106 protein-coding genes (1 of these 106 only partly in view) are annotated in these 111,396 nt (G+C 69.4%); 45 read left to right on the forward strand and 61 right to left on the reverse strand.

The features are described from left to right. Window positions 1-419: 419 nt before the first annotated feature. The gene (locus ACFY2X_RS32490; protein ID WP_389945939.1) at window positions 420-3,629 is read right to left on the reverse strand and encodes a BTAD domain-containing putative transcriptional regulator; all 3,210 of its coding nucleotides are present in this window, start codon (window positions 3,627-3,629) and stop codon (window positions 420-422) included. Between the two features lie 382 nt (window positions 3,630-4,011). On the opposite strand from ACFY2X_RS32490, the gene ACFY2X_RS32495 reads away from it, so the two are divergent. Together ACFY2X_RS32495 and ACFY2X_RS32500 are read left to right on the forward strand one after the other, a co-directional pair. Then, a complete protein-coding gene (locus tag ACFY2X_RS32495; protein ID WP_389945942.1) occupies window positions 4,012-5,385 on the forward strand; it encodes a hypothetical protein in 1,374 nt (457 codons plus the stop codon). 243 nt (window positions 5,386-5,628) lie between these two features. Next, entirely contained in the window at window positions 5,629-6,834 is a 1,206-nt protein-coding gene (locus ACFY2X_RS32500; RefSeq protein ID WP_389945945.1) for a pentapeptide repeat-containing protein, read from the forward strand. Here the strand turns inward: ACFY2X_RS32500 and ACFY2X_RS32505 are convergent. Further along, window positions 6,821-8,215, reverse strand: a complete 1,395-nt coding sequence (locus tag ACFY2X_RS32505) for an NAD(P)H-quinone dehydrogenase (RefSeq protein WP_389945948.1) — start codon at window positions 8,213-8,215, stop codon at window positions 6,821-6,823. The two genes, ACFY2X_RS32500 and ACFY2X_RS32505, sit on opposite strands and share 14 nt — an antisense overlap. 143 nt (window positions 8,216-8,358) lie before the next feature. Here ACFY2X_RS32505 and ACFY2X_RS32510 point away from each other — a divergent pair, with 143 nt between their 5' ends. The 3 genes from ACFY2X_RS32510 to ACFY2X_RS32520 all read left to right on the forward strand — a co-directional run bounded on the left by ACFY2X_RS32510 (window position 8,359) and on the right by ACFY2X_RS32520 (window position 11,520). Then, window positions 8,359-8,811 carry a gamma-glutamylcyclotransferase gene (locus ACFY2X_RS32510; protein WP_389945951.1) on the forward strand — a complete coding sequence of 151 codons (453 nt, stop codon included), beginning with the start codon at window positions 8,359-8,361 and terminating at the stop codon, window positions 8,809-8,811. 175 nt (window positions 8,812-8,986) lie between these two features. Continuing rightward, window positions 8,987-9,790: a purine-nucleoside phosphorylase gene (locus ACFY2X_RS32515; protein ID WP_389945954.1), complete on the forward strand. Its 804-nt coding sequence runs from the start codon at window positions 8,987-8,989 to the stop codon at window positions 9,788-9,790. Window positions 9,791-9,849: 59 nt separating this feature from the next. Next, complete coding sequence (locus tag ACFY2X_RS32520; RefSeq protein WP_389945957.1) at window positions 9,850-11,520, forward strand: phospho-sugar mutase; 1,671 nt, start codon at window positions 9,850-9,852, stop codon at window positions 11,518-11,520. A 57-nt stretch (window positions 11,521-11,577) separates the two neighbouring features. On the opposite strand, the gene ACFY2X_RS32525 is transcribed toward ACFY2X_RS32520, so the two are convergent. Then, window positions 11,578-12,114 carry a helix-turn-helix domain-containing protein gene (locus tag ACFY2X_RS32525; RefSeq protein ID WP_389945960.1) on the reverse strand — a complete coding sequence of 179 codons (537 nt, stop codon included), beginning with the start codon at window positions 12,112-12,114 and terminating at the stop codon, window positions 11,578-11,580. Between the two features lie 36 nt (window positions 12,115-12,150). Here ACFY2X_RS32525 and ACFY2X_RS32530 point away from each other — a divergent pair, with 36 nt between their 5' ends. Together ACFY2X_RS32530 and ACFY2X_RS32535 are read left to right on the forward strand one after the other, a co-directional pair. After that, window positions 12,151-13,038, forward strand: a complete 888-nt coding sequence (locus tag ACFY2X_RS32530; RefSeq protein ID WP_389945963.1) for an alpha/beta fold hydrolase — start codon at window positions 12,151-12,153, stop codon at window positions 13,036-13,038. Further along, a complete protein-coding gene (locus ACFY2X_RS32535; protein ID WP_389945965.1) occupies window positions 13,035-13,310 on the forward strand; it encodes a hypothetical protein in 276 nt (91 codons plus the stop codon). The genes ACFY2X_RS32530 and ACFY2X_RS32535 overlap by 4 nt, the downstream gene beginning before the upstream one ends. Window positions 13,311-13,454: 144 nt before the next feature. On the opposite strand, the gene ACFY2X_RS32540 is transcribed toward ACFY2X_RS32535, so the two are convergent. Genes ACFY2X_RS32540 through ACFY2X_RS32550 form a run of 3 tightly spaced genes read right to left on the reverse strand, consistent with a single transcriptional unit; the run spans window position 13,455 to window position 15,976 of the window. Next, the gene (locus ACFY2X_RS32540) at window positions 13,455-13,868 is read right to left on the reverse strand and encodes a hypothetical protein (protein ID WP_389945968.1); all 414 of its coding nucleotides are present in this window, start codon (window positions 13,866-13,868) and stop codon (window positions 13,455-13,457) included. 45 nt (window positions 13,869-13,913) lie between these two features. Further along, entirely contained in the window at window positions 13,914-14,585 is a 672-nt protein-coding gene (locus tag ACFY2X_RS32545) for a response regulator (protein WP_389945970.1), read from the reverse strand. Further along, the gene (locus ACFY2X_RS32550; RefSeq protein WP_389945973.1) at window positions 14,582-15,976 is read right to left on the reverse strand and encodes a sensor histidine kinase; all 1,395 of its coding nucleotides are present in this window, start codon (window positions 15,974-15,976) and stop codon (window positions 14,582-14,584) included. Before ACFY2X_RS32550 ends, ACFY2X_RS32545 begins: the two co-directional genes overlap by 4 nt. Before the next feature lie 677 nt (window positions 15,977-16,653). Between ACFY2X_RS32550 and ACFY2X_RS32555 the strand changes: the two genes are divergently transcribed. Further along, window positions 16,654-17,757 carry an alpha/beta hydrolase family protein gene (locus tag ACFY2X_RS32555; protein ID WP_389945976.1) on the forward strand — a complete coding sequence of 368 codons (1,104 nt, stop codon included), beginning with the start codon at window positions 16,654-16,656 and terminating at the stop codon, window positions 17,755-17,757. 60 nt (window positions 17,758-17,817) lie between these two features. On the opposite strand, the gene ACFY2X_RS32560 is transcribed toward ACFY2X_RS32555, so the two are convergent. The 5 genes from ACFY2X_RS32560 to ACFY2X_RS32580 all read right to left on the reverse strand — a co-directional run bounded on the left by ACFY2X_RS32560 (window position 17,818) and on the right by ACFY2X_RS32580 (window position 22,721). Continuing rightward, window positions 17,818-18,546 carry a PH domain-containing protein gene (locus ACFY2X_RS32560; RefSeq protein ID WP_389945978.1) on the reverse strand — a complete coding sequence of 243 codons (729 nt, stop codon included), beginning with the start codon at window positions 18,544-18,546 and terminating at the stop codon, window positions 17,818-17,820. Between the two features lie 97 nt (window positions 18,547-18,643). Beyond that, window positions 18,644-19,723 (reverse strand): adenosine deaminase, encoded by a 1,080-nt coding sequence (locus ACFY2X_RS32565; RefSeq protein WP_389945981.1) that lies wholly within the window; start codon window positions 19,721-19,723, stop codon window positions 18,644-18,646. Window positions 19,724-20,015: 292 nt separating this feature from the next. After that, complete coding sequence (locus tag ACFY2X_RS32570) at window positions 20,016-20,369, reverse strand: cupin domain-containing protein (RefSeq protein WP_389945984.1); 354 nt, start codon at window positions 20,367-20,369, stop codon at window positions 20,016-20,018. 37 nt (window positions 20,370-20,406) lie between these two features. After that, complete coding sequence (locus tag ACFY2X_RS32575) at window positions 20,407-21,027, reverse strand: hypothetical protein (RefSeq protein WP_389945987.1); 621 nt, start codon at window positions 21,025-21,027, stop codon at window positions 20,407-20,409. A 269-nt stretch (window positions 21,028-21,296) separates the two neighbouring features. After that, entirely contained in the window at window positions 21,297-22,721 is a 1,425-nt protein-coding gene (locus ACFY2X_RS32580) for an MFS transporter (RefSeq protein ID WP_389945990.1), read from the reverse strand. Window positions 22,722-22,808: 87 nt separating this feature from the next. On the opposite strand from ACFY2X_RS32580, the gene ACFY2X_RS32585 reads away from it, so the two are divergent. Beyond that, complete coding sequence (locus ACFY2X_RS32585) at window positions 22,809-23,207, forward strand: MarR family winged helix-turn-helix transcriptional regulator (RefSeq protein ID WP_389945993.1); 399 nt, start codon at window positions 22,809-22,811, stop codon at window positions 23,205-23,207. A 28-nt stretch (window positions 23,208-23,235) separates the two neighbouring features. Next, window positions 23,236-23,427 carry a hypothetical protein gene (locus tag ACFY2X_RS32590; RefSeq protein WP_389945996.1) on the forward strand — a complete coding sequence of 64 codons (192 nt, stop codon included), beginning with the start codon at window positions 23,236-23,238 and terminating at the stop codon, window positions 23,425-23,427. 79 nt (window positions 23,428-23,506) lie between these two features. Here the strand turns inward: ACFY2X_RS32590 and ACFY2X_RS32595 are convergent, their stop codons facing one another. From ACFY2X_RS32595 to ACFY2X_RS32630, 8 genes are all read right to left on the reverse strand, one after another. Further along, window positions 23,507-24,787: a thymidine phosphorylase gene (locus tag ACFY2X_RS32595; RefSeq protein WP_389945999.1), complete on the reverse strand. Its 1,281-nt coding sequence runs from the start codon at window positions 24,785-24,787 to the stop codon at window positions 23,507-23,509. Between the two features lie 2 nt (window positions 24,788-24,789). Next, entirely contained in the window at window positions 24,790-25,185 is a 396-nt protein-coding gene (locus tag ACFY2X_RS32600) for a cytidine deaminase (RefSeq protein WP_389946002.1), read from the reverse strand. Window positions 25,186-25,246: 61 nt separating this feature from the next. After that, the gene (locus tag ACFY2X_RS32605; RefSeq protein WP_389946005.1) at window positions 25,247-26,524 is read right to left on the reverse strand and encodes an ABC transporter permease; all 1,278 of its coding nucleotides are present in this window, start codon (window positions 26,522-26,524) and stop codon (window positions 25,247-25,249) included. Next, on the reverse strand, window positions 26,521-27,672 hold the full coding sequence (locus ACFY2X_RS32610; protein WP_389946008.1) for an ABC transporter permease: 1,152 nt from the start codon (window positions 27,670-27,672) through the stop codon (window positions 26,521-26,523). The genes ACFY2X_RS32605 and ACFY2X_RS32610 overlap by 4 nt, the downstream gene beginning before the upstream one ends. 37 nt (window positions 27,673-27,709) lie before the next feature. Continuing rightward, a complete protein-coding gene (locus ACFY2X_RS32615) occupies window positions 27,710-29,248 on the reverse strand; it encodes an ABC transporter ATP-binding protein (RefSeq protein ID WP_389946010.1) in 1,539 nt (512 codons plus the stop codon). A gap of 87 nt (window positions 29,249-29,335) precedes the next feature. Further along, the gene (locus ACFY2X_RS32620) at window positions 29,336-30,415 is read right to left on the reverse strand and encodes a BMP family protein (protein ID WP_389946013.1); all 1,080 of its coding nucleotides are present in this window, start codon (window positions 30,413-30,415) and stop codon (window positions 29,336-29,338) included. Window positions 30,416-30,611: 196 nt separating this feature from the next. Further along, window positions 30,612-31,655, reverse strand: a complete 1,044-nt coding sequence (locus ACFY2X_RS32625; RefSeq protein WP_389946016.1) for a BMP family protein — start codon at window positions 31,653-31,655, stop codon at window positions 30,612-30,614. Between the two features lie 80 nt (window positions 31,656-31,735). Then, a complete protein-coding gene (locus ACFY2X_RS32630; RefSeq protein WP_389946019.1) occupies window positions 31,736-32,977 on the reverse strand; it encodes an amidohydrolase in 1,242 nt (413 codons plus the stop codon). A 484-nt stretch (window positions 32,978-33,461) separates the two neighbouring features. On the opposite strand from ACFY2X_RS32630, the gene ACFY2X_RS32635 reads away from it, so the two are divergent. Further along, window positions 33,462-34,877, forward strand: coding sequence for a peptide ligase PGM1-related protein (locus ACFY2X_RS32635; protein ID WP_389946022.1), 1,416 nt, complete (start codon window positions 33,462-33,464; stop codon window positions 34,875-34,877). Here the strand turns inward: ACFY2X_RS32635 and ACFY2X_RS32640 are convergent. Then, entirely contained in the window at window positions 34,836-35,054 is a 219-nt protein-coding gene (locus tag ACFY2X_RS32640) for an SCO4848 family membrane protein (protein WP_389946025.1), read from the reverse strand. The two genes, ACFY2X_RS32635 and ACFY2X_RS32640, sit on opposite strands and share 42 nt — an antisense overlap. Before the next feature lie 93 nt (window positions 35,055-35,147). On the opposite strand from ACFY2X_RS32640, the gene ACFY2X_RS32645 reads away from it, so the two are divergent. Beyond that, a complete protein-coding gene (locus ACFY2X_RS32645) occupies window positions 35,148-36,239 on the forward strand; it encodes a D-alanyl-D-alanine carboxypeptidase family protein (protein WP_389946028.1) in 1,092 nt (363 codons plus the stop codon). Between the two features lie 81 nt (window positions 36,240-36,320). Here the strand turns inward: ACFY2X_RS32645 and ACFY2X_RS32650 are convergent, their stop codons facing one another. Then, window positions 36,321-37,379 (reverse strand): NAD(P)H-dependent flavin oxidoreductase, encoded by a 1,059-nt coding sequence (locus ACFY2X_RS32650; RefSeq protein ID WP_389946031.1) that lies wholly within the window; start codon window positions 37,377-37,379, stop codon window positions 36,321-36,323. Between the two features lie 29 nt (window positions 37,380-37,408). Then, window positions 37,409-38,014, reverse strand: coding sequence for a flavodoxin family protein (locus ACFY2X_RS32655; protein WP_389946034.1), 606 nt, complete (start codon window positions 38,012-38,014; stop codon window positions 37,409-37,411). 114 nt (window positions 38,015-38,128) lie between these two features. On the opposite strand from ACFY2X_RS32655, the gene ACFY2X_RS32660 reads away from it, so the two are divergent. Then, complete coding sequence (locus tag ACFY2X_RS32660) at window positions 38,129-38,731, forward strand: TetR/AcrR family transcriptional regulator (protein ID WP_389946037.1); 603 nt, start codon at window positions 38,129-38,131, stop codon at window positions 38,729-38,731. Window positions 38,732-38,786: 55 nt separating this feature from the next. On the opposite strand, the gene ACFY2X_RS32665 is transcribed toward ACFY2X_RS32660, so the two are convergent. The 3 genes from ACFY2X_RS32665 to ACFY2X_RS32675 form a co-directional block, all read right to left on the reverse strand. Continuing rightward, a complete protein-coding gene (locus ACFY2X_RS32665; protein WP_389946040.1) occupies window positions 38,787-39,719 on the reverse strand; it encodes a YihY/virulence factor BrkB family protein in 933 nt (310 codons plus the stop codon). Window positions 39,720-39,823: 104 nt separating this feature from the next. Beyond that, window positions 39,824-40,828 (reverse strand): tryptophan--tRNA ligase, encoded by a 1,005-nt coding sequence (trpS, locus tag ACFY2X_RS32670; RefSeq protein WP_389946043.1) that lies wholly within the window; start codon window positions 40,826-40,828, stop codon window positions 39,824-39,826. Window positions 40,829-40,842: 14 nt separating this feature from the next. Beyond that, complete coding sequence (locus tag ACFY2X_RS32675) at window positions 40,843-42,156, reverse strand: hemolysin family protein (RefSeq protein ID WP_389946046.1); 1,314 nt, start codon at window positions 42,154-42,156, stop codon at window positions 40,843-40,845. Between the two features lie 122 nt (window positions 42,157-42,278). Between ACFY2X_RS32675 and galE the strand changes: the two genes are divergently transcribed. Continuing rightward, window positions 42,279-43,262 (forward strand): UDP-glucose 4-epimerase GalE, encoded by a 984-nt coding sequence (galE, locus tag ACFY2X_RS32680; RefSeq protein ID WP_389946049.1) that lies wholly within the window; start codon window positions 42,279-42,281, stop codon window positions 43,260-43,262. On the opposite strand, the gene ACFY2X_RS32685 is transcribed toward galE, so the two are convergent. From ACFY2X_RS32685 to ACFY2X_RS32695, 3 genes are all read right to left on the reverse strand, one after another. Beyond that, window positions 43,259-44,020 carry a hypothetical protein gene (locus ACFY2X_RS32685; RefSeq protein ID WP_389946052.1) on the reverse strand — a complete coding sequence of 254 codons (762 nt, stop codon included), beginning with the start codon at window positions 44,018-44,020 and terminating at the stop codon, window positions 43,259-43,261. The genes galE and ACFY2X_RS32685 overlap by 4 nt on opposite strands. Window positions 44,021-44,298: 278 nt before the next feature. After that, complete coding sequence (locus tag ACFY2X_RS32690; protein WP_389946056.1) at window positions 44,299-45,276, reverse strand: malate dehydrogenase; 978 nt, start codon at window positions 45,274-45,276, stop codon at window positions 44,299-44,301. Window positions 45,277-45,317: 41 nt separating this feature from the next. After that, window positions 45,318-46,775 (reverse strand): MDR family MFS transporter, encoded by a 1,458-nt coding sequence (locus tag ACFY2X_RS32695; RefSeq protein WP_389946059.1) that lies wholly within the window; start codon window positions 46,773-46,775, stop codon window positions 45,318-45,320. Between the two features lie 55 nt (window positions 46,776-46,830). On the opposite strand from ACFY2X_RS32695, the gene ACFY2X_RS32700 reads away from it, so the two are divergent. Further along, complete coding sequence (locus tag ACFY2X_RS32700) at window positions 46,831-47,355, forward strand: PadR family transcriptional regulator (protein WP_389946062.1); 525 nt, start codon at window positions 46,831-46,833, stop codon at window positions 47,353-47,355. Here ACFY2X_RS32700 and ACFY2X_RS32705 read toward each other — a convergent pair. Next, the gene (locus ACFY2X_RS32705; RefSeq protein WP_389946065.1) at window positions 47,342-49,573 is read right to left on the reverse strand and encodes a protein kinase; all 2,232 of its coding nucleotides are present in this window, start codon (window positions 49,571-49,573) and stop codon (window positions 47,342-47,344) included. The two genes, ACFY2X_RS32700 and ACFY2X_RS32705, sit on opposite strands and share 14 nt — an antisense overlap. Before the next feature lie 250 nt (window positions 49,574-49,823). On the opposite strand from ACFY2X_RS32705, the gene ACFY2X_RS32710 reads away from it, so the two are divergent. Further along, window positions 49,824-51,401, forward strand: a complete 1,578-nt coding sequence (locus tag ACFY2X_RS32710) for a sigma factor-like helix-turn-helix DNA-binding protein (protein WP_389946068.1) — start codon at window positions 49,824-49,826, stop codon at window positions 51,399-51,401. Between the two features lie 79 nt (window positions 51,402-51,480). On the opposite strand, the gene ACFY2X_RS32715 is transcribed toward ACFY2X_RS32710, so the two are convergent. The 3 genes from ACFY2X_RS32715 to ACFY2X_RS32725 all read right to left on the reverse strand — a co-directional run bounded on the left by ACFY2X_RS32715 (window position 51,481) and on the right by ACFY2X_RS32725 (window position 54,261). Next, window positions 51,481-52,695 (reverse strand): NADP-dependent isocitrate dehydrogenase, encoded by a 1,215-nt coding sequence (locus ACFY2X_RS32715; RefSeq protein ID WP_389946071.1) that lies wholly within the window; start codon window positions 52,693-52,695, stop codon window positions 51,481-51,483. A 104-nt stretch (window positions 52,696-52,799) separates the two neighbouring features. Next, window positions 52,800-53,078: a DUF3017 domain-containing protein gene (locus ACFY2X_RS32720; protein ID WP_389946074.1), complete on the reverse strand. Its 279-nt coding sequence runs from the start codon at window positions 53,076-53,078 to the stop codon at window positions 52,800-52,802. A 61-nt stretch (window positions 53,079-53,139) separates the two neighbouring features. Beyond that, the gene (locus ACFY2X_RS32725; RefSeq protein WP_389946077.1) at window positions 53,140-54,261 is read right to left on the reverse strand and encodes a citrate/2-methylcitrate synthase; all 1,122 of its coding nucleotides are present in this window, start codon (window positions 54,259-54,261) and stop codon (window positions 53,140-53,142) included. A gap of 181 nt (window positions 54,262-54,442) precedes the next feature. Here ACFY2X_RS32725 and ACFY2X_RS32730 point away from each other — a divergent pair, with 181 nt between their 5' ends. After that, a complete protein-coding gene (locus tag ACFY2X_RS32730; protein ID WP_389946080.1) occupies window positions 54,443-55,096 on the forward strand; it encodes an FHA domain-containing protein in 654 nt (217 codons plus the stop codon). Between the two features lie 13 nt (window positions 55,097-55,109). Here ACFY2X_RS32730 and ACFY2X_RS32735 read toward each other — a convergent pair whose 3' ends face one another. The 4 genes from ACFY2X_RS32735 to purN all read right to left on the reverse strand — a co-directional run bounded on the left by ACFY2X_RS32735 (window position 55,110) and on the right by purN (window position 58,522). After that, window positions 55,110-55,964, reverse strand: coding sequence for a bifunctional methylenetetrahydrofolate dehydrogenase/methenyltetrahydrofolate cyclohydrolase (locus ACFY2X_RS32735; RefSeq protein ID WP_389946083.1), 855 nt, complete (start codon window positions 55,962-55,964; stop codon window positions 55,110-55,112). 21 nt (window positions 55,965-55,985) lie between these two features. Next, entirely contained in the window at window positions 55,986-56,159 is a 174-nt protein-coding gene (locus ACFY2X_RS32740) for a hypothetical protein (protein WP_389946085.1), read from the reverse strand. Between the two features lie 151 nt (window positions 56,160-56,310). Beyond that, the gene (gene purH, locus ACFY2X_RS32745; protein ID WP_389946087.1) at window positions 56,311-57,855 is read right to left on the reverse strand and encodes a bifunctional phosphoribosylaminoimidazolecarboxamide formyltransferase/IMP cyclohydrolase; all 1,545 of its coding nucleotides are present in this window, start codon (window positions 57,853-57,855) and stop codon (window positions 56,311-56,313) included. Window positions 57,856-57,901: 46 nt separating this feature from the next. After that, on the reverse strand, window positions 57,902-58,522 hold the full coding sequence (purN, locus tag ACFY2X_RS32750) for a phosphoribosylglycinamide formyltransferase (protein ID WP_389946090.1): 621 nt from the start codon (window positions 58,520-58,522) through the stop codon (window positions 57,902-57,904). A 79-nt stretch (window positions 58,523-58,601) separates the two neighbouring features. Here purN and ACFY2X_RS32755 point away from each other — a divergent pair, with 79 nt between their 5' ends. Next, window positions 58,602-59,012, forward strand: a complete 411-nt coding sequence (locus tag ACFY2X_RS32755; RefSeq protein ID WP_389946093.1) for a hypothetical protein — start codon at window positions 58,602-58,604, stop codon at window positions 59,010-59,012. Between the two features lie 341 nt (window positions 59,013-59,353). On the opposite strand, the gene ACFY2X_RS32760 is transcribed toward ACFY2X_RS32755, so the two are convergent. Further along, window positions 59,354-60,505 (reverse strand): XRE family transcriptional regulator, encoded by a 1,152-nt coding sequence (locus ACFY2X_RS32760; RefSeq protein ID WP_389946096.1) that lies wholly within the window; start codon window positions 60,503-60,505, stop codon window positions 59,354-59,356. A gap of 300 nt (window positions 60,506-60,805) precedes the next feature. On the opposite strand from ACFY2X_RS32760, the gene ACFY2X_RS32765 reads away from it, so the two are divergent. The 6 genes from ACFY2X_RS32765 to ACFY2X_RS32790 all read left to right on the forward strand — a co-directional run bounded on the left by ACFY2X_RS32765 (window position 60,806) and on the right by ACFY2X_RS32790 (window position 65,034). After that, window positions 60,806-60,982, forward strand: a complete 177-nt coding sequence (locus ACFY2X_RS32765; protein ID WP_389946099.1) for a hypothetical protein — start codon at window positions 60,806-60,808, stop codon at window positions 60,980-60,982. Beyond that, complete coding sequence (locus tag ACFY2X_RS32770; protein ID WP_389946102.1) at window positions 60,979-61,392, forward strand: hypothetical protein; 414 nt, start codon at window positions 60,979-60,981, stop codon at window positions 61,390-61,392. Before ACFY2X_RS32765 ends, ACFY2X_RS32770 begins: the two co-directional genes overlap by 4 nt. An 80-nt stretch (window positions 61,393-61,472) precedes the next feature. Continuing rightward, window positions 61,473-61,697, forward strand: coding sequence for a hypothetical protein (locus tag ACFY2X_RS32775; RefSeq protein ID WP_389946104.1), 225 nt, complete (start codon window positions 61,473-61,475; stop codon window positions 61,695-61,697). A gap of 296 nt (window positions 61,698-61,993) precedes the next feature. Further along, window positions 61,994-63,529, forward strand: coding sequence for an MFS transporter (locus ACFY2X_RS32780; protein WP_389946107.1), 1,536 nt, complete (start codon window positions 61,994-61,996; stop codon window positions 63,527-63,529). A 147-nt stretch (window positions 63,530-63,676) separates the two neighbouring features. Next, entirely contained in the window at window positions 63,677-64,315 is a 639-nt protein-coding gene (locus ACFY2X_RS32785; protein WP_389946110.1) for an RraA family protein, read from the forward strand. Window positions 64,316-64,485: 170 nt separating this feature from the next. Beyond that, complete coding sequence (locus ACFY2X_RS32790) at window positions 64,486-65,034, forward strand: GNAT family N-acetyltransferase (protein ID WP_389946113.1); 549 nt, start codon at window positions 64,486-64,488, stop codon at window positions 65,032-65,034. 231 nt (window positions 65,035-65,265) lie between these two features. On the opposite strand, the gene ACFY2X_RS32795 is transcribed toward ACFY2X_RS32790, so the two are convergent. From ACFY2X_RS32795 to ACFY2X_RS32820, 6 genes are all read right to left on the reverse strand, one after another. After that, the gene (locus ACFY2X_RS32795) at window positions 65,266-65,643 is read right to left on the reverse strand and encodes a GntR family transcriptional regulator (RefSeq protein ID WP_326822967.1); all 378 of its coding nucleotides are present in this window, start codon (window positions 65,641-65,643) and stop codon (window positions 65,266-65,268) included. Then, a complete protein-coding gene (locus tag ACFY2X_RS32800; RefSeq protein WP_389946117.1) occupies window positions 65,640-66,449 on the reverse strand; it encodes a hypothetical protein in 810 nt (269 codons plus the stop codon). Before ACFY2X_RS32800 ends, ACFY2X_RS32795 begins: the two co-directional genes overlap by 4 nt. A 317-nt stretch (window positions 66,450-66,766) precedes the next feature. Next, entirely contained in the window at window positions 66,767-68,428 is a 1,662-nt protein-coding gene (locus ACFY2X_RS32805) for a DUF6350 family protein (protein ID WP_389946120.1), read from the reverse strand. A 208-nt stretch (window positions 68,429-68,636) separates the two neighbouring features. Continuing rightward, a complete protein-coding gene (gene sucD / locus ACFY2X_RS32810) occupies window positions 68,637-69,512 on the reverse strand; it encodes a succinate--CoA ligase subunit alpha (protein ID WP_389946123.1) in 876 nt (291 codons plus the stop codon). Then, window positions 69,512-70,693, reverse strand: coding sequence for an ADP-forming succinate--CoA ligase subunit beta (sucC, locus tag ACFY2X_RS32815; RefSeq protein ID WP_389946126.1), 1,182 nt, complete (start codon window positions 70,691-70,693; stop codon window positions 69,512-69,514). Before sucC ends, sucD begins: the two co-directional genes overlap by 1 nt. Before the next feature lie 143 nt (window positions 70,694-70,836). Further along, window positions 70,837-71,244 carry a cobalamin B12-binding domain-containing protein gene (locus tag ACFY2X_RS32820; RefSeq protein WP_389946129.1) on the reverse strand — a complete coding sequence of 136 codons (408 nt, stop codon included), beginning with the start codon at window positions 71,242-71,244 and terminating at the stop codon, window positions 70,837-70,839. A gap of 334 nt (window positions 71,245-71,578) precedes the next feature. Here ACFY2X_RS32820 and ACFY2X_RS32825 point away from each other — a divergent pair, with 334 nt between their 5' ends. From ACFY2X_RS32825 to ACFY2X_RS32835, 3 genes are all read left to right on the forward strand, one after another. Continuing rightward, window positions 71,579-72,433, forward strand: a complete 855-nt coding sequence (locus ACFY2X_RS32825; RefSeq protein ID WP_389946132.1) for a hypothetical protein — start codon at window positions 71,579-71,581, stop codon at window positions 72,431-72,433. Between the two features lie 243 nt (window positions 72,434-72,676). Next, complete coding sequence (locus ACFY2X_RS32830) at window positions 72,677-73,549, forward strand: hypothetical protein (protein WP_389946135.1); 873 nt, start codon at window positions 72,677-72,679, stop codon at window positions 73,547-73,549. 289 nt (window positions 73,550-73,838) lie between these two features. Beyond that, a complete protein-coding gene (locus ACFY2X_RS32835; RefSeq protein ID WP_389946138.1) occupies window positions 73,839-74,729 on the forward strand; it encodes a hypothetical protein in 891 nt (296 codons plus the stop codon). A 174-nt stretch (window positions 74,730-74,903) separates the two neighbouring features. Here the strand turns inward: ACFY2X_RS32835 and pcrA are convergent, their stop codons facing one another. Beyond that, the gene (gene pcrA, locus ACFY2X_RS32840; RefSeq protein WP_389946315.1) at window positions 74,904-77,129 is read right to left on the reverse strand and encodes a DNA helicase PcrA; all 2,226 of its coding nucleotides are present in this window, start codon (window positions 77,127-77,129) and stop codon (window positions 74,904-74,906) included. Window positions 77,130-77,286: 157 nt separating this feature from the next. On the opposite strand from pcrA, the gene ACFY2X_RS32845 reads away from it, so the two are divergent. Continuing rightward, a complete protein-coding gene (locus ACFY2X_RS32845) occupies window positions 77,287-78,006 on the forward strand; it encodes a PIG-L deacetylase family protein (RefSeq protein ID WP_389946141.1) in 720 nt (239 codons plus the stop codon). A gap of 162 nt (window positions 78,007-78,168) precedes the next feature. Here ACFY2X_RS32845 and ACFY2X_RS32850 read toward each other — a convergent pair whose 3' ends face one another. The 7 genes from ACFY2X_RS32850 to ACFY2X_RS32880 form a co-directional block, all read right to left on the reverse strand. Further along, window positions 78,169-78,939, reverse strand: coding sequence for a CPBP family intramembrane glutamic endopeptidase (locus tag ACFY2X_RS32850; protein WP_389946144.1), 771 nt, complete (start codon window positions 78,937-78,939; stop codon window positions 78,169-78,171). Window positions 78,940-79,028: 89 nt separating this feature from the next. After that, window positions 79,029-80,411: an IS607 family element RNA-guided endonuclease TnpB gene (gene tnpB, locus ACFY2X_RS32855; RefSeq protein WP_389946147.1), complete on the reverse strand. Its 1,383-nt coding sequence runs from the start codon at window positions 80,409-80,411 to the stop codon at window positions 79,029-79,031. A gap of 273 nt (window positions 80,412-80,684) precedes the next feature. Next, the gene (locus ACFY2X_RS32860; protein ID WP_389946151.1) at window positions 80,685-80,951 is read right to left on the reverse strand and encodes a WhiB family transcriptional regulator; all 267 of its coding nucleotides are present in this window, start codon (window positions 80,949-80,951) and stop codon (window positions 80,685-80,687) included. 96 nt (window positions 80,952-81,047) lie between these two features. Next, window positions 81,048-81,734, reverse strand: coding sequence for a neutral zinc metallopeptidase (locus ACFY2X_RS32865; RefSeq protein ID WP_389946154.1), 687 nt, complete (start codon window positions 81,732-81,734; stop codon window positions 81,048-81,050). Window positions 81,735-81,880: 146 nt separating this feature from the next. Continuing rightward, window positions 81,881-83,356 (reverse strand): glutamate--cysteine ligase, encoded by a 1,476-nt coding sequence (locus ACFY2X_RS32870; RefSeq protein ID WP_389946157.1) that lies wholly within the window; start codon window positions 83,354-83,356, stop codon window positions 81,881-81,883. Between the two features lie 38 nt (window positions 83,357-83,394). After that, entirely contained in the window at window positions 83,395-84,033 is a 639-nt protein-coding gene (locus ACFY2X_RS32875) for a response regulator (RefSeq protein ID WP_389946160.1), read from the reverse strand. A 55-nt stretch (window positions 84,034-84,088) separates the two neighbouring features. After that, complete coding sequence (locus ACFY2X_RS32880; protein ID WP_389946162.1) at window positions 84,089-85,303, reverse strand: PspC domain-containing protein; 1,215 nt, start codon at window positions 85,301-85,303, stop codon at window positions 84,089-84,091. A 141-nt stretch (window positions 85,304-85,444) separates the two neighbouring features. Here ACFY2X_RS32880 and ACFY2X_RS32885 point away from each other — a divergent pair, with 141 nt between their 5' ends. The 3 genes from ACFY2X_RS32885 (at window position 85,445) to ACFY2X_RS32895 (ending at window position 87,643) form a co-directional block, all read left to right on the forward strand. Continuing rightward, a complete protein-coding gene (locus ACFY2X_RS32885) occupies window positions 85,445-87,064 on the forward strand; it encodes a PspC domain-containing protein (protein WP_389946165.1) in 1,620 nt (539 codons plus the stop codon). After that, the gene (locus ACFY2X_RS32890) at window positions 87,054-87,260 is read left to right on the forward strand and encodes a hypothetical protein (RefSeq protein WP_389946167.1); all 207 of its coding nucleotides are present in this window, start codon (window positions 87,054-87,056) and stop codon (window positions 87,258-87,260) included. Before ACFY2X_RS32885 ends, ACFY2X_RS32890 begins: the two co-directional genes overlap by 11 nt. 176 nt (window positions 87,261-87,436) lie before the next feature. Beyond that, a complete protein-coding gene (locus ACFY2X_RS32895; protein WP_389946170.1) occupies window positions 87,437-87,643 on the forward strand; it encodes a hypothetical protein in 207 nt (68 codons plus the stop codon). 64 nt (window positions 87,644-87,707) lie between these two features. Here the strand turns inward: ACFY2X_RS32895 and ACFY2X_RS32900 are convergent, their stop codons facing one another. The 5 genes from ACFY2X_RS32900 to ACFY2X_RS32920 all read right to left on the reverse strand — a co-directional run bounded on the left by ACFY2X_RS32900 (window position 87,708) and on the right by ACFY2X_RS32920 (window position 91,825). After that, window positions 87,708-88,313 carry a DUF998 domain-containing protein gene (locus ACFY2X_RS32900; protein WP_389946173.1) on the reverse strand — a complete coding sequence of 202 codons (606 nt, stop codon included), beginning with the start codon at window positions 88,311-88,313 and terminating at the stop codon, window positions 87,708-87,710. Then, a complete protein-coding gene (locus ACFY2X_RS32905; protein ID WP_389946176.1) occupies window positions 88,310-88,849 on the reverse strand; it encodes a dihydrofolate reductase family protein in 540 nt (179 codons plus the stop codon). Before ACFY2X_RS32905 ends, ACFY2X_RS32900 begins: the two co-directional genes overlap by 4 nt. A gap of 427 nt (window positions 88,850-89,276) precedes the next feature. Further along, on the reverse strand, window positions 89,277-89,519 hold the full coding sequence (locus ACFY2X_RS32910) for a hypothetical protein (protein ID WP_389946179.1): 243 nt from the start codon (window positions 89,517-89,519) through the stop codon (window positions 89,277-89,279). Between the two features lie 300 nt (window positions 89,520-89,819). Beyond that, window positions 89,820-90,227, reverse strand: coding sequence for a hypothetical protein (locus ACFY2X_RS32915; protein ID WP_389946182.1), 408 nt, complete (start codon window positions 90,225-90,227; stop codon window positions 89,820-89,822). Between the two features lie 281 nt (window positions 90,228-90,508). Further along, on the reverse strand, window positions 90,509-91,825 hold the full coding sequence (locus ACFY2X_RS32920) for a serine hydrolase domain-containing protein (RefSeq protein ID WP_389946185.1): 1,317 nt from the start codon (window positions 91,823-91,825) through the stop codon (window positions 90,509-90,511). Window positions 91,826-92,102: 277 nt separating this feature from the next. On the opposite strand from ACFY2X_RS32920, the gene ACFY2X_RS32925 reads away from it, so the two are divergent. Beyond that, window positions 92,103-92,828: a helix-turn-helix domain-containing protein gene (locus ACFY2X_RS32925; protein WP_389946188.1), complete on the forward strand. Its 726-nt coding sequence runs from the start codon at window positions 92,103-92,105 to the stop codon at window positions 92,826-92,828. 34 nt (window positions 92,829-92,862) lie between these two features. Here ACFY2X_RS32925 and ACFY2X_RS32930 read toward each other — a convergent pair whose 3' ends face one another. Both ACFY2X_RS32930 and ACFY2X_RS32935 read right to left on the reverse strand, forming a co-directional pair. Beyond that, window positions 92,863-94,170, reverse strand: a complete 1,308-nt coding sequence (locus tag ACFY2X_RS32930) for a carotenoid oxygenase family protein (RefSeq protein WP_389946190.1) — start codon at window positions 94,168-94,170, stop codon at window positions 92,863-92,865. A 32-nt stretch (window positions 94,171-94,202) separates the two neighbouring features. Continuing rightward, on the reverse strand, window positions 94,203-94,760 hold the full coding sequence (locus tag ACFY2X_RS32935; RefSeq protein ID WP_389946193.1) for a hypothetical protein: 558 nt from the start codon (window positions 94,758-94,760) through the stop codon (window positions 94,203-94,205). A gap of 88 nt (window positions 94,761-94,848) precedes the next feature. Between ACFY2X_RS32935 and ACFY2X_RS32940 the strand changes: the two genes are divergently transcribed. From ACFY2X_RS32940 to ACFY2X_RS32985, 10 genes are all read left to right on the forward strand, one after another. Further along, window positions 94,849-95,397 (forward strand): PadR family transcriptional regulator, encoded by a 549-nt coding sequence (locus ACFY2X_RS32940; RefSeq protein ID WP_389946195.1) that lies wholly within the window; start codon window positions 94,849-94,851, stop codon window positions 95,395-95,397. 115 nt (window positions 95,398-95,512) lie between these two features. Then, on the forward strand, window positions 95,513-96,088 hold the full coding sequence (locus ACFY2X_RS32945; RefSeq protein WP_389946198.1) for a CGNR zinc finger domain-containing protein: 576 nt from the start codon (window positions 95,513-95,515) through the stop codon (window positions 96,086-96,088). A 288-nt stretch (window positions 96,089-96,376) separates the two neighbouring features. After that, a complete protein-coding gene (locus tag ACFY2X_RS32950; protein ID WP_389946200.1) occupies window positions 96,377-96,820 on the forward strand; it encodes a VOC family protein in 444 nt (147 codons plus the stop codon). A gap of 5 nt (window positions 96,821-96,825) precedes the next feature. Beyond that, the gene (locus tag ACFY2X_RS32955) at window positions 96,826-97,734 is read left to right on the forward strand and encodes a pyridoxamine 5'-phosphate oxidase family protein (protein WP_389946203.1); all 909 of its coding nucleotides are present in this window, start codon (window positions 96,826-96,828) and stop codon (window positions 97,732-97,734) included. Between the two features lie 39 nt (window positions 97,735-97,773). Then, window positions 97,774-97,965 carry a ferredoxin gene (locus ACFY2X_RS32960; protein ID WP_389946206.1) on the forward strand — a complete coding sequence of 64 codons (192 nt, stop codon included), beginning with the start codon at window positions 97,774-97,776 and terminating at the stop codon, window positions 97,963-97,965. Further along, window positions 97,962-98,387 carry a nuclear transport factor 2 family protein gene (locus tag ACFY2X_RS32965; RefSeq protein ID WP_389946209.1) on the forward strand — a complete coding sequence of 142 codons (426 nt, stop codon included), beginning with the start codon at window positions 97,962-97,964 and terminating at the stop codon, window positions 98,385-98,387. The genes ACFY2X_RS32960 and ACFY2X_RS32965 overlap by 4 nt, the downstream gene beginning before the upstream one ends. Before the next feature lie 115 nt (window positions 98,388-98,502). Beyond that, window positions 98,503-98,988, forward strand: coding sequence for a (2Fe-2S)-binding protein (locus ACFY2X_RS32970; protein ID WP_389946212.1), 486 nt, complete (start codon window positions 98,503-98,505; stop codon window positions 98,986-98,988). Further along, entirely contained in the window at window positions 98,985-101,507 is a 2,523-nt protein-coding gene (locus tag ACFY2X_RS32975; RefSeq protein ID WP_389946215.1) for a molybdopterin cofactor-binding domain-containing protein, read from the forward strand. The genes ACFY2X_RS32970 and ACFY2X_RS32975 overlap by 4 nt, the downstream gene beginning before the upstream one ends. Then, window positions 101,504-102,388: an FAD binding domain-containing protein gene (locus tag ACFY2X_RS32980; protein ID WP_389946218.1), complete on the forward strand. Its 885-nt coding sequence runs from the start codon at window positions 101,504-101,506 to the stop codon at window positions 102,386-102,388. Before ACFY2X_RS32975 ends, ACFY2X_RS32980 begins: the two co-directional genes overlap by 4 nt. Window positions 102,389-102,549: 161 nt before the next feature. Continuing rightward, complete coding sequence (locus ACFY2X_RS32985) at window positions 102,550-103,395, forward strand: SRPBCC family protein (RefSeq protein WP_389946221.1); 846 nt, start codon at window positions 102,550-102,552, stop codon at window positions 103,393-103,395. A gap of 75 nt (window positions 103,396-103,470) precedes the next feature. Here the strand turns inward: ACFY2X_RS32985 and ACFY2X_RS32990 are convergent, their stop codons facing one another. Then, window positions 103,471-104,850: an MFS transporter gene (locus tag ACFY2X_RS32990; protein WP_389946224.1), complete on the reverse strand. Its 1,380-nt coding sequence runs from the start codon at window positions 104,848-104,850 to the stop codon at window positions 103,471-103,473. A gap of 133 nt (window positions 104,851-104,983) precedes the next feature. Here ACFY2X_RS32990 and ACFY2X_RS32995 point away from each other — a divergent pair, with 133 nt between their 5' ends. Then, entirely contained in the window at window positions 104,984-105,967 is a 984-nt protein-coding gene (locus ACFY2X_RS32995) for an Lrp/AsnC family transcriptional regulator (RefSeq protein WP_389946227.1), read from the forward strand. Between the two features lie 87 nt (window positions 105,968-106,054). Here ACFY2X_RS32995 and ACFY2X_RS33000 read toward each other — a convergent pair whose 3' ends face one another. After that, entirely contained in the window at window positions 106,055-107,182 is a 1,128-nt protein-coding gene (locus ACFY2X_RS33000; RefSeq protein WP_389946230.1) for a CU044_5270 family protein, read from the reverse strand. Next, window positions 107,179-107,718 carry an RNA polymerase sigma factor gene (locus ACFY2X_RS33005; protein WP_389946233.1) on the reverse strand — a complete coding sequence of 180 codons (540 nt, stop codon included), beginning with the start codon at window positions 107,716-107,718 and terminating at the stop codon, window positions 107,179-107,181. Before ACFY2X_RS33005 ends, ACFY2X_RS33000 begins: the two co-directional genes overlap by 4 nt. A 187-nt stretch (window positions 107,719-107,905) precedes the next feature. On the opposite strand from ACFY2X_RS33005, the gene ACFY2X_RS33010 reads away from it, so the two are divergent. Together ACFY2X_RS33010 and ACFY2X_RS33015 are read left to right on the forward strand one after the other, a co-directional pair. Next, window positions 107,906-110,662: a CDP-glycerol glycerophosphotransferase family protein gene (locus ACFY2X_RS33010; protein WP_389946236.1), complete on the forward strand. Its 2,757-nt coding sequence runs from the start codon at window positions 107,906-107,908 to the stop codon at window positions 110,660-110,662. Further along, on the forward strand, window positions 110,647-111,396 hold the 5' portion of the coding sequence (locus ACFY2X_RS33015) for a glycosyltransferase (protein ID WP_389946239.1). Its footprint extends 351 nt past the window's final position; only the first 750 of its 1,101 coding nucleotides appear in the window; its start codon is at window positions 110,647-110,649; its stop codon lies off the right edge, out of view. Before ACFY2X_RS33010 ends, ACFY2X_RS33015 begins: the two co-directional genes overlap by 16 nt.

The following is a 111,396-nucleotide window of genomic DNA, read 5'->3' on the forward strand; positions in this document are numbered from 1 at the left end:
CAGCCAGACCCGACCGGGCCGGTGACCGACCGGCCGTCTACCCGGACCGGCCACCCGAACCAGCCACTCGGACCGGCCACCCGGACCGGACGCCGGCCCTCATGGGAGCCGTCCGGCCGGGTGGACCGGGTAAAGCCGGCGTCCGGCTGGTCCCGGTCTGTATGGCAGGGCACACGATGGCCTCACCCGAGGACGTGCGGATCATCCCCGGACCGGGGCGCGTCCCCGGCGACCTCCGGGTCACGACCATGAAGCCCCGGCGGCCGGGTGACGGAGCAGAGGCCTCAGCCTCTCGGCGAGAGCCAGGAGACCTTGAGACCGGCACAGCAGGTGATCATCGCCGTTGACATGATCACTGCTGCCGGAATCGGGGCGGGTGTGATCACTACCGCCGGAGTCGGAGCCGGTGGGATCGCGGCCTACGGGATCGTGACCTGCGGGAGCACCGCCGGTGAGGTCGCGGCATGTGGAATCGCCGCCGGTGAGATCGCGGCCTGCGGAAGCGCCGCCGGTGAGATCACCGCCAACGGCATCGGGGCCGGTGGAATCGCCGCCAACGGCATCGGGGACTGTGGGATCGCGGCCGACGACATCGCCACCGGGGATTCCGGCGGTATCGCGGCCAGCGGGACGCTCGGCCTCGCCGAGGTGTGGACCGCCCGGTGTTGACCGCTTCGGGAAGGCTCCGGCGCTTCTGGAACGTCAGGGGGCGACGTCCTCACCAGGCCGGCTCCGGCCAGGGTGTCGGCCTCGCTCCATGCCTCCTGCGCCTCGGCCGGACGACCGGCGGCGGCGTAGGCGTCGCCGAGGCTGCGCAGGGCTCTGGAGAGGAACGACGGCCAGCTCCGGGTCCGCCAGAGCCTGACCGACTCCTCCAGTCTGGTCACGGCCTCCTCCACCCGGCCCTCCGTCAGGTCGAGGCAGCCGCCCACCCAGAGCGCGTCGGCCAGGTGGTGGGCGAGGTGGTATCTGCGAGCGAGCGACTCGGCCTCGGCGGCGAGGGCCGGGGTCCTGGGGTCCGCGTGGCGGAGATAGAGCTTGGCCAGTTCGTTGAGCGCCATGGCCTCGGGCAGGGGGTCGCGCAGCTCCCGGCAGATGGCCAGAGACCTGGTGAGATAGTCGTGGGCGGCGGTGAACTCCCCGTGGACCATGCCGAGAAACTGCAGGGCGGTCGCCTCGAAGCGGGGGTTGCCCATCTTTCGCGCCAGGTCGAGGCAGCGCAGCAGCGGCGGGATGGCGGCGTCGAGGCGTTCCTCGCCGAGCGCGACGGCCGTCGCCAGGTACGCGCGGGCCTGGCCGCCGAGGTGACCGGTCTCCTCCGCCAGGGCGAGCGCGCGGGCGGCCGTCTTTCTGGCCTCCTCCACGGCGCCCTGGGCGGCCAGCCCCCAGGCGCACATGGCGTGCGCGTCGGACAGGCCGCGGCGCTCGCCGATCCGCTGGAACATCTCCACCAGCCGCAGCGCCTGGTCGTGCAGCGAGACCATGGCCCCGCCCGCGTGACCGGTGTCCATCCAGGTGGTGCAGTCCAGCAGGCCACGGAGCATCACGGCCTCGCCCCGCAGGTTGCCCGCCTCCCGGCACACGTCCATGACCCGTTCGTTGGTACGGCGCCACTCGTCGAACAGCCCGCGCACGTCGAAGTAGCGTTCCAGGCAGCCGGCCAGGTCCCAGGCGGCCTCGGCCAGCCCGAGCGCGCAGGCCTGGCCCACCATCGCGGTCAGCGCCTCCCGCTCGGAGTCGAACCAGGCCAGCGAATCACGCGGCGAGCCGGTCTCCGGGGTTCTCCATCGCGGGAAGTCACCGTGCAGTACGGCATAGCACGGGCCCGGCACGTCCTCCATGGCCCCTTCGGCCAGGGCGAGCCAGGCGGCGATCGCCCTGGCGACCACGATCTCCCGCGCCTGCCGCGAGTCTTCCAGTTCGGCCCGCTCCCTGGCGTACAGGCGCACCAGGTCGTGGAGGCGGTAGCGGGGCGCGCCGGTCTGGTCGATTCCGATCATGGTGAGGAGCTGGGCGTCCACCAGCTCCTCCACGAGCTCCTCCGCCTCGGCGACGGAGGCGTCCAGCAGGGCGGCGACCGTCCAGGCGGCGAAGTCGGCCGCCTCGATCAGGCCTAGCCGCCGGAAGACCTGCCTGGCCCGTTCCGGTAGCCCTTCGTAGCTGAGGGCGAGGCCGGCCCGGACCGCGAGGTCCCCCGTGGAGAGCTGGTCGAGGCGGCGGCGCTCGTCACGAAGCTGACCGGCGAACCATTCCAGGCGCCAGTGCGGCCTGGCGGCCAGCCGGGCCCCGGCGACCCGCACGGCGAGCGGCATGTGGTCACAGAGGCGAACGATTTCGACCGCGGCTCCGGGCTCGGTGTCCACTCGTGGCCGGCCCGCGATCTTGGCGAGGAGCTCCACCGCCGTGGCCGGGTCGAGCACGCCCAGGTCGACCAGCCTGGCTCCCTCCAGCCCGCTGAGCCTGGATCTGCTGGTGACGAGGACCGCGCAGCCCGCGGAGCCGGGCAGCAGCGGGCGGACCTGCCGCTCGGAGGTGGCGTTGTCCAGGACGATGAGCATTCTCCGCTGTGCCATGCGACTGCGGTAGAGCGCCGCCCGGTCCTCCAGCGACTTCGGCACCGCCGCGCCGGGTAGCCCGAGCGCGGCCAGGAAACCGGCGAGCACCTGCGCCGGGTCGGCCGCGGCCTGCAGGTTGGCGTACAGCTGGCCGTCGACGAACGTCGCGGCGACGCGGTGAGCCGCGTGCACGGCGAGCGTCGTCTTGCCCATCCCGCCCATGCCCGCGATCACCGACACCACCGTGGCCCTGCCCACGTGGCGCAGCAGCGCGACCAATGCGCCCAGATGCTCGTCTCGCCCGGCGAAGTCGGGGATGTCCGGAGGAAGCTGGGCCGACCCGGGGTGCCGTTCGGGAGAACCGGCGAGGATCGCCTGGTGGATGCGGCGCAACTCGGGCCCGGGGTCCACGCCGAGTTCGGCCGCCAGGGTCCTTCTCGCGTCCTGGTAGACGGCCAGCGCCTCGGCCTGCCGTCCCGCCTGGTTGAGCGCGAGCATCAGCTGGCCCCTGAGCCGCTCCCTGAGCGGGTGCTCGGCGACGAGGGTGAGGAGCTCTCCGGTGAGCCCGGTGTCCGGCCCGGCCTCGAAGTCGGCCTCGATCCTGCTCTCCAGCACGGCCAGGCGGCGTTCCTCCAGCCGCGAGGCCTCGTCGCCGAGCAACGGCACGGCGTCCATGCCCGCGTAGGCGCGGCCGCGCCACAGCGCCAGGGCCTCCCGCAGGATCTCGGCCGTCCGCAGGTCGTCATCGACGACCAGTGCCGTGCGGGACAGCTCGTCGAACCGCTCGGCGTCGAGTTCGCCGGGCCGTACGAGCAGCTCGTAGCCCTCGCGACGGCGGGAGATCCGCTCGGTGCCCAGGGCGCGCCGCAGCTGGTAGACGTACAGGCGCAGATTGTCGCCGGCCGTGCGGGGCGGTCTGCCGCCCCACAGCGCGTCGATCAGGACGTGAGAGGAAACCGGCCGGTTGGCGTGGCGGAGCAACACGGCGAGCACGATTCGCTGTTTGAGTCCCCCGAGGGGGACGCTCTGCCCATCGACACGGACCTCCAGCGGCCCCAGCACGGCGAACAGCATCGCACTCCGCCTATTAAGCGATCATGTGACTTTCAATGTGCACGATCGCTAACAAAGCGTCAATACCACAGTAAGCGGCATGAAAATGTGGGCCTCCCGCATTCCGGAGGCCCACGTCAGTGCCCGGTCACGGCCTGCCGAAGAGGACGACCGCCATCAAGGCCTCGGCAGGGGACCGTCGCCTTCAGGCGGCGAGGGAATGCCGTCCCCGCCTGGATGCCTTTCCGGTCTTCCCCGGACCTGCGGCGGGCAGGGAATCCACGGGAGGGGGTCCAGATGGCGATCTCCCTGCGACACGTGACCCCGGAAGGGATACGGTCGAGGAGTAGGGAACTCTGACGTCCACTCATTCGTCCTTGAGGACGAAGGAGGCTTTCTTGCCGTGACCACCACAAAATCCGCGCCAGGTCGTTTCGGTGCCGCGATCATCGCAGTGCTCGCCGGACTGCTGGCCATCGTCATGATCGCCCCGGCGGCCAACGCCGCGGCGCCCGATCCCAGCGTGATCTCGTCGGGGTTGAAAGACGGGGATCGCTTCTACGTCGACCCCGCGGCGGGCGTGCCGGCGAACGCCGCCGACGCCATGCGCAGCGCCGTCGAGCAGACCTCCTCTGGCTCGGTCTACCTCGCGCTGCTGCCCAACGGCGCGGTCACCAGCCAGTCCCAGGCGAGGACCCTGCTGACCTCCATCCGCAAGGACATCGGCGGCAAGTCCACCATTCTGGTGATGAGCGGCAAGTCCCCGTTCGGCGTCTCCAACATCAAGGGCGTCGACGTCGACGAGCTCCTGGGCCGCGCCAAGACCGGTAACAACCCGACCGACAACGTGGTCAACTTCGTCAAGCTGGCCGACGACGCGGCCTCTGGCGCCGGCCTCAGTCCCAGCTCCGGCTCCTCCGGCGGCGGCTCCAGCACGGGCGTGCTGGTCGGCATCCTGGTGCTGGCCCTGGCCGGCGGCGCGGGCATCTTCTTCTACTCCCGCAAGAAGAAGAAGGACCGCGAGGCCCGCGAGGCCGCCGAGCTGGCCGCGGTCAAGCAGACCGTCGACGAGGACGTCACCAAGTTCGGCGAGGAGATCACCGAGCTGGACACCGACGTCAAGCTGCTCGGCGACGGCGCCGAGCACCAGCAGGACTGGCAGCGCGCGCTCGACTCCTACGAGCGGGCCAAGGTGGAGCTCACGGCGGTCAAGCGTCCCGACGAGCTCCGTGGCGTGACCACCGCGCTGGAGGAGGGCCGCTACGCCCTCGCCTGCGTGAAGGCGCGCGTCAACCACCTGCCGCTCCCCGAGCGGCGCTCACCCTGCTTCTTCAACCCGCAGCACGGCCCGTCGGTCCGTGACGTGCGCTGGGCACCCCCCGGCGGCGCCGTACGCGACGTGCCCGCCTGCGCGGCCGACGCGGAGGCGATCGAGCGCGGCTTCGAACCGCAGACGCGCCAGGTCATGGTCAACGGCCACTACCGTCCCTACTACGACGCGGGCCCGGCCTACCAGCCCTACGCCTACGGCTACTACGGCGGCTTCGGCGACGTCATGACCGGCATGCTCGTCGGCACACTGCTCGGCAACGCGCTGGGCGGCGGCTGGGGCTGGGGCGGCTACGGCGCCGGCTACCAGGAGGGCCTGGCCGACGGCGGAGCCGACTTCGGCGGAGGCGGCGACTTCGGCGGCGGAGGCTGGGGTGACTTCGGCGGAGGCGGCGACTTCGGCGGAGGCGACTGGGGTGGCGGCGACTTCGGCGGAGGCGACTGGTAAGCACCACCGGTTGGTGATCGCCACCGGCAACCGGTGATCACCGACCGGCCACCGAAACGGGCGCGTTCCCCCAGGGAGCGCGCCCGTCGTCATGTCGGCGCCATCACCGGCACCGAAAACCGGCTCGAAGGGCGGGCGGTCGTACCCCGAAAGGCGGTTATGCCGTACAGAAGGTGCAAGCCGGTGTCTAGCGAGATGCAATGATCGGCTGACAGGATCGGGGCCGCTCCCAAGGAGGTTTCCGTGCGCCGTTCCGTTCCCCTGGCACTCATCGCCGCGATCTTCGCGCTGTCAGGGACCATGATCTCTCCCGCCCAGGCCGCGGCCGGGCCCTGCAGGCCCGGCCAGGGGCTGAACCTGCGTGGCAAGGACTTCACCAGGGGCGCCCAGCTCCCCTACAACCTGCGCTGCGCCGACCTGACCAAGGCCAAGCTGGGCAGCGTGGAGTTCGGGCGGATCGACATGACCGGGGCGATCCTGCGCGGGGCCGATCTCAAGCAGGCCGACCTCAGCGGGGTCACGCTGAAATACGCCGACCTGCGCGGCGCCGACCTCACCGAGGCCGAGCTGACCCAGGCACACGCCGACCACGCCGACCTGCGCGGCGCGATCCTGATCGACATCGACGCCGGGCAGGCGGAATTCCCCTACGCGGACCTGAGCGGGGCGACGCTGACCAGGGCCGAGCTGACCCAGGTCAACTTCACCAACGCCAAGCTGATCGACGCCGACCTCAACGAGAGCAGTCCCGGCCAGCTCAAGGCGCGCAAGGCCGACTTCACCCGGGCCAAGCTCCGCGAGGCCAAGCTGGGCCAGGCCAACCTGCGCAACGCGACGTTCAAGGACGCCGACCTGACCGAGGCCGAATTCACCCAGGCCGAGCTGGACGGCGCCGACTTCACCGGCGCGCTGGTGGAGGAGGCCTCCTTCGTCCAGGCCGACGACGCGGACCTCACCGGCGCCAAGGGCAATCCGACGGGCCTCAGCACGCCGCCCACCACCTCCTCCTCCGACACCCGCCCCACGGACGACCCCCTCCCGCGGCAGGATCCGTCGGACGACCAACCGGCCAAGACCGGTGGCGGACCGTCCGTCGGGCTCATCATGGTGGTGCTCAGCGCGGTGGGCCTGGCGCTCACCGTGGTGGCCTGGGGAGTCAGCGCCCAGCGACGGAACAGGAGGAAGGCGAGGTTCGCGCTTCTGCGGAGCGGCGCCGAGGAGACCGTCACCCGGCTGGGCGAGGAGATCGACCAGCTCGACTACGAGTTCCAGGTCAGCGGGCGCGGCGGCATGACCGCCGACCAGGACTGGCGGTACGCGCTGGACGCCTACGAGGCGGCCAAGGCGGCCCTGGCCGTGGCCAGGCGGGAGGAGGAACTGCGCTTCGTGGCGCAGGCCGTACAGGACGGCAGGAACGCGCTGGAGCGGCTCCGGGTCAGATCCCGCTAGGAGTCGTCGGCTGCATCAGGCGGCGGGCCGCCTCGGTGATGGAGCCCGACAGCGAGGGATAGACCGCGAAGGTGTGGGCGAGCTGGTCCACGGTGAGCCGCTGCTGGACGGCCACCGAGACCGCCAGGATCAGCTCGGACGCACGGGGGGCCACCACGACGCCGCCGAGGACGATGCCGGTGTGCGGGCGGCAGAACAGCTTCACGAAGCCGTCGCTGAAGCCCTGCATCTTGGCGCGGGCGTTGGTGGCCAGCGGCAGCTTGACCACGTTGGCCTCGATCTCACCGGCCTCGATCGTCTTCTGCGCGACACCCACCGCGGCGATCTCGGGGTCGGTGAAGATGTTGGAGGCCACGGTGGCCAGGCGGAGCGGCTGCACGGCCTCGCCGAGCGCGTGCCAGACCGCGATCCGGCCCTGCATGGCGGCGACCGAGGCCAGCATCAGCACCCCGGTGCAGTCACCGGCCGCGTAGACGCCGGGCGCCGAGGTGCGGGAGACCTTGTCCACCTGGATGAACCCGCCCCGGTCGAGGGTGACCCCGGCCTCTTCCAGGCCGATCCCCGCGGTGTTGGGGACCATGCCGACCGTCATCAGGCAGTGGCTGCCTTCGGCGGTCCTGCCGTCTTCCAGCGTGACGACCACACCGTCGGCGGTGCGCTTGACCGACTCCGCACGGGAGCGGCCCATGACGTTCATCCCCCGGCGGCGGTAGACCTCTTCGAGGACCTCGGCGGCGTCGGCGTCCTCGTTGGGCATCATCCGGTCACGCGAGGACACGAGGGTGACCTCGGAGCCGAGCGAGCGGTAGGCACCGGCGAACTCCGCGCCGGTGACGCCGGAACCGACCACGATGAGGTGCTCGGGCAGTTCCTCAAGGTCGTACATCTGCCGCCAGGTGAGGATGCGCTCCCCGTCGGGCTCGGCACCGGGCAGGATGCGCGGGGTCGCGCCGGTCGCCACGATGACGACGTCGGCCCGGATCGTCCGCTCCCCGGCCCTGACCACCTGCGGGTCGACCAGCCGTCCGGGAGCCCGGACCACCTCGACCCCCTCCGCCGCCAGCCGTGCGGCGATGTCGGCGGACTGAGCCTGGGCCAGGTCCTTCACACGCCTGTTGACCAGCGGCATGTCGGCGACGACACCGCCGACCTCACCGTCGGGGCCGCCGTTGTAGTGCACGCCGAGCATGCTGGCGTCGAGCAGCGCCTGTTTCCGCACGGAGGTGGCGATCAATGTCTTGGAAGGCACGCAGTCGGTCAGGACGCAGGCCCCGCCGGGGCCCTCCTGCTCGACCACAGTGACCTGCGCTCCAAGTTGCGCGGCCACCAGGGCCGCCTCGTATCCCCCGGGCCCGCCACCGATGATCACGATCCTTGTCACGTACCCCATTCTCCCGCATCGCGGGAGCAATCATCTCTGGGTCCCCCTCCGAAGCCGCGAAAGCCGCTTTGAATCCAAGAGAAATCGACGGGAGACCGAGGCGTAGTGAGTATCCGGCGGATCTTGGATTAGTGTGGGATGCCGTGCCTGTCTACGCCGCCTACGGCAGCAACATGGACCCCAAGCAGATGGCCCAGCGGGCCCCTCACTCCCCTATGCGGGGGTCGGGCTGGCTCCAAGGCTGGCGCCTGACGTTCGGCGGGAACGACCTCGGCTGGGAGGGCGCGCTCGCCACCATCGTCGAAGACCCCGGCCAGCAGGTCTTCGTCGTTCTCTACGACGTGCCCGAGTGGGACGAAACCTCCCTCGACCAGTGGGAAGGCGCGACGCGCGGCCTCTACCACAAGGTCAGGCTCCGGGTGCAGACCCTGGAAGGCGAGGTCGTCGCCTGGTTCTACGTGCTCGACGGCTATGAGGGCGGCCTGCCCTCCGCCCGCTACCTCGGCATCCTGGCCGAGGCCGCCGAGCAGGCCGGCGCGCCCGACGACTACGTCAAAGACCTGCGCAGCCGTCCCTGCAAGTCCCTCGGAAGTTAGGCACTCCGTTCGGGCAGGTGGGTGACGCGACCGGCGGGCGGAAAACCTCCCGGTCCCGCCGCGGCCGTGGTGAAAACCGTGGCCGCGGCGAAAGGCACGACCGTGGTGAAAACCGTGGCCGACCTGGAACATCGCCTGGTTCGACCCAGGAGTGACGGCGAGTACCCTCTGCAAGGTGACCAATGACCCTTATGCACTCGCAACGGACGCCGCGACCGCGCTGAAGAACGCCGCGGGAGTCGACTCCGTCGACGTCGCACTGGTGATGGGTTCGGGCTGGGTGCCCGCCGCCGACGCCATCGGTGAGACGATCGCCGAGATCCCGGTGACCGACCTTCCGGGTTTCCCGCCGCCCGCCGTGGCCGGCCACGCGGGAAAGATCCGCGTGGTCCGGACCGGATCGGGCAAGGTCGCGTTGATCTTCCTGGGCCGCACCCACCTCTACGAAGGCCGCGGTGTGGAGCCGGTCGTGCACGGCGTGCGGACCGCGATCAAGGCCGGTGCCCGCACGGTCGTGCTGACCAACGCCGCCGGTGGCCTGCGCCCGGAGACCCAGCAGGTCGGCGAGGCGGTGCTGATCAGTGACCACATCAACCTGACCGGCGCCAACCCGATCACCGGTGCCACCTTCATCGACCTCACCGAGGTCTACAGCTCGCGCCTGCGCGACCTGGTCCGCGAGGTCGAGCCCTCCATGGCCGAGGGTGTCTACGTGGCCTTCCGCGGCCCGACCTACGAGACCCCGGCCGAGATCCGCATGTGCCGGACGCTCGGCGGCGACATGATCGGCATGTCCACCGTGCTGGAGGCCATCGCGGCCCGTGAGGCCGGCGTCGAGGTGCTCGGCATCTCCCTGGTCACCAATCCGGGCGCCGGGCTGGTGGGCGAGCCGCTCAACCACGAAGAGGTGCTGGAGGTCGGCCGCGCCACCGCCACGCGCATGGGCGTCCTGCTGTCCAAGGTCGTGGACAAGCTGTAGAGACGACAGATGACCGGCCCGGCGACCGGACGGGCCTTCGCCCGGAGCAAGAGGTGACGATGAACAGCGATCTCGTACGGCTCGCGCAGGCCTGGCTGGCCCAGGACCCGGACCCGGAGACCCGGGCGGAGCTCACCGCGCTGCTGGACGGCGGCGACGAAGAAGCGCTGCGCGAGCGGTTCGGGACGAAGCTGGAGTTCGGTACCGCCGGTCTCCGCGGCGAACTGGGCGCCGGCCCCAACCGGATGAACCGGGTCACCGTCATGCGCGCCGCCGCCGGCCTGGCCCGGGTCCTCGGTCCGGGCCGGGGCGTCGTGATCGGCTACGACGCCCGGCACAACTCCGACGTCTTCGCCCATGACACCGCCGCCGTGCTCACCGGCGCAGGGGTGCGCGCCTTCGTGCTCCCGAGGCCGCTGCCCACCCCGGTGCTGGCCTTCGCGGTCCGTCACCTCGGCGCCGACGCGGGCGTGACCGTCACCGCCAGCCACAACCCGCCCCGGGACAACGGCTACAAGGTCTACTGGAACGACGGCTCCCAGATCGTCCCGCCGATCGACGCGGAGATCTCCGCCGCCATCGACGCCGTCGGCCCGGTCTCCGAACTGCCCCTCGGCTCCCCCGGCGACCCCGGCTGGACCGCGCTGGGCGACGACATCGTGGCCGCCTACCTGGAGGCGGTGACCGCGCTTCCGCTCGGCGACGCCCGTGACCTGCGGGTGGCCTACACCCCGATGCACGGCGTGGGCGGCGCCACGCTGAACGCCGCCTTCCGCGCCGCCGGATTCGACAGCCCCGCGACCGTCGAGGCCCAGGCGGCCCCGGACCCCGACTTCCCCACCGTCGCCTTCCCCAACCCGGAAGAGCCGGGTGCGATGGACCTCGCGCTGGAGCTCGCCGGGCGCGCCGGCGCGGACATCGTGCTGGCCAACGACCCCGACGCGGACCGCTGCGCGGTGGGCGTGCCGCTGCCCGGCGGGGGCTACCGGATGCTGACCGGCGACGAGGTGGGCGCCCTCCTCGGTGAGCACGTGATCCGGCAGACGTCCGGCGACGGACGTCTCGTGGCCACCACGATCGTCTCCTCGTCCCTCCTCGGCAAGATCGCCTCCGAGCACGGTGTGCACTACGCCGAGACGCTCACCGGCTTCAAGTGGATCATGAAGGCCGGAGAAGGGCCCGGTCTCGCGGGCGGCTCGCACAACCTGGTGTTCGGTTACGAGGAGGCGCTGGGCTACAGCATCGGCGCGAACAGTGGCCTGCCCGTCCACGACAAGGACGGCATCGGGGCGGCGTTGACCGTCGCGGGCCTGGCCGCCCAGGCCAAACTGGACGGCCGCACCCTGCTCGACCTCCTCGACGACCAGGCCCGCCGGTACGGCCTGCACGCCACCTCTCAGCTCTCGGTCCGGGTGAAGGACCTGTCCCTGATCGCCGGCGCCATGGCCCGTCTGCGCGCCACCCCGCCGGTGGAGCTCGGGGGCCGCAAGGTCGAGTCCGCCGACGACCTGAGCGAGGGCTCCGCCGGTCTCCCGCCCACCGACGGCCTGCGCTACCGCCTGTCCGGCGGCGCCCGCGTCGTCGTCCGCCCCTCGGGCACCGAACCCAAGCTCAAGTGCTACCTGGAGGTCGTCGTCCCGGTCACCGGAGAGGTCTCCGACGCCCGGGCGCAGGCCGTACAGGACCTCGACGCCCTGAAGGCCGACCTCTCCAACGCCCTGGGCCTGTAGGCCCCGTTTCGCGGGTCACCCTGCCTGCTGAGCGAGCCCGCTGGTCATGCCCGGCGCTCACGTCTGTTCGTGGTCGATCGGGAAGACGATGGGGCTGAGGAGGTAGAGCCGGCGCCTCTCGCCTGGCTCATTGTCCATTTTGGACATGAGCATCGCGCGGATCTGCTCGGCCATGGACTCCAGCTCCTGCGTGCTGAGCCATAGCGGGACCTGGATGTACCCGACCATGTCGGTGGTGGGGTCGGCATTGGGCTGGTCGAGATAGGCGTTGAAGTCGGCGAGTAGCGCGGCCACGGCGGCGGTGAAGCCGTGCCTGTGGTCATCGATGGTCATCGCGGCGGCTTGTTGCGGACTGATGCGGGTGCCGGCCCGGTTGAGCTGATAGGACCGCTCGACAGCACCGTGCACGCGCTGCTCCCCGATGACCTCCAGCAGCCCGGCTGCGGCCAGTATTCCAACGTGCCGGTAGAGGGTTGTCTTGGGCACATCGGGCAGTCGCTGGCCGAGGTCGGCGGTGGTAAGGGTGCGTCCGCCGGCGAAGGCGCGCACGATGCGTATCCGCACCGGGTGAAGGAGAAGGTCGACGATGTCCATCCCCCTATTTTTCCATATCTGGTACCGTTACCAAATATGGAAATGCTAGGAGTAGCCAACACCAGCCCGGCGGTCATCTTCCTGGCCGGCGGCGGCGCGGTCGGCCGTGACTACTGGAACGTGCACCGCAAAGCGGCGGAGCTGGCCACAAGTGTGATTTACGACCGCGCGGGCACGGGCGACGGCGCACCCGCCGAGCTGCCCCGCACCAGCACCGAGGTGACCGACGAGCTGCGGGGGCTGCTGCGCGATGCGGCCATCGACGGCCCGTATGTGCTGGTCGGGCACTCACTGGGCGGCCTGTACGCCCGCCACTATGCGATCCGGTTCCCCGCAGAGGTCGCCGGGCTGCTGCTGCTCGACCCGGCACACGAGGACTACAACGCCTACATGCCACAGGAACTGCGCGAGCGGTGGGAAGGCTTCGACGCCGCAGAGGCCGCAGCAACATTCGAGAACCTGCCCGACGAGGTGGTGCAGCTATACCGTGGCCTGTTCGCCCAAGAGCTGGCCGGCTGGCCCGCCGAGGTCCGCGAGCCGCTCATCGACTACCACCTCAGCCCGCACGGCCTCAAAGCCGGGTTCCAGGAAGCAAGCAACGTCGAACAGCTTTACGCCGAGGTACGCGCAGCCGGCCCCTTGCCGGACGTCCCGCTCCTCATCCTTTCCTCCACCACGGTCGACCCGTTCAAAGAGGTTGTCTCCCAAGGCATCCCCGAAGCCCTGCTGCAGGAGGAAATCGAAGCCAAGTCCCGGCTCTACACCGACTTCGCCGGCTCAGTACCCCGGGGAGAAGTCCGGCCGGTCGAAGCCGGCCATGTCACGATCCACCTGCGCGGCGAACAGGCAGTGCGAGACGCGATAGCAGACCTGCTCATCAGCAGCCAGCCGACGGAGAAGAAGCAGCAAGGGGGTGCGGCATGAACCGCGATGATTACCTGGCCATGCTCGGGATTGCGGACGGCGACCCAGACGCTATCGGCCAGCTCGTCGAACTCGCAGCCGAGCACGGCGACATGGAAGAACTACGCCGCCTCGCCGACGCGGGCAGCAAAGACGCCGCCGATCAGCTCGTCGAGCTGGCGCAAGAACGAGGCGACGTTGGCGAGCTGCGCCGCCTTGCCAGTGACGGCAACCAAGACGCCGCCGACATCCTGGCCGAAATGGCCGAGGAAGCAGACGACAGCGCCGGGTGACAGCCCCCGCACCTCAAACGTCTCCCACCGAAGCCTGGCTCCGATCAGCGGCCGTTCGACACGGCGGGCAGCGATCACACCCATCACGCACGGCTACTTTGCACGTGGCCGCACCGACCCGAGTGGAGGGCCAACACCTGTGATCTACTGTTCGGCGTCGGCTGATTCCCTCTGGACCGTTATCCGGTAGGCCAGCCGAAGTCCCGCCGAGGCGTGAGCCGCGCCGCTGACCAGAAGCCAGCGCGCCGGCCCGCCACGAGGGTCGGGGGTGTAGGCGGCGGAGATCCGCTCCACGCCGATCGGAAAGTGCCCGGACGATTGCGTGCCGGGCACGAACCACATCACCTGGGCCTCCGCCCAGATCTGCGGCGCCGGTGCGCCCGGGGCCAGCGGCGGCACATCGGGCGGGTAGAAGCCGAACTCCGTGGCGGGTTCATTCGATCGCCACACCTGAACACGAGCATTCAGGCCCACCCGGACGACACCGGAGTGGACGACCGTGGTCGGCGTCAGGACGAGCGCAGGATTCGCGGTCAGTTCGAGAATCTCGTAGGCCACCCTGTGACCGTAACCGCTGTCGCGGCCCCGCGAAACTCCCTCGGATCACCCACGACTGCCCGGGGAGACCAGTCCGGTCTCGTAGGCGACGACGACGGCCTGGACTCGGTCGCGGAGACCGAGTTTGGACAGGATGCGCGCGACGTGGGTCTTCACCGTCGTCGGGCTGAGGGTCAGCCGGTCGGCGAGTTCGGCGTTGCTCAAGCCGGTGGCGAGCAGGCGCAGCACCTCCACTTCCCGGGGCGTCAGCTCGGACAGATCCCGGTGGAGTGTGGTCTTGGCGTCATCGCGGGGAGCGAAACGCTCGACCAGGCGACGGGTGATCGTCGGGGCGAGCAGGGCGTCGCCGGAGCGCACCAGGCGCACCGCGGCCACGAGGTGCTCGGGGGTGACGTCTTTGAGCAGGAAGCCGCTGGCACCCACGGTGAGGGCCGTGTAGACGTAGTGGTCGAGATCGTAGGTGGTCAGGATGAGGATACGAGTGTCCTCCGCACCGCCGGCCAGGATCCGCCGGGTGGCTTCGAGGCCGTCCATCTGCGGCATCCGGATGTCCATGAGCACGACGTCGGGCCTGGTGCCCCGGACGGCGGCGACCGCCTCGGCTCCGTTGGCCGCCTCGGCCACCACCTCGATGCCGTCGGCGGCGAGGATCATCCCGAAGCCGGTGCGTACCAGCGCCTGGTCATCGGCGATGACGGCGCGCAGCGGCCGGCTCATGCGTCTCTCCACGGGATCCGGGCCTTGATCCGGTATCCGCCGCCGGTTCTCGGCCCGGCGTCCAGGGTTCCGCCGTAGACGGCGAGCCGCTCACGCAGGCCGATCAGCCCGCGGCCGTTGCCGGTCCGCGAGCGGGTTTCAGCCGCGCCGCCGGTGTCGGTGACCTCGATCTCCAGCCAATCTCCGTCGTGGCCGATCACGACGGACGCCGCCGCGCCCGCGGCGTGCTTGATCGTGTTGGTCAGGGCCTCCTGCACGACACGGTAGGCGGTCAGATCGACTCCCGCAGGCAGGGGACCGGGCGACGACACCGAGAGGGTCACCGGTGTCCCGGCGGCGCGGACCCGCTCGACCAGGCTGTCGAGCTGGTCGAGGCCGGGTTGCGGTTCGAGCCCGTCACCCGGGTTGCCGGGGCGCTCGCCGTCCGGGCCGGCGAGCAGGCCCATGACATGGCGCAGCTCGGCCATGGCGGCCCGGCCGCTGGCCTCGACCGCGAGCAGGGCCTGTTCGGACCGTTTCGGCTCCGTCTGCATCATCTTGCGCGCCGCGCCCGCCTGGATCAGCATCACGCTCACATTGTGGGTCACCACATCGTGGAGTTCGCCGGCGATCCGAGAGCGCTCCTCCTGTACGGCCCTGCGCATGGTCTCTTCCTGGTCCTGCTGCAGTTCGGCGAGCCGACGCCGGCTGGCGTTGAGCCGCTGCTGCCAGAAACGGACAAGGCTCGCGGCGACACCGGCGCTGAGCAGCACGACGAAGGGTCCCAGCCAGCTTGGCAGTCCTGGCGCGACGTCTCGGAAGGCGGCACCGGCCAGCACGGCGGCGAGCATGAGTCCGGCTACCGCCAGCACCCGGTTGCGGCCGTGGGCGACGGCGGTATAGGCCGCGATGGCACAGGTCAAAACGGTGATCCAGGTTGCTGCGTCTGCCGTGAGCAGGGCTGCGGACACCACCGCCCAGAAAGCGGCGAGCGGATACCGGCGCCGGACCGCCAGCGGCAACGCCGTCAGCGCCACCAGGAGCAGGGGCGGTTCGTAGTTCTGGGGGTCCACGTAGGGAACCACGGAGGGCTGAGGCGGACTGGGCGGCTCAGGCGGGCTAGGCGGCTGCGGCGGACTGGGCGGCTCAGGCGGACTGGGCGGCTGCATGCCGATACCCGGGGGCGAAGAAGGCTGGAGCTGCCAAGGCTCCACAAGGTGGGGCAGCTGAATGTCGAGAGGATGGTTACCGCCCGGGAATTTCGCCACCGCGGCCACCGCGACGGAGGTCAGCACGATCGCAAGCACCACGTCGGCGACGAGCGCTCGGCGGGACGGCTTGGTGGGTTCCTTTTCCGGGCGCAGCACGTCGAGCACGTACTGCCGCCACAGCCGTCGTTCGTCTGTTTCCACCAGCACATTGTCACGCCTGACCGCTTTCGCCACATCCGTCCCAGTGATCAGGGCTCTGTCCTTGAGACGTACATCGCGAGGATGACACCGCCACCGGATCCTCCGCACGAGGTATCCGATGTCGGTGCGACGGCCGACGCGCGCGAACATCGGCCGCGCCTAGCGTCGTTCCGCCATCAGGCCGTCCCTGGGAGTTCCCTGTCAAGGCGGCCGTCTCAACCGGGAAGGACAAACATTCCATCATGTCTCGTGCGGGGAATGCCGGGTTTACCCGGCGGGGAAATCGCTTGCCTGTTATGGGTTCCGCATTCGAAACGGTCAGGGCTTGGCCGTCGCCTACCTCAGCCAAAGAGGGCGAGAAGCCGCTCTCTTCAGGGAGCGGAGGAGTCACGAGTCATGTGATCGGGCCGGAAACAGCGGCCGAGCGGTACGACGGCTCCGGCGCTCCGGCGCCGGGATCGCCGACGCTCACCGCGGGGCACGGGGAGGCCGTCACTGTGACGGCGCCCTCCGGCAGCGGAAGGCCCACGTCGCGGAATCCGATGCTCCGTCGCGGCCTCGCCGCGGTGCTCGCCCTCGCGGCGTCCGCCTCCGCATCAGCCCCCGCCTTCGCCTCCGCGTCAACTTCCCCGTCAGCCCCCGCATCTGCCTCCGCCTCCGTGTCAGCCTCCGCGTCTGTGTCAGCCGGCTCTTCGGCTGAGCCGAGCGGCACTCCGTACCTGCCCAAGCCGACCGGTTCCCATCCGGTCGGCACCACGTCGCTGTACCTGAAGGACACCTCCCGCCCCGACCCCTGGGTTCCTGCGGCGAAGGCGCGGGAGCTCATGGTCTCCCTGTGGTATCCGGCGAAGTCGCCGGGCCGTCATCGGGCCCAGTACATGACGCCCAAGGAGTCGGAGCTTCTCCTGAAGGAGGCGGGAATCACCGGCGAAGCCGCCCAGGTGCTGAGCACGACAAAGACCAATGCCTTCACCGACGCCAAACCGGCAGGGCGTAAGCGCGATCTGCCCCTCATCGTGCTCTCCCCCGGCCACACCAAGCCTCGATCCGAGCTCACGGCGCTGGCCGAAGATCTGGCGAGCCAGGGCTACGTGGTGGCCGCGATCGGCCACACGTACGAGAACGTCGCCCAGACCTTCCCCGACGGACGGGTCACCACCTGTGTCACGTGCGGGATCAAGAAGAACCCGGCGTGGTGGGAGACGCTGGGAAAGAGCCGGGCGGCCGACGTCTCCTTCGTGCTTGACCAGCTGACCGGTTCACGCCCGAAGTGGAAGGGCACCTCGCTGATCGACCCGTCCCGGATCGCGATGGCGGGCCACTCCGTCGGAGGGGCGAGCACCATCGACGCCATGGTGAAGGACACGCGGTTGCGCGCCGGGATCGACATCGACGGCACCACGCACGGCTCGATCCCGGCCGGCGGGCTGTCGCGGCCGTTCCTGTTCCTGGGCAAGCCGGCCACATACACTCCCGGGGCCGGAGGTCCTGCCGCCACCTGGGAAAGCGACTGGAAACTCCTGACCGGATGGAAGCGCTGGCTCCTGGTGACCGGCACGGTGCACCAATCCTTCACCGACATCTCGGTGCTGGCCGACCAGCTCGGCGTCGACATCGACGCCGACCTGTCCGGAGCCCGCTCCTTGGAGATCACCCGCGACTATGTCCGGGCTTTCTTCGACCTGCACCTGCGCAAGAAGGCACAGCCCCTGCTGGACAAGCCGTCGGCACGCCACCCCGAGGTCAGGTTCTGCTCCCCGGACACGACGTCCTGCGAGTAGGGCATCGCCCGGCGCCGCGGGAGGTCCTTCCGGACCCGGCCAGGGGACCCGCGGGGCCGGTCAGGAGACGACCGTGGCGGCCACGACCAGGGCGAGCGCGACCGCCAGGGCGCCCAGGGCACTCGGGGCCCAGGTGACCTTCATCGGCACGGGCGCGGCGACCGCCTCATCGGCCGGCCCGGCAGGCACCCGTTCGGCGGACTCGGTGACCGTTCCGTCGCCGGACTTCGCCGGACTCCGCCTGGCGGGTTCGCCGGTGGCCCGCTGGGCGGCCAGGGCGGCCGCCCGTTTGGCGGACTCGGCGCGCTCGGTGATCTGCTCGGCCACCCAGTCGGCATGGGTCTTGCCCGCCAGCGCCTCGGCGGCGGCCTGCTCCGCCTTCGAGCGCACCGGCTCGGTCTTGTACCGGCTTCCGGTCCTGGCGAGGTTTCCCCTCCGTACGGCCGCCGCCCGCTCGCGGGCCGAGGTCTGCGGCGCCCAGCAGCGGACGTGCTTCTCACCCGAGGTGATCTTGATCGCGTGAGAGACCGTGACCTCGTCCACGCTCTCCCACGGCACGAAGGTGTTCCTGAGCGGGTTGCGGACCAGCACGCCGTCCTCGGTCACGATGATGGCCGGGCGCAGGCAGGCGACGAACGCCACCGCGGTCAGCACCCCGAGCACCGCCGCGGCGACCAGCGAGGGCGGTCCGTTGTAGCGGACGATCAGGTCCACCGCGTTGGCGGCTGCGAACGCCATCCAGATCCAGCCGATGACCAGCGCGGCCTTCGACCGGAACACCTGCTTCATCGAACACCCCCAGCACGGAGTTCCCGGGCCTCAGCCCCGGGAGGGGAACACGACACGGTGCCGCGCGACTCGGCTGACCCCACTCGCGTGAATCCGCTCACGCATGCCACTTGAGCTGCGCGAATCCGGGCTTGATGACACCGTTGATGAGCGCCAGACGCTCGTCGAACGGCAGGAACGCCGACTTCATGGCGTTGATCGTGAACCACTGCATGTCGTCCCAGCCGTAGCCGAACGCCTCCGACAGCTTGGCGAACTCCTCGGAGACGGTGGTCGCGCTCATCAGCCGGTTGTCGGTGTTGACCGTGACCCGGAAATTCAGCCGGCGGAGCAGCCCGATCGGGTGCTCGGCGATGGAGGACGCGGCGCCGGTCTGCAGGTTGGAGGTCGGGCACATCTCCAGCGGGATGCGCTTGTCGCGGACGTAGGCCGCGAGACGGCCGAGCTTGGGATCGCCGTCGGCCGACACCGTGATGTCGTCGATGATCCGGACACCGTGGCCGAGCCGGTCGGCGCCGCACCACTGGATCGCCTGCCAGATCGACGGCAGCCCGAAGGCTTCACCGGCGTGAATGGTGAAGTGAGCGTTTTCCCGCTGGAGGTATTCGAAGGCGTCGAGGTGGCGCGTGGGAGGGTAGCCCGCCTCGGCTCCGGCGATGTCGAAACCCACCACTCCGACGTCGCGGTAGCGGACCGCGAGCTCGGCGATCTCCATGGATCTGGCCTGGTGACGCATCGCGGTGAGTAGCGTGCCCACGCGGATGCCGCGGCCTTCGGAACCGGTCCTGAATCCCTCCTGCACGGCCTCGATCACCTCTTCGAGGCTCAGGCCCATGGAGGTGTGCTGCTCGGGCGCGTAACGCACCTCTGCGTAGACCACGCCGTCGTTCGCCAGGTCCTCGGCGCACTCGGCGGCGACCCGGACCAGTGACTCGCGTGTCTGCATGACGCCGACCGTGTGGTCGAAGGTCTCCAGGTAGCGCTCCAGAGAGCCGGAGTCGGCGGCCTCCTGGAACCAGGTTCGCAGTGCGTCCGCGTCGGTCGTGGGCAGCCGGTCGTATCCCGATTCGCGGGCCAGTTCGATGATGCTCTCAGGTCGCAGACCACCGTCGAGGTGATCGTGGAGCAACACCTTCGGAGCCCGGCGGATCTCCTCAAGAGTGGGTAGCTGACTCATCTCACCACCTTACCGTCGAGGGCCGGACTTGACGCCGAGGCCGGAACGGCGATCCCACGGTGACATGCGGCATCTCACGGCGACGCGGCCGCTCACGGTGATGTGAGTGCTCGCGGTGATGCGAGTGCTCATGACGATGCGGCCGCTCATGGCAACGCGGCCGCCCCTGGTGACATGTGGCCGCGCCCCGGCCCCGAAGTGCCCGGCGCGGCTTCACTTGTCGGCGTGTGTGGAAGAGGTTCGCGGACCGCGGCGGGACCGGAAGGAGGGCGGTCGCCACGCCGTTGTCCGGCTATTCGTCGCGGTTCGCGGTCTCGGGAGAGAAGGCCGGAAGGCAGACCGCGACGTATTCGGCGCCCTCGGGGCCGGAACTGTAGCGGACCTTCTCCCCCGGCTCGCTCACGAAGGCCTGCCCGGCGTTGATCTCGGTCGTGCCCGCCTCGTGCTCCACGATGACCGTGCCCTTGAGCACCAGCGTGTACTCACCGAACTCCGGCGTCTGGGCCGGCTCGTCCCATCCGGCGGGGGCCGTCATGTGCGCGATCGAGATCTGGCCGTCGCCGCTGTTGACCCTGCCGACGTATTCGTCGATCGTCTTGCCGCCCGGAACCGGGATCCGCGTTGCGCTGTCGATTTTGCGTACCATCAGGCCAGTCTGTCACTGGTCCGAGAGCGCGGCGCTCTCAGTGCGCGACGTCGATGACGAGCCGGTTCGGGTTCTTCTGCTCCGAGACCCGGAATCCCGCCTTGCGGGTGAGGACGAGGCCCACGCCCACCACGGCCTCGAAGTCACCGGTCTTGACCACGTTTCGCACGTTGCCCAGCTTGGCCGGGAAGATCGGGCCGCCCGCCCAGGTCGAGGAGCCCGAGTCGTCGTGCGCGCTGGCCGGGCTCATCGTCACCTGGAGGTAGGCCCCGCCCTTGACGTCGATCGGTTCGCCCGACCCGTCCTGAACGAGCTCGGGCACCCACAGCACCTTGTATCCGGGCAGGTCACCCTTGAGGTCGATCACCACACGGTCGAATCCCCCATGCTTGGCGAACCGCACTCCGGTGACGGTCGGCGGCTTGTCGGTGGCCCGCTCGACCTCGATCTCCTTGGTGCTCGTCGGAGGCTTCGGATCCGACCGGGTGGAGGCCGGGGAGGCCGGGGAGGCGGGCGGGGCCGACGGGCTCGGCGAGACCGTGGCCGCGGGGGCCGTGGCAGGCCGGGCCGAGGTCGCGACCGGTGTGGCGGAACCGCCGCAACCTGCGGCCGCCAGGACCAGGGGAACGAGGGCAAAGACGACGCGTGTGCGCTTCATGGCAGGCCTCCTAGCCCCTTAGATGCCCCGGAGCGGAGAGAGGTTCACCACGAAGGCGAAGATCCGCCATGTCCATGCGGTGATATCCGTTCTGGTGCGAGCTGGAGACCGTTCCGGTGCGAGCCAGGGACCGCAGTGAGGGGCAAAACCATACGAAATGGCGAATGCCATAAAAGCGACAAGGCCGCCGCGGGACCCCGGATCCCCGCGGCGGCCGGACTCGCCCGCCGTACGGGCCCGTGTCTCCCGTACGGCAGGCGAGTGTCTCCTCAGACCGTCTCCAGCACCCTCTCGTCCTCGACGACGGAGGCCGTACGCGGCCGGCGGAGGCCGGTGAGGGCGATCACCAGGCCGACCACCCCGAGGATTCCGGAGACTGTGATCGCGGCGCGGAAGCCGTCGATCGGGTTGGTGCTCGTGTTGGAGGTGAGCACCGCCGTCACGACGGCCAGCACCACCGCGCCGCCGACCTGCCCGGAGGTGTTGAGCAGGCCGGAGGCCAGACCCTGCTCGTCGTCCGCGACACCGTTGGTGGCCTGGATGTTCAGCGACGGGAAGGACAGGGCGAAGGCGATGCCCAGCAGGATCATGCCGGGGATGACCAGCGTGGCCAGGCTGGGAGCGCCGTCCACCCGCAGGAAGAACGCGTAGCCGGCGGCCAGCGCGGCCGAGCCGATCACGATCAGCCGGGCGGTGCCGAACCGGTCGGCCAGGCCGCCCATCTTGGTGGACGTCACGGCCACCAGCAGCCCGGCGGGCAGGAACGCCAGCGCGGTCTCCAGGGCCGACCAGTGCAGGAAGTTCTGGAAGTACTGCATGGCCACGAACTGGAAGCCGACATAGGAGCCGAACAGGATCACCAGGCCGAGGTTGGCCCGGACGATCGGGCCCGACCGCAGGATGCCGAGCCGCACCAGCGGGTGCTTGACCTTCTGCTCGGCCAGTACGAACACGGCCAGCAGCACCGCGGCGCCCACGAGCGAGGCGATCGTGCGGACCGAACCCCAGCCCGCGGCCGGGGCCTCGACCACGGCGAAGACCAGCAGCAGCATCGATGCGGTGATGGTCACCGCGCCGATGAGGTCGTAGCCGCCTTCGGCCCTCTCCTCGTGTTGCTTGGGCAGGAACTTCAGGGCGGAGACCAGCGCGATGATCGCGACGGGGACCGGCATGAGGAACGTCCAGCGCCAGCTGAGTTCGGTCAGCAGCCCCGAGAAGACCAGGCCCAGGGAGAAGCCGCTGGCGCCGGAGGCGGTGAAGATGCTGAGAGCCCTGTTGCGAGCCGGACCTTCGGCGAAGGTCGTGGTGATGATGGACAGGGCGGCGGGAGCGGTGAAGGCGGCGCTCACACCCTTGACGAAGCGGGCCGCGATCAGCAGCGTGCCGTCGCTGACCACGCCGCCGAGAAGCGAGGCCACGGCGAAGACCGCCAGCGCGGCCAGGAAAACCCTGCGCCGCCCGAGCAGGTCTGCGGTGCGGCCACCCAGCAGGAGCAGGCCGCCGTATCCGAGGACATATCCGCTGACCACCCACTGCAGGGAAGAGGTGGACAGACCGAGTTCGGCCTGGATGGAGGGCAGGGCGACTCCCACCATCGAGACGTCGAGTGCATCGAGGAAGACAACGGCGCAAAGCACGGTGAGCGCGGCCCAGAGGCGCGCATCCCACCGCTGATCTTGGGAGGAGGGAACCATGGGACGTAACAATACATGCATACGCATCTAATGCAAGTGAATTTAATTCGTGTGCATTAGATTCCTGTGCATGGTATGATCCGCGGCATGAGCGAGGAGTTTGTGGTCCGCGCGTGGCGCGAGGTGCTGGCCAAGCACGCCACCACCACTTGCGTGCTGGAGCGTGAGCTCTCCGAGAAACACCAGCTCGGCGTGAGCGAGTTCGAGGTCCTGGAGCGCATGGTCGAGGGCGGACAGCCCAAATACCGGGTGCAGGAAGTGGCCGACGCGGTCCACCTGAGCCAGAGCGCCTGCTCACGACTGATCGCCCGCCTGGAGAAGGCGGGTCTGGTGCATCGGGGAATGTGCGAGGCCGACCGGCGCGGCGTCTTCGTCTGCATCACCGACGAGGGCCGCGCACGTCACACGGCGGCCCTGCCCACCCACCGCGCGGTGCTGACCAGAATCTTCGCCCCCGACCAGGCCGAACTGACCAGCTCGAAATAACGGCCACGCCGGCGGCGACCCGCACTCCGTGAAGCCGTCTCCAGCCCAGAGGAACGGCGATGAGCGAGTTCGTGAAACGGGTGTCACCCAGGCGCGGGTTTCCCAGATCGAGCACGGCCAGATAGGCGGCCTGGACACCGTCCGCTCCTATGTCGTCGCCCTGGGCGGGACGTTGAACGTGGTGGACGACTTCGGGGACCACTCTGTGAAAGTCGCCTGAGCAAAAGACCGCCTCCCGGCCCGTCCGGGGCGGGAGGCGGTCATGTTCGACGAGGTCAGGCCGTCATGCTCGGTGACGGTCAGGCGGTGATGCGGTCGATCACCAGGGGCAGCAGGCCCGGGTCGGCGGCCTCACCGATCGCGTAGGAGCCCTCCAGCGCGGCGAGTGCCCGCTCGAAGCGGAAGGTCTCGTCGGCGTGCAGGGTCATCAGCGGCTGCCCCTCGCGGACCAGGTCGCCCGGCTTGGCGTGCAGCATGATGCCCGCGCCGAAGGACACCGGGTCCTCCTTGCGCTCCCGGCCCGCACCGAGCCGCCAGGCGGCCAGACCCACGCCGTAGGCGTCGAGCCTGGTCAGCACGCCGGAGGAGGGCGCGGTGATCTCCATGGACTCGGCGGCCTGCGGCAGCAGAGCGTCCGGATCCCCGCCCTGGGCCCTGATCATCCGGCGCCAGGCGTCCATCGCCGAGCCGTCCTTCAGCGCCTCTTCCGGGTCCTTGGCCCCGGGCAGGCCGGCGGCCTGCAGCATCTCGCGTGCCAGCCGTACGGTCAGCTCGACCACGTCGGCGGGGCCGCCGCCGGCGAGGACCTCGACGGACTCGGTGACCTCCAGCGCGTTGCCCACGGCCCGGCCCAGCGGCCGGTCCATGGCGGTCAGCAGCGCCACGGTGTTGACCCCGGCGTCGGTGCCCAGCTCGACCATGGTCGTCGCCAGCTCGCGGGCCCGATCCACGGTCTTCATGAACGCCCCGGAGCCGACCTTGACGTCCAGCACCAGCGCCCCGGTGCCCTCCGCGATCTTCTTCGACATGATCGAGGAGGCGATCAGCGGGATCGCCTCGACGGTGCCGGTGACATCGCGCAGCGCGTAGAGCTTCTTGTCGGCCGGGGCCAGGCCGTCACCGGCCGCGCAGATGACCGCGCCGGCGTTCCTGAGCACCTCCAGCATCCCCTCGTTGGACAGGGAGGCCTGCCAGCCCGGGATGGACTCCAGCTTGTCCAGGGTGCCCCCGGTGTGGCCGAGACCACGGCCGGAGAGCTGGGGCACGTAGCCGCCGCACGCGGCGACCAGCGGAGCCAGCGGCAGCGTGATCTTGTCACCGACGCCGCCGGTGGAGTGCTTGTCGGTGGTGGGGCCGGGCAGCGCCGACCAGTCCATCCGGGCCCCGGACCGGATCATGGCCTGGGTCCACTGGGCGATCTCCCGCCGGGTCATTCCCCTCAGCAGGATCGCCATCGCGAGGGAGGACATCTGCTCGTCGGCGACGACTCCCTTGGTGTAGGCGTCGATCACCCAGTCGATCTGTTCGACGGACAGCTCTCCGCCGTCCCGCTTGGTGACGATGACGTCGATCGCGTCCATGTTCAGGCCCCCCGGCTCAGGTCATCGGGTCCGAAGGCGTACGGCAGAATCTCCGCCATCGGCTTGGGACCGTCCACGGTCTCCACAAGCAGTTCGGCGCCGCCGAACTCATACAGCAGCTGGCGGCACCGGCCGCACGGCATGAGCAGTTCCTCGTGCCCGTCCACGCACGTGAACGCGACCAGCCGGCCGCCTCCCGAGGCCTGGAGCGCGGACACCAGCCCGCACTCCGCGCACAGCGCGAGGCCGTAGGAGGCGTTCTCCACGTTGCAGCCGGAAACGATCCGCCCGTCGTCCACCAGCGCGGCCGCGCCGACCGGGAACTTGGAGTAGGGGGCATAGGCGTTCGCCATGACCCGTACGGCCTCCGCCTTCAAGGCCGCCCAGTCGATGTTCATCCGGCCTTCTTCACTCGTGAGCGGGTCGCGGACGACCCGCTCCTCGTCTTGCGTGACAGGGTCACTTCGCCTGCCCCTTGCGGTACGGCACGCCGTCGGCGGCGGGCGGGCGGAGCCGCTGGGCGGCCAGCGACAGCACCAGCAGGGTGGTGATGTGCGGCGTGACCGAGGTGAACTGCGGCGGGATGGTGCTGGTCAACGCGAACACGACGAACACGATGACCGCCGCGATACCGGTGATCAGCGCCGCCCTGGCACGGTTCTGCCTGACGAGCTGGTAGACCGCCACACCGGCGATCAGGATCGCCAGCACCAGCAGCAGCGCGTGCACCGACTCACCGCCCCGGCGAAGCTGCAGCGCGTCGGTGTAGCCGAACAACGTCGCACCGGCCGCCAGGCCGCCGGGCCGCCAGTTACCGAAGATCATCGCGGCGAGGCCGATGAAGCCACGGCCACCGGTCTGCCCCTCGCGATACGCGCTGGCGGCCACCAGCGACAGGAACGCGCCGCCGAGGCCCGCGAGGGCTCCGGAGATGAGCACCGCGAGGTATTTGTAGTAGTACACGTTGACGCCCAGCGACTCCGCCGCCACCGGGCGCTCGCCACAGGAGCGCAACCGCAGGCCGAATGCCGTGCGCCAGAGCACGTAGTAGGTCAGCGGGATCATCAGGATCGCCAGGATGGTGAAGAGCGAGACGTTCGTCACCAGGCCCCGCAGGATGCCCGCCAGGTCGGACAGCAGGAACCAGTGCTTGGCCTCCATCGTGGCCAGCGAGTCCCCGATCCCCGGCACGCTCACGGTGCCCGGCTTGGGCACCGGAGGCGACTGGGAGTCGCCGCCGCCCGGCATCTCGGCGAAGGTGACCTTGGAGAGGAACTTGGTGACGCCCAGGCCCAGGATGTTGATCGCGACACCGGAGATGATCTGGTCCACCCCGAACGTCACGGTGGCGATCGCGTGCAGCAGGCCGCCCAAGGCCCCGCCGATCGCACCGGCGATGACGCCCGCCCAGGGGTTGCCGAAGTGGATCGCACCCCAGGCCCCGCACCAGGTGCCCAGGATCATCATGCCTTCGAGACCGATGTTGACCACACCGGCCCGCTCGGACCACAGGCCGCCGAGACCGGCCAGGCCGATCGGCACGGCCAGCGCGATGGCCGCGTTGATCGCCCCGGCCGAGGTGAGGTCGACGGCACCGGTGACGACCCGGGTGAACGACAGCAGGAGCACCAGCCCGCCCAGGGCGAGCAGGAGGGTCTGCCAGGTGACCTTGAACTTCCTGGTGGTCTTCGGCTCCAAAAACGGGGTCTCCGCCACGGTCACGGCGCCTTCGCTCATGCCGACGCTCCTTCAGCCCGAGGCGGGGTTGCACTCGCCAGTTCTTTGCTCACCCGGCGCTGCCCGGCCGAGATCTGGTAACGGTGGACCAGCTCGTAGGCGATGATGACCGAGAGCACGATCGTGCCCTGCATGATCTGGACGATCTCCGGAGAGATCTCGTGCAGCTGCAGGATGTTCGACGAGGTGTTGAGGAAGGCCCACAACAGGGCGCCGAAGGCGATGCCGACGGGGTTGTTGCGGCCGAGCAGCGCGATCGCGATGCCGATGAAGCCGAGTCCCGCGGGAAAGTCCAGGCTGTAGCTGTAGGACGCGCCGAGCAGCTGCGGCATGCCGACCAGGCCCGCCACCGCGCCGGACAGGATCATCGCGATGAGGACCATCTTCTTGACGTTCACGCCGCTGGCCACGGCGGCCGACTCGGAACGGCCGGTGGCGCGCAGGTCGAAGCCGAAACGGGTCCGGTTGAGCAGCACGTGGTACAGGACGCCCATGACGATCGCCAGGATGATGAGGCCGAACACCTTGGTCGGGGTGCCGGGGATGAGCTCCATACCGGGCACCCGGCCGGACTCGGCGATCGGATTGGTGCCGATGTTGTTGCTGCCCGCGACCTCGACGGCGAGACGCTCCTTGTTGAGCAGCCATGCGCCGATCGCGGTGGCGATGGCGTTCAGCATGATCGTGGAGATGACCTCGCTCACGCCGCGCTTGACCTTGAGCAGGCCCGCGATCGACGCCCAACCGGCACCGACCAGCATGGCGACGATGATGATCATCGCGACATGCAGCGGTCCGGGCAGGGTGATCGCGCCGCCCACGGCCGCCGCGATGAGCGCCGCGAGGCGGTATTGGCCGTCGACGCCGATGTTGAACAGATTCATCCGGAACCCGATCGCCACCGCCAGCGCCGACAGGTAGTAGGTCGTCGCCTCGTTGAGCGTCATGACGATCGAGCGCGGCCTCATGCCGTAGTCGACCATGACGCCCAGCGTCTCAAGGGGAGGGTCACCGGTCATCAGCAGGACAACCGAGGTGATCAACCCGGCGAACACGACGGCGAGGATCGGCGCGACGAGCGAGAGCAGGCCGCCGAGCCGGACCCGGCCGAGCAGCCGGTCGGTGAAGCTCGACTCCGCGGGACTCATGCGATCACCCCGGTCGCCGCCTGTGCTGTGTGGATGTTCATGCCGCCTCTCCAGCACCGGTCATGGCCGATCCGAGTTGCTCCGGTGTCACCGTGTGCGGATCCACGTCCGCGACGATACGACCGCGCAGGATCACCTTCAGCGTGTCCGACAGCCCGATGAGCTCGTCCAGGTCGGCGGAGATCAGGAGTACGGCCAGGCCCGCGGCGCGCGCGGCGCGCAGGTGGTCCCAGATCGCCGCCTGGGCACCGACGTCCACACCCCGCGTGGGGTGGGAGGCGATCAGGAACACCGGGTTCCCACTCATCTCCCGGCCGACGATCAGCTTCTGCTGGTTGCCGCCGGACAGGGCGGCGGCGTCCACGTCGATGCCCGGGGTCCGGACGTCGTACTCCTCGACGATGCGCTGGGTGTCGTTGCGGGCTCCCGCGCGGTCGATCCAGGGACCCTTGACATTGGGCCGCCGCGTCTGGTGGCCGAGGATCCGGTTCTCCCAGAGCGGCGCCTCCAGCAGCAGTCCGTGCCGGTGCCGGTCCTCGGGGATGTAGCCGATTCCGGCCTCACGGCGCCGCAGCGTCGGCCAGACGGAGATGTCCTCCTCGCCGAGCCGGATCTCGCCCTCGGCTCCGCGCATGCCCATGATGGCCTCGACGAGCTCGGCCTGGCCGTTGCCCTCGACGCCGGCGATGCCGAGCACCTCGCCCTTGCGGATGTCGAAGCTGACGCCGTCCACGATGCGGCGGCCGTCCACCGAGTTGACGGTCAGGTTCCGCACCGACAGCGCCACCACGTCCGTGACCGTGGACTCGCGGGTCTCGGGGCTGGGCAGCTCGCTGCCGACCATGAGCTCGGCCAGCTGCCTGGCGGTCACGCTCTTGGGGTCCACGCTCGCCACGGTCGTGCCACGCCGGATGACGGTGATGGCGTCGGCGACCGAGAGCACCTCGTCCAGCTTGTGCGAGATGAAGATGATCGTGAGGCCCTCGCGGACCAGCTCGCGCAGGTTGCCGAAGAGCTCGTCCACCTCCTGGGGCACGAGCACGGCGGTCGGCTCGTCCAGGATGAGGATCCGGGCGCCGCGGTAGAGGACCTTGAGGATCTCCACCCGCTGCCGGGCGCCGACTCCGAGATCCTCCACCATGGCGTCGGGGTCGACGCCGAGGCCGTAGGAGTCGGAGATCTGCCGGATCTTCTTGCGGGCGGCGCCGAAGTCGATGGCGATTCCCCCGGCGCGAGGCTCGCTGCCGAGGATCACGTTCTCCAGCACGGTCAGGTTGTCGGCCAGCATGAAGTGCTGATGGACCATGCCGACGCCTACCGCGATCGCGTCGGCCGGGGAGCGGAAGTGCGTGACCGTCCCGTTGACACGGATCTCGCCCTCGTCGGGGCGCTGCATGCCGTACAGGATCTTCATGAGGGTGGACTTGCCCGCACCGTTCTCGCCGACGATGGCATGAACGTGACCCTGCTTCACGGAGAGGGAAATGTCGCGGTTGGCCACGACGCCGGGAAATCGTTTTGTGATTCCCTCAAGCTCGACGGCCGGTTTCGAGGTGCTGATGACGGCCTCCTCCATACGGATGGCCCTGATTACAGAACGTGATATTGCCAGTTGATCGAAGGGCCCGGGGAATCGTCCACCGGGCCCTTCATTAGTACCAGGTCAGGAGGTCTTGTCCGGCACGGTCGTTTCGCCGGAGATGATCTTCTGCTTGTACTCGTCGAGCTTGGCCTTGATGTCGTCGACCTGGCCACCCGTGGTGGAGTAGTCGACGCCTCCGGCCTTGAGGTCGTAAACGGTGGGGCCCGCCTTCACCCCGCCGCCGGTGAAGCTCTTCAGGAAGTCGAAGACGGCGACGTCGACCTTCTTGAGCATGGAGGTCATGACGACGCTCTGCACATCGGCGGCGGCGGTCTTGGCCTGGTCGGAGTCGACGCCGATGGCCAGACCCTTGGCGGCCTTCGCGGCCTCGAACACGCCGCTGCCAGAACCGCCCGCGGCGTGGTAGACCACGTCGGCGCCCGCGTCGAACATGCCCTCGGCGGCGGTCTTGCCCTTGGCCGGGTCGTTGAAGCCACCGAAGTCCGGCGGCTGGGTCAGGTATTTGACGTCGACCTTGATGTCGGACTTGACGGCCTTCGCACCGGCGGCGAACCCGGCCTCGAACTTCTTGATCAGGGGGACGTCGACGCCGCCGACGAAGCCCACGTGGCCCTTCTTCGACTTCAGCGCCGCGGCGGCACCGACGATGAAGGAGCCCTCGTGCTCGGCGAAGAGCAGGTTGGAGATGTTGGGACCCGCCGCGGCGGCGTCGTCGACGATCGCGAACTTGGTGTCCGGGAACTCTGCGGCGACCTTCTTCACCGGCCCGGAGTAGGCGAAGCCGATGGCGACGATCGGGTTGAACCCGTCGCCGGCGAGCAGGCGGAGCCGCTCCTCCTTGGCCGCCTCGGTCTCGCCGTTGTCGGCCTCGAGCTCCTTGGTCTCGGCGAGACCGAGCTCGGTCTTGGCCTTGTCCAGGCCCGCGGCGGCGGCGTCGTTGAACGACTGGTCGCCACGACCGCCGATGTCATAGGCCAGACCGACCTTGGCCCCCTTGGAGGCCTCCGGGGCCGAGCTGCTGGCGCCGTCGGCCGGCTTCGCCGTCGTCGGCCCCTCGCTTCCACCACACGCGGCAGCTCCCATGAGCATGCTGCCCGCCAGTGCGGTTGCGGCCAGCTTGCCGAATCGGTTCTGAAGCAAGATGACTCCCTTCGCGGTTTAGTGCACGCGCGAAGAGACGCACGGCAACCCTGCACGGAAGATAGTTGGTCGACCAGGGTTGACCAAACCAGCACACAGGTCCGCAACAGGTCCGTTATCCACATCACGCCAGCTTGTGACACTGGAAGGCGGCCGGGCCTACTCGCGGGTAGTATTGATCGCCGTCATCGCTCGATCATGGTACGGTGATCTGACCGTTGATGATCTTTTTCTTGAGATCTTCGAGCTGAGGCTTGATATCGTCGATATGGCCGCCGGTGGTCGCGTAGTCCACGCCGTTGGCCTTGAGATCGTAGACCTTCTGCCCGGCGGTCACCGTCTTGTTCGAGACGCTCTCGATGAAATCGAAGACCGCCACATCGACGCGCTTCACCATCGAGGTGATGATCACATCGCGGACCGCCGGCGCCGCGGTCTTGGCCTGGTCGGAGTCGACGCCGATGGCCATCGCGCCGGCCTCCTTGGCCGCCTCGAAAACGCCACTGCCGGAACCGCCCGCGACCTGATAGACCACATCGGCCCCGCCGTCGTATATGCCCTTGGCCGCGACCTTGCCCTTGGCCGGGTCGGCGAAGCCGCTGAAGTCGGGCGGCTGGGACAGATACTTCACCTCGACCTTGATGTTCGGCCTGACGTGCTTGGCGCCCGCCACGTATCCGGCCTCGAACTTCTGGATCAGCGGCACCTGCACGCCGCCCACCATGCCGACGCCGTTCTTCTTGGACTTCAACGCGGCGGCCGCGCCCACCAGGAACGACCCCTGATTGTCGGCGAAGGTCAGACCGGCGACGTTCTTGCCCTCCGCGGTCGAGTCGACGAGGGCGAACCAGGTGTCCGGAAACTCCGCGGCCACCTTCTGCAGCGGCCCCTGGTAGACGAAACCCACGGCGATGATCGGGTTGAACCCGCCGGAGGCGAGCAGACGGAGCCGCTCCTCCTTGGCCGCCCCGGTCTCGCCCTCCCCCGCCTCGAGTTCCTTGGTGCCCACGCCGAGTTCTTGCTTGGCCTTGTCCAGGCCCGCGGCCGCGGCGTCGTTGAACGACTGGTCACCACGACCGCCGATGTCATAGGCCAGACCGACGTTCAGCTGCGCGCCGGGACCGGAGGCGCTCCCGCCACCCGGCGCCTCGGCGGGCCCGCCTCGGCCACCGCCCCCGCAGGCCATGAGACTCACGGCCAGGCCGCTCGCCAGCAGACCCGCAACCCCGACCCGACGCATGGTGACTCCCCCATACGCGATGCACCCTTATGCCACCCACTGTGACCGGTGCGACGCAACGGAGAGTTCACCGAGCGGTGCTAGTTGTCCAAATTCAGCGCCACGAGGGGCTCGCCGGCGCTGGGCCGCTGTCCCTCCCAGAGCGCGGTCAGCGCGGTGGCCGCCAGGAACCGGACGCCGGTGCCGATGCAGGTCTCGTCCACGTCGAAGGTGCCCTGGTGGATGTCCGCCAGATGCAGCGAACCCGGCTGGCGGGTGCCCAGGCGAGCGAAGGCGCCGGGAACCGACTCCAGGTACCAGCCGAAGTCCTCACCGCCCAGGCTCTGCTGTGTCGGTACGGCGGAGCCCTCCCCGAGCACGCCCGCCGCGGCCTCGGCCAGCATCTGCACGCTGACGTCGTCGTTGACCACGGGCGGCACGCCGCGGACGTAGTCCATCCGGGCCTCGACACCGTAGGCGCCCGCGACCGACTCCAGCAGCGTCTTGATCAGATCGGGGGCCGCGTGCCAGGCCTCCTCGTCCAGGCAGCGCACGGTGCCTTCCGCGACGCCGTCGTCCGGAATCGCGTTGGCGACGGAGCCCGCCTCGACCCGGCCCCAGACCAGGCTCAGCGACGAACGCGGGTCCACCCGGCGCGACAGCCCGGCGGGCAGCTCCGTGAGGATCTTCGCGAGGGCGAAGACCAGGTCGGCGGTGAGGTGCGGCCGGGCGGTGTGCCCGCCGGGGCCGCTCACTCGGATCGCGACCTTGTCGCAGGCGGAGGTGATCGGCCCGACCTTGAGCCCGACCTTGCCGACGTCCACCCGGGGGTCGCAGTGCAGGCCGAAGATCCGGTCGACACCGCTGATGCCGCCCGACGCCAGGACCTCCAGGGCCCCGCCGGGAAGCTCCTCGGCGGGCTGGAAGATCAGCCGGACCCGGCCGGGCAGCAGCCCGGCCTCCGCCTGCTGGGCGAGGAAGAGGGCGGTGCCGAGCAGGATCGTGGTGTGCACGTCGTGACCGCAGGCGTGGCACGCTCCGGGGACCGTCGAGCTGTAGGACACGTCCTTCTCGTCCGGCACGGGCAACGCGTCGATGTCGGCCCGCAGCGCCACGGTCGGCCCGTCACCGCTGCCGACCTCGCAGATCAGGCCGGTGCCGCGCGGCAGGACCGAGGGCACGAGACCGGCGGCCGTCAGGCGGTCGGCGATGCGCTGCGTCGTCCGGTATTCGGCGAACGCCAGCTCGGGATGCATGTGCAGGTCACGACGGAAGTCGATCAGAGCCTGCTCACACCCGGCGAGGAACGTGTCGAGTTCTCCCCGCAGATTACGCCCTCGCATTGGTCACCATCCCATCCGCGTCGGCAGCCTGAATCCTCGACGCACCGTGCAACTGCCCGCAATCACGCGATTCACCGAGCAGCGCGAAAAAGTGATCGCCGCACTGATGGACCGGTGTGGGTGCCGCGGCCACGTCAGTGCGGACTGGCGAACCGTCAGCACAGGAGCGGCAGACCAGTGTGAGGCCACCGGCGTGTTGACGATGACATCGACTTTATCTCTCTCGTGTGGCCCCTCGCCGACATCTAAGCCAAATGTTTTGTCGCCCCATGCCCTTCTCCTGTGCCTCCTGACCCACTCGGACCAGGGCCGATGGCCCGGATTGGCTATGGGCGGTAGCCGTACCGGGCGGTGTCGCCGCAGCTATGGCGGGTCGCGGCTCCGTTGAAACCTCGACGACCTGGCAACTTACGTGACCTCAGGTGCCAGTCATCGCACCCGAGAGAGTGATGCAAACAGGACGAATGCGTGCTTCACTGCGCATATGATCACTAATATCCTGTTCGGGGAGAAGCAATCGGATTTAAGCATCTTCGAACCGAACGAGGGGACCTTGGTGGTCATCCCCTCGTTGTCGCTTCCCCAGGATGAGCTGCGCAGAATCACCGGCGCCCTCTGCTACGAGCAGCGACTGCTGTTCCTTCTCCTCACCCTCAGGCGGCCGGACGTCCACGTCGTCTACCTGACCTCGTCGCCGGTGGACACGGCGATCGTGGACTACTACCTGAGCTTCCTCGACGACCCCGACGAGGCCCGCGCACGCCTGCAAATGATCAGTTTGGATGATCCGCACACGCAGCCGCTCGCCATGTCGCTGCTGCGACGCCCGGACGCCATCGCGCGGATCCGCGCGGCGCTCGGCCACACGCCGGACGCCTGGATGGTGCCGTTCGTGGTCAGCGAGCACGAGGAGCGGCTCGCCGAGGTCCTCGCCCTGCCGATCTACGGCCCGGCCACCTCTCTGGCCTATCTGGGATCCAAGAGCGGCGGGCGCATGGTCGCCGAGGAGGCCGGGGTGCCGATGACCCGGGGCTTCGCCGACCTGCGGTCGCTGACCGAGGTGGAGCACGCGGCCCGCGCGCTGAACCCCGCGTCCAAGCTGATGGTCAAGCTCAACAACAGCTACTCCGGGCTGGGCAACGCCATCGTGATCAAAGACGGGCGGTCGCTCACCACCTCCCGCACGAGCTTCTCCGCGACGGACGAGACCTGGACGACGTTCGCCGAGAAAATCGCCGAGCGGGGCGCGGTGATCGAGGAGTTCATCGAGGACCGGCCGCTGTACTCCCCCAGCGCCCTGGCCAGGATCACCCCCGGTGGCGCCTACGACGTGGTGGCCACGCACGAGCAGATCCTCGGCGGCCCGAACGGCGACGTCTACCAGGGCTGCGCGTTCCCCGCGCAGCCCGAGTACCGCGCCGAGGTGAGCGAGTACGCCGAGCGGATCGCCGGGGTCCTCGCCCGCCGGGGCGTGGTGGGCCTGTTCGGCATGGACTTCTTCGCCGTCAAGACCGACGCCGGCTATCGGGCACTGCTGTGCGAGATCAACCTGCGCATCGGCGGCACCACCCATCCGTTCGGCTCCGCGTTGCTCACCACCGGCGCCACCTACGACCCGGGCACCGGCACGCTCATGTGCGGGAAACAGCCCAAGTACTACGTGGCGACCGACAACTGCGCCACCGCCGCCCTGCGGGGCCGTACTCCCGGAGAGGTCGTCAAGCTGGTCCACGACCGGGGTCTCGGCTTCGACGGCGAGACCCGCACGGGGAACGTGCTGCACCTGCTCGGAGCCGTCCCGGAGTTCGGCAAGCTCGGCTTCACCAGCATCGGGAACTCGGCCGAGGAGGCCGCCCAGCTACATCAGAGGACGCTTCGGGCGCTTTCCCAGACCGCGTAGGCCGATCACGCCGAGCACGATCGCGAGGACGAGGTTGACCGCGATCAGGATTCCGTGCACCACGTAGAAGGCCTTCGGGTGGCCGGGAGCGAGGTTGAAGCCAAGGTTGATCCACTCGAAGATCATGAAGGCGGCGACAACGACCAGGAATGCGGCGATCTTTCGAGATATTTGCATGGCATCAGTATTCCGCCACCTAACTCCCCTCTGATCAGGGCATGGCTCGCCTCGCGCGAATCGGCACGAAGCTACCCTGAGATCATTATGGGGATGAAATACGTCGCACCCGCCGGGGTGCTGCTTGCCGCGATCACCTTCCTGGGTGCTCCCGCGCACGCCGGGAAGGGGCCCGTCGGTGGCACCAGGCTCGGCGAGCGGGGCGTCATCGCCCCCGTGGGGGTGAAGCCCCCGCCCAAGACGGCCGCGACGTCCTATGTGGTCGCGGACGCCGACACCGGGGATGTGCTCGCCGCCAAAGACCCTCACGGGCGCTATCTGCCGGCGAGCACGCTCAAGACGCTGACCGCGGTCACCCTCATCCCGAAGCTCGACAAGACCAGGAAGATCAGGCCGAGCCTGCGTGCCGTGAATGAGGAGGGCAGCGCCGTCGGCCTGGTCCCCAAGCCCCTCTACACCGTCGACGACCTGTTCAAGGCGCTGATGCTGGTCTCCGGGAACGACTGCGCGATGGCGCTGGCCGAGGCCAACGGCGGTCTGGGCAAGACCCTGCAGGACATGAACGCCGAGGCGAAGCGGCTCCAGGCGTTCGACACGGTGGCCAAGACGCCCAGCGGGCTGGACAAACCCGGCCAGAGCAGCTCGGCCTACGACCTGGCGCTGATCGCCCGAGCCGGACTGGCCAACAAGGACTTCCAGCGATATATCAGCACGAAGACTGACAAGTTTCCCGCCCCCAAGGGCTACTACGAGATCGGCAACCACAACAAGCTGCTCTGGACCTACAAGGGCATGATCGGCGTCAAGAACGGCTGGACGTCCAAGGCCCTGGGCAGCTTCGTCGGCGCGGCCAGGCGAAACGGGCACACGATCATCGTGTCGATCATGCGGCACGACGGCTACTTCTGGCCGGAGGTCGCCGGCCTGCTCGACTGGGGCTTCGCCGCCCGAGGCAAGGCCGCCCCGATCGGCCGGCTGGTGGACCCGCTTCCCGAATCCGCCCCCCAGCCGACCACCTCGGCCCCGGCGACCGCCCTGACCCCGGTGCCCTCGCCCACCCCGGCCGGCGCCGCGTCCGGCGGGCAGGGCCAGCCGCTGGGCTGGTACGCGCTGGGCGCGGGCCTGCTCGGCGGACTGGTCCTGCTGGTGTACGGCCTGCGCAGGCGGTCGCTGCGGAATCGCTGAGCGCCGCCCGCATGAGCACCGGCTCCTCCCTCCACGTGCACGACCTCCTGCCGCGCCAGGATCCGGCCGGGCATGCGGTGTTCAGGCCCGGCCGCCGAGTGCCTTCTCCGTCTCGGCGACCAGTGCCTCGACGTAGTCCTTCGCGCTTCGCGGGCGGGTGAGCGCGGCGGCCTGGCCGGACCAGAGATTGACGTAGTCGGGCCGGCCCGCACGGCGGATCGGGAGCATGAGCGCGTTCTGGACGGGGTATGGCGGGACCTCGTCCTCGAATGCGGCCATCTCCCGGACGAACCTGTTGGGAATCGCGCGCGCGTGCCGGCCGGAGAACAGCCGGGTGAGCACGGTGATGTGAGCCTCGGGGCCGTGCAGCGCGGCCTTGTGCGCCGCGCTCGCCCCGGACTCCGCGGTGGCCAGGAACCCGGTTCCGATCTGCACGCCGTCGGCGCCGAGGGTGAGCGCGGCGGCGACGCCCCGCCCGTCGGCGATCCCCCCGGCCGCGATGACCGGGATGGAGACGGCGTCGGCCACCTGAGGCACCAGGGCGAAGGTGCCGACAAGCGACTCGGTGACCGGACGCAGGAACGCGCCCCGGTGACCTCCGGCGTCGCTGCCGGAGGCGACGACGGCGTCCAGCCCGGCCGCCTCGATCGCGACGGCCTCCTCGACCGTCGTGGCCGTGCCGATCGTCACGATCCCGCGCCGTCGCGCCTCGGCGACCACCCACTCGGGCGGAACCCCCATGACGAAGCTCATCGCCGGAGGCTCGGCCGCCAGCAGCGCCTCGGCCTGAACGCCGAAGTCCTGGCCGAGGATCTCGTCGGCGCCGGGCGCGGAGACACCGAACTCGTCGTAGTACGGCTGAAGCCGCGCCACGTGCCGGGCGAGGTCGCCGGGCACGTCACGCTCCCCCGGCTGCGGTATCCAGAGGTTGACCGCGAACGGCCGGACGGTGGCCGCCTTCAAGTCCGCGACGAGCTCGGCGATCCGCTCCGGGTCCATGATGTGCGCGCCGTACGAGCCGAACCCGCCGGCCTCGGCCACGGCGGCGGCCAGCGCCACCGAGGACAGGCCGCCTCCGAACGGGCCCTGGACGATCGGGTGCTCGATGCCGAGCAGCTCTTCCAGACGTCGTGAGTTCATGATCTTTCTTCCTGTCCGGATCGATCGTCTCAAACCGCCGCGAGGACGCGCCGCCCGCTGGCCAGCTCCACCGCCGTCCGGGCCACCCTGCGGCCGAGGTGCTCGGCCGTCCGCAGATCCGCGTCCGACGGGGCGAGCTCCGGCCCGAGGTCGGAGGGTGACTGTGCCATCGCGCCGACGAACCCGCCAAGGCGGTTGAGGTCTTCGGCGCTGCCGGTGGAGCTGTAGATCCAGCCCGGCGGCAGGCCCAGCGTCACCCAGTGCATCCCGTGCTGGGCGGCGAGCAGGACCATCGACGTCAGCGTGTTGAGCTTGTCGCCGTTGACGCCCGCCGAGTTGGTGAAACCCGAGGCCAGCTTGTCGCGCCAGCCGAGTTCGGCCCAGACCTTGACGCTGGCCTCCGCGAAGGCCTGGAAGACCGAGGAGTGGCTGCCCATGTAGGTCGGCGAGCCGAAGATGATGGCGTCGGCCCGGGAGAGCGACTCCCAGAGCTGTTCGTCCAGCGTCGCCACGTTTCGCAGCTCGGCCAGGGCTCCGGGCACGGAGACGACTCCGGCCGCGACGGCCTCGGCCTGGCGAGCCGTGTGGCCGTAGCCGCTGTGGTAGGCGATCGCGACGGTGATCGGCTCGGTCATGAGGGGACCTCCAAAGGCGTCGGCGGGCCGTTCGCCCGCCATCGATGAGGACAGTAGACGACCGGTCAACTATTTTTCAACCTCGGATAGTTGACCGGCCGTATACTTCTCGGCATGGGACGCACGAGCACCGCCAGGGACCGCCTCGTCGCCGCGGCGTGCGATCTGATGCGCAGCCGCGGATACGGAGCCATCGGCGTCGCCGAGATCTGCGCCCGGGCGGATGTCAGGAAGGGCAGCTTCTACCACTTCTTCGAGTCCAAGCAGGCCCTGACCATCGCGGTCATCGACGCGCACTGGAAGGGCCAGCGGGAGACCTGGGCCGCCACGCTCGGCGCCGACGTCCCGGCCCTGACCCGCCTGGAGCGGCTCTTCGCGCTGCAGGCCGAGGGGCAGGCCAGACTCAAGGAGTCGGGCGGCGTGGTCGACGGGTGCATGCTCGCCAATCTCGCCCTGGAGCTCAGCAGCCAGGACGACATCGTCCGCAAGCATCTGGAGCAGGTCTTCGACGAACAGATCGACCTGGTCAGGTCCGCCCTGGAGGATGCCGCCGAGGAGGGCGCGATCCCGGCCGGCGCCGCCGACCGGCCGACCGCGCGTGCCCTGGTCGCGCAACTGGAGGGAATGGTCCTGTTCGCCAAGCTGGCCGACGACCCGCAGGTCCTCGACGGCCTGTGGGCGCAGGCCCGCATGCTGCTCGGCGCGCCGGCCGCATAGCAGCGCCCAGAGGGCCCGGCGCACCGGGGAACCCCATCCGGGCTCCGGGCGGCGCTTAGACGGGGGTGGTGCCGACGGGGACCGGGGTGGGCTCGGGAGGGGGGCCGAGCGAGGCGGTCTCCGTCCAGGCCGCAGCGTAGAGGACGATCCGGGCCGAGAGGTTGATCCAGATCAGCAACCCGACCATCACCGCGAACGCCCCGTAGATGGGGTTGTTCAACGTTCTCGCCAGGATCAGCGCGGCGAGCTGCTTGAGGACGCCGAAAGCCAGCGCGCCCAGCAGCGACCCGCGCAGCATCACCTGGAACGGCTGCTTCGAGCGGCCCAGCCAGCCCATGATGATCAGGAAGATGACGGTGTCGGCCAGCACGCTGACCACCAGGCCGACGAGCCCGATCGAGTTGGCGGCGATCATCGACTGCGACAGCCCCAGCCACTCGGCCACGGTCCCGCTGGCCTGCGTGGCGAACCCGGCGACCAGCACCGAGGCGACCATCGTGATGCCGAGCAGGACCAGGGCGGCCAGATCGCGGAGCTTCGCCAGGACGAGGTTGAGCGGCGGCTCGGTGGCCATGGAGATCTCACGGAGCGCGCCTCGCAAGGCGTCGATCGCGCCGAGCCCGGCATAGAGCAGGCCGAGCAGGCCAATGGCCCCGGCACTGGCCCGGGAGTCGGCGATCTGCTGGATGGGCAGCTGGTCGGCGAGGCCGGGAAGGTAGAGGTCGATGGCCTGCTGCAGGGTCTTGACGGCGTCCGGCCGGACGGACAGGAAGAAGCCGAAAACCGCGAAGGCCAGCGCGATGATCGGGAAGAACGACAGGAACACGAAGTAGGTCACCGCCCCGGCGAGCCGTTCGCCGGACTGGACCTGGTAGCGGTGCACGGTCCTGACCAGGTGGTCGAACCAGGGCCACCGGATCCGGGTGGAGCCCAGCTTCGCCCGGCCCCACTCGCGGACCACCTCGATCCGTTCCTGAACGCTCGTCACTCGTCTCACTTACCCCGTTACCGCCCCGCCGTACGCGGATGCGACCACCAGCCGCGAGCGCGACGACCCGTGAGAGAGCGAGAGTGACCCGGACGCCGGTGACGTCAGACTCCGGGCAGGAACCCCACCCGGTCGCGGACCTTGGCCATGGTCTCGGCGGCCACGGCGCGGGCCCGCGCGGCACCGGCGGCGAGCAGCTTGTCGAGCTCGGCCTCATCGGCCAGCAGCTTCTCGGTGCGCTCCCGGATCGGCGTGAAGGTCTCCACGACTGCCTCGGCCACGTCCTTCTTGAAGGTGCCGTAGCCCTGCCCGGCGTAACGGGCCTCAAGCTCGGGGATCGGCGTGCCGGTCAGCGCGGACTGGATGCGCAGCAGGTTGGTGATGCCGGGCTTGTTCTCCTCGTCGGCGAGGACTTCCGTCCCCGTGTCGGTGACCGCCCGCATGATCTTCTTGCGGAGCGGGCCCGGCTGCTCCAGCAGATCCAGGATGCCCGCGGGCGAGGAGGACGACTTGGACATCTTGGCCGTGGGGTCCTGCAGGTCGGTGATCTTCTCCACGCCCTTGACGATGTGCGGCTCGGGCAGCGTGAAGGTCTCGCCGAAGCGGTGGTTGAAGCGTTGCGCGAGGTCGCGGGTGAGCTCCAGGTGCTGCTTCTGGTCGGCCCCGACCGGAACCTTGTTCGCGTGGTAGAGCAGGATGTCGGCGGCCTGCAGGATCGGGTAGGTGAACAGGCCGACGCTGGCCGAGCTCTCACCGGACTTGGCCGACTTGTCCTTGAACTGGGTCATCCGGCCCGCCTCGCCCATGCCGGTGAGGCAGATCAGCACCCATGCCAGCTCGGTGTGCTCGCGGACGTGGCTCTGGACGAAGACCGTGGACCGCTCCGGGTCCAGGCCCGCCGCGAAGAGCTGGGCGGCGGCGATCCTGGTCCGCTTGCGCAGCACCTCCGGCTGGTAGTCCACCGTGATCGCGTGGAGGTCGACGACGCAGTAGAACGCGTCATGACCCTCCTGCAGGGCGACGTACTGCCGGACGGCGCCGAGGTAGTTGCCCAGGTGGAAGGAGTCGGCGGTGGGCTGGATGCCTGACAGGACGCGGGGACTGGCCATAGCACGTCATTGTGTCAGGTGTCGGGAGTGGTCGGTGACTCCGGCGCGGATGTCCGGCGTTTGATCCGGACCCGGGACACCCTGCGGCCGTCCATGTCCGTGACCGACAGCTCGAACCCGGGCACCTCCACCCGCTCCCCCAGCGTCGGCAGGTGGCCCAGAGCCGCCATGACGAACCCGGCGAGGGTCTCGTACGGCCCCGGAGGCAGCCGGATCCCGGTCTCGCCCGCCACCTCGTCGAGATTGGCCAGCCCGTCGAGCTCGACCTCTCCCGCGGGCAGCACGACCTGCTCGTCCTCCACATCGTGCTCGTCGCGGATGTCGCCGATGAGCTCCTCGACCAGATCCTCCATCGTGACGATGCCGGCGGTGCCGCCGTACTCGTCGACCACGATCGCCAGGTGATGTCCCTCGTCGCGCATCTCCGACAGCGTGGCCAGCACCCGCTTGCTGGCGGGGACCATCTTGACCGGGCGGATCGGCACCAGCTCGCTGATCGGCTCGATGGCGCCGGTCAGCACCGGGTCGAGCAGGTCCCGGATGTGGACGAAACCCACGATGTCATCGTAGGAGTCGCGGTAGACCGGGAAACGGGAGTGCGGCATGGCCGCGGCCATGACGGCGGCCTCGGCCAGCCGGGTGTCGGCGGACATGAACTCCACCTCGGTGCGCGGCAGCATCACCTCGCGCAGCTGCCGCTTGCCCGCCGCGAAGACCTCCCCGATCAGGTGACGCTCGTCCACTGTGAGCTCGTGGTGCCCGACCACCATGTCGCGCAGTTCCTCGGTGGAGATCTCCTCCCGGTCGGTCTCGGGGTTGCCGCCGAGCATTTTGACCACGCCGTCGGTGGACTTGGACAGCGCCCAGATGATCGGCCGCGACAGCGCGGCCATCCGGTCCAGGAACGGCGCGACCAGCAGAGATATCCCCTCTGCGCGCTGGCGGGCGATCCGCTTGGGCGCGAGCTCGCCCAGCACCAGCGAGGCGTAGGAGATCGCCAGGGTCACCAGTACCAGGGCGAGCGGGGCGACGACGGCTTCGGGCACCCCCCAACCGGCCACGACCGGGATCAGGTCCCGGGCGAGGGTGTCGGCGCCGAACGCCGCCGACAGCATGGTCGACACGGTGACACCGATCTGCACGGCCGACAGGAAGCGGTTGGGGTCGCGTGCGAGCTTGGCCGCCCTGGCCCCCCGGCGTCCGCGGGTGTCGAGCCTGCGCACCTGGCTCTCGCGGAGGGAGACCATGGCCATCTCGGCTGCCGCGAAGAATCCCCCGATCAGCACGAAAACCAGGACCAGGGCGATGTTCGCCGGGACGCTGTTCACGAGATTGTCTCCGTCATGGCCGTCGCCCGTTCCGACTGTGGCCGATATTTGATGTGCCAGCATATGCTGGCTGTAGATTTACAAAAATAAACATGTCCAAACACCATCGAACAGGAGACCTCGTGAAGCTGCTGGTCACCGGAGGCGCCGGATACATCGGTAGCGTCGTGGCGGCGCAACTCGTCGAAGCGGGCCATCAGGTCACCGTGCTGGACGACCTCTCCACCGGCCACGCGGACGCGGTGCCCTCGGGCGCGCGCTTCGTCGAGGGGTCGATCACCGAGGCCGCGGACGTGCTGCCCGGGATCGACGGCGTGCTCCACTTCGCGGCGAAGTCCCTGGTCGGCGAGTCGGTGGACAAGCCCGGACTCTACTGGGCGCACAATCTCGGCGGCACCCTGGCCCTGCTCGACGCCATGCGGGCCGCCGGAGTCGGACGGATCGTGTTCTCCTCCACCGCCGCCACGTACGGCGAGCCGGAGCGCTCCCCCATCCAGGAGACCGACCCCACCCGGCCGACCAACCCCTACGGCGCGTCCAAGCTCGCGGTCGACACCGCGCTGACCGCGTTCGCCGGGCTGTACGGCCTGGGCGCGGTGAGCCTGCGCTACTTCAACGTGGGCGGCGCCTACACCGCCGAAGACGGACGGGTCTATTCCGAGCGGCACACCGTGGAGACCCACCTGATCCCTAACGTCCTTGCCGTCGCGCTCGGCGGGCGCGAGTCGGTCAGCATGTTCGGGACGGACTACCCCACCCCGGACGGGACATGTGTGCGCGACTACATCCACGTGGCCGACCTGGCCCGGGCGCACCTCCTCGCGCTGGAGGCCTGCTCGGCGGGCGAACACAAGATCTACAACCTGGGTAGCGGCACCGGTTTCTCGGTGCGGGAGGTCATATCGGTCTGCCGCGAGGTCACCGGGCACGAGATCCCGGCGGTCGCGCACGAGCGCCGGGCCGGAGACCCGGCGGTGCTGGTGGCCTCTTCGGAGAAGATCCAGCGGGAGCTCGGCTGGAAGCCGGAGCACCCGTCCCTCCGGGACATCGTCTCCGACGCATGGGGCGCCCTGTCCCGCGGGAGCGACTCACGGGACGCCCTTTAACGCAGGCTGATGCGGGCCAGGTTGTTGGCGGGGCGGCGGTCACCCACCCGGACGGAGTAGACGGTCGCCTTGGCCTGCGGCGCGTTCCTGCGGGCATGGAAGGCGAGCTTGAGCTTGACCAGCTTGCCGGAGGCGACCGGGTGCAGGGTGCAGCCGACATGGCCGGGGTAGGAGTGACACGGCGCCCCCTTCGCCGACAGGAACCGCGCGCTCCTGGTGTCGAAGAACAGGGCGGCATCGCGAACGACCCGGGGCCCCCGGTTGCGGACGACAGCGTCCATCGTGACCAGCCGGCCCGCCCTCGCCTTGCGCGACAGCCGGACCACCAGATCCGCGCCCTCGTCCACCGAGGTCACCGCCTGGGAGATGTTGTCCTCCTCGTTCTCGTCCTCGACCTCGGAGGAGAGGGTCGCCGTCGCCTGGAGCGGACCCCGCGCGTCAGGATCGACCAGGCCGGTGATCATCACCCCACCGGTGCCCCCGGCCAGGACGTCCTGCTGCGAGGGACAGACCACCTCGTTGGCCGCCGTGCCCTTGCGGCACTCGGCGACGTCGACATGGATGATCTCCACCTCCTGCGGCAGCTGGATGGTGAGCAGGGGCAGCACCGCGTCCTCGGGGCCGGCGTTGCGCACGTCGACCCGGTAGATCAGCGGTTGCCCCGGTTGGGCGAGCTTCGGCGAGGCCGACAGCTGTACGGACAGGTCCGCACCGCCCTGGCTCCTCCCTCCGGACCCCGCGAGTGCCGCCCCTGGCACTCCTGCGAGGACAAGGAGAACAAGACTGACAATCCCAGCGACAATCCGCACCGCACCCTGCGCCATCAACACCGATCCCCCGACCATCACCGATCATTGAACGCCGGGACGCCGCCCCCGGGCATGATCGACACGCCGCCAATTCCCCGCCGTCGTGAGATGAGCGCTCTCCCGAGCCGCGCCGAGACGGTGCGGGTGGCCGAGGGCGGTCCTTCGGGAACGCGAAAGGGGCCCCGGCGAACCGGGGCCCCTTTCGCGGAACCGGGCGTCTCGCGCGCTCAGATGAGGCCGAGCTCGCGGACGGCGGCGCGCTCCTCTTCGAGCTCACGCACCGAGGCGTCGATGCGCTCGCGGGAGAAGGCGTCGATCTCCAGGCCCTGGATGATCTCCCACTTGCCGTTGCGCGAGGCGACGGGGAAGGAGGAGATGAGGCCCTCGGGCACGCCGTAGGAGCCGTCGGAGGGGATCGCGGCGGAGGTCCACTCTGTGCCGTTGACCCAGTCGAAGACGTGGTCGATCGCGGCGTTGGCGGCGGAGGCGGCCGAAGAGGCGCCCCGGGCCTCGATGATCGCGGCACCGCGCTTGGCGACGGTCGGGATGAAGGTGTCGCGCAGCCAGGCCTCGTCCACCTGCTCGGCGGCGATCTTGCCGCCGACCTCGGCGTGGAACAGGTCGGGGTACTGGGTGGCGGAGTGGTTGCCCCAGATGGTCATCTTCTTGATCTCGGTGACCGGGACCTGGAGCTTGGCGGCGAGCTGGGACAGCGCGCGGTTGTGGTCCAGCCGGGTCATCGCGGTGAAGCGCTCGGCCGGAACGTCCGGGGCGTGCTGCTGGGCGATCAGCGCGTTGGTGTTCGCCGGGTTGCCCACGACCAGCACGCGGATGTCGTCGGCCGCGTTGTCGTTGATGGCCTTGCCCTGCGGGCCGAAGATGCCGCCGTTGGCCTGGAGCAGGTCGCCGCGCTCCATGCCCGCCGTACGGGGACGGGCGCCGACCAGCAGCGCGACGTTGGCGCCGTCGAAGGCCTTGTTCGCGTCGTCGGTGACCTCGATGCCGCTCAGCAGCGGGAACGCGCAGTCGTCGAGCTCCATCGCGGTGCCCTCGGCGGCCTTGACCGCCTGCGGGATCTCCAGCAGGCTCAGCTTGACCGGGACGTCGGCGCCCAGCAACTGGCCCGACGCGATGCGGAACAGCAGCGCGTAGCCGATCTGACCGGCGGCGCCGGTGACGGTGACCTTTACGGGAGTCTGGGCCATGACCTTCCCCCACTCGAAGGATGAATTCTGACGCTCGGATGTTACCCGTCCAGGGTCACCGGTCCTGCGGCGAGTGCCTTGATTCGGCCTCCGGGCAAGGCGATCAGCGCGGCGAGCGCGATGATCGCCCCGCTGACGGCCAGCCAGGGGATCACATTCGCGGCGGCGGCCGCGTGGGCGGCGTTCAGGCCGTGGACGGGCGCCTCGTCCCTGACCACGGAGGCGTAGAGGGTTCCGGCGACGGCCAGCGCGACCGAGCCTCCGATCTGCCGGAAGAAGGTCAGGTTGGCGCTGGCGGTGCCGATGAACCGCTGCGGGACCGAGTACTGGACCGCCACGGTCAGGCCGGACAGCATCGGCCCCATGCCGAGGCCGAGCAGCGCCATCCATCCGGCGAGGGCAAGGCTCGAGGTCTCGATCGTGAGCCCGGCGCAGAGCAGCGCTCCGATCGCGATGAGGAACGACCCGCCGATCAGCCACGGCTTGTAGCGCTGGGTTCTGGACATGAGCGCGCCGGTGATCCCGCTGCCGACCACCATCCCGAGCATGAGCGGGTAGATGCGCAGGCCCGACTCGGTGGCGCTGAGCTCCCTGGCCTCCTGGAAGTAGCGCGGCAGGAACACCACCCCGGCGTAGAGGCAGAACGCGCTGAAGAACGAGGTCACGTTGGCCAGCGTGTAGGTCCGGTTGCGGAACAGCTCCAGCGGGATGATCGGCTGCGCCGCCCTGCGCTCGACGAGGATGAACAGCGCCAGGAGCACGATGGACGCCGCGATGGGCCACAGCACGGATCCGCTGGTCCAGGTGTGGCCGTCCAGGCCCTTCTCGGTCAGGCCGATGAGCAGCGCGCTGATCGCCACACTGAAGACGGCGATGCCGAGATAGTCGGGGCGGACGCCGCGGCCCTGACCGGCCACGTGCGGCAGCCGGGCCACGATGATCGCGATGAGGACCAGGCCGATGGGGAGGTTGACCAGGAAGGCCCAGCGCCAGCTCGCCTGGTCGGTGAAGACGCCGCCGAGGAACGGGCCGGCGATGTAGCTCAGCGCCATCACCCCGCCCAGCGCGCCCTGGACCCGGCCGCTTCTCTCCGGCGGGAACAGGTCGACCACCAGCGCCAGGGAGAGCGGCAGCAGCGCTCCGGCGCCCAGGCCCTGCAGCGCGCGGAAGGCGATGAGCTGGCCCATGTCCTGGGCGAGACCGCACAGCGCGGAGCCGAGCAGGAAGACGACGACGCCGGTCAGCAGCAGCGGCTTGCGGCCGTAGGTGTCCGACAGCCTGCCGTACAACGGGACGGTGATCGTGGAGGTCAGCAGGTAGGCCGTCACGACCCAGGTGTAGAGGCCTGAGCCACCGAGTTCCTGGGTGATCCGGGGCAGGGCCGTGCCGACGATCGTCTGGTCGAGCATGGCCAGGAACATCCCGCCGAGCACGGCGAGCAGGAGCAACCCGTTCTTGGGGCGGGTCTCCGCGGGGGGAATCAATACGTCAGTAGACACATGTTGATAATGACGTGTCAGTTTTGACATGTCAATTCATAGGTATGATGAGGACATGTCACTTCGGATCGCGCTTCTCGGCCTGCTCACCGCCTCCGGCCCCGCCAGTGGTTACGACCTCACGAAGCTCTTCGAGAGTTCGATCAGCAACGCCTGGCACGCCCGGCACAGCCAGATCTATCCGGAGCTGAACAAGATGGCCGCCGAAGGCCTGGTCACGGTGGACGAGGAGGGACCTCGCGGCCGGAAGACCTACACGATCACCGAAGAGGGCGCCCGGGAGCTGCGCACGTGGCTGATCGAGAAGGAGCCGTCACGATCGCAGCGCAGCGAAGTCGCCCTCCGCGCGTTCCTGCTGCCCACGCTGGAGCCGCATGTGGCCGCGGCGCTGCTCCGCGCGGAGGCCGAGGTCTACGGCAGACGGCTGGCCATGCTGGAGACGATCCGCGCGACCAAGTCCTTGGCAAAACAGCCCGACTTCGGACGGCATGCCCTGGAGCTGGGCATCCGCCAGGTGCGGTTGCTGCGCGACTGGTCCGAGGAGACCGCGGCCGACATCGAGGGTTCTACCGGCAGCTAGCCATGGCCGGGAGGCTGTCCTCCCGGGTGGCGAAGTCGACTCTGGAGAAGTGCTTGTCGAGCAGCTTCTTCATCACGCCCCGCTTGTAGAGGTCGGCGATCGCGCCCCGAACGGCCTCACAGGTGCGCGCGTCGCCCTTCTTCAGGGCCACCGCGTAGCGCTCGTCGGTGAGCTTCAGCCCGACCACCTTGTAGGCGACGCTCTCCCGGTTGCCGAACCCGGCCAGCAGCAGGTCGTCGCCGGGGATCGCGTCGATCTCTCCGGTCAGCAGCTTGTTCATGCACTCGGTGTAGGTCCGGGCGGGAACCAGGGTGAGCTGGTTCACCGCGCCCTGCAGGACACGGATCGAGGCACTGCCGGCGGGCTGGCAGAGCCGCTTGCCCTCCAGACCCGCCGCCGACACGATCGGGGAACCGTCCTTGACGAGCACGTCGACATGGGCCGTGTAGTACGGCCCGGCGAACGTGACGTCGTCCTTGTCGTTGATCGAGTAGGTCGAGACGACCATGTCGAGGTCGCCCGCGGCCAGCAGGTCAGGCCGCTCGTCCCGGCTGGTGGCCCTGAAGGTGATCCCGCTCGCGGGCACCCCCAGCGCCTTGGCGATCTCGGTGACGAGATCCACCTCGAACCCGCTCCACCTGCCGCCGTTGTTCAGCGCGATGCCCGGCAGGAAGTCACGCATGCCGACGGTGAGCTTGCGGGTCTTGGCCGCCTTGTCCGCCACCGAGGCGAACGTCACCGCCCCGGACTGGGTGGGCTGGGGATCAGCGCCGAACTGCGGACGCCAGCCCGTGGCCGCGACGGCGCCCGCGCCTCCGAGCAGCAGGACGGCCACGGCCGCCGCGATCCAGACCGCCCTGCGCGAACGCCTGGGCGATCCCGGGTCCACAACGTCGATCGGGGCCGTCGCCTGCCAGCTCGGCGGCGGGATCTCCGGCGAGTGCTCGCCATAGCCCGAGGGAGCCCGCTGCTCACCTCGACCTGGAGACGACGGGTGCTCACCGTAACCGGAGGGAGCCCGCTGCTCACCTCGGCCTGGAGAGGACGGGTGCTCGCCATAGCCCGACGGGTGCTCGCCATAGCCCCGGAAAGCGGGAAGCGACGGGTGCTCGCCGTACCCCGGAAGGCCCGGCGACGATGGACGCTCGCCGTACCCCGGGAGACCGGGAGACGACGGGTGCTCGCCGGGAGCGGGGGCGGAAGCGCGCTCGCCCTCGCCCGGGTGCCGCACGCGGAAACCCGTGGACGGCAGGGGCGGATCGCCCGGGACGGAGGTCTCCGGTATGCGCATGAGGTTGGTGGAGTCGTCCGGGCCCGGACCCGGAGCTGGACCGGTGACCTGGGCCTCCTGGTTGAGGCCCGCGGCCTGCGCTCCCTGGTTGAGGACGGACGGCGAGGCGCCCGTGCTCTCGGGGTGGCCGAGCATCCGCAGCAGGATCTGGTCGGCCGAGGGCCGCGCGGCGGGCGACTTGGACAGCGCCGAGCGGACCACACCGCGCAGCGGTTCCGGCATGACGCTGACGTCCACCTCGTGGTTGAGGATGCGGTTCAGCACCACCGCGATCGAGTCACCGGCGAAGACCGTCTCCCCGGTCGCGGCGAACGCGATGGTCGCCCCCCAGGCGAACACGTCCGTGTGCGGGCCGACGTCGGAGCCGGAGATCTGCTCGGGTGCCATGTAGGCCGGGGTGCCGATGGCCCGGCTGGTGATCGTGCCGGTGGAGTCGATGATGCGGGCGATGCCGAAGTCGACCACGCGGGGCCCGTCGGCGGCGATGAGCACGTTGTCCGGTTTGAAGTCGCGGTGCACGATCGCAGCGTGGTGGATCGCGGTGAGCGCGGTGGCCGTGCCGATCGCCAGCCGCTGCAGCGCCACACCCCGGAGGGGGCCGTCGGTCTCCACGACCTCCCGCAGCGACCTGCCCTCGATGTATTCGCTCGCGATGTAGGGGGTGTCGCCTTCGAGGTCGACGTCCACCACACCCGCCGTGCAGAACGAGGCGACCCGCTGCGCCGCCCGCGCCTCCCGGGCGAACCGGGACCTGGCGATCGCGTCGCCGGAGAACTTCACGTGCAGCAGCTTGATCGCCGCCCGTTCCCCCGCCTCGTTCACCCCGAGGTAGACGATGCCCTGCCCGCCCTCGCCAATCCGGCCGACGATGCGGAACGGCCCGAGCCGGCGCGGCTCTCCCGCTTCCAGCGGCGCGATCTGCGGCATCGTCGTCCTTACGGTCGTGTGAATCTCCAACGAGCCAAACTTTACGACGCCCCGGCTCCCCTCCCCGACGCCTTACCCCGATAGTGACCTCACATTTCTTCCGGCGAGCCCCTCGGGAGCGGAGTCCGGACGAGGAATGCCGGAGACACATCGAGCCACCCAACTACCGACAAATCACCACAAGATGGCGCTCCAGCCGCTTAGATCGCTACCGTTGATCGTCCCTTAGGCAAGCCGGAGCAAATTTCCCATGCGCCGATATATCGGTTATCCCGAGTTCGTCCAGCGCGATCAGCGTTCTCTCGTCGGTACGGCCCTTCTGCTGACCGGTAGCCACGAACAGGCCATCCGCCTCGCTCTACGGTCTCTGCGCACCGTAGGCCTCACCTGGCCCCCCACCCCCTGGGAAGACCCCGCCAAACACGCTCACATCGCGCTGTACCGCCGTTTCCTGCGCAAGCCGACCGCTGCGGGCACCACCGCCCTGGTACGGCTCCCGCCCCAGCGGCGCGTCCTCGTCGTCGCCTGCCTCCACAACGGCATGACCCGCCCCGAAATGGCCGCCATCCTCGGCATCCCCCTGGAGACCGTGGAGTCGGAGATCACCGAGGCGGTCGCCGTACTCAGCAAGGGCAACGCCGACCGCCTGGCCACGAGGCTGGCCGCGACGGCGGACGAGGCGTCCGTCCCGGACCTCGCCGCCCCGGCCCTGCGCGCGCTACGGCGCCGCCGCAGGCGGGGAGCCCTCCTGGCGGCGGTCGTGGTCCTCGTCCCGATCGGTCTCGTCGCCGCCCTCCCCCTGATCGAACAGGGGGAGGTGTGGAACTCCGCTCTCGGCAGGCAGAACCACGCCCGTTCGACGGAGGCCCCTGCGGCCACGCGGGTGGTCTCCAGCCCGGCCCCCGGGTCCGGCCTGGAGCCCGGCTCCAGCCCGGGGCCGTGGCAGGCCCCGCGCACCTCCTTCGCGATCCGCTACGCCGTCCCCGGAAAGTGCCCCGACGACGGCGCGTCCACGGACGGCAAACCCACGCCGTCACGCGCAGGGAAGGTCACGTGCGCGGGCTGGACGCTGAAACTGGCCGGCGGCGACGCGGGCCGTCCGGCGCTCGAATCCGTGGAGTGCGAACGCCCCGGCCACTGCGAGTCCACGGTGAACGTCCCCGACGCCGCGCAGCACCTCGCGCACGGAGACGACTGGAGCTACTGGAAGCTGAATCCCGCCGTCAGCCCGGACGGGCACCGCATCGCCTACCTCAGCGCGGCGGAGCGGAGGTATGTCGCCCACGACCTGCGAAGCGGTCAGAAACGGTATCTGTCGCCCGCGCTGGCCCCCGCGGACACCGAGGCCGGCACGCGGGTGAGCGTCTCCCCGGACGGCCGCCACTTCACCGTGGAGCTCGGTGGACGACGGCTGCGGACCGACTTCACCACCGGGACGGTGACGACCCTGCCTGCCGGGCAGGCGACGGCCGTGGAGGAGGCCGCGGACTGGCTCCGCCAGAACTACCGCGTCTGGCGAGACTCCCCCAGCGGCAGGCACTCGGCCGCCATCAGGGCCGAGAAGGGGAGAAGCGACAGCCTCCACATCATCGACGCCCGGTCGCGACGGGTCTTCCGGGATCTGCAGCTCCCCTCGCTCGGCGACCCCACCGCCTCACAGGTCGTCGGCTGGCTGAACACCCGCGAGGTCGTCATCAAGATGACCGACAAGGCCGGCGGCGACCTCCTCGGCTTCTTCCGCGTGAACGCCGTCACCGGGCAGATGCACCGCGTGACCGGCCTTCCCGACGGGAACACGATCGTGCTCGGCGCCATGACGAAGCCGTAGTGAGGCCGCAGAAGTAAGGCCGTGACGAGGCGGTAACGCGAAAAGGGCCGCCCGTCGGGCGGCCCTTTCACGGAAGGCCTTAGGCCATCTTCTTCTTGAGGTTCTCGTCCAGGGCCGCCAGGAAGTCCTGGGTGGTCAGCCACTTGGCGTCGCCGCCGACGAGGAGGGCCAGGTCCTTGGTCATCTGACCGCCTTCGACGGTCTCGATGCAGACCTGCTCCAGCTTCTCGGCGAAGTCGATCACCGCGGGGGTGTTGTCGAGCTTGCCACGGTGCTGGAGGCCACGGGTCCACGCGAAGATCGAGGCGATCGGGTTGGTGGAGGTGGGGTTACCCTTCTGGTGCTCACGGTAGTGACGGGTCACGGTGCCGTGGGCGGCCTCGGCCTCGACGGTCTTGCCGTCGGGGGTCATCAGGACCGAGGTCATCAGGCCGAGCGAGCCGAAGCCCTGCGCGACGGTGTCGGACTGGACGTCGCCGTCGTAGTTCTTGCACGCCCAGACGTAGCCGCCCTCCCACTTGAGCGCCGCGGCGACCATGTCGTCGATCAGGCGGTGCTCGTAGGTGATGCCGGCGGCCTCGAAGTCGGCCTTGAACTCGGTCTCGAAGACCTCGGCGAAGATGTCCTTGAAGCGGCCGTCGTAGGCCTTCAGGATGGTGTTCTTCGTGGAGAGGTAGACCGGGTAGTTGCGGGCCAGGCCGTACCGCATGGAGGCGCGGGCGAAATCGCGGATGGACTCGTCCAGATTGTACATCGCCATGGCGACGCCGCCGCCCGGGAAGTCGTACACGTCCAGCTCGATCGGCTCCGAGCCGTCCTTCGGCGTGAAGGTGAGGGTCAGCGTCCCCTCGCCCGGGATCTTCAGGTCGGTGGCGCGGTACTGGTCGCCGAACGCGTGACGGCCGACGACGATCGGCTTGGTCCAGCCGGGGACGAGCCTCGGCACGTTGGACATGATGATCGGCTCACGGAAGATGACACCGCCGAGGATGTTACGGATGGTCCCGTTCGGGGACTTCCACATCTTCTTCAGGCCGAACTCCTCGACCCGCGCCTCGTCCGGAGTGATGGTGGCGCACTTGACGCCGACGCCGTACTGCTTGATCGCGTTGGCGGCGTCGATCGTCACCTGGTCGTCGGTGGCGTCGCGGTGCTCGATCCCGAGGTCGTAGTACTTCAGGTCGACGTCGAGGTAGGGAAGGATCAGCTGGTCCTTGATGAACTGCCAGATGATCCGGGTCATCTCGTCGCCGTCAAGCTCGACGACGGGACCCTCTACCTTGATCTTGGGCATGCGTGTGGTTCCCCTTCTGAACTAACACTGGCCAGACAGTCCTTTTGAGGCTCACTGGCCGTTGAGGTTATCGGACGGGTGCGATCGGCTTGCGACCCACCCGATCATCCGATATTTCGCGGCATAAGGTCCGGGTACTGGAGCACCAGCGAACCGGCCATCAGCGCGAGACCGAAAACCGCGAGGGTGACGACGTCGGTCGGTTTACGGCGTACGGCGAGCTGCCCGCCCCCGGCCAGCCGGAACACGGCACTCAGCAGCATGACCACGCCCAGGGAGAATCCTCCCCACTCGGGATCGACGAAGACGCCGAACGCCACGGCGAGGACCGCACCCACCAGCGTCAGCGGGTACGATCCCCAACGATCTTCAGTTGTGCTCATCGCTCACACCTACGGGTCGCCGTTCGTCAGACACCGACCGTCACTCGCTCTCGCACCCGGCTCACCGCTCGTCGATCGGCTTCCACTTCTGGTCGCGCTCACCGATGTACTCGCTGTCCGGACGGATCAGGCGGTTGTCGGCGTGCTGCTCGATGACGTGTGCGGTCCATCCTGACATGCGGCTGACCGAAAAGACCGGAGTGAACAGGTCAGTCGGAATGCCAAGGTAGTGGTAAACGGTCGCCGCGTAGAAGTCCACGTTCGGATAGAGGCCCTTCGCCTCGAAGACGACCTCCTCCATCTCATTGGACATCCGGTAGTACTTGTCGTCGCCGGAGACCTCCGCGAGTTCCCGCGACATCTTGCGCAGGTGCGTGGCACGCGGGTCCTCGGTCTTGTAGACCCGGTGACCGAAGCCCATGATCTTCTCGTGGGCGGCGAGCTTGTCACGCACGGCCTGGGCGACGGAGCTGGGGTCGAGCGACTCCAGGGTGCGCATGACCTGCTCGTTGGCACCGCCGTGGAGCGGGCCCTTGAGGGTGCCGATGGCCGCCACGATGGCCGAATGCATGTCGGACAGGGTCGCGGCGCAGACGCGGGCGGCGAACGTGGAGGCGTTCATCGTGTGGTCGGCGTGCAGGACCAGGCAGGTGTCGAAGATCTCGACCTCGTGCCGGCTGGGGGTGCGGCCGGTGATCTGCAGCAGGAAGTTCGCCGCGATGCTCAGCTCGGGGTCCGGCTCCGGGATCTCCGTTCCGGTCCTGGCCGCGTGGTAGCGGGCGACGAGGATCGGCTGCTGGGCGGTCAGCCGGGCGGCCTTGCGCAGGTTGGCCTCGGGACTGTTGGAGTCCTTGTCCGGATCGTCGGCCGAGGCCAGCGAGACCAGCGTGCGCAGCGCCTCCATGGGGGCCTGCTTCTCCGCGATCTCCTGAATGTTCGTTTCGGCGAGGGCACCGAGCTTGCGCCCCCGGACGAGCTCCGCCCCGTAGTCGGCCAGACGCTCCCGCGTCGGGAGCTGACCGCGCTGCAGCAGGTGAGCGGTCTCTTCGAAGGTGGTACGGCCGGCCAGATCGTGGATGTCATAGCCACGATAGAAAAGTCGGCCGGCCTGACCGTCGATGTCACTGAGCGCTGTGGACGCGGCTACGACATCGGCGAGGCCTTTAGTGGGCTTGTCCGCCATGAGTGTTTCCTCCGCTTATCTTCGCCCGAAGTCTACCCGTGAGCAGGGGAAACCTTTTCGAGAGGTCCAGACCAATTTCACGAAGGATTCTCCTTCTGGCAAAGGCGATTCCCCATCACCTCGTTTGGGTAAGCCGCAGCTGTAGGAATAGTTACGGCGGGCTACCTGGGGAGGAACTGCCGTGGAGGGGCCGTTCATACGCATCGAGGACACAGGCGAGGTTGTCCCGTTGCGCCCCGAGATCACGACGATCGGACGCGGCCGGGGCGTTGACATCCGGCTCACCGATCCGAGTGTGTCCCGGCTGCACGCGGAATTCGTCCGGCGCGGACCCTACCTGTATGTCGTTGATCTGGGCCTGTCCCGCAACGGCACGCGGGTGAACGGCAGGCCGATCGCCCGGAGGGTGCTCGACGACGGCGACGTCGTCTCCTTCGGCGCCGCGCGGGGCAGGATCGGCGGAGTCCCACGCGAGGACTTCGCACCCGAGGTCGAGCTCCGCCGCGCCGCGGCTCCGGAGCTGACCCGGCGTGAGGTGGACGTGCTGACGTCGCTGTGCCGCCCGGCTCTGTCGGACGAGGCGTTCGTCGCACCGGCCACCGCGCGGGAGATAGCCGACGATCTGGTGGTGACGGAGGCAGCGGTCAAACAACATCTGCTCCGCCTCTATCAGAAGTTCCGGATCCCGGAGGGAACCAACCGGCGCACCAGGCTGGCCAACGAGGTCGTCGCCCTGGGGCTGGTCAGGCCCACCCCGGTGGTGCCGCCGCAGCGCGCGGCCGGCACCCCGGAGCCTCAACCGGCGGCTACGACCGCGAGCCGCCGGGCATCCTAGGGACCGTCCGTCCCTAGGCCTGCGCCTGCCTTTCGGCGGCCTCGACCACGTTGGTGAGCAGCAGGGCCCGGGTCATCGGGCCCACGCCACCGGGGTTGGGGGTGAGGAAGCCCGCGACGTCCGCGACGTCTGGAGCGACATCACCGGCGATCTTGCCGTCGACCCTGGAGACGCCGACGTCGAGTACGGCGGCGCCGGGCTTGACCATGTCGGCCGTGATCAGATGGGGCACGCCCGCCGCGGCGACGATGATGTCGGCGCGCCGGGTGTGCGCCGCCAGGTCCTGGGTGCCGGTGTGGCAGAGGGTGACGGTGGCGTTCTCCGAGCGGCGGGTCAGCAGCAGGCCGAGCGAACGGCCCACGGTGATGCCGCGGCCGACCACGGCGACCTCGGCGCCCTTGAGCGGCACGCCGTACTCCTGCAGGAGCAGGACGACTCCGTACGGGGTGCACGGCAGCGGCGCGTCGACCATGTGGACCAGTCGGCCCAGGTTGACCGGGTGCAGGCCGTCGGCGTCCTTCGCCGGGTCCATCCGCTCGATCAGCGCCAGGGTGTCGAGGTGGCGCGGCAGCGGGAGCTGGACGATGTAGCCGGTGCACTCATCGGAGGCGTTGAGCTCGTCGATGACCGCCTCGACCTCGGCCTGGGTGGCCGTCTCCGGCAGATCCCTGCGGATGGAGGCGATGCCGACCTCGGCACAGTCGCGGTGCTTTCCCGCCACATAGATCTGACTGCCGGGGTCGTCTCCGACGAGGACGGTGCCGAGCCCGGGGGTGATGCCCCGCTCTCTCAGCGCGGCCACCCGCGCCGTGAGGTCTGCCTTGATCTTTGCCGCTGTGGCCTTGCCATCCAGAATCTGCGCACTCATGCGCTCAATAGTGGCACGAGATCATCCGCGGCCCGCTTCGCGTCTCTCGATGATTCTGCGGGTGAAAGGGATGCGCTCCACGGCCTTGGCCCCCAGGTAGGCGGCACCGAAGGCGAAGATGAGGAGCAACCAGGGGCTCTCCCAGAACCCGTTCATGATCACGAAGGCGTTCAGGACGGGATCGAGCAGAGGCATGAGGTATCTCCACAAGGCCGACGGAAGGAATGCTTCACACTAACTGCGGTTCAAACCTTCTTCGGCCAGAAAATTCTGTCCGATCGGCCACTTTCCCCTCTCCTGTGTACGGCTGCCCCAGACGCGCGGCAGCCGTACACCGGAGTGCGGATCAGTGGAAGAAGTGCCGGGTGCCGGTGAAGTAGAGCGTGACCCCGGCGGCCTCGGCCGCGGCGATCACCTCTTCGTCCCTGATGGAGCCGCCGGGCTCCACGACCGCCTTCACCCCCGCGTCGATGAGCACCCTGAGGCCGTCCGCGAACGGGAAGAACGCGTCGGAGGCCGCGGCGGAACCCTGGGCGCGGTCACCGGCGCGGGAGACCGCCAGCTGCGCCGAGTCGACCCGGTTGACCTGGCCCATGCCGACGCCGACGCTCGCGCCGTCCGCGGCGAGCAGGATCGCGTTGGACTTCACCGACCGGCAGGCCTTCCAGGCGAAGGCCAGGTCGGCGAGGACCTCCGCGGAGGCCGCGGGACCCGCCTTGAGCTCCCAGGTGGCCGGGTCGTCGCCGAGGGCGTTCACCCGGTCGACGGTCTGCACCAGCAGGCCCCCGTCGATCCGGCGGAACTCGGCCGGGTTGTCCGGCCCCTTCGGGCAGACCAGAAGCCGGATGTTCTTCTTCTCGGTGAGCACGGCCAGGGCCTCGGGGGCGAAGGCCGGTGCCACCACGACCTCGGTGAACACCTCGGAGATCTGCCTGGCCAGCTCCTCGGTGACCTCCCCGTTGACCGCGATCACGCCGCCGTAGGCGGAGACGGGGTCGCAGGCGTGCGCCTTGCGGTGCGCCTCGGCGAGGTCGGCGCCGACCGCGATGCCACACGGGTTCTGGTGCTTGATGATCGCCACAGCGGGCTCGGCGAAGTCCCATGCGGACCGCCAGGCGGCGTCGGCGTCGAGGTAGTTGTTGTAGGACATCTCCTTGCCGTGCAGCTGCTCGGCATTGGCCAGGCCGTCGCGCTGGCCGGAGTAGAGGGCCGCGCCCTGGTGCGGGTTCTCGCCGTAGCGCAGCGGCGACTTCAGCTCCCACGCCGCGCCCATGTAGCTCGGCCAGGCGCCGTCCTCCGCGGCGTAGACGTTGGCGAACCACGAGGCGACCGCGGTGTCGTAGGCGGCGGTGTGGGCGTAGGCCGCCGCGGCGAGGCGGCGGCGCTCGGTGAGCGTGAAACCACCCTCGGCCACCGCGGCGAGCACGTCGCCGTAGGCGCCGGGGTCGACCACGATCGCCGCGGTGCCGTGGTTCTTGGCCGCGGCGCGGATCATCGCGGGACCGCCGATGTCGATCTGCTCCACGCACTCGCGGTCGGAGGCCCCGGAGGCCACGGTCTCCTGGAACGGGTAGAGGTTGACCACCACCAGCTCGAACGGGTCGATCTCCAGCTCTTCGAGCTGCTTGACGTGGGCCGGGTTGCCGCTGTCGGCCAGCAGGCCGGCGTGCACGCGCGGGTGCAGGGTCTTGACGCGCCCGTCGAGGCACTCGGGGAACCCGGTCAGCGCCTCGACCGGAGTGACGCGAACACCGAACGAAGCGATCTTCGCGGCGGTGCCGCCGGTGGAAACGATCTCCACTCCCGCCGCGTCGAGCCCGCGGGCCAACTCCTCCAGCCCGCTCTTGTCATACACAGCGATCAAAGCGCGCCGGATGGCGATGCGGGTCACTTTCTGATCCTCCTGTTTTGTTCCGGTTCAATCCGGGGCGCCCGGCTCATCCGCCGGGTCGTCCTATGCGAACGATCCTGCCGGTCACAGTCCAGCCCTCACGGACCATCCTGCCAACAGTGTCGACGAGCAGGTCTCGCTCGACGGTCTTGATGCGCTCGTGCAGGGTCGCCTCGTCGTCGCCGTCCAGCACGGGCACGGCCTCCTGAGCGACGATCGGCCCGGTGTCGACTCCGGAGTCGGCGAGCATCACCGTGCAACCGGTGACCCGCACGCCGTACGACAGGGCGTCGCGGACCCCGTGCGCGCCGGGAAAGGAAGGCAGCAGCGCGGGATGGGTGTTGAGCACCGAGAACGCGGACAGCGTCGGCGCGCCGAGGATCTTCATGAATCCCGCGCAGACGACCAGGTCGGGCCGGTGCTCGGCGATCCGCGCCGCGATCGCCTTGTCCCAGGCGCTCCGTCCCGGGTGGTCGGTCAGCCTCTCGACAAAGGTGGGCACACCCACGCGTTCCGCACGGGCCAATCCCTCGATACCATCGCGATCAGCGCCCACCGCTACGATCCGGGCGCCGTACGCCTCATCTGCCGCAGCATCCAGCAGGGCCTGTAGGTTGGTTCCAGAACCGGACACGAGAACCACAAGCCGAGCGGCCTGGGATGACACCGACGCACTCCATTCGGACGGGGACTCTCGCCGCTGCAAGGGTATCGGCCTGTCCGCACAGGTAATGCAAGGAGGTCAGGTGACGACACCCGTCCAGGCGCGGCCGGCGGAGGGTGCGGGACGGCGGGCGCTGTGGCTGGCGTTCGCCTCGGTGGTGCTGACGCTGATGCTCCCCCTAGCGGGAATCTTCATGTCGTTGTTCGCCCTTGTCGCCTCGATCCGCGCGATCCGTGCCCTGCGCTCGGTGACCAGGCCGGTGGGCACCGCCGTCACCGGCATCGTCGTGTCGTCGATATCGCTGGTGATCTCCCTGGCGATGACCACGATGCAGTTCTATTTCAGCGACGAGCTGAGCGCCTACACCGAGTGCCGCCGGGGCGCGGGCACCGTGACCGCCCAGAACGAGTGCGTCGAGCAGCTCGAACGGGCGATGGAGAAGAAGATGCCCTTCGTCCAGCCCGGCCAGGTGCAGTTCCCCTTCCCTCCGTAAGTTCTTCGCCAAATCCCGGGACTCTCGCGGTCGGCGTGCTGCTTAAGGTCCTCGCGGCGATGCGCCACCCAAGGTCCTCGCAACCAACGCGCTACGCGCGATCCCTTGCGAGGGCAGCATCTCCCAGGGGGCTGTCGCCCCCTTCGACCCCCGAAATGAGGGGCTACGCCCCTCGCGCTCCCCGCTGCGCCCACCGCGGGCCGGGTCCCAAAGTCCGACCGACCTCGTTGCGCATTGTCGGTGTCACCTGAAACCAGGCGGGGCCTGGAAGCAGACGGTCAGAGCGAGTAGTACCCCCGTGAGGCGTCGGACCGAAGAGTTCACGCGAGACGTTCCGCCGGTCAGGCCGACATCGAAAGTGCCTCTTCGAGATCCCGCGCTCCCGGCGCGCGCATGCGGTCGAGCATCTTGACCACCTTCCGGAGATCCCGGACGGCGTAGGTGTTCACAGCCACAGCGTCGGGCGCGACACCGAGCGCTGTCTTCGTCGCCGCTTCGGCCTCGCCCGCGAGCGCGTGAGCACGCGCCAGGCATGCTCCGAACCACGCACGATCCCGCCGATAGGATTCGGGAAGTCCCGACAGCCCCCGTTCAAGAAACGGCACCGCGCGTCGGCCGTCGCCAAGCTCCAGCTCAGCCATGCCGCGCTGCATGAAAAACCAGCTCTCGCCGTAGAAGTACATCCACGGCGGCTCATCGTCCGGACGCTCGGCGGCGCTCTTGATGAGATCTTCGGCCTCTCCAAGCAGGGAGCGCGCGGCCTGCGCCTCGCCCATCTGTGCGTGCCCTCGGGCGGCCATCTGGGCGGCCATGCCTTGCACGCCAAGGGTCGTTCGGCCGTCGTGCCATCGAGACGCCTCGGCGAGCCGTACGCAGCGCTGGGGATCTCCGACACTCCACGCCAGATGAGCTCGCATGTTCAGCGTCGTGGAAGCCAGGGCGGCGTCCCCGGCCTCCAGTGCCCAGCCGTGGGAACGGTCGTACCAGGCGAGCGCGGCGGCCAGGTCGCCGGAGTCCTGGCACATCCAAGCGATGAACTGGGCGTATTGAGCGGCCATGCTCACCATTCGGTCGCCCGGTGTTCCGGACGCGCCCCGAGCGAGATCGGTGACGGTGGCGAGCTGGGCGCGGACCACGGGCATGAGGGGACGACTGCCCATCGTGTCCTCGGCCCGGCGATGCTCGGCAAGACACCGTTCCAGCCACTCGATCGTTTTCAGGTCCACGCGCCGAGGCTCGGCGATCACTCTTGTGATCCGTTCGTACAACTCCGGATCAGGCGTGAGAGACGGCAGAGCGAGAGCCGGGAGCGGCATGTCCGCCGAGCCGAACAGCTCGGCCTCGCTCAGCCCGAATACACGGCACAGCAGCGTCCGATATGGCTCATCGGGCTGGTTCTGCCCGGCCTCGTACGCCTTGATCCGTCGCACGACGGATTCCGGAGACGGTAGGTGGATGTGCTCCCCGGCTGCCTTGATGAGTTCACGAGCCATCTCGCGCTGACTCCACAGCCGATCATGCCGTTCGGTGCGTAACCGCAAAGCCCATCCAGGCAGGTCGTCAGCGGCCATGGGCGCACCTCCGAGAGATGGGGGATATCCGCCTATCCCCCAGTGTCCCCTGTCTGCACCTGTGCCGAGCAGGTTACGCAGAGTTTGGATAAGAGGAGTTGCACCAAGACGGGACCCGCAGGCGCTGTCACGCCGTACGGGTCCCTTGATCAGGAATCGAGGTCCTGACCCATGAAAGATGGTAGGGCTGCTACGTCCGAACCGGCCATCCCGGGATGGCGGGTGATCCTCAGTGACGGCGGGCGGTTCTGGGCCAGCCGCGTGAAGCCCTTCGACAGCTCGGTGCAGGGTTCGGGGCTGAACACCCCTCCCTTCCGCACGGTGGATGCCGATACCTTCACCGACCTTCAGATCAAAGTTGCCGAGCAGGAAAAAGCCACCCAGGCGGTGGTCTCATGATCCGGCTGCGTCCTTCCCGCGCTCCTGGACGGCACCGCACCGGCCTGCCTCGTACCGCTGTCCACCGTCGTCTGTGGGACGGCCCGGCTCGCACCGAAGCCGAACGGCTGGACCAGGTATGGCCGGATTGGACCGTCCTGTACGGCGCGCATTCGCGTCTCTTCTATGCCATCGCGGCCTGGCCGGCACCCGAGCCGGTGATCGTCCAGGCGGCCACCTCCGAAGGCCTCGAAGCCCTGATGCATGAAGCGGCCATGACCTGGGCCGTCCCCCACCAGGCATTCGCCACCGGGGTGAGCGTCCTGGTCTCCCTTGAGCAGGCGCGGCGGCAGCCCCACTTCCCAGGCACCCGCTGCCGCACCGTAGTTCCCGTACTGGACCCGCGTCACCCTTACCGGAACGTGTCGTGACGATCCGGAGCAGAAAAGTCGCCCCAATCTCATGGCCGTGCCCGGACCTGTCACCTCACCCACTCCCGTTCACCGCAGGCGTGGTCTCGTTGTCATGGCAACGCTATGCGCCAGGCGACGTCCGCAAGGTGCTGGCCTACACCTGCGCGTGCCGATCCACGGTCTACGAGCTGTGCGGTCTCGGCGGACGAGTGATCGTGCGCCGCATGATCCGGCATCTGGGCACGACGGACTACGCCGGGCCGTGGCTGCGCCGTGAAGGCGAGATGTGGTGGCAGCGGCTACTGAGCGGGCAGGCGCGGTAGCCGTACCTGTCGAAGTGGAGGAACCACACAAGCCGCAAACCAGAACCCGGCCTGCGGTGGGCGCAGCGGGGAGCGCGAGGGGCGCAGCCCCTCGTTTCGGGGGGTCGAAGGGGGCGACAGCCCCCTGGGAAACGCTGCCCTCGCAAGGGACGCGCGAAGCGCGCCGAATCGGGAGGACCTTGGGCGTGAAAGTCGAGGGCCGCTGACCTCGTCTTTGATCCCGGCAGGGCAGTCTATCGATATCAAGTATCTTGACATCGAGAATATATCCGGGCAGGCTACCCTCCGATCTCTTGATGTCGAGATATATCCGGGGGCGGGCGATGCGGCGTGGCGCGGAGGGCGGGGAGGTCCCGAGGGGCGGACAGGGCCTGATAGCGCAGCTGCGCAATCCGCCGGGCGGCCGCAATGCACGGATCATGCTGCTCGCGCTGGCCCTGGACCGGACCGGCTCAGGGTTGTGGGCCTCGTCCTCGGTCCTGTATTTCACCTTCGTGACGCACCTGAGCGTCCAGCAGGTCGGTGTGCTCCTGGGTGTGGCCGGGGTGGCGGGCATCATCGGTTCGCCGCTGGCCGGACATCTGGCCGGCCGCTTCCCGGTGCGCTCGCTGCTGATCGGCTGCCACCTGCTCCGCCTGGTGGCTCTCAGCCTGCTACTGGTGTGTACCGGTTTCGACGCCCTGCTCCCCATCGTCGCCGTCACCTACCTGGGCGACCGGGCGGCGAAAACGCTGGAGATGCTGTTCGCCACCCGGACGGCGGGTGAGCGGCGCGCGGCCTATCAGGCTCTGTCGCGCAGCGCTTCCAACGCGGGCTACGGTCTCGGCGCGGGGATCGCGGCCATCGGTTTGGCCGTGGGAACCCACGGCGCCTACACGGCCCTGATCCTGGGCGACGCGCTGTCGTTCGTCGTCGCGGCGGCGCTGGTGTGGCGCACCCGGGAACCGCGGGACAACAGCGTCGTCGAGGTGGCGCGGCCCGACGATACGGCGGCCGGGGCCACGGCCGGGAATCAGCCGGCCGCCCGTCAGGCGAACCCCTGGCGGGACCGCGGCTATCTCCGGTTCGTGCTGCTGGACATCCTGATGAACATCGACGACTCGATCCTCAATGTCGGCCTGCCGCTGTGGCTGGTGAATCACACCTCGGCGCCGCACGCCCTCGTCCCGGCCTTCCTGGTCATCAATACCGTGATGGTCGTCGTGCTGCAGATGAGCGTGTCGGCGAGGACAGAGGGGCCGCGCCTGGCCGCACGGGCGGTGCTGCTGTACGGAATTCTGATGTTCGTGTGCTGCACGGTCGTGGCAGCCGCCACCCGAGGCGGGACCTGGGCGGCCACGGTTGTTCTGCTCGCCGCGGCGTTGCTGGTCACCCTGGCGGAGCTGATGCGTTCGGTGAGTTCGTGGGAGCTGGCGGTCTTGCTCGCGCCCCAGGATGCCCGTGCTTCGTATCTGGGAGTGGCCGGGATGTCTTCGTCCGTCCAGAAGTTCGCCGGGCCGCCGCTGCTGACCGGCGTGGTGATGGCCGCCGGGCCGGCGGGGTGGATTGCGCTGGGAGCGGTGGTCGCGGGGCTTTCGGTCGTGCAATGGAGTGCCTGTTCGCGGCGGCTCCGGATGCTTTCGCCGCCCCGGCCCGAGGAAACCGCTTCCTCCCCACCCCGGCCCAAGGAGACCGTCTCTTCCCCACCCCGGCCGAAGGGGACCGGCCACCCCTCGCCCCGATCACTCGCGGATCGTGGGCGACGAGAGGATCGTGTTGCCGACGGCGACGCCGGAACCACCTGGGATCACGATGTCCACGGCTCGGGAAAGGATCCGATCGTCCGCAGATAGAGCCCGAGACGTCGGGAGGCCCACCTCTCGGACCAGGAGAGCGGAAGATCATCCTGGCACCGGGCGGCGAGCCGGATTCCCGGAACATCGAAGCGACCGTGACAGGCCCCGTTCTTCGCACAAGGGGCGCCCGAACGAAGGAGGAACATGAACGACGTCACCGGATTCGAGAACCTTTCCCCGACCACCCTCGCCGACCTTCTGGGGCGCGAACAGGTCATGGACATCGGCATTCGCCCGCTGTGGCCCTCGATCCGGCGAGTCGCCGGTCCGGCGTTCACCGTACGGTGTCCTCCGGGTGACAACCTCATGCTCCACGCGGCCATCTATCGCGCGGAGCCCGGCTCGATCATCGTCGTCGAGGCGGGTGACGTGGACTACGCGGTCGCCGGGGGAAACGTTTGTGCCGTCGCTCAACGTCGAGGGATCGCGGCGTTCGTGGTCGACGGGGTGATCCGTGACCTCGCCGAGGTGCGCGAGATGGGCTTTCCCGTCTTCGCCAGGGGAGTCATCCCCATTCCGGGGACCAAGGCGGCCGTTGGGCCGCTCAATGGCCAGGTGCGGTGCGGCGGAGTGAACGTGAGTGCCGGCGATATCGTGGTGGCCGACGAAGAGGGCATCGTGGTCACTCCCCGTGCCCGCCAGGAGCAGGTGTTTCTCGACGCCTGGACGAAGCTGGCCAAGGAGTCCGGCGAGTCCCTCGACGCGTGGGAGAGGGCGCATCGCACCCGCATCAACAAGATCCTGAGCGAAAACGGCTTCGAAGACCCATACGGCAACCCCTGATCGATCTCTTCGTAGGGTGCGGGCCGCGTCCAACGGCTCAGGTGATGCATCACCGCATAGCGGATTGCGGCGAATGAGGCACGGCGTGTCTGTCTGCGAACTCGGCAGAGAGCACCAGTCAGGATGGTCTTGGTTTGCCGCCGGACCGCCCGCTCCGATAGGAAGCCTGCATGCTGAGAGGTAACAAGGTCGGGCTCAGGGCCCGGCACGAGGACGACATTCCGATCCTGCGGGCCGAGCTCTACGACGACGTGGTCAACTCCTCGCGGGCCGAAAGCGGTCCGTGGCGGCCGATCACGCCAGGCTCGAAGGATCGGCGGCTCGTGGTGGACGACACGGAGCAAGGGCACGTCCCGTTCTCGGTCGTGGAGCTGGAGGGCGGCACGCTGGTCGGCACCGCGACGCTGTGGGGCATCGACAACCACAACCGGTCCGCGCACATCGGGTTGGGGCTGCTGCCGTCTTCCCGCGGTAAGGGCTACGGCACCGACGTGGTCGCGGTGCTGTGCCACTACGGTTTCGTCGTGCGCGGCCTGCAGCGGCTGCAGATCGAGACGCTGTCGGACAACGCCGCAATGCTGCGCTCGGCCGAGCGTAACGGTTTCGTCCACGAGGGCGTGCTGCGCTCCTCGGCCTGGGTGATGGGCGAGTTCTTGGACGAGGTGCTGCTCGGGCTCCTCGTCCAGGACTGGAAGCCGGCCTCGAAGGCCTATCCCTGATCTTCGCGTTCGGGACTTCGTGAACATGTCGAGCTGTGGCCAGGTGTAGCTGGTCGGCTCCCCATTCGGGTCGGCGTCACCGAAGGAGAGCGATCCGGCCAAGCCGCCGCCGAGCGACGCCTCGATCTAAGCGCCCGGTTGGGCACCGCGCTCTCGGCTCGCTCGACGGTGCATGAGGAGACAATGCCGGCGTCGTGTGCCCGGCGACGCGACCCCGCGGCCGGGTCGCGGTCATGACGAGGCCGGTGCTGCCGCGCCGGACGTCAGAGCCGCCTGCACGATGCGGATTGCCTCGCCCGCGTCGATGCCGACGCTGGCGATCACGGCCGCGTAGTCGGCGGCGGCCCGGCGGGCCCGCTCCCGGCCCTCCTCGCCGGCGGCCGACACGAACGAGCCCGCCCGCCCGCGCGTCTCGATCAGCCCCGCCTCCTCCAGCTCCCGGTAGGCCCGGCCGACCGTGTTGACGGCCAGGCCGAGGTCGGCCGCGAGGTGGCGGATGGTCGGCAGCCGGGCGCCCACGGCCAGCGTGCGGTCCTGGATCTGCCGGGCGAGCTGGGCCCGCAGCTGCTCGAACGGCGGCACCGGCGAGGCCGCGTCGATGACGATCATCGGACGCTCATGGCCCGCCGGGCCACCGTCGCGCTCGATGGCGTCCTGGCATGGAGCGCGACGCACGCGACCAAGCCCAGGATCAGGTAGGCGACCGCAGCGGCGCTCCACCAGCCGGGCGCGGTGCCGAACAGCAGCACCATGGGCAGCGACCACTGCACGTTGGGCGTGGTGAGATCGCGGGCGTCCTCAACGCGCATGATGACGTCAGCGGTCAGCGACTTCTCGTCCTCCGCCACCACCGGGTGCCTGAGCAGGTGGCGCAGTTGCATGACGATGATGGCTGTCACGCCGAGCAGGCCGATCAGCAGGATGACTGCCAGCTGCCGCACGGTGGGGTCGGGAACGGCCAGGGCGCTCCCGGCCAGCACCACCCCACCGGCGAACGTGGCGACCGCGAAGACGGCGTACGGCTGGCCGAGCACGGCCCGCCAGCCGGGCTGAATCAGATGGGCGGCCCTGCGGGACAGCGTCGCGCCCGCCCGCTGGTCGACGCGTCGCACCCACCAGTCGAGCAGCGACTGTGCCAGCAGCAGCCCGGCCACCAGCACGGTCAGGGCCAGCAGCGGCAGCGGGCGATGCGGCGGGAAGCCTCCGAGGGCCGCGGCGAGCGCGCTCGCGAGGATCAGCACGGCCAGGATGATCTGAGCGGCGAGGCGGGCGCGTCTGCGGACCGCCAGCCGACTGGCCAGCAGCGGGGTCGGGCGAGCGCCGGCCAGGTCGTGCTGGGCCAGCCACTCGCCCGCCAGCCGCAGATCGGCCGCACGCGCCGGCGGCCCGGCGTCCGGTAACGGTTCACGGGTCATAGCGCCTCCTTTGTCGCAAGCTTTGTAGCAACATGGTGCGTCATACCTTGCGACAAAGTCAACGCCCCGCAGGCTCTCGTCGTCCCGGTGGCGCGAGCCCCGGCTCAGCGGCGGCCGCCCGGTCGGCCATGGCCCCGATCACTACAAGCAGCGCAACACCGTGGAACGCTGCATCAACCGGATCAACCAGTGGCGTGGCCTGGCCTTCCGCTTCGACAAGACCCCCGACCGCCACCTCGCCCGCCTGTGTCTACGCGGAGCCGTCTTGTGGATCCGAAGCCTTCAACCCGCCTGAAGATCCGAAATCCGTACAGACCCTAGTCGCGGTCCCATGCGTAGGGGTCCAGATAGATCACGTGGCCGCCCTTGTCATCGGACTCGTCGACGATGTCACGACGGGGCGGGCGCGGCGGCTCGCGGCGTTCGGCCTTCGGGGAGGTCTCCGCCGCCGCCGAGGCGTGTTCGTCCTCCCAGTCGTCCCTGATGACCGGGATCGGCTGGGTGTCGCACTCGGTGGCGTCCAGCCAGTGACCGGGAAGCGCGCGGGACTCCTCCGGCTCGGCGAAGCCGACCTTGCTCGCCACCGACCCCGCCGCCTTGGCGAACTTGGCGCCCGCCTTGCGAACCGGCGCGGTGGCCGTGCCGACCTTGGCCGCGGCCTTGGTCACCGCCGTGTTCTGTCCCCGGAAGATCAGCCACCAGTTGGCCAGTCCCGCCGAGATGCCCGCGGCGACGCCGACTTCCAACGCCACCGAGAGCATGACCTCCCAGGCCGCGGGTCCCACCGAGGAGAGTCTCGCCCCGCCGAGCGAACCGCCGGACAGCGCCGCCAGCAACCCGGCCACCGCGCCTGTCGTCAGCCCGCAGACAAGCCCCCACAGCGGCGCGCCCTCGTACGACGGCGACGGCGCGACCCGGACTCCCAGGACACCGGCCACCGCTCCGGCCGCGAACGGCAGCGCGATCACCGCGATCACCCACGCCGGGGTGGGGCCCGACTCCGGCAGGGCTCCCAGGATCGGCAGGCTCGGCACGGTGCCGAGCTGGACCCCCGTCGGCGCCACCAGCGTGCCGGTGCCGACGGCGAAGCCTGGGCCGGCGATGTAGGCCATCCCCCAGATGGCCGCGTTGAGCAGATAGAGCCCCTGAACCAGCAGAAGCAGCAGGCCACCGACGAACCCGGGTGACAGGACGCCGGACAGTTCCTGGATCTGCCCGAAGTTCACCACGATGGCGCCGAGCACCAGGACGGCACCCGCCACGAGCATGATCGCCAGTGCCGCGGCCGAACTCACCACGACCGAGCGCACCCGCTCGGGCAGCAGGCGCAGCATCGACCGCCACGGCCCGATCGTCCTGGCGGTGGCCAGCGAACCCGCGAGGAAGGCCAGCACCAGGTGGCTGACCAGCGCGTCGCCGAGGAACGGCTGGGTGATCTCGTTCCGTGTGACCAGCGCGATCAGGCCCGCCAGCAGCGCGTACGGCGCGGCCAGCGAGATGCCCGCCTGGGCGACCAGCACCAGCTGGGCCCGGCGGCGGGCGTTGGCCTGCTCCTTGGGGCTGTTCTTGGGCAGCCGGGCGGGCAGCCGCAACCGCAGGTCCGCGTCCCGGGCCATCCAGATCCCGGCCCGGTACAGCAGGAAGGCCGGAAGCAGCGTCAGCCCGAGCGGAAGCAACCCGATCGACCCGCCGGGAATCGCGAACCCCGCGTGGTGGGCCGCCAGCCAGAGCTGCGCCGCGATGCGGAACACCCCCGGCAGGCCCGTGCCGAACGCTCCCTGGGGGGAGGCGATCCAGCCGACCAGGGTGAGGGTGGTGAGCACCGCCAGGCCCACACCGAGGGTCCAGGCGGCAGCGAGCATCCCGGAGACGGGAAGCGGCCGACGGACATCGTCGTCGTCACCCGTGACGCCGGGCAGGGGGATACGGCTGAGGACGTTACGGGGAGCCGTCCGGAGCTGATCGAGAAGGGCCGTCACAATAGTCGATGGTCTCAGGATCTTCGGCGTGGATGAGACTCCTTCGGCCCGCGTGTCGCATGCCGTACGAGAAGACTCCGGGCATGCCGTACGAGAAGGCCCCGGGCATGCCGCACGAGAAGGCCCCGGGCAATGAGAAAGGCGCCCGGTAGGACACATCGGGCGCCTTCTCTGCGAAGCCGGCGGGTCGTGTGACCCTTTCCGCAGGCTAGCGGGCCTGCATGATCTCGCGCATCAGGCGGGCGGTCTCGCTCGGGGTCTTGCCGACGCGGACGCCGACCTTCTCCAGAGCCTCCTTCTTCGCCTGGGCGGTGCCGGCCGAGCCGGACACGATCGCGCCCGCGTGGCCCATGGTCTTGCCCTCGGGGGCGGTGAAGCCCGCGACGTAGGCGACGACCGGCTTGGTCACGTGCTGCTCGATGTAGGCCGCGGCGCGCTCCTCGGCGTCGCCGCCGATCTCACCGATCATCACGATCGCGTCGGTGGCCGGGTCGTCCTGGAAGGCCTGGAGCGCGTCGATGTGCGTGGTGCCGATGACCGGGTCGCCACCGATACCGACGGCGGTGGAGAAGCCGAAGTCACGCAGCTCGTACATGAGCTGGTAGGTGAGCGTTCCGGACTTCGACACCAGGCCGATGCGGCCGGCGGTGGTGATGTCGGCCGGGATGATGCCGGCGTTGGAGGCGCCGGGCGAGGCGATGCCGGGGCAGTTCGGCCCGATGATGCGGGTCTTGTTACCCTTGGCGACCGCGTAGGCCCAGAACTCGGTGGTGTCGTGGACCGGGACACCCTCGGTGATCACCACGCACAGCGGGATCTCCGCGTCGATGGCCTCCTTGACGGCGTCCTTGGTGAACGCCGGGGGCACGAAGACGACCGACACGTCGGCGCCCGTCTCCCGGATGGCCTCCACGACGGTGCCGAAGACCGGCAGGCCCTCGTGAACGGTGCCGGCCTTGCGGGCGTTGACGCCGCCGACGACGCGGGCGCCGGAGGCGAGCATGCGGCGGGTGTGCTTGGTGCCCTCACCGCCGGTCATACCCTGAACGATGATCTTGCTGTTCTCGGTCAGCCAGATAGCCATTACGCACCTACCGCGGCGAGTTCGGCGGCACGCTTGGCCGCGTCGTCCATCGTGTCCACCAGCTCGACGCCGGGAAGCTTGGCGTCGGAGAGAATCTGCCGTCCGAGTTCGGCGTTGTTGCCGTCCAGCCGGACGACCAGCGGACGGCTCACGGCCTCGCCGCGGCTCTCCAGCAGCTGGAAGGCGGAGACGATGCCGTTGGCCACCGCGTCACAGGCGGTGATGCCGCCGAAGACGTTGACGAAGATCGACCTCACGGACGGGTCGGAGATGATGATCTCCAGGCCGGCGGCCATGACCTCGGCCGAGGCGCCACCGCCGATGTCGAGGAAGTTGGCCGGCTTGGGCTGGCCGGGGAAGGCCTCGCCCGCGTAGGCGACGACGTCGAGGGTCGACATGACCAGGCCCGCGCCGTTGCCGATGATGCCGACGTTGCCGTCGAGCTTGACGTAGTTGAGGTCCTTGGCCTTGGCCGCCGCCTCAAGCGGGTCCTCGGCGGCCTTGTCCGCGTAGGCCTCGTGCTCGGGCTGGCGGAAGGAGGCGTTGTCGTCGAGGGTGACCTTGCCGTCGAGGGCCTTCACCTGGCCGTCGGCGGACAGGATCATCGGGTTGACCTCGACCAGGGAGGCGTCCTCGTCGACGAAGGCCGCCCAGAGCTTCTCGATGAGCTCGGCGGCGCCGTCGAGGGCGACCTCGGGCAGGCCACCGGCGACCGCGATCTCCCGCGCCTTGGCGCGGTCGACGCCGTCCAGCGGCGAGACCGGGACCTTGGCGACCTTCTCCGGGGTGCTGTGAGCGACCTCTTCGATGTCCATGCCGCCCGCGGCGGAGCAGATGGCGAGGAAGGTGCGGTTCGCGCGGTCGAGCAGGAAGGAGAAGTAGTACTCCTCCGCGATCGCGCTGGCTTCTTCGATCAGGACCTTGTGGACCGTGTGGCCCTTGATGTCCATGCCGAGGATCTGGGTGGCCTTCTGCTCGGCGTCGGCGGCGTCGTCGGCGACCTTCACGCCACCGGCCTTGCCACGACCACCGGTCTTCACCTGGGCCTTGACGACGACACGGCCGGTCAGCTGCTCGGCTGCCGCGCGTGCCTCCTCCACGGTGTGCGCGACGATACCGCGCGGCACCGGGATGCCGTACTCCGCGAAGAGCTCCTTCGCCTGATGTTCGAACAGGTCCACGAGGGTCCGTCCTTGCTTGTCCGGCTTGTGTACAGATGTCGGCGGGCCGGCTCCACGATCTGAGGGGGGCCCGGCGGTTTTGCGCCAATGAAGCCTAGCCCCCCAAGGGGCATGACCAGGTAACTGGGTCCTTAACTGGCCCCTCAGACGCGGGCGGGAATCGCGCTTCGCACCCATTCGACGATCTCCTGGGTGGTCGCGCCGGGGGTGAAAACACGGGCGACGCCCATTTCCTGGAGTGCCGGCATGTCGTCCTCCGGGATGATTCCGCCGCCGAACACCACGATGTCGCTCGCGTCGTTCTCCTTCAGCAGCTCCAGCACCTTGGCGAAGAGCGTCATGTGCGCGCCGGACAGGATGGACAGGCCGACCGCCGCGGCGTCCTCCTGGATGGCGGTGCGCACGATCTGCTCGGGCGTCTGGTGCAGGCCGGTGTAGACGACCTCCATCCCGGCATCCCGCAGCGCCCGCGCCACGATTTTCACACCCCGGTCGTGACCGTCCAGCCCGGGCTTGGCGATGACGACGCGGATCCTCGACACGGCATCCATCCAGACCTCCTTGTCTGCGCCCCATTCACAACGTAGGAGCTGTCCGCAGCGTAACCGGCCCTGGTCCGTCGAATCTCACGGGCCATCGCAAACCACATTACAACGGTGATCATTACCTGAAAGGACGTCCTTTCTTCACTCCCTTCTCATCCAAAGGACAGCCCTCGGTTTCACCGGCTCGGCGATCTCCCTTTCCTCCCGCCCCATCCGGTACGGCCTGCCGTACGGCTCACGCACGCGCAATCCGGGGACGCGAGTTGTTGGCCCACGCCATAGCCACGACCTCGGCGGTTGGCTAGCTTGGCGGATCTTGACTCCTGGGGAGGGGAAGCCGATGAGACGGTGGGCCACTGTGGTCGCGGCGGCGCTGGTCGCCTCGGTATTACCGGTGGGAGTGGCGCAGGCGGCGCCGCCGTCTCCCGTGACGAAGCTGAGGCAGCAGTTCGGCGAGCACGTGGGGCTGCGGATCTCCGACCTCGGGCGGGTCTACAAGGACGGCAAGCCGGTCGTCACCATCTGGCGCAGGGGGAAGGTGGAGTTCGGCGCGGCCGGGGTGTACGCCACGGACACCGTGGGGCGGACGGAGCTGGGGAGAGGAGCCGTGAAAGAGCTGGAGAACCAGCTCGGGCAGCGGCTCGGCTCGACCCGGGTGATCTGCTTCCCGAACGAGGCATATCTATCCGGACCGGGCTACGAGACGTGGCTGCCGGAGGGCAAGACCTGGCTCGGCCTGATCGGCCCGGCGAACATCAAGCAGACGGCGGCGTTGCCGCAGATCGTGAACATCTTCGAGCCCGCCACTCTGGGCACCCTGCTGTCGCACGCCGTGGTCAGGAAGAGGGGCTCGTACGGAACGTACCTGCAGGGTGCCGTCACGCTGCGCACCCTCTACCGGGTCTCGCCCTCGCTCCGTGACCGGCTCGCCGGGCCGCCCAAGGGCAGGAGCGGCAGGATCCCGGTGGGCTTCCGGCTCTGGCTGGACCGCTCGAACCTGGCCCGCCGCCTGAGCACCACCTGGAAGCAGCCCCTGCCCGGCACGCCGAGACGCTACACGACCACGGTCGTGCACACCCGCTACACCGGCTGGGGCTCGCCCGTCACCCTCACCCCGCCGCCCCCGGAGGACACCGCCGACGCCGGCCGCGTCGGCGCCGACTTCCCCAGGCCCACCGCTCTGCCGATCGGCTGAACGGCCCGCCTTCGGGAAGGCGGATCGAGGCGAACATGACAGCCGGTAATGGAATGAAAGCGATAACCGACCTTCGATTAAGCCGGACAACGGATCTCCGAGGTCGCGAAGAGATCTCTGCACGAAATGTGCACGATTAATTCAAAGCACATCCCGGTTATGAGATTTCATCGTGATCTTCCTCCACGAGAATGCCTTGGTCCCTCCCACACGGGGTGGAGGGACCATCAGGAGGAATTTCCGTTGAAACGATACGTCGCCGGCCTGGCATGCGCCGCGGCAGCCGTGCTGAGCGCCCCCGCGCTCGCCTCGACCGCACACGCCCAGACCGCCGATCCGGTCACCGTGCTGAAGAGCCAGTTCGGCAACGGCCGCGGTGTGACTTTCGTCGACAAGACGAAGATCCAGAGCAAGGGCGAAAGTGCCATTGTCGCGGATCGCAAGGGCACTCTCCATTTCGGCGCCTCCGGGATCGCGGCGTCGGACCAGACAGGAAAGCTCCGGCTCCCGAAGGGCATGTTCCCCTCCGATTCCGATGAGGAAGACGAGGAATCCAAGGGCTGGGCCGGGCTGGGCAAGCCCGAGCGAGTCATTCGCGTCAAGCAGGGTGCTTTCATCTCCGGCGGCTTCTTGGGCGAATACATCCCGGCGGACAAGACCTGGGTCAAGTCGCCCGGAGACTCTCTCGGTCTGGTCGGTGCACTCAGCCAGAAGGTCAACGTCGCCGAGCCCGCGACGCTCGGGGCGCTGCTGGCGCACGCCACCACCAAGCGTCCGGGGTTCTACGCCGGAAAGATCACCTACGGCGAGCTGCGCAAGATCTCACCGTGGTTCCGTGCCTCCACGTCTCTCCTGGGGGAATCCAGCGGAGAAGACAAGGGCACGATCACCTGGAAGCTCTACCTCAACGCCGGCCAGCTCCCCGAGCGGCTGGTGACCAGCGAGGTCGAGGCTTCCAGCGAGCGGGACAAGACGGCGACCATCGTCGACACCCGCTACAGCGGCTGGGGCTCCAAGGTGACGACGATCAAGGCGCCCGCGCCCGAAGAGATCGCCACGTTCGACGAGCTGGACAAGGGCGCGAAGGACGAGGTGCCGATCCCGCTCGGCAAGTAACCGTCCTTCGCCGGCCGACCGGCGCCGGCTCCGCTCAACCGGGACCGGCTCCGCCCGGCCGGGGCTGACTTTGCTCAACGGCACTGACTCCGATCGACCGGTGCCGGCTCCGCCCGGCCGATCACGGCGAGACGATCATGATCGGGGTCGTCCCCAACCCACGCCCGGCAGGCATCGCCTGCCGGGCGTGGTCGTTTGATCAATTTTTGCCCGACATGTTGTGAATTGAGCAAGAATCTCCGTGATCCCTTCGCGACGACGCGAGGGCCCGTACAGGAGGACCCCCTACATGAGGCGAATGATCGCCACCCTGACCGGCGCGGCCGCGGCGGCGCTGATCGTTCCCGCGCTCGTGACCGCCGCCCCGGCGAGCGCCCAGAGCGCCCCGGCCGACCCGGTGTCCGCGCTGAAGGGCCAGCTCAAGGCCCACCACGGCGTGAAGCTCGCCGAGAGCTCCAAGCTCATCGGCGACGGCAAGAATCAGCGCGCCATCTTCTCCCGGCGCAACGGCGTGCTGGAGTTCGGTAAGCCGGGTGTGGTCGCGTCCGACCTGACCAGCACGTTCAGCCTGCCCGGGGCCGAAAAGGAGCTGAAGGACCTGTTCGCCCCCTCCCGCACGATCACGGTGAAGGACACCTCCTACACCTCGGGCGGGTTCTACGGCGACGCCCTTCCCGAAGGCAGGAAGTGGGTGCGCACCCCGAGCGACCTGACCACCGCGGGCAACCCCGGGCAGCAGATGGTCAACCCGCTCGAACCCGGCACGCTGAAGGCGGTCCTGGCCCACACCACGGCCAAGCGCCCCGGCGGAACGTGGGATGGCGTCAAGACCGTCGTCCACTCGGGCACGATCACCCTGGGCGAGCTGTACAAGGTCTCCCCCACGGTCCGCGCGGCCCTCGGCGCGAAGCCCTCGGCCAAGTCCGCCCCGCTCCCGGTGAACTGGCAGTTCTACATCGGCTCCGACCAGCTCGTACGGCGGGCCGTCTCCTCCTACACCCAGTCCCTGCGCGGCCTCGTCAGCGTGGACATCACCTACCTCAACGACAGCCGCTACACCAGCTGGGGTGTGAAGTCCGCCATCAAGGCCCCGCCCGCCAGCCAGGTCGCCGACATCAAGGACCTGGACCTCGACCAGGAGCAGACCGAGGACCCCTACATCCGGGTCTTCAAGGACTGACGGTCCTCAAGGACATCGGGTCCTCAAGGGCTGACCTGAAGAAGTGACAGGTCCTTCCGAAGCGCTTCCGCTCCGGAGACGGCCCGTGAGAAGGCCCGGCGAGCCAAGGCTCGCCGGGCCTTCTCCGTCAGAGCTCCGACCTGCCAGAGCTTCCGGCCAGGCTCCCCAGCGCCGTCAGAGCTTCTCCAGCCTCGCGTAGGCCAGCAGCAGGGTCTTCTCCCCTTCGCTGCCGAAGTCGACCTTTGCCCTGGTCTTCTCGGCCACGCCGTCCACCGACAGGACCGTACCCAGGCCGAACTGGTCGTGGGTGACCCGGTCGCCGGGGGTCAGGTTGGGGATCTGCCGTCCGCCGGCCTTCTTCGCGGGGGCCGGGCGGGACTCGCGGCGGGAACCGGCGGCGCTCCAGGCGTTCTTCCCCGGGTCGCTGCGCCAGTCGACCAGGTCGGTCGGGATCTCGGAGACGAAGCGAGAGGCCGGGTTGAACGCGGGCGCCCCCCAGGAGCTGCGGACGGCCGCTCTGGAGACATAGAGACGCTGCTCGGCCCGGGTGATGCCGACGTAGGCCAGGCGGCGCTCCTCCTCCAGCTCCTTGGGCTCGCCCAACGAGCGCATGTGCGGGAAGACACCGTCTTCCATGCCCGTGAGGAACACCACCGGGAACTCCAGGCCCTTGGCCGTGTGCAGGGTCATCAGGGTGACCACGCCCTGGCCGCCGTCGTCCGCCGGTATCTGGTCGGCATCGGCCACCAGCGAGATCTGCTCCAGGAACTCCACGAGCGTGCCCTCGGGGTTGGCCTCCTCGAACTCCGAGGCCACCGAGATCATCTCGTCCAGGTTCTCCAGGCGGCTTTCGTCCTGTGGGTCTCCGGAGGCCGACAGCTCCGCCCGGTAACCGGTGCTGACCAGCACCTCCTGAGCCAGCTCCGACGGCGGCATGGTCTCGGCCTTGACGATCAGATCGTCCAGCAGGGCGACGAACTCCTTGATCGCGTTGAGTGACCGGGTCGCCATGCCCGGCGCCTCGTCCGCCCGGCGGAGCGCCTCCCAGAACGGGATCCGCTCGCGGGACGCGAACGCCTCCACCATCGCCTCCGCCCGGTCACCGATGCCGCGCTTGGGCACGTTGAGGATGCGGCGCAGCGACACCACGTCGCCCGGGTTGGACAGCACCCGCAGGTAAGCCAGCAGGTCGCGGACCTCCTTGCGCTCGTAGAAGCGCACCCCGCCGACCACCTTGTAGGGCAGGCCGGTCCGGATGAAGATCTCCTCGAACACACGGGAGGCCGCGTTGGTCCGGTAGAACACGGCCACCTGACCCGGCACGATCTTCTCGTCGTCGGCGAGCTTGTCGACCTCCTGCGCGACGAACATGGCCTCGTCGTGCTCGTTGTCGGCGACATATCCAATGATCTTCGGCCCGGCGCCCTGGTCGGACCAGAGGTTCTTGGGCTTGCGGCTCTCGTTACGCGAGATCACCGCGTTGGCGGCGCTCAGGATCGTCTGGGTGGAGCGATAGTTCTGCTCCAGCAGGATCGTCTTGGCGTCCGGGTAGTCGCGCTCGAACTCCAGAATGTTGCGGATCGTCGCGCCACGGAAGGCATAGATCGACTGGTCGGCGTCGCCCACCACGCAGAGCTCGGCCGGGGCGACCTCGCCCTCCCTGACCAGGTCGCCCTCGGCGGTGCGCAGCTCGGGACGGCCGACGATCTCACGGATCAAGGTGTATTGGGCGTGGTTGGTGTCCTGGTATTCGTCCACCATGACGTGCCGCCAGCGGCGCCGGTAGTGCTCGGCCACGTCGGGGAAGATCTGGAACAGCGTGACCGTCAGCATGATGAGGTCGTCGAAGTCCATCGCGCCGGCCTCGGTCAGCTTCTGCTGGTAGCTCCGGTAGGCCTGGGCGAGCGTGCGCTCCAGGTGGCTGGAGGCCTTCTCCGCCGCCGTCTCGTAGTCGATCAGCTCGTTCTTGAAGTTGCTGACCTGGGCGGAGAAGGAGCGCGGCGGGTAGCGCTTGGGGTCGAGGTCCATCTCCCGGCAGACCATCGCCATCAGCCGCTGGGAGTCGGCCTGGTCATAGATGGAGAAGCTCGTGGGAAAGCCCAGGCGCTTGGCCTCGCGGCGCAGGATCCGCACGCACGCGCTGTGGAAGGTCATCACCCACATCGCGGCCGAGCGCGGGCCGATGAGCTTGTCGACCCGCTCCTTCATCTCGCGCGCGGCCTTGTTCGTGAAGGTGATCGCCAGGATCTCCTGCGGCTGCACGCCCCGCTCGCCCAGCAGGTAGGCGATGCGGTGGGTCAGCACCCGTGTCTTGCCCGAACCGGCACCCGCGACGATGAGCAACGGGCTGCCCTGGTGGACGACGGCCTCACGCTGCTGGGGGTTGAGCCCGTCGAGCAACGGGTGGGTCAGGGAAGCGGATGGAGTCGGCACCTCCCTAGGTTATGGCGCCCCACCGACAACCGGGTCCAACCGCGGAGAGGAATGCCGACGGACATGCCGTCGGTTGTGAAAGTTCATCAATGACAAAAGATGAATGAAATCAGAAGGACTTTGCATGTTGTCTGAGAACGAGATCAATCGGGTACTCACGGTGACCGCGCACCCGGATGACGTCGACTTCGCCGCGGCGGGATCGATCGCGCGGTTCGTCGACCGGGGCGTCGAGGTGGTCTACTGCGTCGTCACCGACGGCGACGCGGGCGGTTTCGATCGCGAGCTGGACAACGGGGGCATGGCGGAGCTGCGCCGTACCGAGCAGACCAACGCCGCCAAGGCCGTCGGGGTGACCGATCTGCGCTTCCTCGGCTACCACGACGGGACCGTGGTGGAGAGCCTGGACCTGCGGCGCGACATCGCCCGGGTCATCCGCCAGGTACGGCCCGACCTTGTAATCACCCACACGCCGGAGCGGAACTACAGGTTCGTCGCCCCCAGCCACCCCGACCACCGCGCGGTCGGCGGCTCCACGCTCGACGCCGTCTACCCCGACGCGCGCAACCCCTACGCCTTCCCCGAACTCCTGCAGCAGGAGGGCCTTGAGGCATGGACGGTCCGGGAGGTCTGGCTCGCCGGCGGAATGACCCCCAATCACCACGTCGACGTCACCGACACCTTCGAGCGCAAGATCGCCGCGCTGCACGCCCATGTGAGCCAGACCAGCCACATGGAGGGTTTCGATGACTTCCTCCGGGGACGGTTCTCCCAGCTGGCCGTCGACGCGGGCTTCGGCGAGGGGCGCTACGCCGAGGCGTTCCAGCGGGTTCCCACCGCCTGAACCTCGCCTGAGCCCCGCCGGAGCCCCGCAGGAGACGGCTTTCCACCCAGCCGGGAAGAGCCCTCAGGCCCTCCCCCGGTTGGGTGTGGTGGCCGGTGCCGCCGACGGCGATGTTCCCGCCGGACGCTCCCGGCCGCCTGACCTCCGGAGAGCGGCGACGGGTCAGCCCGCGCGGCCGGACCTCTCAGGTTCTTCGGGGGCGAGACGGGCGAACATGTAGCCCAGCGAGTTGGTCGCGACGTGCAGCAGTGCCGGCGCGGCCAGGCCTCCCCTGCGGCGCAGCTCGCAGAAGAACATCCCGGCGCACCCTGTCGCGACCACCGACCCGGTCACCACCCGTGACACCTCCCAGCCGTCCCGTCCGGACGGTCTTCCCGGCAGGTCCGGCCCGGCTTCCAGGTCGTCGGCGGGTGCCGCCGCCAGGCGGCTCAGCGCGGGGTTGGCGGCCATCATGTCGATGGAGGGAAGCACGTGCCACAGGCCGAACAGGATCGAGGAGACGGCGGTGGCCGCGGCGCTCCCGTGGGAGCGGGCGAGAAGACCGTGAAGCACCCCTCGGAAGCCGACCTCCTCCAGCAGGACCGTGCCGACCGGCACCTGGAGCAGAGCCTCCTCAAACACCCGGGCGCGCGAGAGCGACAGCGCCCGCTCGTCCCGGAAGAAGCGGCGAGTGGCCGGGACGGCGATCCCCGCGCCGTAGACCCCGGCGACGGCCGAGGCGAGGACCCCGCCGATCCGCAGACCGCGCGAACGTTGGTGGAAGCCCAGCTCGGCCCAGGAAAGCCCGGAGCGCCGGGCCAGGGCGAGGAGCGCACCGGTGGCGGCGGCCGAGGTCATCGGGGCCATGCGCGGCGCGATCCGGTTGTTGAGCACGTTGGCCGCCACCAGCACGGCCAACGCCCCCGCGAGCGTGACGCGCCGCTCCGTGGTCATGGTCGCCCCTCTCCACCCCGGACAGGGCGCTTCGCCCTCACCGGCCTGGGTTCGAGGCTATGCGAGAAGGGTTCACCGTTCACCAATTCTCAGTGTTTGTCTGTGAGGCTCGGTGAGCCGCCGCGTTGCCGGGGCAGCGTTCCCCTGATGAGGGGTTCCCGTTTCGCCGGTGCGTGCCCGGCACGGATACCGGGGCCTACCGCTCCTCCACGGGCGTTTACCGTCTCCCCGCAACTCTGGGCGACGTCGTGCTCATACCGGGCCGCCAGCGCGGCCAGGTTACGTGCGGCGTTGGCATCCCGGTCCAGGGCCAGGCCGCAGGCCGCACAGGAGTAGGTGCGCTCCGACAGGGCGAGCTTGGCTTTCACCGCGCCACAGCCGGAACACGTCTTGGAGGAGGGGTACCAGCGGTCGGCCACAACAAGCCTGCCGCCGCGCCAGGCGGTCTTGTAGGTGAGCTGCCTGCGGGTCTCGGCCATGCCGACATCGGCGATCGCGCGGGCGAGCTTCCGGTTGGCGAGCATCCCGGCCACGTGGAGGTCTTCGACCACGATCGTGCCATAGGTCGCCGCCAGCCGGGTGGTGAGCTGGTGCAGCCCGTCGCGCCGCTGGGCGGCCACCCGGGCGTGAACCCGGGCCAGGTGAATCTTGGTTTTGTGCCAGCGCTTGGAGGCCTGGCGTCTGCTCCCGTCCGGGGTGCGCGGCCCGGCGCGGCGGGCGAGCCGCTTGTTCAACCGGCGGAGTGTGCGCAGCGCCGCGCGGTGGTGTTTGGGGTTGTCGACCGTCTCGCCGGTGGACAGCACCGCCAGCGCCCTCACCCCGAGATCCACCCCCACCACCGCGTCCGGGCGGGCCGGGGCGCGGTCGGGACGGTCAACCTCGCAGGTGAACGACACCAACCAGCGCCCGCCCGCAAACCGGATGGTGGCCGACAGGATCCGGCCGGTGCCGCGCTCCAGGTGACGGGCCAGCTTGCGGGTGGACTCGGCGGTGCGGATCGTGCCCAGCCGGGGCAGCGTGACGTGACGCCGGTCGACCTCCAGGCGGATGACACCGGTGGTGAACCGGCACGACAGCATGGTGCGGTGCTTGGCCCTGAACCGGGGAAAGCCGACCGGCCTACCGGCCCGGGTGCCCGTGCGGGAGGCCGACCAGTTCGTCAACGCCCGCGCCAGGCCGTCCAGGCCCGTGTTGTAGGCCTCCTTGGAGTTGTCCGCCCACCACGGCGCGACCGTGTCTTTGGCGGTGTTCCATGCCCGGCGCAGGCCGTACAGCGACCAGGGCACCTCGGTCAGCAGTTCGGCGGGCACCTGGTAGGTCTTTTCCGCTTCCCGCTGGGACAGGGCGGCCTTGACCCGGGCCAGGCCCCAGTTGAACGCGAACCGCGCCGCGCCGCAGTGCGAGGCCAGCGCGGCGGCCTGCTCGGGGGTGGGGTCGAGGGCGTAGCGGTAGGCCTGATGGATCCGCCCCACCCTCCACCCCTTTACTTACAGTTGTTATTCAATCACTGTGAGTTTAACTCGGTTGGGGGGCGGCGGCTACCCGACCCGGGGAAAGACTCACGCCCGGCGTACCCGCGACACCCGCACCCCACGCTCCGGCGCTTCCCGCGACCGGTAACAGCCGGCCGGACGCTTCCGTGGTGCGCCGACACTGGGTGTCTGGCGGGCCACCCACCTCTCCAGGCGGAAGAAACCAGAGAAGACCAGAGAAGAACTGATAAACGCCGATAAACAATCAACAGTTCACACCCCCGCGGCGGGCCGCCGCCATCCGGGCGGGAACCGCAGACCGCGCCGCTCCTGCACGGTCAGCCCGCCCCAGATGCCCTCGGGCTCCCCCGCCCGTACGGCATAGGCCCGGCAGTCGGTCAGGACCGGGCATCCCGCGCAAACGGCCTTGGCCCGTCTCTCCTGCTCGACCGACTGCGCGGGCGGGAAGAACAGTTCGGGGTCGCTCGCCCGGCAGGCACCCCGTACGGCCCAGCCGATCTCGCGAACCATCCTCCGCATGACACCACCCCCTGGTCACCGGCCCTCAGACTAGGCGGATCGCGGCGGCGGGACATCAACCTCATGGGGGATTTCCGGTGACCTCGGCGATGTATTTCAGCAGGCCGCGGTGCCTCCGTTGTACCCCTTGACAAAGACCTCCTGGCGCTGCGCCGCCGTACCGTGGGCGTCGGGGCGCAGCCAGTCGTCGGTGGGGTCTCCCGCCGCGGCCAGGTTGATCAGCAGCTCGTCCTCGTCACCCGGCTCCGCCTGGAGCGTTCCGCCCTTGACGAGCGCGCCCAGAGTGCCTCCCGCGTAGCAGTCCGCCTGGAGCTCCCGCTCCACGTTGAGATTGAAGCCGCTGTTCAGCTGTGCCTGTACGGCATGCCCGAACTCGTGCGGGATGATCACGTAGACCGAGCCGTCGCCCATCTGGTCGTAGAGGCCGCGCATCCAGCTCTCGTCATAGGCGATGAAGTGCCCGGCCGGGCAGTAGAAGGCGTTGTTGGGCACCGACGGCTGGCCACCGCAGTCGGGGCCGTTCTGCCCCTGGTAGGGGACGAAGTCCGTGATCGGGCGGTAGGTCAGCCCGCTGGCGGAGAAGGTCTGCGTCCAGTAGTCCTCGGTGAGCTTCTTGGCCAGTTGGATGTCCGACTCGAACGTCTGCCCCAGCGAAGTGGGGGTGGCCGGCGAAACGGGCGTGTCCGGTGAAGCGGGGCCGGCGACGCGGTCGCCCGTCCGGTCACCCCCGCATGCCACGACCGTGACCATCAGAAACGCGAGGATGTAGCGGAAGGCTCTCATGTCCTTCATCGTTGCCTATCCCGGGGCCTCACGACGAGAGTCACTCACGGCTTGCCCGCCCCCGGGTGGCTGCTCCCCACGGCCCGGCGCCGCCGTCTCCGGCCGGTCGTGCCCCGAGGAACCCCGAAGTGAGTCCCCTGAAGCGATCAAGGTGACGGCCAGGTGTGGACGGGCTGGTTGGTGTGCATGTGCTCGATGTAGCGCAGGGTCATCCGGCGCAGCACCTCGTGCCGGTCGAGGCCGTTCTGCCCGTTCACGGCGTCGATCTGCCAGCTCGCTCCGGTCCTTCCGGTCACGCACCGCCGTTCGATGATCTCCAGCATCCGGTCCCTGGGCCCGGGGTTCACCCCCCACAGGTCGAGGCCTTCGCAGGCGAGCGGCAGCAGCTTGCGCAGGATCAGCTCGGCGGCGTTCACCTCACCGAGTCCCGGCCAGTAGAGCCGGGCGTCCAGCCCGTGCCGGGCGGCGGCGTGCAGGTTGTCCTCGGCGGCGGCGAAGGACATGCGCGTCCACACCGGGCGTTCGGCGTAGGGAAGCACGCGCATGAGGCCGTAGTAGAACCCGGCGTTTGCGGCGATGTCCGCGACCGACGGGCCCGCCGGGAGCACCCGGTTCTCCACCCGCAGGTGCGGGACTCCGTCGACGACGGCGTAGACCGGCCGGTTCCACCGGTAGACGGTGCCGTTGTGCAGGGTCAGCTCACCGAGCTCGGGCACCACCCCGCGGGCCAGTTCTTCGTGGGGGTCGGCATCCTCGCACATGGGCAGGAGCGCGGGGAAGTAGCGGGCGTTCTCCTCGAACAGGTCGAAGACCGAGGTGATCCACCGCTCGCCGAACCACACCCTCGGCCGCACGCCCTGGGTCTTCAGCTCCACCGGGCGTGTGTCGGTCGCCTGCTCGAACAGCGGGATTCTGGTCTCCTGCCAGAGCTTCCGGCCGAACAGGAACGGCGAATTGGCCGCCACCGCCACCTGGGGGCCCGCGACGGCCTGGGCGGCGTTCCAGTGGGCGGCGAACGTGTCGGGGCTGACCTGGAGATGGAGCTGGGTGCTCGTGCAGGCCGCCTCGGGGGTGATGCTGTCGGCATAGGTGTCGAGGGCCTCGTCACCCATGATGGAAAGGTGCAGGTCCTCGCCCCTGGCGTCGAAGATCTGCTCGTTGAGCAGTTTGTAGCGCGGGTTGGCCGACAGCGTGCCCTCGTGCACGTCGCTCTCCCGCAACGTGGGCAGGATGCCGATCATCACCATGTGCCCGCCGACCGTCCGGGCTCGCTCCTCCGCGTGGTTGAGCCGGTTCCGCAGCGCCCTCTCCAGCCGCGCGGGACCGTCCCTCTTGAGGGACTCGGGCATGACGTTGATCTCCACGTTGAACTGGCCGAGCTCGGTGGCCCAGTCCGGTTCGGCGATCGCCGCCAGCACCTCGGCGTTCTTCATCGCGGGCTCGCCGCGCTCGTCCACGAGGTTGAGCTCGATCTCCAGCCCGGCCTTGGGCCGGCCGAACTCGAACTCGAACCTGGACTCACGCAGCATCTGCGCGAAGACGTCGAGACACTGGCGGACCTTGTCCCGGTATCGCCGCCGGTCATCCCGGCTGAACACCATGGCAGGTACATCACGACCCATACTTCGCAGAGTCGCACATAAGTTACAGGTAGTACAGATCAGACCAAACGTCGCGCGGCGGCCCAGCGGGAGAGCTCGTGGCGGTTGGAGAGCTGGAGCTTGCGCAGAACGGACGAGACATGGGTCTCCACGGTCTTGACCGAGATGAACAGCTCCTTCGCGATCTCCTTGTAGGCGTAGCCGCGGGCGATCAGGCGCAGGACCTCACGCTCGCGCTGGGTCAGGGAGTCGAGCTCGGGGTCGATCGGCGGGGCCTCACTGGAGGCGAAGGCGTCCAGCACGAAGCCGGCCAGCCTCGGTGAGAAGACCGCGTCGCCCTCGGCCACCCGGCGGATCGCGTCGGTGAGCTCGCGACCGCTGATGGTCTTGGTGACGTAGCCTCGGGCCCCGCCGCGGATCACACCGATGACGTCCTCGGCGGCGTCGGAGACCGACAGGGCGAGGAACCGGACCGGGGAACCCGAACCCAGAACGCGGCGAAGCACCTCCTGGCCACCGCCACCGGGCATGTGCACATCGAGCAGGACCACATCCGGCTGGAGCTCGGCGATCGTCCTGACCGCCGACTCCACGTCCTCGGCCTCGCCGACCACCTCGATGGAGTCGCCCAGCTCGGCGCGGACGCCGGAGCGGAACAACCGGTGGTCATCGACGATCAGAACCCTGACGGCGCTCATGAGTCCTCCCTCGTCGACCGCGTTCGCGGATTGTCGTGCTTCCTGGCTCGCTCGCTCACGCCTTCTCCAGCTTCATGGTCAACATCACTTCCGTTCCCTCGCCGGGCTCGGTCCGCACACGGGCGCTGCCGCCGTGTCGCTCCATCCTGCCGATGATCGACTGACGGATGCCCATCCGATCCTCGGGCACCCCGTCCATGTCGAACCCGACGCCACGGTCCCGGATGAAGATGACGACCTCGTCCGGCTCCGCCTCGGCATAGACCGAGATCACCGACGATCCAGAGTATTTCGCGGCGTTGACCATAGCCTGCCGAGCGGCCTGCATCATCGCGGACAATTCCGGAGTCAGCGGGCAGTCACCCACGCAGACGACCTCGATCGGTACTCCGTGCGCGTCCTCCTCCTCGGCGGCGACCCGGCGCACCGCCGCGGCCACCGACGCGTCGGCGTCCTGTTTCGGCTGGTAGAGCCAGTTACGCAGCTCGCGTTCCTGGGAGCGGGCCAGCCGCATCACCTCGCGCGCGTCATGGGCGTTGCGCTGGATCAGCGTCAGCGTGTGCAGCACGGAGTCGTGCACGTGCGCGGCCATCTCGGCACGCTCCTCCTGCCTGATGCGCTCACGGCGCTCCCGTTGCAGTTCCTTCCACAGACCGGTCAGCCAGGGGGCCGCGATGAGCGCGACACCGCCCACGACCACCAGCGTGAACACGATGCCGGGACGGGCATGGCGCAGCTCGTCGTTCGCCGCCAGGAAGCCGATCGCGCCGACGACGACGAGCCCCAGGCCGACGAACGTGCGAACCCGGTTCTGGCGCACCTGGCCGACCGTCGTGCTCATCCAGCGCTGCCGCCGGTCCGGGTCGGCCTGCTGCCACAGGATCAGCGAGCCGATCCCGCCGACCGCGATCGGCCAGGCGCCGATCCCGCCCGTCGAGGCACCGGTGAGCCAGCCAAGAGCCGTAAGCGCCAGCCCGATCGCGCCGTAGGCGGCGAGCTGGCTCCAGTCACGGGAGGGCTCCCTGCCCTCGTACGGCTCGCGCGGCGTGAACATCCACAGCGCCGCATAGGCCACGGCGCCGATTCCGTCCAGGACGGTGAGCAGCACGAAGGCCAGCCGCAACGCGACCGGATCGAGCCGGAGCTGGGCCGCGGCGCCCTCGGCCACCCCGGCCACCAAGCGGCCTTCCACGGGCCTCATCAGCCGGGGGAAGGCGGGTTCCTCAGATGTCACGGGCGCCGTGTCGCGCGTCGTCTCTCGGTCAGCCATATCGTTAGCATCGTCACATGTCGGGAGCAGTCCGCGCATCAGGCGTTCCCCTGACACGACCCTGAGAGAGACCCGTCCCCTCCGGGACGACTCAGGGGTCTCCCGGATGCGATCACGATCCGGGAAAGCCACGATGAGAACATGACCGACACCGGGAACGCAGAGAGCCCGGCGAGCCCCCTGTCCGACTCGCCGCACACCTCCATCATCGGTGAGCGACGACCGCTCCAGCGCAGCGACGAGGGCCGCATGCTCACCGGCGTCTGCGCTGGCCTGGGCCGCCGCGCGGGAATCGATCCGGTGCTGTTCCGCGTCGGTTTCGCGATGCTGGTCCTCGGCTCCGGCATCGGCATCCTGCTCTACATCGCGGCCTTCCTGCTCATGCGGGAGACGGACGGCGGCCCGGGACACGTGGAGCAGTGGACCCGGCGCGACTTCGACGCCGAGACCGTGCTGGCCCTCCTGAGCGGCGTGTTCGCCCTCGGACTGATCATCAACGTGTCCTCGGGCGGCATCGACACCGGCACCGTGGTGGTCGGCACACTGTTCGCCATCACCCTGCTCACCGCTCACGCACATGGCGTCGACCTGCTGGCCGTGATCCGTTCCCTGCCCGATCGGCTGCGCGGCCACGGCGTTCGCCACCCGGCGGACCAGCCGCCCGCCGCGTTCGCCCCCTTCGCCCCCGGCCACCCGGCCGCGGAACCCCGCCCGGCCGCGGAACCCCGCCCGGCCGCCGCGGAGCCCCATCCGACCGTTGCGGAGTCCCGCTCGGCCGCCGCGGAATCCCATCCGGCCGCGGAACCCGGCCTGATCGCGGAACCCGGCCTGACCACAGAGTCCCGCCCGGCCACGGAACCCCATCCGGCCGCGCGGTGGACCGAGACGTTCGCCGCCCACGCGGCACCGCCCCCGGCTCCTCCGGCTCCCCCGGTTCCCCCGGCCGAGGAGGTACGGCCGGCGCCCCGCTCCCCGATCAGGCCGTCGTACGACTCCTCCGGCGAACCGTTCTCGCCCTACGGGCCCTACCAGCCCCTGGACCCCCGCAGGCGGCAGCAGCCGTACCCCCTCTATGACCTTTCCAGCTATGGGGGGCCCTATGACCTGTCCGGACACGGCGGGCATGTCGAAACGGCGCCCCGGCCGAAGCGGCCCAGGTCGTTCGTCGGGGGCGCCACCGTATGCCTGGCCATGCTCGTTGGAGGGATCATCATGGCGATCCAGTCCACCTCGGGATCGATCAACATGACGATCGTCGGCGGTGCGGTACTCGCCACCATCGGTGCCGGCCTCCTGGTCGCCACCTGGTTCGGCCGGGGCGCGGGCCTGGTCGCGCTGGGAACCATCGTCGCGATCGCCCTGCTCGCGGGGTCCACGCTGACCAACATGCCGAAGAAGTTCGGCGACTACACCTGGGAGCCGGCCAAGCTGTCGGAGGTCGCCAAGAACTACGCGGTGGGCATCGGCGAGGGCACGCTGGACCTGAGCGAGCTGGCGCTTCCGCCCGGCTCACGAACGGTCTTCGAGGCATCCGTCTCGGTCGGGGAGATCTCGGTGATCGTGCCTCCGACGGCCCGGGTCGAGGTCACTGGATACACCAAGTTCGGCGACGTCACGATCGACCACTCGGTGGAAGGCGGGGCCGACGTCCGGCACAACAAGATCCTGGAGCCCGAGGTGCCCCCGAAGGGCGACGTGGCGACCATCGTCCTGAACGTCAAGGCGGGTCTCGGAGACGTGGAGGTGCGCCGTGCGGCCTGAGACCGGCCGGATCGACCGCAACGGACGCCACCGGACTGACTGGATGGCCCTGCTCAGCGGCCTGCTGTTCGTCGCCGCGGGGATCGTCTTCATCAGCCGGCCCGGCATCGAGCCGCTGATCATGCTCCCCCTCATCCTGGGCGGCCTGGGGCTCGCGGGCCTGGTCTCCATCCTCGCCCGCGCGTTCCGGCGTTAGGGCCCACCGCTGGGGTCGGTGCCACCGGAGGAAAAGTAACCGAGAGTTGCATCTCAAATCCAATACGCAGTGGCCACGACTCGCGAGTACCATTCGGTAGCCGTATGACTACGAATCATCGTTCTTTTGACCTTCGGGGCACATCTGAAGAAGGGTGCCGAAATGCGGCGCGAGTCGTGGCCGCCACCGGAGTCCTGCGTGGACGCCAACAGCGGGCACTGGATTCCCCTGCACGTGAGCCGCTACTGGAACCGCCCGACATCGCCTGGCTACCCATCCACGACATGACCGCGCTGGACTACGGCCTCACCTGGCGCGGCGAGGCGGAAAACGACATGATCCGCGCCTTCGCCCAGGTCGTCCGCGACCTCGACACCCTCTGACAAGCAAAGACGGCCAGGCCCCTGAGGGAACCCGGCCGTCTTTCTTTCAGGGGTACGGCACCGCCTACACGTTGACCGAGGCGCGCACCCGGGCCGACACCACGGCCAGCCACACCAGCCCGAGCCCCGCTCCGGCGGTGAACGCCATCACGGTGGCCGAGGAGCCGGCGAACCCGGCCAACACGCCGACCGGCACGAGCCGGCAGGCGATCGCCCATCCGCGCTCGCCCTGGGCGGCAAAGTGCCGGCCCGTCACCACGAACGCCGCGCACAGCGAGAGGAAGCCCACCATGGCACCGGCCATGTGGATGCCTCCGGTGGTGCTGAGCACGGCCGCCTGATGGGCGGCGTCGGGGAACCCGGCCCCGGGGTCGGCGCTGAACACCGCGCTGACCAGGAACGACGCCCCGAACACAGCGACCAGCCACGGCGCCCACGTGCCGCCAGGACCGCCTTTCAGCGCCTGGCGCAGGCCGGCTGCTCCGGCGATGGCCAGGCAGGCGGTGATGACGAAGTTGCTCACCTGGATCCAGCCCAGCTCGCCGAGGCTGAGCTGGCTGAGGGCGTTGCGGGTGAAGTCGAAGGGCTCGCGGGTGAGCCCCTGGACCAGCGCGACGCCCAGGAACCACGGGCCCGCGGCGATACCGCAGGCCAGCAGGATCCGCGTCATGCCGGCTGGTAGGTCAGGTCGAGCACGCCGGTGCCGAAGGTGACCGATCGGGTGAGCTTGAGCGGGATCTGGCGGGGGCCGCCTGGGAAGAGCTTGCGGCCGCCGCCGACCACGATCGGGTGCACCAGCAGCCGCAGCTCGTCGATGAGCCCGGCCACCAGCAGCGTCTGGGTCAGGGTGATGCTGCCGGTGATGTTGATGTTCTCGCCGGGCTGCTGCTTGAGCTCCTTGACGGCGGCGACGACGTCGCCCTCGATCACGCTCGCGTTCTGCCAGCCGGCCTCCTTGAGGGTGGTGGAGGCGACCAGCTTGCGGATGCCGTTGATCGCATCGGCCATCTCGCCGCTCTGGTGCGGCCAGACAGCGGCGAAGGACTCATACGTCACCCGGCCCAGCAGCAGGGTGTCGGCCGCGGCCGTCATCTCGCCGACCGCGGCGTCCATCTCGTCGTTGAAGTAGGGGAAGTGCCACTCCTCGGGCGCCTCCACGACGCCGTCGAGCGAGATGAACTGCGCGGCCACAATCTTGCGGCTCATGTGTTTCTCCTTAGGGGTTCTTCTGGCGACGCCGCGCCGGCCCGGGGGCTGCGCGGCGTCCTGGTGTCACCGAAGCCCGCCTCGCGCGCGGCGACTTCAGTGGTGGTGCCCCTGTCACAGGAGGTGCTTGGCACGCTCCAAGCGCAGGGCAGTCTGAGAGGCCAAGGGCCGGGACTATCGGAGTGCGTGAGCGTCCGCTCAGGCCGCGATCGCCTCGGCGATCAGTCCGGGGTGGTCTTCGGGGGTGTGGTGTCCCGCGATCCGGTCGTAGTGTCGGATTTCGAGGCTCGCCATGGTGGCGGCGCACCAGTCGATCATGTCCTGATGCATCATCGTGCCGGGGCCCGCGGCGAAGGCCAGGAGCAGCTTGGGGACCTCTGCGCTGGTGGCCAGCCACGTGTCGTAGGCCTCGATGCGGGCGACGACATCAGCGGGTTGGCCGTCCAGGGGTCGAGCGCGCCCACTGAAGCAGAGGCAGGCGGCTTTCCGGCGTCGGGTACGGCCTGCGGTAGACCTCCAGGTCGGCCTGTTCGATCGGGGTGGCGACGGTGCCGGGGAGCGCCTGCTCCAGGAAGGCGTTGTCGTGCAGGATCATCTGCTCGCCGATTCCCGCGGTTTTGATCGCCAAAAACAGCTCGCGCCCGCCGTCGGGGAACTCCGCCGAGGCCATCGGCTTGACGATGGTCTCGGTGAAGGCGAGGCCACGGACCCTGCCGGGGTGGCGGGCGGCCCAGTCGAATGCCAGGGCGCCGCCCCAGTCTTAGTGCCCAGATCCCAAGCCCCTCGCAGCCCGCCGCGATCCGCTCGATTTACTCGGCCTGCCCGGCCCGGCCAGCACGGCTCGTCGACTGAGCCGACTTGGCCGCCCCGGCGGGGCTCGGCCCCTGCCTGACCTGTCGCACCGCCGTGTCACGGGGTCCGGAGTGGACCCCGGGACAAGCAAGCTGTGGCTGCGGGGGTCGGCATGCCATCAAGCGGCGTCGAGGGCTTCGGTGATCTTGCGGGCCATGTCGGCCAGGGTGGGGCTGGGCTCACCCTGGTGGGTGCGGGCGGCTGCCTCGATGGCGACGATGACGGTGCTGCGGAAGTTGTCGGCTTCGGCCGGCTCCTGCTGCTTGAGCAGGCTCATGGCCGCCGTCAGGGCCGGGAGCACGTGGTCGGCGAGTTCGGCGACCGACTTGCCGTCCAGCTTGATGTCCTTGGTCTTTGCGGCGAGGACGTGGCCGATCAGGCCGGTGGCGGAGGCCAGGGCGATGGAGCCGGCGGTGGCGGCCTTGTGGGGCGAGCCGGCCGCATCGGCGGCGGCCAGCAGCGAGACGGCGCCGTATGCGGCGGTGCGCAGGGTGAGCTTGTCCTGGTCGGTAAGGGTGACGGACACGGTGGTGTGCTCCTTCGAAACTGTTAGGAAATTCGATGGGACGGACGGCTGGTGAAATGCGGTCCTGTTGGTGCCCGGGGTATCTGGATTGCCGAGGTCGGGTCGCCCGAGGGGATCGCACCCTCGGATGGCCCGGCCTTAGGCAGACAGGGCCACGACCGAACCTCACGGAAGTGTCGACGGTTCGGCCGCCAGGGCTGCCCGTTGGGGGCCGTGGGTTGCGGGCGGGCCTACCAGGCGCGGGCGTACCGGGCGCGGGCGTACCGGGCGCGGGCTCGGTGTCAGGCGTCGATCGCCTGGTAGGCCGTGGTCCAGAAGTCGTGGATCAGCCGCGCCGGATCCGGAATGGACAGCCCGACCTGGGTGAGCAGGATGCCGGTGAGCCGGTTGGCCGGGTCGGCGTAGGCCGTGGTGCCGGTTCCGCCGTCCCAGCCGAACTGGCCGATGGGCGCGTAGTCGCCGCGGTAGGTGCGCACCGCCATCCCGAAGCCCCAGCCGCCCTGTTGCCCCTGGCCGAAGGAGATGTGGACGTTGTTGGTGGCCAGGGCGTTGCGGGCGGCGTTCTGCTCGGGCGTCAGGCGGTTGGTGGTCATCAGCTGCACGGCGGGCCGCGACAGGATCCGCTCGCTGCCGTGCATCCCGCCATTGAGCAGCATCCGGAAGTAGGCGTGGTAGTCGTCGACGGTGGAGACCAGCCCGCCGCCGCCATGCTGGAAGGCCGGAGGCTGACTGTAGCGTCCGCTCGCGGCCTCGTCCCACACGTGGAATTCTCCGGTCTGCGGGTCGGGGGCGTAGCTGGGCGGCAGCCGGTCGATCTTGTCTGCGGGCACGTGGAAGGCGGTGTCCGTCATCCCCAGCGGATCGAAGACGCGATCGCGCAGAAACTTCTCAAACGACTGGCCGGTGACCCGGGCGACCAGTACGGCGAGGACATCGTGGCTGAGCTCGTACTGCCAGCGCTCTCCGGGCTGGTAGGACAGCGGCAGCTCGCCCAGGCGGCGCATCCACTCATCCGGCTCGGGCGCCGGCCCGGTTCCCCCGCTGTAGTTGGCCCGCTCCAGAACTGCGGCCATGATCGGGGAGCCCATCAACGTCAGGTCCACCCCGAGCCCGAACGTGGAGGTCAGCAGGTCCCGCACGGTGATCGGCCGCCGCGCCGGCACGGTGTCGTCCAGCGGGCCGTCGACCCGCTTCAGCACCTGCCGGTCGGCCAGCTCCGGCAGCCACTCATCGACCGGGTCATCCAGCCGCAGCCGGCACTCATCGAGCAATACCATCGCCGCCGCCATCGTGACCGGCTTGGACGTGGAGGCCATCCGAAAGATGGTGTCCCGGCGCATCGGCGCGCCACCGTCATGGCGCAGCGTCCCGATCGCCTCGACATGCGTCTCACCGCCCCGGCCGACCAGCGCGACGAGTCCGGGAATCTTCCCGGAATCGACATGCCGTGCCAGCACCTCGCGCAGTCTGCGCATCCCTGCTTCGGAGAAGCCGCTGTTGCCGGTTTCCATCATGAATCTCCTTGCACACAGTGTTCGATCTTGCGAGACCCGTCCCGGCGTGACGCCCATGGCCTCGGCGAGCTGGAGCTCGGTCATGGGGACTCCCTCTGCGGCGCCACCGGCACCGCAAATGTTCGGGAATCTTTGAACATCTGCGACCGTACATTGCATTCACTAATCAGTCAACAATAAAAGAGAGCCCATTTCGCCTGCTCTCTCCGGCAAACTAGCAAGCATTGCAATGATTGTGATGCTGAATGCAATGGGTGATCAGAATGAGAATTGCAATGGGCTACGTGTGAATGCATACTGTGCAGCGGGGGTGCGCGGGCGCCGAGCTCCGCGCATGTCGAGCGATAGGAGCCAAGCACCGATGCCCGGAGGCAGACTGACCAGCCAGGACCGGCAGCACATCGCCGCCGGACTGGCCGAGGGACTCGGATACACCGAGATCGGCAAGCGCCTGGGGCGGCCCGCCTCGACCATCATGCGCGAGGTCACCCGCAACGGCGGCCCCGACGACTACGGGGCGGACCGGGCGCAGGAGGCCACACGGCATCGTGCGCGTCGGCGCAAGCAGAAACAGCCTCCCGCGCCGCCGGCCCCCGACAGCGGCCACGGGCGTGACCCCCAAGCGGTCCAGGACTTCACCGAGTCGTATACCGCTCTCCTCGAACAGCAGGGAATGCCCCGGATGATGGCCAGGGTGCTGGCCTGCCTGTACGTCACCGACTCCGGCACCCTCACCGCCGCCGACCTGGTCCAGCGGCTTCGCGTCAGCCCGGCGTCAGTCTCGTACGCCGTCGCCTTCCTCGAACAGCAGGGAATGCTCCGGCGGGAGCGGCTTTCCGGCGGGCGCCGCGAACGCTATGTCATCGACGACGAGATCTGGCTCCGGTCCCTCCTTGCAGCTGCGCAGACGAACGACGCCCTGGTGGCCATATCGCAGCGCGGAGCCGAGATTCTCGGGGCCGCGACCCCAGCGGGCGCCCGCTTCGAGTCCTCCGCCGAACTCCTTCTCCTCATAAACGAGTCCTTCCGGCAGGTCATGGAGCAGTGGCGGCAGAGCCTGGCCGCCCGGAACGCCGGGCGACAGTAATGATCTCTCGCTGCTTTGCCGACCCGGCCGCGGTTCAGCGGTCGGCGAGCCAGGAGCCGTGGAACCCGGCCGGGACGCGGCGCGGGAGCCGTACGGACGCGACGAAGTCCAGGCCGGCGGCGTCGAGCACGAGCAGCTCCGAACCGTTCCCCGCGTTGTCGGTGACGATCGACAGCAGCCAGCCCTCGTCCTCGGAGCGGGCGCCGGAGGCGGGCACGAAGATCGCCTCACCCGGGCGCGCGCCGAGGTTCCTGGCCTGGCCGGTCCCGGCCGTGGTGTCGTACTTCACCACCTCGCCGGAGGACACCGCGTAGAGGAACCGGCTGGTCCGGCCGAGCCGGTCCTCGTTGAAGGTGGGGAACTCGACGTTGCGGTCGTCGAGCTGCTCCTCCTTGACGGTGCCGCTCACCGGGTCGAGCACCCACCGGTGCAGCACCGCGCCGCCCGTCTCGGCGGCGGGGTTGGAGGTGCCGCCGATGTGGCGCCAGATCGCCGTGAAGGCGTCCGGGGAGTAACGGATCGCGTCGAGCACCACCCTGCCGGAGGCGTCCTCGTGAGCGTTTCCGACGTGGAAGACGTAGCAGGGGTCGACGTCGAACCAGGTCACCCGGCCGTCGCGGTCCATCACGCCGAGCCGGGCGCCGTAGGAGTCGTCCCACCGGTACGGCATGCCGCGCCCGACCAGGTCCATGTCGAAGACGACGGGCAGGTCCAGCCACACGATGTGGTTGTCCGTGATCGCGAAGTCGTGGATCATCGTCGGCCCGGGGACGTCCACGACCCGGCTCTCCACCAGCTCCCCCGCGGCCGACAGCCGGTGATAGGTCAGGTACGGCGGGGCGAAGCCGTACCCGAACAGGTGCAGCTCCCCGGTGACCGGGTCCTCCTTGGGATGGGCGGTCATGGCGGTGGTCAGCCGCCCGCCGAAGTCGCACGGCCCGATCGTGTCGAGTTCGGGGGTCATCTCGTACGGCAGGCCGTTCTCGACGAGCGCGAGGATCCGGTCGGCATGGCGGACGATGTGGGTGTTGGCGGGCACGGCGGTCAGGTCGACGCCCCTGTCACTGACGTAGGAGGCGCCCTCGGTGAACCTGCGGGTGCGCACCCACCGGTTGCGATACCACTCGGCGCGGCCATCGCGCAGCCGTACACCGTGGATCATCCCGTTGCCGGTGAACCAGTGGCCCGGGTCCTGGCCGGGCAGCGGGTTGGGCCCGTTACGGAAGTAACGTCCGGTGAGCTCGGCCGGGAGAGTGCCGGTGACTTCCAGGTCGACGGCGTCGATCTCGTCGGTGACAGGGGCGAGACTGCCGGTGAGATACGCGGGTGCGGGAGTGGTCATGATGCGCTCCAGGTGGACCGGTCGGATGCGAGTCAGCTGGCGTGGCGGGCGGCGACGGCCTTGGGATAGCGGGCGGTGAAGACCCCGGGTATCACGAAGCTGGCGACCTTGATGGTGACGACGGCGACGGTCGCGTGCGGAGAGCCGTGGAGAAGGATCGCCAGCGTGACGGCGGCGATGGTGAAGGCGGCGCCCCACACCGTGCTGATGACGGCGTTGACGCGGTAGAACAGCGGCGTGTCCCACACCTCCGGCGGCGCCATGCCTCGGGCGATTCCCAAGGTGAAGGGCTTGCGGACGGCCAGCGATCCCCAGGTGGTGAGCGCGAGCCAGGCGTTGACGAGGGCCGGGCCGTACCGCACGAGGGGGGAGTCCGGGTCGACGAAGGAGATCAGCGTGATGACGGCGAAGAACCCGACCGCGCTGGACTCGATCACCATCTCGTCCCACTTCTTGCCCGCCCTGCGGTCGGCGAGGGTCACCGCGACGGCGATCGCGAGTCCGGCGATCGCGCCATAGCGCCAGTTGTCGCTTGTGGCGATGACGGCATAGGCGATCCACGGGAGGAAGCCGAGGAGACTGCGGATCATGGGAACTCTTTCCAACATTCCTACTTAGACATGTCGAAATTAGAACTTCCACTAGCGACATGTCAACAGAGGAAAGTAGGATCCCGTCATGAGCCTTCGACACGCGCTGCTGGGCCTGCTCGCCCAAGGACCGGCCAGCGGCTACGACCTGCTCAAGATCTTCGAGATCTCCCTGGCCAACGTGTGGCCCGCCACCCAGAGCCAGGTCTACGCGGAGCTGACCCGTCTCGCGGACGCCGGGCTGGTGACGGTCGCCTCGGAAGGACCACGGGGCCGCAAGGAATACGCCGTCTCCGACGCGGGGCTCGCCGAGCTCCGCCACTGGGTGACGGAGGTGCCACCGACCCGCGTGAGCCGCAGCGACATGCTTCTGCGCGTCTTCTTTCTCGGCCAGCTCGACACCGATCAGGCTCGCGGCTATCTGCGGCACCTGGCCGAGGGAGCGGCGGAGCGGCACGAGCAGCTGAAACAGCTGATCAAGGTCGTGACCGAGGGCGATGACGACCTGTCGGTCCACGGGCGCCTTGTTCTGGAATGGGGCCTTCGCCTCAGCACCGCGCAACGCGAATGGGCCGAATGGGCCGAGCGCGAGATCCAGCGAGACTTCGACAGGAATACGCCTCCGGCAGCACAGTGAAGGCCGTGGCGGCGGAGCGGCGACGCGGGCGACTCCCCGCGACGGCCGCCAAAGCGTGATCACCAGGTCGGGCAATCTAACGGCTCAAGGTCATATCGAGCATTAGACTCGAAGGATGCTGGCCCTGGAGTTCGTCAGTACCATCCTCGCGACCCGAGCAGGACTGACAGACACGCTCTCGGACGTCGAGGGCATGACCGCGTGGGGCCGGGCCCACGGCGCGGAGCTGGGGCTCCCCCCGGACTTCACCGCTTCGGAGAAGCTGCGGAGCGAGGTGGTCGAGCTACGGCAGGCCGTGCGGGCCCTGTTCGCCAGGGCCGTCACACCGGGTCCGGTGAGCAGCGCGGACGCGGACCGGCTGCCGGGGTTCGCCGAGTCACTCGACCTGGTCAACGCCACGGCGCTCGCCGTCCCGATGGCCCCGCGACTGGAATGGCCGGCCGAGGGCGCACCGCGTTCCAGGAGCGTCCCGGCGGGCGAGCCGGGAGAGTCCCCGCGCATCCGCGCCACCCTCGCGGCGTCGGCGGTCGAGCTGCTGGCCGGGCCGCACCGGGAGCACCTGCGCGCCTGCCCGGCCCCGCGCTGCGTGCTCTATTTCGTCAAGGAGCACTCCCGTCAGGAATGGTGCTCGGTCGCGTGCGGCAACCGGGCCCGTGCCGCCCGCCACTACCGCCAGCACAAGGGTCAGTGACCCGCTAAAACGACCCTCTAAAGCGACGCTCCAAAGCGCGTCCCGCGACCCCGATCGCATCCGGGGTCCCCACGCTCCCGGCCCCGGGCTTCTCACCACTCCCGGCCACCCCGGGCAAGCCGTCACCTGGGGTCTCTTCGCCGTGCGCGGCATGATCCAGGCGAACCGTCACGACAGGAAAGTGACGCATATCACAAAATTCTAACGTTAAAACAGCAGAACCTCCGTTAGATTGACTTCAAGCATCTAACGGAGTGAACCGTTAGAAGGCGTGAGGGAGAAAACGCGATGACCTTCCAGACCGACCACATCGGCCTCAACGTCTCCGACCTCGACAGGTCCAAGGACTTCTACCTGAAGGTCTTCGGCTTCGAGGTCTTCGGCGAGTCGGACCAGACGGATCGCCGCTACGCCTTTCTCGGCCTCGACGGCAAGCTCGTGCTGACCCTCTGGCAGCAGAGCGAGGGCCGCTTCGCCGCCGGGCTGCCCGGACTGCACCACCTGTCCTTCCAGGTGCCGGACATCGAGGCGGTTCACCGGGCCGAGGCCGTGATCCGGGAGATCGGCGCCACGCTCCACCACAACGGCGTGGTCCCGCACCGCGAGGGGGCGGCCTCGGGCGGCGTGTTCTTCGAGGATCCGGACGGGATCCGGCTGGAGATCTTCGCGCCCAGTGGTGCCGACGAGCGTCCGGCACCCACCAGCGGCGCCCCCACCTGCGGATTCTTCTAAGAGTCATGGAGCACGCGGGAGAGCTTGCGGTCCAGCGACGTGCCGGGGTGCGCGCCGGTGCGTGGGGCTCGGCCTCGGCGGCACCGGAGATTCCCCCGGTCGCCGCCCAGTTCCTGAGGCGGCAGCGCATGCTGCTGATCGGGGCGGCGGGGCGCGACGGGCGGTTGTGGGCGAGCGCGCTGACGGGGGCGGCGGGGTTCGCCGAGGCCGTCGACGAGCGGACGATCACTGTCGAGGCGGTGCCCGGCGAGCACGACCCGCTGGCGGAACTGCCCGACGGCGAGATCGGGATGCTCGCCATCGAGCCACAGAGCAGACGCCGGATGCGGGTCAACGGCGTCGTCCACCGGGACGGCGGGCGGTTGATCGTCCACACCGAACAGACATACGCGAACTGCCCCAAATACATCCAGACCCGGGACATCTCCGGGGAGTCCGCCAGGGCTTCGACAGGTGCCTCGACGACGAGGACACTCACCGCCGGGCACCGGGCGTGGATCGAGGGCGCCGACACGTTCTTCGTCGCCACCCGGGCACCGGGTCTCGGCGCCGACCTGTCCCACCGAGGGGGCAACCCGGGGTTCGTCCGGACGACCGGCGAACGGCGGCTGGTCTGGCCGGACTACGTGGGCAACTCGATGTACATGACGCTCGGGAACCTGGAACTCGACGACAGCTGCGGTCTGCTCTTCCTCGACTGGGAGAACGGCGACGCGCTGCACCTGACCGGGCGGGCACGCGTCGAGTGGGATCCGGGTGACGTTCCGGGGGCACAGCGGCTGGTCGAGTTCGAGGTGGACGAGGCCGTCCACGTCCGCGGGGCGAGCCCGCTCCACTGGACGTTCGAGAAGTACTCCCGCTTCAACCCGCCGGTGCGCGGCGTGCCGGCGCCGCCCGCGACCGGACCGGCCTGACGGAGCGGGCGACGTGATCCGGCGGGGAAGGAGTTCACGATGAGGGTCGTCGTGGATCGGAAGTCGTGCCAGGTGCACGCGCAGTGCGTGTTCGCCGCACCCGAGGTGTTCGAGCTGGACGACGACGACCAGCTGGTCTACGTCGCCGAGCCGGACGACGCGCTGATCGGCGCTGTGGAGGATGCCGCGCGGGTCTGCCCCGTGCAAGCGATATTTCTGGAGGAATCATGAATTTCACCGAAGAGACGGCCAGGGCCAAGGTGCAGGCCGCCGAGGACGCGTGGAACACCCGCGACCCTGAACGGGTCTCGCTCGCGTACACGCCCGACTCGGTCTGGCGCAACCGGGACGAGTTCGTCACCGGACGCGAGGAGATCAAGGAGTTCCTGACCCGCAAGTGGGCCAGGGAGCAGAACTACGCGCTCCGCAAGGACCTGTGGACGTTCGGCGGCAACCGCATCGCCGTACGGTTCCAGTACGAGTGGCACGACGCGGACGGCCAGTGGTGGCGCAGCTACGGCAACGAGCTGTGGGAGTTCGCCGACGACGGGCTGATGCGGCGCCGCGAGGCGAGCATCAACGACGTCCGGATCGACGAGTCCGACCGTCGCATCCTCGGCGGCGGCACCCCGCGGGAGCTTCCACCGGCCTGAGCGCCAGCCGCGCGACACAGCTTGAATAGGGTCTTGACCGGGCAAGACAGGGGCGTACGTTCACTTCTGTCGGCTCTTACTTCTCCCACCCCCAGCGGGTGCATCTGGAGGACGCATGCCCCGGGTCACCGTCAACGTCGACGGAGTCACATACGAGGAGGAGGTCGAGCCGCGTCTCCTCCTCGTCCACCTGCTGAGAGACCGTCTCGGCAAGACCGGGACACCCATCGGCTGCGACACCGGCAACTGCGGCGCCTGCACCGTCATGCTCGACGGCAGGAGCGCGAAGAGCTGCTCCGTGCTCGCCGTACAGGCCGACGGGAGCGACGTCGTCACGATCGAGGGTCTCGCCCAGGGGGGCGAGTGGCACCCCATGCAGGAGGCCTTCCACACCGAGCACGCCCTCCAGTGCGGATACTGCACCCCGGGCATGATCATGGCTGCGATCGACCTGCTCAGGGACGACCCCGATCCGTCTGAGGAGGCCATCCGCAAGGGGCTCGAAGGCAACCTGTGCCGGTGCACCGGTTACTGCAACATCGTCCGGGCGGTACGGCGCGGCGCCACGGAGATGTCGCGGCGGGAAGTGCGGACGCCATGAGCGAGGAATCCGGCACCGGCCCGGCCACCGGACAGGTCACCGGGAGCGACCGGCCCGGCCGGTCCTCCGCCTCGCGGGAGATCGGCAGGGCACGCACGCGCAAGGAAGACTCCCGGCTGGTCACCGGCCGGAGCGCGTGGACCGACAACCTCCAGCTTCCCGGCATGCTGCACGTGGCGTTCCTGCGCAGCCCGATGGCCCATGCCCGGATCACCCGGGTCGACACCTCGGCCGCGCGCACCCGGCCCGGTGTGGTCGCCGCCTACAGCGGCCAGGACTTCGCCGCCGAGCAGGGCAGCCTGCCCTGCGCCTGGCCGGTCACCGAGGACATCGTCATCCCCGACCACCCGCCCATGGCGGTGAACGAGGTCCGCTACGTCGGCGAGGCGGTGGCCTGCGTGGTCGCCACCGACCGATACAAGGCCGCCGACGCGCTTGAGGCGATCGAGGTGGACTACGAGCCGCTGGAAGCGGTGCTCGACATGACCGAAGCCCTCATCGAAAGCAGCCCCAAGGTTCACGAGGCGGGCAATCGGGCCTTCATCTGGAAGTTCGCCGGAGGCGACATCGACGCGGCGTTCCGCGACGCCCCCGTGGTGATCGACCGCACCTACGTCCAGCAGCGCCTCATCCCGACCGCGATGGAGCCCCGCGCGGTGGTGGCCACCACCGACGGAAACGGCTTCACCCTCTACTCCGCGACCCAGATCCCGCACGTGCTGCGCGTCATGCTCGCGCTGACGACCGGCATCCCCGAGCACAGGCTGCGTGTCATCGCCCCCGACGTGGGCGGCGCGTTCGGCTCCAAACTCCAGGTCACCGCCGAGGAGGTGCTCAGCCTGCTCATCACCAGAAGGCTGGGCAGGCCGGTGAAGTGGACCGAGTCCCGTTCCGAGGGCAACCTCACCGTGCACCACGGCCGCGACCAGCTCCAGCGGATCTCCCTGGCGGCCGACCGGGACGGGCACGTCAGGGGCCTCCGGGTGGACCTGCTCGCCGACATGGGCGCCTACCTGATGCTGGTCACACCGGGCATACCGCTGCTCGGCGCGTTCATGTACAACGGCATCTACAAAATGGACGCCTACGACTTCACCTGCACCGGCGTCTTCACCACCAAGATGCCGACCGACGCCTACCGGGGCGCGGGGCGCCCCGAGGCCACGTTCGCCATCGAGCGGATGATGGACGAGCTCGCGCACGAGCTGGGTCTCGACCCCGTCGAGGTACGGCGCCGCAACTGGATCACCCACCGTGAGTTCCCGTACACCACGATCGCCGGGCTGACCTACGACTCCGGCAACTACGAGGCCGCGACGGAGAAGGCGTTGTCGCTGCTCGGCTACGACAAGCTCAGGGCCGAGCAGGCCGACCGGCGCGAACGGCGGGATCCGGTGCAGCTCGGCATCGGCGTCTCGACATACACCGAGATGTGCGGGCTGGCGCCGTCGCGCGTGCTGGGCTCGCTCAGCTACGGCGCGGGCGGCTGGGAGCACGCCGCGGTCCGGGTGCTCCCCACCGGGAAGGTCGAGGTGGTCACCGGGACGAGCCCGCACGGCCAGGGGCACGAGACGGCGTGGAGCCAGATCGTGTCCGACGCGCTGGGCGTGCCGTTCGACGACGTCTCGGTGCTGCACGGTGACACGGCCATCGCCCCCAAGGGCATGGACACCTACGGATCCCGCTCGCTGACCGTGGGCGGCGTCGCCGTCCTGGCGGCCTGCGAGAAGGTGAAGGACAAGGCGCGGGAGCTCGCCGCTCACATGCTTGAGGCCTCGGCCGACGACATCGAGTTCTCCGACGGCTCGTTCAAGGTGCGGGGCACGACCCAGGGGAAGACCATCCAGGAGCTGGCACTGGCCGCCTTCGCCGCGCACGACCTGCCGGACGGCGCCGAGCCCGGGCTGGACGCCGACGCGACCTTCGACCCGGACAACTTCTCCTTCCCGCACGGCACCCACCTGTGCGCGGTCGAGGTGGACACCGAGACCGGCGCGTCCACGATCCGGTCATACGTGGCCGTGGACGACGTGGGCGTCGTGGTCAACCCGCTGATCGTCGACGGTCAGGTGCACGGCGGCATCGCGCAGGGCATCGGCCAGGCGCTGTTCGAGGAGGCGGTCCACGACTCCGAGGGCAACCTGCTCACCACGACGATGGCCGACTACCTGATCCCGTCGGCGGCGGACCTGCCCGAATTCACCATCGACCGGACCGAGACCCGGGCGACCAGCAACCCGCTGGGGGTCAAGGGCGTCGGCGAGGCCGGCGCGATCGCCTCGACCCCGGCCGTCGTCAACGCGATCGTGGACGCGCTGCGTCCGTACGGCGTGCGCGACGTCCGGATGCCGTGCACGCCGGAGCGGATCTGGCGCGCGGTCGCCGAGGCGGCACCGGGCACGCCCGTCTCCGGACAGGTGCCCGCGCAGGCCCCGGCCCCCGACCCCGTACCGGCGCGGCCCCCGGCCCCCGACCCCGTACCCGAGCGGGCATCCGTGCCCGAGGGAGGCACCCGATGATCCCCGCGGCGTTCGACTACATCCGGCCGACGTCCCTGGACGAGGCCTGCCGCGTGCTCGGTGACGCCGAGTCGTCCGGCGAGGACGTCAAGGTGCTGGCCGGAGGCCAGTCCCTGCTGCCGCTGCTGCGCCTGCGGCTCGCCTACCCCACGGCACTGGTGGACCTCGGGCGGCTGCCCGAGCTGCGCGGCGTGGAAGACCGGGGCGACCACGTGTTCATCGGCGCGCTCACCACACACGACGAGGTGCTGCGCTCCAGCGTGGTCAGGGAGCACATCCCGCTGCTCGCACTGGCCACCGCGACGGTCGCCGACCGCGCCGTACGGCACCGCGGCACGTTCGGCGGCTCCCTGGCCCACGCCGACCCCGCCGGGGACCTGCCCGCCGTCGCCCTGGCACTGGACTGCGTGTTCGTCGTCAGGTCGAGCGACGGGGAGCGGGAGATCCCGGCGGCCGAGTTCTTCGTCGACTACCTGGAGCCGGCGCTCGAACCCGGCGACGTGCTGGTCGGCGTCCGGGTGCCCAAGCTCGGCCCCGGCTGGGGCTTCCACTACGAGAAGTTCCACCGGACCGCGCAGGCCTGGGCGATCGTCGGCGTGGCGGCGGCCGTACGGCACAGCGGCGGGACCATCGAGGAGGCGCGGATCGCGCTGACCAACATGGGCTCGACACCGGTGCGGGCGAAGAGGGTGGAGGCCGCGCTGTGCGGCCTGAGTGCGGCGCCTGCCGGTGACGACGGGGCGCGAGACCCGGTCAGGGATGCCTGCGGTCAGGCGGACTCCGGCACCTCTCCCCCGGCTGACCTGCACGCCAGGCCCGACTACCGCCGTCATCTCGCCCGCGTGCTGACCTATCGGGCGGTCAGGGCCGCGAGCGGCTGAGTCGCGTTCCGCCCGGCCGGAAGCCCGCCCGCCCCGGCCGGTGAACCGTGTTCCCGCTGGTCAGGGATTCGTCCCTGGACCGCTGGGGCAGGCAGACAGGTAGTAGCCTCCGCGCACGGTCGGCGTGTCGCGGAAGCGGCCGATCGACAAGGAGCGAATCGATGGCGATGCGATTCGAGCACGAATTCACGGTTCCGGTACCGATCGAGCAGGCGTGGTCGGTGCTGCTCGACGTCGAACGGGTCGCGCCCTGCCTGCCCGGGGCCGCCCTCGACGCCGTGGACGGCGACTCCTTCACCGGCCGGATGAAGCTGAAGGTGGGGCCGATCACGGTCACCTACCGGGGCGAGGCCGCGTTCGAAGACGTGGACAAAGACCTCCACAGCCTGACCATCAAGGCCTCCGGCAAGGAGATGCGGGGTTCCGGCACGGCCGCCGCGACGGTCACCGCACGGCTGCGCCCCGAGGTGACGAGCACCCGGGTCACCGTCGAGACCTCCTTCACCGTGACCGGCCGGCCTGCCCAGTTCGGCCGGGGCGTGATGGCCGAGGTCGGCGGCAGGCTGGTCGACAGGTTCGCGGCCAACCTCGCCGAGCTGCTGAGGGAAGGGTCGAGCCCGGAGCCGCCCGCGGAGAGCGCCGTGGCACCCGAACCGGTGGCGGCGGGTTCGGTGATCTCGCCGGATGGCGTGGAGCAGGAGGGGCCAGGGATCCGCCACCTCACCGCCGTGCCCTCACCGCCCGAAACGGCCCCGGCGGCCACGACGGCCATGGGGATCGCGACGTCCGCGGCGGCTACGGTGGCCGCGGCGGAACAGGCACGCGCCCAGAAGGCCCATCCGGCCGGCGTCCTGCGCCGCCCCTCACGGATCTCTGACGAGGAGGCCCTCGATCTCCTTGAGGTCGCGGGCGTCCCGCTCCTCAAACGCGCCGCCCCGCTGCTCATCGTCCTGGCCGGTTTCGTCCTTGCCGACTGGCTGATCCGCCGCGCCCTGCGCCGCCGCTGAAACACCTGGCCGACTTGCTGTGTCGGGCAGACCTGGGCGCACGCCTATCTGGCCGCCCACGCGTGTCCCTCCCGATCAGCGTGCGCGAGCCGTAGCGTTGATCATGAACGCGGCGGCGAAGCCGTTGGCGATCAGGAGCGCGGCGGCGGCCCACAGCGCGACCGGTGCCGCACCCGTACGGAGGAACAGCGTGCCGAGCAGGGCGATGCCGAGCGTGCCGCCGAGTTGCTGAACGGCGTTGAGCAGCCCGGCGGCCGAGCCGGTCTCGTGCGGACGTACGCGTTCGAGCGCGGTGGCGAAGAACGGCGTGGTGAACATCCCCAGCCCGAACCCGCCCAGCGCCAGCGCGAGTCCGGCCGACCACGGGTGACCGGGCTCGGCGGTGTAGGAGGCGATGAGGAGCAGGGTTCCCGCCAGCAGCGCGGCGAGCCCGCCGAGCATGAGTTTCGCCCCGAACCGCGGGAACAGATGGGCGCCCGACAGCCATGAGGAGACCGCCATCCCGCACGACCAGGGCAGCAGCGTGAGACCCGAGGTCAAGACGTCGTCGTGGCGGGTGAGCTGCGCCTGGAGGACGACGGTCAGCATCAGGCCGTTCATCACCGCGAAGAACAGCATGGAGCTCACCAGCGCGGCGGGGAAGCCGCGGTTGCCGAACAGGCTGGGCTCGACCAGCGAGGTCCTCCCCCGTCGTGTCCGTCCGCGCTGCTGGAGCCAGAACACCGCCAGCACGGCCACGCCGCCGATGAACGCGAGCCAGGTCCAGGCGGGCCACCCGGCCGCGTCGCCCTCGATGAGCGGGTAGACCAGCAGGCCCATGCCGAAGGTCGCCAGCGCGGTGCCGGGCAGATCGAGGCGTGGACGGTGGGCGGCGCGGTCCTCGCGCAGCAGCGGCGCGAGGGCGAGGATCGCCAGGCCGAGCGGGACGTTCACGAGAAAGACCGATCGCCACGACGATCCGAGCAGGTCGGCGTGGGTGAGGAAGCCGCCGAGCACGGGGCCGCAGACCGCCGACAGGCCCATGACCGGGCCGATGCTGCCCAGCGCCCTGGGCAGTTCCGCGCCGTCGAACATGGCGCGGATCAACCCGAGGGTCTGCGGGATGATCAGCGCCGCCGCGGCCCCCTGCACCGCTCGCGCGGCGATCAGCATTCCGGCGGACCCGCTCAGCGCGCAGGCCAGCGAGGCGATCACGAACCCGGCTACGCCGGCCCGGAAGACCCTGGCGCGCCCCGCGATGTCACCGAGCCGCCCGCCGGTGATCAGCAGCACCGCGAACGGCAGCGTGTACGCGGCCCCGAACCACTGGATGTCGGAAGCGGGACCGACGAGATCGGCATGTATGACCGGCGCCGCGACCTGGACGATCGTCGCGTCGAGCAGGTTCATCGCCTCGGCGGCCAGCAGCGCCGCCAGCGCGGCCCACCGCCACCGGTAGGCCAACGTCGGACTCATCAGCACAGAAAGCTCCCTCCAGCAGGTCCGTTCATCGCGGTCGATCCTGCGGGCGGGAGCGGGATCGGTTCCACTTTTCACTGGAAGGCAGGCGATACTTTCCACAAAGGGTCGAAAAATGAGGGAATATCACGTGCTTGACGACGTCGACCGGGGTCTGATCCATGCGCTGCACATCGACGGCCGCGCGCCGTTCAGCAGGATCGCCACCGTACTCGGCGTCTCGATCCAGACCGTGGCCCGCCGCTACCGGCGGCTGACCGCCGAGGTCGCGCTGCGCGTCGTGGGGCTCCCCGACACCCGGCACTCCGGTCAGGCGCAGTGGATACTGCGCCTGACCGCCGCCCCGCACAGCGCCCAGAACCTCGCCCGGGCCCTGGCGCGGCGGGCCGACACCTCGTGGGTCAAGCTCATCTCCGGCGGCACGGAGATCTTCACGATCGTCACCGCCCCGAACCATCAGCCCGATCGCTCGCTGCTCCTGCACGACATCCCGCGCACCGCGGGCATCACCGCGGTTTCCGCGCACTGCCTGCTGCACGCCTACCACGGCGGTCCCGCCGCCTGGCGCGGGCGCCCGAACGTGCTGGACGAGCGGCAGCAACGGCTGCTGGAGCCCGTCGTCCAGCCCCACAGCGAGCGGCACGCCGTGACCCGCTCCGACGCCGCCCTGCTGGCCGCGCTCCGCCACGACGGCCGGGCGAGCCACGCCGACCTGGCCAAGGCCACCGGCTGGTCGGCGGCCACCGTCGCGCGCCGCCTGGCCGACCTGCGGGCGAGCGGCGCGCTCTTCTTCGACATCGAGCTCGATGCGGCGGTGCTCGGCGTCGCCGTCCAGGCCCTGCTGTGGATCTCGGTCGCCCCGGCGCACCTGGACCGGGTCGCCACCACCCTGGCCGGGCACGCCGAACTGGCCTTCGTCGCCGCCACCACCGGCTCCACCAACCTGGTGGCCAACGCGCTGTGCACTGATCCGGCCGCCCTGCACCGCTACCTGACGCAGGGGCTCGGCTCGGTCGAGGGCATCCACACGATCGAGACCGCTCCCGTGCTGCGCACCGTCAAGGCGGCCGGCACGATGACCGTCAGCCGTACGTCCGCGACCGGGCGTGGATGAGGTCGGTCAGGGCGATTTCCGGCCCGGATATGACCGGGACCCCGTATCGCGCCTCATCGCGGAGATCCGCCTTCCCTTCGTGACTCCCTAACGGAGGCACTCCGTGGGCTTGCCCGACAGACAACTTTTGGGGACAGCGGGTTTGTCGTCGGTCCAGCCGATGTTCTTCATCACCAACGTGTGAGTCACGGTTCCCCGCGAGATCCCGGGCCACTTCCGGGCGTCCGGCCGTAGCAACATCTCCTGGATGGCCATGAGCTCCCCGGTGTTCCTGTCGACCACCAGCTGGCGCTCGGACACGCCGCCGTTGACCGTCATCGTCAGCGCCACCCCGTGACGCCCGTCGACGGTTCTCACCCCGTCGGCCACCCGCATCCCGGGAAGATCCGCGAGTATGCGATAGGCGGCCGCCCGAACCTGCGAAGTGGACGGGACCTCGTAGAGCAGAACCTCGCTCAGCTCCCGAAGGTGGTCGTTCGCGTCCGGCAGGCTCCCCCCGGGCGGCGGGGTCGGCCAGTTCTTCATCGCCTTCTGGTAGGCGGGCCAGTACGACTGGAGCTTCGCCTTCAACGCGCCGGGTTCCTCGGGCAGCCGCAGCAACTCGTCGACGGTGAGAGGGTTATTGATCATGCTCAGCGGAGCCTTGAGCCCGGGATCCACTAGGTAGCGCGTCCGGCCCATGGGGTTACTGTCGTTCGCGCAGTCGGCGTCGACCCCGCACAACCTCGGAGAGCCCGCACGCCGCCAGACGGTCTCATCAGCGGAGGTGTAGGGCGTGCTGCTGAGCCCCCGCAACTCGTGGACCTTGCCCTGGCGCCGTCCCAACCAGACGACCTGACGATTTCTGATCTCCACGACGAACCGGCCGACAGCTGGATCCGCCTGGTCTCGGCTGACGACCTCGATCTCCCGCCGCCAGTACGGCTTCTCCGCCGCCTCCTGACGCCGGGCGAGCCGGTCGGCGGCGCCGAACAGCACCTCCCGGGCGGCCGGCTGATTCATCACGGTGGCGGATCCGCCGCCCAGCCGGGGAACGAGGACGACCCCGGCGATCACGGCCACCGTGGCCGTGGCCGCCACCAGGACCCCGGCCCAGGCGGAGATCCGCCGGCGGCGCCCGCCCGCCAGCACCCGGGTCCTGACCTCGGCGACCTTCCCGGGATCGGAGGGCGGGACATCGGGCATCACCGTGTCGATGAGCTTGAACTCGTTCACCAGACCTCCGCTCCCAGTGATTTGTGCAGTTTGGTCCGCGCCCGGCTGAGCCGGGAGGCCACGGTGCCGTAGGCGACCCCGAGCGCCTCGGCGATCTCCTCGTAGGTCAGCCCGCCGTACGCGACGAGCAGCACCACGTCACGCTCACCCTGCGACAGCCCCGCCAGCGCCCCCGAGAGCCGGCCGACCGTCATTCCCGCCGAAACCCGGTCGACGACCCGCTGGTCGTGACCGTCGTCGTCGGGTGGCGGTCCCGTTCTGGCCAGGGCCCGGTAGCGGCGCAGCTCGGCCCGGCGGTGGCGGCCGATCAGGTTGGTGGCGATGCCGTACAGCCAGGGGCGGACGGCACCCCGCGCGGGGTCGAACCGGCCGCGCCGGCGGAAGGCGATCAGGAAGGTCTCGGCGGCGAGGTCCTCGGCGACGCCGAGGTCGAGCCGCCGCCCGATGTAGCGGCGGATCTCCTCGTAGTACGCGTCGAAGACGGTGCCGAACCTCTCGGGGTCGACGACCGAGGCGGTGTCGGAAACAGCGGTCATGCAAGGTTCTCCCTTGTCGAAAGGACAAGACACCCTTTCTTCCCCACACACCCCGCCCCCTTCCCGGCTTTTTCGCGTGGGCCAGTCCGGATGCGCCCTGCGGACGGATTTCGCATAGCACCCAAAACACCGTCATAACTCAACAAACCAGACAAAAGCACAGCTAGTTTCGGGAACACCTCATAATGTGACCAATGCACCGGACTGCAGTGTGGTCGTCATCACCTACAACGACGCCACGCGGCTGCCCAGGGCCGTGAGGTCCGTGCTCGGCCAGTCACTGCGGAACCTGGAAGTGATCATCGCGGACGACGCGAGCACCGACGACACCCCGGAGGTCGCGCGTCGGCTCCAGCGGGAGGACCCCCGGATCCGCTACCTGCGCCGCGACGTCAACAGCGGCGGCTGCGGCGCGCCGCGCAACAGCGGGGTGGCGGCGGCCCGCGCGCCGTACGTCATGTTCCTCGACAGCGACGACCGGCTGACCAGGCACGCCTGCAAGAGCATGATGCTGGAGATCGAGCGGACCGGCGCCGACTTCGTCACCGGGCAGATCGCCCGGCTGTACGAATGGAGCGGAAGGACCCACCGCTACTACCCCGAACTGTTCGCCAGGCGCAGGACCGTCGAGGGGATCGCGCAGGAGCCCGAGCTGTTCCTCGACTCCTTCAGCACCAACAAGCTCTACCGGACCGAGCTGCTGCGACGGCTGCCTTTCCGGGAAGACCTGCACTACGAGGACCACGTCTTCAGCGCCGAGCTCTACTGCGCCGCGCGGCGGTTCGCCGTGGTCCCGTGGGTCGTCTACCTCTGGCACCGGTCCGAGGAGAAGGACGGCGAGCCGTTGTCGATCTCGCTGAGCATCAGGCAGATGGAGAACGTCCGAGCCCGGATCAGGGCGGCCCGGCTGAGCGACGACATCCTGCGCGAGCACGGCCTGGCCGACCTGGTTCCCGAGCGGCAGCGCCGGTTCCTCCGCCAGGACCTGCGGGTCTATCTCAACCCGCTGCCCTCGCGCGATCCGGCGTGGGTGGCGGAGTTCATCTCCCTGGTCCGCCCCTACCTCGCGGAACTGGACCCGGCGGTGTTCGAGCAGATCGATCCGATCACCCGAGTCTGCTGCCGTTTCATCCTCGACCGCAGGGCCGACGAGCTCGTGGTCGCCGCTCGCTCCCTGAACGAGCCGAAGGCCGCGCCGCGCTTCGCCGTACAGGAGGGAGGGCGCACCTACTGGGGCACCACCCCGGCCGAGGGGCTGGACATCACCCCGCTCCGGATGGCCGAGCTGCCCTACACCGCGTCCCGGCTCCGCCACGAGGCGGCCTTCACCGGCAGAGGCACCGAAGTCACGCTGACGATCAGGACCTACGACCCGTTCGGTGTGCTCGCCGCGAACCCGGGATGGAGCGCGTTCCTGCAGATCAGGGGCCGCCGGGTGCGGCTGGCCCCGCGTCCGCAGGACGACGGCAGCCACCTGAGCGAGGTGACGGTCGACCTCGCCACGCTCAGCCCCGGCCTCCTGGGCTGGGACCGCCACGACGACCCGATGGTCGCGATCGTCCGCGCCGACGGGCGGGTCACCGCCGACCGGCTGCTCGTCGCGCCGGCCTCCGAGCCGGTCAGGATCGCCGTCCCCCGTCACGAGGTCACGGTCAGAGCCGAGGGGGCGTCCGCGTTCCTGCGGGTGCGGTGGCGGCGGGCGGGTCTGCTGCGGCAGGCCGCCCGGGTCGGGCGGGCCGGCCGCCGGCTGATGAGGCGGCTGGGCCGGTCCGACGTGAAGCTCCGCGTCTACAAGGGGCTGATCAGGATCGTGCCGACGCGTGAGGACCTGGCGTTGTTCGAGTCCGACGTCGGCGCCGGATACACCGGCAACCCCCGCTACATCTACGAGGAGCTCAGACGGCGGCGGGCGCCGCTGAAGATGGTCTGGTCGGTCAGCAGGTTCCGGCGGAACTTCCCCAGGGACGCCACGCTGGTGCGGCGGATGAGCTGGCGTCACGTGTGGACCATGGCCAGGGCGGGCTACTGGGTGGACAGCCACGGCATGCCGCTGGCCTACCCCAAACCGGCCCGGACCCGCTACCTGCAGACCTGGCACGGCCAGGGCATCAAGTCGGTCGGCTTCAACTCGCCGGACCTGCGGGCCGACTTCCCCGGGCCCCGGGCGCGGTGGCGGGCGGCGGTGGCGCGATGGGACGCGCTGGTCTCGCCGAGCGCCGAGTTCGAGCGGGTCTTCCTGCCCTCCAACGAGTACGGCGGGCCGGTCCTGCGCTACGGCTCCCCCCGGTGCGACGTCCTCGTCCACGGCGACGAAGAGGCGGTACGGCGGGCCAAGGACCTGCTGGAGATCCCGCCGGGGCGCAAGGTTCTGCTGTACGCGCCCACCTACCGGGACCAGGCCAGGTCCTCGGGGCAGTCGATCCGGGCCGACCTGGACATGATGGCCGAGACGCTCGCCGGCGAATGGGTGGTGATCCTGCGCCCCCACCCGGTCGAGCGCTACAGGGTGCCGGAGCGCCTGCTCCACTTCGTCCGCCCGGCCGGGTCGTACCCCGAGGTCAACGACCTGATCCTGGCCTCGGACGCGCTGCTGACCGACTACTCGTCACTGATGTGCGACTACGCGATCACCGGCCGGCCGATGCTGTTCCTGATCGACGACTGGGACGAATACCGGCGCGTGGAGCGGGGCGTCTACCACGACCTGCCCGCGATCGCCCCCGGCCCCTGCCTGACCACGACCGAGGAACTGATCCACGTGTTGCGGGATCTCAACGACGTGGCCGCGTCGTTCGCCGCCAGATACATCGAGTTCCGCAGGACGTGGTGCGCCGACGAGAAGGGCCATGCCACGGCGAAGGTGGTGGACGCCTTCTTCGGTCCCGTGAAGAACGAGGCTCCCCTGCCCGTCCGGGCCCCCCGAGGGAGGTGGAAGACCGGATGAGCTGCGTGGTGTTCGCCTGCATGGACGCCGACACGCTCGGGGGAATCCAGCGGGTCACCCACACCGTCGCGCAGGGGCTGGCCGAGCGCGGTCACGACGTGCACGTGCTCGGGCTGCACCGGTCCGAGAGCCCGTTCCGCTACGTTGAGCTGCCCGGTTACCGGCGCCACGTGATCCACCACGCGCCGGTGGGCAAGGTCTCCTGGCTGGGTGCGTGCCGGGAGCGCCGCAGGCTCGACGAGCTGTTCCGCGGGCTCGCGCCGGGCTTCGCGGTGCTGGCCTCGCCGAGTGTGGTGTCCCGGGTCAGGGACCTGCTCCCGGAATGGCTGCTCCCGATCGGCCAGTATCACGGGTCCTACCAGCACGCGCGGGGATCCTGGCACCTCGGCTCGGTCCGGAGCCACTACGGCGAGCTGGAGAAGGCGGTGTTCCTCAGCGAGGACGACGCGTGGCTGTTCTCCGAGCACGCGTTGCTGCCCAACACCTGGGTCATCCCGAACCCGCTGGCCGCCTGGCCGTCACGGACCGCCGAGCTGACCGGCCACCGGGTGCTCGGAATCGGCAGGCTGGAGGGCGTGAAGCGGTTCGACCGGCTGATCTCGGCCTTCGCGCAGGCCGGCCGTACCGTGGGCGACGACTGGGAGCTGCACCTGCTCGGCGAGGGCGTCGAGCTGGAGCGGTTGCGGGCGCACGCGCTGGCGTGCGGGGTGGCGGATCGGGTGGTGTTCCGCGGC

The organism is Streptosporangium sp. NPDC000396, from assembly GCF_042898655.1.
In the GTDB taxonomy this organism is placed as follows: domain Bacteria; phylum Actinomycetota; class Actinomycetes; order Streptosporangiales; family Streptosporangiaceae; genus Streptosporangium.

What these genes read in the sequence shown, in the direction of transcription:
- ACFY2X_RS32625 (WP_389946016.1), bottom strand. Translation starts at nt 31,655, where the DNA reads ATGCGTCGGGTCGGGGTTGCGGGTCTGCTGGCGAGCGGCCTGGCCGTG.
- ACFY2X_RS32970 (WP_389946212.1), top strand. Translation starts at nt 98,503, where the DNA reads ATGCCCCGGGTCACCGTCAACGTCGACGGAGTCACATACGAGGAGGAG.
- ACFY2X_RS32700 (WP_389946062.1), top strand. Translation starts at nt 46,831, where the DNA reads ATGTCACTTCGGATCGCGCTTCTCGGCCTGCTCACCGCCTCCGGCCCC.
- ACFY2X_RS32525 (WP_389945960.1), bottom strand. Translation starts at nt 12,114, where the DNA reads ATGGACATCGTCGACCTTCTCCTTCACCCGGTGCGGATACGCATCGTG.
- ACFY2X_RS32605 (WP_389946005.1), bottom strand. Translation starts at nt 26,524, where the DNA reads ATGAGCGAAGGCGCCGTGACCGTGGCGGAGACCCCGTTTTTGGAGCCG.
- ACFY2X_RS32905 (WP_389946176.1), bottom strand. Translation starts at nt 88,849, where the DNA reads ATGAGCCGCAAGATTGTGGCCGCGCAGTTCATCTCGCTCGACGGCGTC.
- ACFY2X_RS32690 (WP_389946056.1), bottom strand. Translation starts at nt 45,276, where the DNA reads ATGGCCCAGACTCCCGTAAAGGTCACCGTCACCGGCGCCGCCGGTCAG.
- ACFY2X_RS32865 (WP_389946154.1), bottom strand. Translation starts at nt 81,734, where the DNA reads ATGAGAGCCTTCCGCTACATCCTCGCGTTTCTGATGGTCACGGTCGTG.
- ACFY2X_RS32705 (WP_389946065.1), bottom strand. Translation starts at nt 49,573, where the DNA reads ATGCCGCAGATCGCGCCGCTGGAAGCGGGAGAGCCGCGCCGGCTCGGG.
- ACFY2X_RS32880 (WP_389946162.1), bottom strand. Translation starts at nt 85,303, where the DNA reads ATGGCTGACCGAGAGACGACGCGCGACACGGCGCCCGTGACATCTGAG.
- ACFY2X_RS32710 (WP_389946068.1), top strand. Translation starts at nt 49,824, where the DNA reads ATGCGCCGATATATCGGTTATCCCGAGTTCGTCCAGCGCGATCAGCGT.
- ACFY2X_RS32795 (WP_326822967.1), bottom strand. Translation starts at nt 65,643, where the DNA reads ATGATCGTCATCGACGCGGCCTCGCCGGTGCCGCCGTTCGAGCAGCTG.
- ACFY2X_RS32575 (WP_389945987.1), bottom strand. Translation starts at nt 21,027, where the DNA reads ATGAAGCGCACACGCGTCGTCTTTGCCCTCGTTCCCCTGGTCCTGGCG.
- ACFY2X_RS32985 (WP_389946221.1), top strand. Translation starts at nt 102,550, where the DNA reads ATGGCGATGCGATTCGAGCACGAATTCACGGTTCCGGTACCGATCGAG.
- ACFY2X_RS32850 (WP_389946144.1), bottom strand. Translation starts at nt 78,939, where the DNA reads ATGACCACGGAGCGGCGCGTCACGCTCGCGGGGGCGTTGGCCGTGCTG.
- ACFY2X_RS32595 (WP_389945999.1), bottom strand. Translation starts at nt 24,787, where the DNA reads ATGGACGCGATCGACGTCATCGTCACCAAGCGGGACGGCGGAGAGCTG.
- ACFY2X_RS32635 (WP_389946022.1), top strand. Translation starts at nt 33,462, where the DNA reads ATGATCACTAATATCCTGTTCGGGGAGAAGCAATCGGATTTAAGCATC.
- ACFY2X_RS32885 (WP_389946165.1), top strand. Translation starts at nt 85,445, where the DNA reads ATGACCGACACCGGGAACGCAGAGAGCCCGGCGAGCCCCCTGTCCGAC.
- ACFY2X_RS32965 (WP_389946209.1), top strand. Translation starts at nt 97,962, where the DNA reads ATGAATTTCACCGAAGAGACGGCCAGGGCCAAGGTGCAGGCCGCCGAG.
- ACFY2X_RS32910 (WP_389946179.1), bottom strand. Translation starts at nt 89,519, where the DNA reads ATGGCCTCGGCGGAGTTCCCCGACGGCGGGCGCGAGCTGTTTTTGGCG.
- ACFY2X_RS32860 (WP_389946151.1), bottom strand. Translation starts at nt 80,951, where the DNA reads ATGCGGAGGATGGTTCGCGAGATCGGCTGGGCCGTACGGGGTGCCTGC.
- ACFY2X_RS32600 (WP_389946002.1), bottom strand. Translation starts at nt 25,185, where the DNA reads ATGAACATCGACTGGGCGGCCTTGAAGGCGGAGGCCGTACGGGTCATG.
- ACFY2X_RS32650 (WP_389946031.1), bottom strand. Translation starts at nt 37,379, where the DNA reads ATGAACTCACGACGTCTGGAAGAGCTGCTCGGCATCGAGCACCCGATC.
- ACFY2X_RS32640 (WP_389946025.1), bottom strand. Translation starts at nt 35,054, where the DNA reads ATGCAAATATCTCGAAAGATCGCCGCATTCCTGGTCGTTGTCGCCGCC.
- ACFY2X_RS32560 (WP_389945978.1), bottom strand. Translation starts at nt 18,546, where the DNA reads ATGAAGCAGGTGTTCCGGTCGAAGGCCGCGCTGGTCATCGGCTGGATC.
- trpS (WP_389946043.1), bottom strand. Translation starts at nt 40,828, where the DNA reads ATGGCCAGTCCCCGCGTCCTGTCAGGCATCCAGCCCACCGCCGACTCC.
- ACFY2X_RS32655 (WP_389946034.1), bottom strand. Translation starts at nt 38,014, where the DNA reads ATGACCGAGCCGATCACCGTCGCGATCGCCTACCACAGCGGCTACGGC.
- ACFY2X_RS32955 (WP_389946203.1), top strand. Translation starts at nt 96,826, where the DNA reads ATGGAGCACGCGGGAGAGCTTGCGGTCCAGCGACGTGCCGGGGTGCGC.
- ACFY2X_RS32645 (WP_389946028.1), top strand. Translation starts at nt 35,148, where the DNA reads ATGAAATACGTCGCACCCGCCGGGGTGCTGCTTGCCGCGATCACCTTC.
- ACFY2X_RS32570 (WP_389945984.1), bottom strand. Translation starts at nt 20,369, where the DNA reads ATGGTACGCAAAATCGACAGCGCAACGCGGATCCCGGTTCCGGGCGGC.
- ACFY2X_RS32535 (WP_389945965.1), top strand. Translation starts at nt 13,035, where the DNA reads ATGAACCGCGATGATTACCTGGCCATGCTCGGGATTGCGGACGGCGAC.
- ACFY2X_RS32900 (WP_389946173.1), bottom strand. Translation starts at nt 88,313, where the DNA reads ATGACGCGGATCCTGCTGGCCTGCGGTATCGCCGCGGGCCCGTGGTTC.
- ACFY2X_RS32660 (WP_389946037.1), top strand. Translation starts at nt 38,129, where the DNA reads ATGGGACGCACGAGCACCGCCAGGGACCGCCTCGTCGCCGCGGCGTGC.
- ACFY2X_RS32725 (WP_389946077.1), bottom strand. Translation starts at nt 54,261, where the DNA reads ATGGCGGACAAGCCCACTAAAGGCCTCGCCGATGTCGTAGCCGCGTCC.
- ACFY2X_RS32770 (WP_389946102.1), top strand. Translation starts at nt 60,979, where the DNA reads ATGATCCGGCTGCGTCCTTCCCGCGCTCCTGGACGGCACCGCACCGGC.
- ACFY2X_RS32870 (WP_389946157.1), bottom strand. Translation starts at nt 83,356, where the DNA reads ATGGGTCGTGATGTACCTGCCATGGTGTTCAGCCGGGATGACCGGCGG.
- ACFY2X_RS32530 (WP_389945963.1), top strand. Translation starts at nt 12,151, where the DNA reads ATGGAAATGCTAGGAGTAGCCAACACCAGCCCGGCGGTCATCTTCCTG.
- ACFY2X_RS32935 (WP_389946193.1), bottom strand. Translation starts at nt 94,760, where the DNA reads ATGATCCGCAGTCTCCTCGGCTTCCTCCCGTGGATCGCCTATGCCGTC.
- ACFY2X_RS32835 (WP_389946138.1), top strand. Translation starts at nt 73,839, where the DNA reads ATGAGGCGAATGATCGCCACCCTGACCGGCGCGGCCGCGGCGGCGCTG.
- ACFY2X_RS32630 (WP_389946019.1), bottom strand. Translation starts at nt 32,977, where the DNA reads ATGCGAGGGCGTAATCTGCGGGGAGAACTCGACACGTTCCTCGCCGGG.
- ACFY2X_RS32800 (WP_389946117.1), bottom strand. Translation starts at nt 66,449, where the DNA reads ATGACCCGTGAACCGTTACCGGACGCCGGGCCGCCGGCGCGTGCGGCC.
- ACFY2X_RS32545 (WP_389945970.1), bottom strand. Translation starts at nt 14,585, where the DNA reads ATGAGCCGGCCGCTGCGCGCCGTCATCGCCGATGACCAGGCGCTGGTA.
- ACFY2X_RS32825 (WP_389946132.1), top strand. Translation starts at nt 71,579, where the DNA reads ATGAGACGGTGGGCCACTGTGGTCGCGGCGGCGCTGGTCGCCTCGGTA.
- ACFY2X_RS33005 (WP_389946233.1), bottom strand. Translation starts at nt 107,718, where the DNA reads ATGACCGCTGTTTCCGACACCGCCTCGGTCGTCGACCCCGAGAGGTTC.
- ACFY2X_RS32975 (WP_389946215.1), top strand. Translation starts at nt 98,985, where the DNA reads ATGAGCGAGGAATCCGGCACCGGCCCGGCCACCGGACAGGTCACCGGG.
- ACFY2X_RS32615 (WP_389946010.1), bottom strand. Translation starts at nt 29,248, where the DNA reads ATGGAGGAGGCCGTCATCAGCACCTCGAAACCGGCCGTCGAGCTTGAG.
- ACFY2X_RS32735 (WP_389946083.1), bottom strand. Translation starts at nt 55,964, where the DNA reads ATGAGTGCGCAGATTCTGGATGGCAAGGCCACAGCGGCAAAGATCAAG.
- ACFY2X_RS32610 (WP_389946008.1), bottom strand. Translation starts at nt 27,672, where the DNA reads ATGAGTCCCGCGGAGTCGAGCTTCACCGACCGGCTGCTCGGCCGGGTC.
- ACFY2X_RS32520 (WP_389945957.1), top strand. Translation starts at nt 9,850, where the DNA reads ATGAACAGCGATCTCGTACGGCTCGCGCAGGCCTGGCTGGCCCAGGAC.
- ACFY2X_RS32930 (WP_389946190.1), bottom strand. Translation starts at nt 94,170, where the DNA reads ATGACCACTCCCGCACCCGCGTATCTCACCGGCAGTCTCGCCCCTGTC.
- ACFY2X_RS32875 (WP_389946160.1), bottom strand. Translation starts at nt 84,033, where the DNA reads ATGAGCGCCGTCAGGGTTCTGATCGTCGATGACCACCGGTTGTTCCGC.
- ACFY2X_RS32580 (WP_389945990.1), bottom strand. Translation starts at nt 22,721, where the DNA reads ATGGTTCCCTCCTCCCAAGATCAGCGGTGGGATGCGCGCCTCTGGGCC.
- ACFY2X_RS32760 (WP_389946096.1), bottom strand. Translation starts at nt 60,505, where the DNA reads ATGGCTCGTGAACTCATCAAGGCAGCCGGGGAGCACATCCACCTACCG.
- ACFY2X_RS32920 (WP_389946185.1), bottom strand. Translation starts at nt 91,825, where the DNA reads ATGACCGAGCTCCAGCTCGCCGAGGCCATGGGCGTCACGCCGGGACGG.
- ACFY2X_RS32980 (WP_389946218.1), top strand. Translation starts at nt 101,504, where the DNA reads ATGATCCCCGCGGCGTTCGACTACATCCGGCCGACGTCCCTGGACGAG.
- ACFY2X_RS32565 (WP_389945981.1), bottom strand. Translation starts at nt 19,723, where the DNA reads ATGAGTCAGCTACCCACTCTTGAGGAGATCCGCCGGGCTCCGAAGGTG.
- ACFY2X_RS32950 (WP_389946200.1), top strand. Translation starts at nt 96,377, where the DNA reads ATGACCTTCCAGACCGACCACATCGGCCTCAACGTCTCCGACCTCGAC.
- sucD (WP_389946123.1), bottom strand. Translation starts at nt 69,512, where the DNA reads ATGGCTATCTGGCTGACCGAGAACAGCAAGATCATCGTTCAGGGTATG.
- ACFY2X_RS32490 (WP_389945939.1), bottom strand. Translation starts at nt 3,629, where the DNA reads ATGCTGTTCGCCGTGCTGGGGCCGCTGGAGGTCCGTGTCGATGGGCAG.
- ACFY2X_RS32585 (WP_389945993.1), top strand. Translation starts at nt 22,809, where the DNA reads ATGAGCGAGGAGTTTGTGGTCCGCGCGTGGCGCGAGGTGCTGGCCAAG.
- ACFY2X_RS32780 (WP_389946107.1), top strand. Translation starts at nt 61,994, where the DNA reads ATGTCGAGATATATCCGGGGGCGGGCGATGCGGCGTGGCGCGGAGGGC.
- ACFY2X_RS32720 (WP_389946074.1), bottom strand. Translation starts at nt 53,078, where the DNA reads ATGAGCACAACTGAAGATCGTTGGGGATCGTACCCGCTGACGCTGGTG.
- ACFY2X_RS32790 (WP_389946113.1), top strand. Translation starts at nt 64,486, where the DNA reads ATGCTGAGAGGTAACAAGGTCGGGCTCAGGGCCCGGCACGAGGACGAC.
- ACFY2X_RS32785 (WP_389946110.1), top strand. Translation starts at nt 63,677, where the DNA reads ATGAACGACGTCACCGGATTCGAGAACCTTTCCCCGACCACCCTCGCC.
- ACFY2X_RS32990 (WP_389946224.1), bottom strand. Translation starts at nt 104,850, where the DNA reads ATGAGTCCGACGTTGGCCTACCGGTGGCGGTGGGCCGCGCTGGCGGCG.
- ACFY2X_RS32820 (WP_389946129.1), bottom strand. Translation starts at nt 71,244, where the DNA reads ATGGATGCCGTGTCGAGGATCCGCGTCGTCATCGCCAAGCCCGGGCTG.
- ACFY2X_RS32925 (WP_389946188.1), top strand. Translation starts at nt 92,103, where the DNA reads ATGCCCGGAGGCAGACTGACCAGCCAGGACCGGCAGCACATCGCCGCC.
- ACFY2X_RS32960 (WP_389946206.1), top strand. Translation starts at nt 97,774, where the DNA reads ATGAGGGTCGTCGTGGATCGGAAGTCGTGCCAGGTGCACGCGCAGTGC.
- ACFY2X_RS32940 (WP_389946195.1), top strand. Translation starts at nt 94,849, where the DNA reads ATGAGCCTTCGACACGCGCTGCTGGGCCTGCTCGCCCAAGGACCGGCC.
- ACFY2X_RS32715 (WP_389946071.1), bottom strand. Translation starts at nt 52,695, where the DNA reads ATGCCCAAGATCAAGGTAGAGGGTCCCGTCGTCGAGCTTGACGGCGAC.
- ACFY2X_RS32945 (WP_389946198.1), top strand. Translation starts at nt 95,513, where the DNA reads ATGCTGGCCCTGGAGTTCGTCAGTACCATCCTCGCGACCCGAGCAGGA.
- ACFY2X_RS32740 (WP_389946085.1), bottom strand. Translation starts at nt 56,159, where the DNA reads ATGCCTCTGCTCGATCCCGTCCTGAACGCCTTCGTGATCATGAACGGG.
- ACFY2X_RS32845 (WP_389946141.1), top strand. Translation starts at nt 77,287, where the DNA reads ATGTTGTCTGAGAACGAGATCAATCGGGTACTCACGGTGACCGCGCAC.